This window comes from Atopobacter sp. AH10 (genome assembly GCF_003664595.1).
Lineage (GTDB): Bacteria > Bacillota > Bacilli > Lactobacillales > Aerococcaceae > Atopobacter.
On the sequence record NZ_QXPZ01000008.1, the window covers coordinates 1 to 88,073 of the forward strand.

87 protein-coding genes and 2 pseudogenes are annotated in these 88,073 nt (G+C 39.0%); 19 read left to right on the forward strand and 70 right to left on the reverse strand.

Annotation, left to right across the window (positions count from 1 at the left end):
* From D3H64_RS02165 to D3H64_RS10175, 5 genes are all read right to left on the reverse strand, one after another.
* The coding region (locus D3H64_RS02165) for a YSIRK-type signal peptide-containing protein (protein WP_121564403.1) at positions 1–5,768 on the reverse strand (5,768 nt) is incomplete at its 3' end.
* A gap of 823 nt (positions 5,769–6,591) precedes the next feature.
* Positions 6,592–7,350, reverse strand: a complete 759-nt coding sequence (locus D3H64_RS02170; RefSeq protein ID WP_121564405.1) for an ABC transporter permease subunit — start codon at positions 7,348–7,350, stop codon at positions 6,592–6,594.
* Position 7,351: 1 nt separating this feature from the next.
* Positions 7,352–8,281, reverse strand: coding sequence for an ABC transporter ATP-binding protein (locus tag D3H64_RS02175; protein WP_121564407.1), 930 nt, complete (start codon positions 8,279–8,281; stop codon positions 7,352–7,354).
* A gap of 13 nt (positions 8,282–8,294) precedes the next feature.
* On the reverse strand, positions 8,295–10,601 hold the full coding sequence (locus D3H64_RS02180; RefSeq protein ID WP_158589199.1) for a peptidase domain-containing ABC transporter: 2,307 nt from the start codon (positions 10,599–10,601) through the stop codon (positions 8,295–8,297).
* Positions 10,602–10,717: 116 nt separating this feature from the next.
* Complete coding sequence (locus D3H64_RS10175; protein ID WP_158589200.1) at positions 10,718–10,870, reverse strand: hypothetical protein; 153 nt, start codon at positions 10,868–10,870, stop codon at positions 10,718–10,720.
* Positions 10,871–11,095: 225 nt separating this feature from the next.
* On the opposite strand from D3H64_RS10175, the gene D3H64_RS02185 reads away from it, so the two are divergent.
* Positions 11,096–12,124 (forward strand): acyltransferase family protein, encoded by a 1,029-nt coding sequence (locus D3H64_RS02185; protein ID WP_233554866.1) that lies wholly within the window; start codon positions 11,096–11,098, stop codon positions 12,122–12,124.
* Between the two features lie 300 nt (positions 12,125–12,424).
* Here the strand turns inward: D3H64_RS02185 and abc-f are convergent, their stop codons facing one another.
* The 11 genes and pseudogenes from abc-f to D3H64_RS10485 form a co-directional block, all read right to left on the reverse strand.
* Positions 12,425–13,891, reverse strand: a complete 1,467-nt coding sequence (gene abc-f / locus D3H64_RS02190) for a ribosomal protection-like ABC-F family protein (protein WP_121564411.1) — start codon at positions 13,889–13,891, stop codon at positions 12,425–12,427.
* A gap of 33 nt (positions 13,892–13,924) precedes the next feature.
* The gene (locus D3H64_RS02195) at positions 13,925–14,725 is read right to left on the reverse strand and encodes an ABC transporter permease (protein ID WP_121564413.1); all 801 of its coding nucleotides are present in this window, start codon (positions 14,723–14,725) and stop codon (positions 13,925–13,927) included.
* Entirely contained in the window at positions 14,706–15,641 is a 936-nt protein-coding gene (locus D3H64_RS02200; RefSeq protein ID WP_121564415.1) for a metal ABC transporter ATP-binding protein, read from the reverse strand. Before D3H64_RS02200 ends, D3H64_RS02195 begins: the two co-directional genes overlap by 20 nt.
* Positions 15,638–16,645: a hypothetical protein gene (locus tag D3H64_RS02205; RefSeq protein ID WP_121564417.1), complete on the reverse strand. Its 1,008-nt coding sequence runs from the start codon at positions 16,643–16,645 to the stop codon at positions 15,638–15,640. The genes D3H64_RS02200 and D3H64_RS02205 overlap by 4 nt, the downstream gene beginning before the upstream one ends.
* Positions 16,642–16,995, reverse strand: coding sequence for a hypothetical protein (locus tag D3H64_RS02210; RefSeq protein WP_121564419.1), 354 nt, complete (start codon positions 16,993–16,995; stop codon positions 16,642–16,644). Before D3H64_RS02210 ends, D3H64_RS02205 begins: the two co-directional genes overlap by 4 nt.
* Positions 16,988–17,266: a hypothetical protein gene (locus tag D3H64_RS02215; protein ID WP_121564421.1), complete on the reverse strand. Its 279-nt coding sequence runs from the start codon at positions 17,264–17,266 to the stop codon at positions 16,988–16,990. The genes D3H64_RS02210 and D3H64_RS02215 overlap by 8 nt, the downstream gene beginning before the upstream one ends.
* A gap of 2 nt (positions 17,267–17,268) precedes the next feature.
* The gene (locus D3H64_RS02220) at positions 17,269–18,378 is read right to left on the reverse strand and encodes a S9 family peptidase (RefSeq protein WP_121564423.1); all 1,110 of its coding nucleotides are present in this window, start codon (positions 18,376–18,378) and stop codon (positions 17,269–17,271) included.
* Between the two features lie 895 nt (positions 18,379–19,273).
* A complete protein-coding gene (locus tag D3H64_RS02230; protein ID WP_121564426.1) occupies positions 19,274–19,522 on the reverse strand; it encodes a hypothetical protein in 249 nt (82 codons plus the stop codon).
* Between the two features lie 5 nt (positions 19,523–19,527).
* Positions 19,528–20,019: pseudogene (locus tag D3H64_RS02235) on the reverse strand (nucleotidyl transferase AbiEii/AbiGii toxin family protein); the annotation flags it as partial.
* The gene (locus tag D3H64_RS02240; RefSeq protein ID WP_121564428.1) at positions 20,016–20,609 is read right to left on the reverse strand and encodes a type IV toxin-antitoxin system AbiEi family antitoxin domain-containing protein; all 594 of its coding nucleotides are present in this window, start codon (positions 20,607–20,609) and stop codon (positions 20,016–20,018) included. The pseudogene D3H64_RS02235 and the gene D3H64_RS02240, both read right to left, overlap by 4 nt.
* A 151-nt stretch (positions 20,610–20,760) precedes the next feature.
* Positions 20,761–21,075 carry a group II intron maturase-specific domain-containing protein gene (locus tag D3H64_RS10485; RefSeq protein WP_121564430.1) on the reverse strand — a complete coding sequence of 105 codons (315 nt, stop codon included), beginning with the start codon at positions 21,073–21,075 and terminating at the stop codon, positions 20,761–20,763.
* A 103-nt stretch (positions 21,076–21,178) separates the two neighbouring features.
* Between D3H64_RS10485 and D3H64_RS10490 the strand changes: the two genes are divergently transcribed.
* From D3H64_RS10490 to D3H64_RS02260, 4 genes are all read left to right on the forward strand, one after another.
* Positions 21,179–21,586 carry an ATP-binding protein gene (locus tag D3H64_RS10490; RefSeq protein WP_199700121.1) on the forward strand — a complete coding sequence of 136 codons (408 nt, stop codon included), beginning with the start codon at positions 21,179–21,181 and terminating at the stop codon, positions 21,584–21,586.
* A gap of 31 nt (positions 21,587–21,617) precedes the next feature.
* The gene (locus tag D3H64_RS10495) at positions 21,618–21,914 is read left to right on the forward strand and encodes an ATP-binding protein (RefSeq protein WP_255420993.1); all 297 of its coding nucleotides are present in this window, start codon (positions 21,618–21,620) and stop codon (positions 21,912–21,914) included.
* A 401-nt stretch (positions 21,915–22,315) separates the two neighbouring features.
* Positions 22,316–22,504, forward strand: coding sequence for a hypothetical protein (locus D3H64_RS02255; protein ID WP_074658354.1), 189 nt, complete (start codon positions 22,316–22,318; stop codon positions 22,502–22,504).
* Positions 22,497–23,108, forward strand: coding sequence for a Fic family protein (locus D3H64_RS02260; protein ID WP_121564432.1), 612 nt, complete (start codon positions 22,497–22,499; stop codon positions 23,106–23,108). The genes D3H64_RS02255 and D3H64_RS02260 overlap by 8 nt, the downstream gene beginning before the upstream one ends.
* Positions 23,109–23,416: 308 nt before the next feature.
* Here D3H64_RS02260 and rpsI read toward each other — a convergent pair whose 3' ends face one another.
* The 4 genes from rpsI to D3H64_RS02280 all read right to left on the reverse strand — a co-directional run bounded on the left by rpsI (position 23,417) and on the right by D3H64_RS02280 (position 27,214).
* Complete coding sequence (rpsI, locus tag D3H64_RS02265; RefSeq protein ID WP_121564434.1) at positions 23,417–23,809, reverse strand: 30S ribosomal protein S9; 393 nt, start codon at positions 23,807–23,809, stop codon at positions 23,417–23,419.
* A gap of 14 nt (positions 23,810–23,823) precedes the next feature.
* Positions 23,824–24,267 (reverse strand): 50S ribosomal protein L13, encoded by a 444-nt coding sequence (gene rplM, locus D3H64_RS02270; protein WP_121564436.1) that lies wholly within the window; start codon positions 24,265–24,267, stop codon positions 23,824–23,826.
* Between the two features lie 188 nt (positions 24,268–24,455).
* A complete protein-coding gene (locus D3H64_RS02275; RefSeq protein ID WP_121564438.1) occupies positions 24,456–24,782 on the reverse strand; it encodes a PTS lactose/cellobiose transporter subunit IIA in 327 nt (108 codons plus the stop codon).
* A 398-nt stretch (positions 24,783–25,180) separates the two neighbouring features.
* Entirely contained in the window at positions 25,181–27,214 is a 2,034-nt protein-coding gene (locus D3H64_RS02280) for a BglG family transcription antiterminator (RefSeq protein WP_121564440.1), read from the reverse strand.
* Positions 27,215–27,763: 549 nt separating this feature from the next.
* On the opposite strand from D3H64_RS02280, the gene D3H64_RS02290 reads away from it, so the two are divergent.
* Positions 27,764–28,606 carry an MIP/aquaporin family protein gene (locus D3H64_RS02290; RefSeq protein WP_121564444.1) on the forward strand — a complete coding sequence of 281 codons (843 nt, stop codon included), beginning with the start codon at positions 27,764–27,766 and terminating at the stop codon, positions 28,604–28,606.
* A gap of 838 nt (positions 28,607–29,444) precedes the next feature.
* Here D3H64_RS02290 and truA read toward each other — a convergent pair.
* The 50 genes and pseudogenes from truA to D3H64_RS02540 all read right to left on the reverse strand — a co-directional run bounded on the left by truA (position 29,445) and on the right by D3H64_RS02540 (position 75,309).
* On the reverse strand, positions 29,445–30,215 hold the full coding sequence (gene truA / locus D3H64_RS02295; RefSeq protein WP_121564446.1) for a tRNA pseudouridine(38-40) synthase TruA: 771 nt from the start codon (positions 30,213–30,215) through the stop codon (positions 29,445–29,447).
* Complete coding sequence (locus tag D3H64_RS02300; RefSeq protein ID WP_121564448.1) at positions 30,209–31,006, reverse strand: energy-coupling factor transporter transmembrane protein EcfT; 798 nt, start codon at positions 31,004–31,006, stop codon at positions 30,209–30,211. The genes truA and D3H64_RS02300 overlap by 7 nt, the downstream gene beginning before the upstream one ends.
* Before the next feature lie 399 nt (positions 31,007–31,405).
* A pseudogene (locus D3H64_RS02305) lies at positions 31,406–32,179 on the reverse strand (energy-coupling factor ABC transporter ATP-binding protein); the annotation flags it as partial.
* Positions 32,155–32,991 (reverse strand): energy-coupling factor ABC transporter ATP-binding protein, encoded by an 837-nt coding sequence (locus D3H64_RS02310; protein ID WP_121564453.1) that lies wholly within the window; start codon positions 32,989–32,991, stop codon positions 32,155–32,157. The gene D3H64_RS02310 and the pseudogene D3H64_RS02305, both read right to left, overlap by 25 nt.
* 970 nt (positions 32,992–33,961) lie before the next feature.
* Positions 33,962–34,354, reverse strand: a complete 393-nt coding sequence (rplQ, locus tag D3H64_RS02315) for a 50S ribosomal protein L17 (RefSeq protein ID WP_121564455.1) — start codon at positions 34,352–34,354, stop codon at positions 33,962–33,964.
* A gap of 22 nt (positions 34,355–34,376) precedes the next feature.
* On the reverse strand, positions 34,377–35,321 hold the full coding sequence (locus D3H64_RS02320) for a DNA-directed RNA polymerase subunit alpha (protein WP_121564457.1): 945 nt from the start codon (positions 35,319–35,321) through the stop codon (positions 34,377–34,379).
* 44 nt (positions 35,322–35,365) lie between these two features.
* Positions 35,366–35,752: a 30S ribosomal protein S11 gene (gene rpsK / locus D3H64_RS02325; protein ID WP_121564459.1), complete on the reverse strand. Its 387-nt coding sequence runs from the start codon at positions 35,750–35,752 to the stop codon at positions 35,366–35,368.
* Between the two features lie 29 nt (positions 35,753–35,781).
* Complete coding sequence (gene rpsM / locus D3H64_RS02330) at positions 35,782–36,144, reverse strand: 30S ribosomal protein S13 (RefSeq protein WP_121564461.1); 363 nt, start codon at positions 36,142–36,144, stop codon at positions 35,782–35,784.
* A 25-nt stretch (positions 36,145–36,169) separates the two neighbouring features.
* The gene (gene rpmJ, locus D3H64_RS02335) at positions 36,170–36,283 is read right to left on the reverse strand and encodes a 50S ribosomal protein L36 (protein ID WP_025729653.1); all 114 of its coding nucleotides are present in this window, start codon (positions 36,281–36,283) and stop codon (positions 36,170–36,172) included.
* A gap of 31 nt (positions 36,284–36,314) precedes the next feature.
* Positions 36,315–36,533 (reverse strand): translation initiation factor IF-1, encoded by a 219-nt coding sequence (gene infA, locus D3H64_RS02340; protein WP_121564463.1) that lies wholly within the window; start codon positions 36,531–36,533, stop codon positions 36,315–36,317.
* Between the two features lie 91 nt (positions 36,534–36,624).
* Entirely contained in the window at positions 36,625–37,281 is a 657-nt protein-coding gene (locus D3H64_RS02345; RefSeq protein ID WP_121564465.1) for an adenylate kinase, read from the reverse strand.
* Positions 37,282–37,304: 23 nt separating this feature from the next.
* Positions 37,305–38,603: a preprotein translocase subunit SecY gene (gene secY, locus D3H64_RS02350; RefSeq protein WP_121564467.1), complete on the reverse strand. Its 1,299-nt coding sequence runs from the start codon at positions 38,601–38,603 to the stop codon at positions 37,305–37,307.
* A complete protein-coding gene (gene rplO / locus D3H64_RS02355) occupies positions 38,603–39,043 on the reverse strand; it encodes a 50S ribosomal protein L15 (protein WP_121564469.1) in 441 nt (146 codons plus the stop codon). Before rplO ends, secY begins: the two co-directional genes overlap by 1 nt.
* A gap of 23 nt (positions 39,044–39,066) precedes the next feature.
* On the reverse strand, positions 39,067–39,246 hold the full coding sequence (gene rpmD, locus D3H64_RS02360; protein ID WP_121564471.1) for a 50S ribosomal protein L30: 180 nt from the start codon (positions 39,244–39,246) through the stop codon (positions 39,067–39,069).
* A gap of 13 nt (positions 39,247–39,259) precedes the next feature.
* Complete coding sequence (gene rpsE / locus D3H64_RS02365) at positions 39,260–39,760, reverse strand: 30S ribosomal protein S5 (protein WP_121564473.1); 501 nt, start codon at positions 39,758–39,760, stop codon at positions 39,260–39,262.
* 21 nt (positions 39,761–39,781) lie between these two features.
* Positions 39,782–40,138 (reverse strand): 50S ribosomal protein L18, encoded by a 357-nt coding sequence (gene rplR, locus D3H64_RS02370; RefSeq protein WP_121564475.1) that lies wholly within the window; start codon positions 40,136–40,138, stop codon positions 39,782–39,784.
* A gap of 45 nt (positions 40,139–40,183) precedes the next feature.
* Positions 40,184–40,720: a 50S ribosomal protein L6 gene (rplF, locus tag D3H64_RS02375; protein WP_121564477.1), complete on the reverse strand. Its 537-nt coding sequence runs from the start codon at positions 40,718–40,720 to the stop codon at positions 40,184–40,186.
* A gap of 21 nt (positions 40,721–40,741) precedes the next feature.
* Entirely contained in the window at positions 40,742–41,140 is a 399-nt protein-coding gene (rpsH, locus tag D3H64_RS02380; RefSeq protein WP_121564479.1) for a 30S ribosomal protein S8, read from the reverse strand.
* Between the two features lie 25 nt (positions 41,141–41,165).
* On the reverse strand, positions 41,166–41,351 hold the full coding sequence (locus D3H64_RS02385; RefSeq protein WP_121564481.1) for a type Z 30S ribosomal protein S14: 186 nt from the start codon (positions 41,349–41,351) through the stop codon (positions 41,166–41,168).
* Between the two features lie 16 nt (positions 41,352–41,367).
* Positions 41,368–41,907: a 50S ribosomal protein L5 gene (gene rplE, locus D3H64_RS02390; protein WP_121564483.1), complete on the reverse strand. Its 540-nt coding sequence runs from the start codon at positions 41,905–41,907 to the stop codon at positions 41,368–41,370.
* A 23-nt stretch (positions 41,908–41,930) separates the two neighbouring features.
* Entirely contained in the window at positions 41,931–42,239 is a 309-nt protein-coding gene (rplX, locus tag D3H64_RS02395; protein ID WP_121564485.1) for a 50S ribosomal protein L24, read from the reverse strand.
* Between the two features lie 18 nt (positions 42,240–42,257).
* Complete coding sequence (rplN, locus tag D3H64_RS02400; protein WP_121564487.1) at positions 42,258–42,626, reverse strand: 50S ribosomal protein L14; 369 nt, start codon at positions 42,624–42,626, stop codon at positions 42,258–42,260.
* Between the two features lie 28 nt (positions 42,627–42,654).
* Positions 42,655–42,915, reverse strand: a complete 261-nt coding sequence (rpsQ, locus tag D3H64_RS02405; protein WP_121564489.1) for a 30S ribosomal protein S17 — start codon at positions 42,913–42,915, stop codon at positions 42,655–42,657.
* 29 nt (positions 42,916–42,944) lie between these two features.
* Positions 42,945–43,142: a 50S ribosomal protein L29 gene (gene rpmC, locus D3H64_RS02410; RefSeq protein WP_121564491.1), complete on the reverse strand. Its 198-nt coding sequence runs from the start codon at positions 43,140–43,142 to the stop codon at positions 42,945–42,947.
* Positions 43,132–43,566, reverse strand: coding sequence for a 50S ribosomal protein L16 (rplP, locus tag D3H64_RS02415; protein WP_121564493.1), 435 nt, complete (start codon positions 43,564–43,566; stop codon positions 43,132–43,134). The genes rpmC and rplP overlap by 11 nt, the downstream gene beginning before the upstream one ends.
* A gap of 2 nt (positions 43,567–43,568) precedes the next feature.
* Positions 43,569–44,219 carry a 30S ribosomal protein S3 gene (gene rpsC / locus D3H64_RS02420; protein WP_121564495.1) on the reverse strand — a complete coding sequence of 217 codons (651 nt, stop codon included), beginning with the start codon at positions 44,217–44,219 and terminating at the stop codon, positions 43,569–43,571.
* Positions 44,220–44,222: 3 nt separating this feature from the next.
* Positions 44,223–44,579 (reverse strand): 50S ribosomal protein L22, encoded by a 357-nt coding sequence (gene rplV, locus D3H64_RS02425; RefSeq protein ID WP_121564497.1) that lies wholly within the window; start codon positions 44,577–44,579, stop codon positions 44,223–44,225.
* A gap of 16 nt (positions 44,580–44,595) precedes the next feature.
* On the reverse strand, positions 44,596–44,832 hold the full coding sequence (rpsS, locus tag D3H64_RS02430) for a 30S ribosomal protein S19 (RefSeq protein WP_370448439.1): 237 nt from the start codon (positions 44,830–44,832) through the stop codon (positions 44,596–44,598).
* Between the two features lie 84 nt (positions 44,833–44,916).
* A complete protein-coding gene (rplB, locus tag D3H64_RS02435; protein ID WP_121564501.1) occupies positions 44,917–45,747 on the reverse strand; it encodes a 50S ribosomal protein L2 in 831 nt (276 codons plus the stop codon).
* Positions 45,748–45,773: 26 nt separating this feature from the next.
* A complete protein-coding gene (rplW, locus tag D3H64_RS02440; protein WP_121564502.1) occupies positions 45,774–46,067 on the reverse strand; it encodes a 50S ribosomal protein L23 in 294 nt (97 codons plus the stop codon).
* Entirely contained in the window at positions 46,067–46,690 is a 624-nt protein-coding gene (gene rplD / locus D3H64_RS02445) for a 50S ribosomal protein L4 (protein WP_121564504.1), read from the reverse strand. Before rplD ends, rplW begins: the two co-directional genes overlap by 1 nt.
* Before the next feature lie 24 nt (positions 46,691–46,714).
* Entirely contained in the window at positions 46,715–47,350 is a 636-nt protein-coding gene (rplC, locus tag D3H64_RS02450) for a 50S ribosomal protein L3 (protein WP_121564506.1), read from the reverse strand.
* Positions 47,351–47,367: 17 nt separating this feature from the next.
* Positions 47,368–47,676 (reverse strand): 30S ribosomal protein S10, encoded by a 309-nt coding sequence (rpsJ, locus tag D3H64_RS02455; RefSeq protein WP_121564508.1) that lies wholly within the window; start codon positions 47,674–47,676, stop codon positions 47,368–47,370.
* A gap of 676 nt (positions 47,677–48,352) precedes the next feature.
* Positions 48,353–49,864 (reverse strand): glycerol kinase GlpK, encoded by a 1,512-nt coding sequence (gene glpK, locus D3H64_RS02460; RefSeq protein ID WP_121564510.1) that lies wholly within the window; start codon positions 49,862–49,864, stop codon positions 48,353–48,355.
* Between the two features lie 290 nt (positions 49,865–50,154).
* On the reverse strand, positions 50,155–56,550 hold the full coding sequence (locus D3H64_RS02465) for an LPXTG cell wall anchor domain-containing protein (protein ID WP_121564512.1): 6,396 nt from the start codon (positions 56,548–56,550) through the stop codon (positions 50,155–50,157).
* 681 nt (positions 56,551–57,231) lie between these two features.
* The gene (gene tuf, locus D3H64_RS02470; RefSeq protein WP_121564514.1) at positions 57,232–58,416 is read right to left on the reverse strand and encodes an elongation factor Tu; all 1,185 of its coding nucleotides are present in this window, start codon (positions 58,414–58,416) and stop codon (positions 57,232–57,234) included.
* Between the two features lie 126 nt (positions 58,417–58,542).
* Entirely contained in the window at positions 58,543–60,636 is a 2,094-nt protein-coding gene (gene fusA, locus D3H64_RS02475; RefSeq protein ID WP_121564516.1) for an elongation factor G, read from the reverse strand.
* Positions 60,637–60,688: 52 nt separating this feature from the next.
* Positions 60,689–61,159, reverse strand: a complete 471-nt coding sequence (gene rpsG / locus D3H64_RS02480) for a 30S ribosomal protein S7 (protein ID WP_121564518.1) — start codon at positions 61,157–61,159, stop codon at positions 60,689–60,691.
* A gap of 29 nt (positions 61,160–61,188) precedes the next feature.
* The gene (gene rpsL, locus D3H64_RS02485; RefSeq protein ID WP_121564520.1) at positions 61,189–61,602 is read right to left on the reverse strand and encodes a 30S ribosomal protein S12; all 414 of its coding nucleotides are present in this window, start codon (positions 61,600–61,602) and stop codon (positions 61,189–61,191) included.
* A gap of 681 nt (positions 61,603–62,283) precedes the next feature.
* On the reverse strand, positions 62,284–63,084 hold the full coding sequence (locus tag D3H64_RS02490; RefSeq protein WP_121564522.1) for a TIGR02206 family membrane protein: 801 nt from the start codon (positions 63,082–63,084) through the stop codon (positions 62,284–62,286).
* Between the two features lie 389 nt (positions 63,085–63,473).
* Positions 63,474–67,979 carry a DUF1542 domain-containing protein gene (locus D3H64_RS02495; RefSeq protein ID WP_121564524.1) on the reverse strand — a complete coding sequence of 1,502 codons (4,506 nt, stop codon included), beginning with the start codon at positions 67,977–67,979 and terminating at the stop codon, positions 63,474–63,476.
* Between the two features lie 712 nt (positions 67,980–68,691).
* Positions 68,692–69,927, reverse strand: a complete 1,236-nt coding sequence (locus D3H64_RS02500) for a tyrosine-type recombinase/integrase (protein WP_023059810.1) — start codon at positions 69,925–69,927, stop codon at positions 68,692–68,694.
* A gap of 77 nt (positions 69,928–70,004) precedes the next feature.
* Positions 70,005–70,214 (reverse strand): excisionase, encoded by a 210-nt coding sequence (locus D3H64_RS02505; RefSeq protein ID WP_009345237.1) that lies wholly within the window; start codon positions 70,212–70,214, stop codon positions 70,005–70,007.
* 435 nt (positions 70,215–70,649) lie between these two features.
* Positions 70,650–71,060, reverse strand: a complete 411-nt coding sequence (locus D3H64_RS02510; RefSeq protein ID WP_070606324.1) for a sigma-70 family RNA polymerase sigma factor — start codon at positions 71,058–71,060, stop codon at positions 70,650–70,652.
* Positions 71,061–71,359: 299 nt separating this feature from the next.
* Complete coding sequence (locus D3H64_RS02515; RefSeq protein ID WP_070606326.1) at positions 71,360–71,713, reverse strand: GntR family transcriptional regulator; 354 nt, start codon at positions 71,711–71,713, stop codon at positions 71,360–71,362.
* On the reverse strand, positions 71,710–71,928 hold the full coding sequence (locus D3H64_RS02520) for a DUF1648 domain-containing protein (protein WP_036739994.1): 219 nt from the start codon (positions 71,926–71,928) through the stop codon (positions 71,710–71,712). Before D3H64_RS02520 ends, D3H64_RS02515 begins: the two co-directional genes overlap by 4 nt.
* A 40-nt stretch (positions 71,929–71,968) precedes the next feature.
* Positions 71,969–72,226 carry a metalloregulator ArsR/SmtB family transcription factor gene (locus D3H64_RS02525; RefSeq protein WP_023056444.1) on the reverse strand — a complete coding sequence of 86 codons (258 nt, stop codon included), beginning with the start codon at positions 72,224–72,226 and terminating at the stop codon, positions 71,969–71,971.
* 95 nt (positions 72,227–72,321) lie between these two features.
* Complete coding sequence (locus tag D3H64_RS02530) at positions 72,322–73,878, reverse strand: hypothetical protein (RefSeq protein ID WP_023059822.1); 1,557 nt, start codon at positions 73,876–73,878, stop codon at positions 72,322–72,324.
* Positions 73,853–74,581: an ABC transporter ATP-binding protein gene (locus tag D3H64_RS02535; RefSeq protein WP_000889773.1), complete on the reverse strand. Its 729-nt coding sequence runs from the start codon at positions 74,579–74,581 to the stop codon at positions 73,853–73,855. Before D3H64_RS02535 ends, D3H64_RS02530 begins: the two co-directional genes overlap by 26 nt.
* A 110-nt stretch (positions 74,582–74,691) precedes the next feature.
* Positions 74,692–75,309, reverse strand: coding sequence for a TetR/AcrR family transcriptional regulator (locus D3H64_RS02540; RefSeq protein ID WP_002838505.1), 618 nt, complete (start codon positions 75,307–75,309; stop codon positions 74,692–74,694).
* A 268-nt stretch (positions 75,310–75,577) separates the two neighbouring features.
* On the opposite strand from D3H64_RS02540, the gene mobC reads away from it, so the two are divergent.
* The 13 genes from mobC to D3H64_RS02610 form a co-directional block, all read left to right on the forward strand.
* Entirely contained in the window at positions 75,578–75,934 is a 357-nt protein-coding gene (gene mobC / locus D3H64_RS02545) for a plasmid mobilization relaxosome protein MobC (protein ID WP_000013365.1), read from the forward strand.
* A 1-nt stretch (position 75,935) separates the two neighbouring features.
* Positions 75,936–77,267 (forward strand): relaxase/mobilization nuclease domain-containing protein, encoded by a 1,332-nt coding sequence (locus tag D3H64_RS02550; protein WP_121564530.1) that lies wholly within the window; start codon positions 75,936–75,938, stop codon positions 77,265–77,267.
* A 394-nt stretch (positions 77,268–77,661) separates the two neighbouring features.
* Positions 77,662–77,976 (forward strand): YdcP family protein, encoded by a 315-nt coding sequence (locus D3H64_RS02560; RefSeq protein ID WP_000420682.1) that lies wholly within the window; start codon positions 77,662–77,664, stop codon positions 77,974–77,976.
* Positions 77,977–77,991: 15 nt separating this feature from the next.
* Complete coding sequence (locus D3H64_RS02565; RefSeq protein WP_000985015.1) at positions 77,992–78,378, forward strand: YdcP family protein; 387 nt, start codon at positions 77,992–77,994, stop codon at positions 78,376–78,378.
* A gap of 28 nt (positions 78,379–78,406) precedes the next feature.
* Positions 78,407–79,792 carry an FtsK/SpoIIIE domain-containing protein gene (locus tag D3H64_RS02570; RefSeq protein WP_000813488.1) on the forward strand — a complete coding sequence of 462 codons (1,386 nt, stop codon included), beginning with the start codon at positions 78,407–78,409 and terminating at the stop codon, positions 79,790–79,792.
* 2 nt (positions 79,793–79,794) lie between these two features.
* The gene (locus tag D3H64_RS02575; protein WP_000879507.1) at positions 79,795–79,947 is read left to right on the forward strand and encodes a hypothetical protein; all 153 of its coding nucleotides are present in this window, start codon (positions 79,795–79,797) and stop codon (positions 79,945–79,947) included.
* A gap of 22 nt (positions 79,948–79,969) precedes the next feature.
* Entirely contained in the window at positions 79,970–81,175 is a 1,206-nt protein-coding gene (gene mobT, locus D3H64_RS02580) for a MobT family relaxase (protein WP_000398284.1), read from the forward strand.
* Between the two features lie 42 nt (positions 81,176–81,217).
* On the forward strand, positions 81,218–81,439 hold the full coding sequence (locus D3H64_RS02585; RefSeq protein WP_001009056.1) for a hypothetical protein: 222 nt from the start codon (positions 81,218–81,220) through the stop codon (positions 81,437–81,439).
* Positions 81,440–81,555: 116 nt separating this feature from the next.
* The gene (locus D3H64_RS02590) at positions 81,556–82,053 is read left to right on the forward strand and encodes an antirestriction protein ArdA (RefSeq protein WP_000342539.1); all 498 of its coding nucleotides are present in this window, start codon (positions 81,556–81,558) and stop codon (positions 82,051–82,053) included.
* Positions 82,054–82,141: 88 nt separating this feature from the next.
* On the forward strand, positions 82,142–82,534 hold the full coding sequence (locus tag D3H64_RS02595; protein WP_000723888.1) for a conjugal transfer protein: 393 nt from the start codon (positions 82,142–82,144) through the stop codon (positions 82,532–82,534).
* Complete coding sequence (locus tag D3H64_RS02600; protein WP_000331160.1) at positions 82,518–84,965, forward strand: ATP-binding protein; 2,448 nt, start codon at positions 82,518–82,520, stop codon at positions 84,963–84,965. Before D3H64_RS02595 ends, D3H64_RS02600 begins: the two co-directional genes overlap by 17 nt.
* 2 nt (positions 84,966–84,967) lie before the next feature.
* Complete coding sequence (locus tag D3H64_RS02605) at positions 84,968–87,145, forward strand: CD3337/EF1877 family mobilome membrane protein (RefSeq protein WP_000804748.1); 2,178 nt, start codon at positions 84,968–84,970, stop codon at positions 87,143–87,145.
* A partial coding sequence (locus D3H64_RS02610) for a lysozyme family protein (protein WP_121564526.1) occupies positions 87,142–88,073 on the forward strand: 932 nt, incomplete at its 3' end. The genes D3H64_RS02605 and D3H64_RS02610, both read left to right, overlap by 4 nt.

Sequence of the window (88,073 nt, forward strand, 5' to 3'; positions counted from 1 at the left end):
TCAAAGGATTGAACTTCTTTGCCATCCACTTTCACGATGACTTTCTTACCAATCACTTCATTGGTCTTAGGATCCTTGATGTCTTCGGTTGTGATTTCTGGTGTCTTTCCATCTTTACCGTCTGTTACTTTGATTGGATCGCCATCATTTTCTATGGTCTTACCATCTTCACCATATTTCTTCTTTTGAATGATGATGGTAACTTTTCCAGTCTTAGGATCAGTTTGTGTGGTGACCTCTGGACTTAGACCGTCTTTACCATTATTTCCGTCTTTACCATCTGTTACCTTGATTGGATCACCATCATTTTCAATGGTCTTGCCATCTTCACCATATTTCTTCTTCTGAATGATGATGGTAACTTTTCCAGTCTTAGGATCAGTTTGTGTGGTGATCTCTGGACTTAGGCCGTCTTTGCCGTTTGTACCGTTAGTACCATTTGTACCGTTAGTTCCATCTTGACCCTTTTCACCGTTCTTGATTTCAAAGGATTGAACTTCTTTGCCATCAACTTTCACGATGACTTTCTTACCGATTACTTCATTGGTCTTAGGATCCTTGATGTCTTCGGTTGTGATTTCTGGTGTCTTGCCATCTTTACCATCTGTGACTTTGATTGGATCGCCATCATTTTCTATGGTTTTACCATCTTGACCATATTTCTTCTTTTGAATGATGATGGTAACTTTTCCAGTCTTAGGATCAGTTTGTGTGGTGATATCTGGACTTAGACCGTCTTTGCCGTTTGTACCGTTAGTGCCATTAGTACCATCTTGACCCTTTTCACCGTTCTTGATCTCAAAGGATTGAACTTCTTTGCCATCAACTTTCACGATGACTTTCTTACCAATGACATTGTTGGTCTTTGGATCAACGATATCTTCAGTTGTGATTTCTGGGGTTTTACCGTTTAGTCCATCTTTACCGTCTGTTACTTTGATTGGATCACCGTCATTGACAATGGTCTTACCATCTTCACCATATTTCTTCTTCTGAATGATGATAGTAGTCTTACCATTCTGATCTGTTTTAGTAGTGATCTCTGGGCTTAGACCGTCTTTACCTTTTTCACCTTGTGGCCCTTGGGCACCAGTATCCCCCTTATCCCCCTTCTTACCTCGATTGAGTTCGGCATCCCAATAGAAGTGAACTTCCTTGGTGATTGGTTTGAAGTTAGGTTTTCGTTCATCACCATCATCAAAGTTGTTGACGGTGATGGTCAGAGTATATTTGCCAGGCTTGTAGTCGCCTTTCTTTTCGCCTTCTTTAATTTGGTAGAGCTTTTCGTGAATGATGAAGGTGGTATTTTGCTTGCCTGTTTCAATCACGTTGCCTTTTTCATCCGTGACTTTATAGTCAATTTTTAGGACATTTTGACTGCCAAAGTAGTTCAAGGAATAGCCATTTGGGTTATACCAAGGAGTATTTGAATCCTTATCTTCCTCAGTTCCACCGAAGAGCGTACCGTCAACCAGCGCTTGGATTGGGCCCACTTTAACGGTCACATCCACAATATCCGTGTGACCATCCATATGAGTGAATCTTACTGGAACTAGGTAGGTGCCAGGTTTTTCCCCGCTAAGGCCATTTTCACTCAATAGGCTTCTAATTTTTTCGTACTTAGGGTTAGCTTTTACTGCATCAAAGTCAATGCTCTTGTCTTTAATCCACTTATTTGCGAACCCATCTCTGACGAAATCATTATTCTTGTCATCAATACTTGCTAGATTTTTGAGTTCATCAATTGTGGTGACTTGGCCGTGATCTTTAGATATTTCACCACCTGTATAACCATAATCTAAGACTTTTGTCTTATAATTGAAGTCTTGCTCATCATCGTCCCCATTCCATACGTGTATTTTGAATCCGTAATTTGGGGTCGTATCTTCTGGAGCATTCCCTTCAAGCTTAACAATATATGGTTTTTCGTTTGAACCAAGCGATACACGATTTTTTTTAATATTACCTGAAGCCTTTAGGTATTCATTTTGATAATCTTCGTCATCCCATTTTTTAGGATTTCCTTCGAGATGGTTCATCCATGGTTCTGTTGATTCTCCTTGATCTGGGTCCCAAACTCTACCATCTCTTACATAACCAATTATATCTGTAACTTTTCCATGAACCTTAAATTTCTTTCCTTTTAAGATATAAATGGTTTTATTTGCATTATCGACATGCGTAAATGATTTATACTTGCCTTCTTCGCCGACATTTTCAAGCTCAACACTAGCATTGGCTTTTACGTCTGGGCTATTAACAGTCACTTTGACTTTAACAATGTCAGAGTGTCCGTCGATATGGGTATAGCGAACAGGTACCCAGTATTCACCGGCTGTGCTACCACTTAGACCGGTATCTTTATTTATAAGATTTCTGATATTCTCATATTCAGCATTAGCTGCTATCTCATCAAAAGCGACTTCTTTTTTGCTAATCCAGTGGTCCTTTAGACCCGTTGATGAAGTTTTTCCAATGATTTCATCATTAGAGGTTGATTGATTGAATTTCTTTTGGATTTCGCCACCTTGGTAGGAGTAATCGGTAGTGATAACTTTCCAATCTTCATCATTAGGAGAATCATCTCCATTCCATGTTGTAAAGCGTAATCTATACTCTTTTATTTCTGTAGGGGCAGTACCTTCAAGATTAACTAGATATGGATGCTCTTGGGAACCAAGCGATTTTCGATTTTGTTTTGAGCCTGATATCCTCACATATTCTTCTTGATAGTTTATTGATTTCTTCTTGCCATTGCTCTCAACTGGATCCATCCAGGATGCGGCCTCATCCTTAACTTCAGTATCCTTAATAATATCAATACGGTCAGTAACCTTGCCTTGGATTTTGAACTCCTTACCTTTGACAATTTTTATCGTTTTGCTTTCATTATCAACGATTGTAAACGGTTTGTACCGCTTGCCTTCTGTCGTATTGTCCCCGACATTTTCAAGAGTTAGGCTTGCCTTGGCCGGCATTGAACGAACAACCCAAACCTTTACCTTGCGATCTACTCTTCTTTCTATAGGCTTTCCAACATTTTCCCAAACTTTAAAATTCAGTTCAACAAGACGGGCGCATTCTTCATTTTTCCAATCATTAATCTTAGGAGTTCCGGATAGCTTACCATCCTTATCTATCTTAAAACCATAGCCTACATTATCATTAGCGACAAACTTACCTGTTTTCCATGATAAATGTGTATTGTCAACAGGTATCTCACTTTTATCAAGTCCTGTCTTAACGACATCTAGGTTTTGGCCTTCTTTGAATACGCCGTAGACATTAACTGGGACAGCTACTATCTTGTCTTCTTGTCCTGGTACACTAATCTTAGCTTGAGCGGTTTTGATTAAATCATCTTGGGTTAGGTAAGACGAAGTTTCTTTAAATACATTAGAGTCAACCCATTCCACTTTCGCATTATCAGGCACCTTATAGAAATCTTTTACCCCGTCCCTAGCATCAGGTATGACTCCAAGCGGAACATCGATTCTCTTGGCTTCTCCCTTGAACTCTTCTTTTTTGTTGAGGTCGCTTTGGATCATTTTTACTAGGGTGTAGTTACCCCAAGTACTTAAACTTCCATTAGTAGCTTGGAAAGATCTGACACCAACTATCGTATCAAACTTATCTTCCTTGCCCCTCATTTCTGGATTGATATTGCGAGTAAAGAAATGGTAATTGATGTTGAACTTGCCAGTGATTTCTACCATGTAGACCTTGTCTTTTCTGGCTTGAATTTCATCAATCTTTTTTATAATGAAGTCACTAGCATTTGCTATGGCACGAGTAGAAGAAGCACTGTATCCTGTCCAATCAGGTCCGAAATTAGGAGCATCTTTACTATGACCATTTAATAATTCAGCTTGGGTTATAGGTGGGTTATCTCCCATCTTCTTATCAATAAGTCCATAAAGAATTCCCTTTAGTGTTTTGGCTTGACCAGCCTTTGCCCATCCACCAGGTTGGGATTTGTCCACAAAAGAACCGATATAAAATCCACGTCCATCAGAATTTGGAGATGCCATCTTATCAAAATCACTATCATATGCTCCAGTTGTATCTCCATGGCGGATGATTGGATTATATGTCTGAGAATTAGATGGAATTATATAGTTATTGTATATTCTAGCACCAGGAAGGTCGAAACCTACACTTCCATTATGAGTGATATGAACGAGTGGATCCCAATTCTTATCTTTCCTTATATCAGATTTGCTTAAAATTCTTTCCACCCTTACAGATTCAGGATCAGGCCCTCCCATAGGAGCAGCATCAACGATCACTGGCTTTTCAGATAAGTTGTCAAGGATTATTTCCTGATCATGTGGAAGAGTAAAATAAAATTTGGTCTTATTAGCTTGAACACCATTGCTATTAAAGGCCACATGCCATTCATGAGTTCCATCAGCGTGCTTTTCCACAGTCATCTCAACATTGTCAGGATGGATCATCTTATCGTAAGGACCCTTCGCCTTGTTATAAGGCATATGATCTTGGATAGGACCACCTTTTAACATATGAGAGTAGATATTAACTAGTCGATTACCAGGATTTTCTGTAAACCAACCTGTTACAGCATTATCGGCAGATGCTCGTAGAAATTGTACATCATCTAGAGTTTTAGCCTCAGGAATTCTTTTTAATATATCATCTACAATCGCTTGGACCTTTTCCTTATACTCATTATTTTGTCTTTCATTTAGTTCTGGATAGGAATGAAATTTATTTTGTACAATATTAGTAATATAGTTATTCGCCTTAGTCCTAGCTAAAGTAACTTCAGCCTTATAGAGGATGTCTTTAATTTCTTTGTAAGTCTTGGCCTGATCGATTTGCTTTTTAAAATCCTCTTTTTCTTTAGATAAAAGGCCCTTGTATTTATCATTGGCGCTGTCATCAATTTCAGCCTTACCCCAAGTTTTTCTGGTTGGAAGATCATCAGCCATTTTCTTATCAAGCTCTTCTTTAACTTTTTTAAGAGCCTCAGTTGGATTATTTGATTCTTTTGCTGCTTCTATCTTGGAATTAAAGGCTTTTTTATCATCTTCTTTTAAATCATCAACAATTCCATTGATTTCCTTAAGCAGGACTTCGTTTTGATGGAGCGCTCTTTGCTTATCTAATTTTTTAGTTACTTCGTCATCATAACGCTTTTGCCAACCTTCTTTATCATAGGCACCGTCCTTGATGACTGGACAGGTATCCCCATCTAACAGCGCGCGCGGGGATTTATCATCGCCACCAGCCGACCGCTCATCATCCCCACTATTATAAGCAGCTGATCTTGCACTGTAGACGACAGCTTCCGCCTTATTAGCTACTGCACTCGGCACATCTTGATAAGCAGAGCGCACTTCCTTTTTGTCCGCTTTATCCAGAGTATCCGAGTCTTGCTTGTGCTCTTTTTCACTTTCGTTCGCAATATTAACGCCCTCATTACGAACAAGAGCCCCGGCAACTGCACCATTAGCCTGTGGAACTTCTGATTCCTCTTTTTCCCGATTTGTTTCTTCAAGGGCCACTGGATCTTTTCGGCTAGTATTTTCATGACTTCCATCTGCAAGGGAACTGGTTTCGACAACAACCGCCTTATCACTCACTGATTCATCCGCTAATGCGATCGATTGCGCTCCTGTGAAAAATAAAAAAGTCGCCAACAATACTGAAGCCGTCCCAACATTCAACTTCCGAATACCATAATGTTGGAGCTTTCTAGCTCGTTGCTCCATTTTATTTTTGATGTTATTTTTCCCTACTCCCATGATAAATCCTCCATCATTTTTTGAAATCTGTTCATTAAACAAGTCTATTTTTTCTAAAAGAAATCGCTTTTAACTTGTGTTTTATACGAATTTTAAACAAACGCAACAAGGTCTACTGGGTGTTTTTTCGATATTTTTTCTTTTTCTTAATAAAAACAACAACAAGATTATACAGTTACACCTTTTTAAAATCAAATGACATTTGTCACTGTAAAATATTGAAAACTTATTATACTAACCTTTATTTATATCTATTTATAGGGATTCGTAACATCTCAATTATACTCTATTTTTTTTTTTTTTTTATTTTTTATGTCCATTCAAAAGTACCATTTATTTTTCACATTTTCGTCTAATTCCATTCGTTTAAAAGTATTTTCAAACGTTTGCCTTAAAAATTTCTTATTTAAAGCACCTGGAGCCTTTTCTAGTTTCCTTGTCAAAGCGCCAAAAAACTGGCGATCCCTATGATCACTAACATGTCCCCTTGCCTATGAGGAAATTTCTTGAAAATAGGAGGCTATCGTTATCAGCGATGACTGGCATTTTTTGTCAAAGCAAAAAAGCTAGGGCAGTCTATTGACCCTAGCTTTTTTATCGATTAACAGACTAGTACTCTTCTTTTTAAAAAACTTTCCAAAACTATTTCGGCCAGCAAGCTTTTATCCACTCAGCTTGAAATGATAGCCGCTAGCTTCTCCTAGTCAAAGGCTAGTCACAACTCCTAGTCGGCAGATCCATTCTGAAATTTCTTTCAGCTTGTTGAGCTTAAAACTCCTCGTCGCCAGCTACAATTCCTGAAACTTCTTTCATCTCGAATATCTTAAAACTCCTTACGTTCGAACAATTGAATGGATACATAGGCAGTAGCTACAGCATACACCAAGATCAGGAGCAACTGGATAAAGTAAGCGATGAAAGATATGTGGCTTGAAATAGGATTTAAAACTTTCAAAGCGCCTAGAGGACTGAAATAAAGAAATAGATTTGGTTGCTGGATTAGACTTCTTGCCAGCATTTCCCCTATCCCTCTCAAAACAAGAACAGCTACAAGAGAAATGGATAAAGAATTGCTGATCAAAAATAAGAAAAGGACAATTGAACTATAGAAAACAGCGGTAAAAACAGAGCTGACCATTTGTACTATCCCTTTCCAAAAAGATAGGATGCCCTCACTAGCTGAGGAGTACTCTCCAGCTGTAAAAAAACCGAATAACAAAGTGGTCATGACAAAGGCTACTAGCCCTAGGACAAGTAATACAGAAGTGGAAGCGAAAATCCCAGTTAGCCATTTAGCCCCTAAAATCTCTCCTCTTTTCACTGGCGTAACTAGCAAATTTTTCATCGTTTTTTGCTGGATTTCCTGATTAAAGGAAGTCAGAGTCCACAACACCCCTACGATCACCGCAAATATTGAAAATGTATCGATAGAGGTTTGAAAAATTTCGCCAAAGCCTTCTAAAGACGCCGCCATTCTAAGGTAAAGGATTAACAAGGCAACGGCTCCCGCAAAGCCTGCATAAAAATAGATGACTTTTCCTCCATGAAATAATTTAAACAGTTCTATTTTCACTAATTTCATCCTATTCCTCCTCCATAGCTGTCTGAATTTTCAAGAAGACATCCTCAAAATTCTCTTGCTTTTCAGAAAAATTGATGATAGAGATCCCTTGATTCAATAACTTCGTCAACAGCTTATCCTTCACATCTTTCATGCCAGCAGGATCTAATACTAATTCCAAATGCCCATCTTTCTCAGTAAAAGGAATAGCAAGGCTCTGTAAAATAGCTTGAGTTTCTTCTAACTGATCTGTTTTTAATAGCCAGCTATTCTTCACCATGCCCATAGCTAAAAATTCCGACTTGCTTCCTTGGAAAAGAACTTTTCCTTGCTTAATCAGGGTTACGGAGTCCACTATTTTATTTAATTCCTCCAAAGAATGACTAGAGACAATGATCCCTACTCCTTTAGCCGCCAATTCCATGAGCAGTTGCCTGAGTTCCTTCATTCCAAGTGGGTCTAATCCGTTGAAAGGTTCATCTAAGAGCAAGATTGATGGGCGGTGGAGTAAAGCTTGAGCCAATCCTAGACGTTGCTTCATCCCAAGTGAAAAACTAGAGACTTTAGCATCGACATTATTTTCCAACCCAACCACTCGCAAAATTTCCAAAATATCCTCTTCGCCAACCTTTTTCCCTTCATAAAGACTTGAAATAAGACTTAAATTTTGACTGGCGGTTAGATTTTCGTAAAATGTCGGGTATTCTATCATCGCCCCAATTTTATTCAAATAGTGCTTTGATTTTCCGTCAATCAGATGCCCATTTATTCTCATCTGCCCAGAATTTTTTTGAACTAAACCCAGTATGGTCTTAAAAATCGTTGTTTTCCCCGAACCATTTTGGCCGATAAGCCCCATGATTTCTCCCTTGTTCAGGTCAAATGATAGATCTTTTATCACTTTATTTTTCTTATATGCTTTATTTAAGCGTTCAAGTTCTAAAAGTGCCATGCTTTATTCCTTTCTAAACACACTCTTGTTCAATGCTTTCTCTCTCCACTAGTTCTTGTTCAATGTTTTCCATCTCCACTAGTTCTTTTGCAACGTTTTCTCTCTTCACTAGCTCTTTTTCAACGTTTTCCATCTCTTCTTGCTGGTCTTCAAGGCTTATCCATTTCTTGTGATCGTTTGTCCCATCGTAAATAATTTTTCCTTTATCCATCACAAGCAGTCTATCGGCACCTGTTAAAGCATCTGCCTCATGACAAGCCATAAGGATGATCGTGTCTTTTTTTATCCTATCGAGATAGCTAACAACTTGCCTTAATGATGCTTTATCTAAGTGACTTGTTGCTTCATCCAGGAGTAAGATCTCTGGTTTTTTAAGTAAGGCTCGAACTAATCCGATTTTTTGCTGTTGACCACTAGATAAATTGTCCCCATTTTCTAAGAGGAGGTAATCTAAGCCATTGCCTTTTTTAGTGAGTTGAAATAGTCCGAACTCCCTACATAAGCGATGCATTTCTTCTTCTGTTGCTTGGCCAGAAGTCCCTAAAGTTAAATTATCCCTTAAGCTGCCTTCAAAAACGAAGCTTTCTTGCCCAACATAAGCTATCTTACGCCTAATACTGGCTAAATTTTCCTTGCTCAGTTTTATCCCTTCATAAGTGATTAGCCCATGGTCTACTTGAAGGAGGCTGGCTAGGACTTTTAATAAGGTCGTTTTCCCAGAACCATTTCTCCCTATTAGCCCAACAATCGATCCTCTTTCCAGTTTTAGAGACAGCTTATCCAGGCTTTTATGCCCTAGCTTATAGTGATAAGTCAGATCCTTTACGTCTACTCTTGTAAGTTGCTTTTGGAAAGTTTCATCCGCCTGAATTGTAGAATACTCTTTCTCCGTATTTAAAATATCCGTCACTCTATCAACAGCAATCAAGGTATGTTGCAGGCCTAAAAAAGTATTCATCAGTTCTTTAACTGGCATAGTAAAGAAAGAGGTAAGAGAGCTGAAGGCGACTAGCTGCCCTAGTGAAAGAGCCTTAAAAATAACTAACTTACTTCCTATCCAAATAATGATTAGTGTCCCGATAGATTCCACCAAGACGATCAAAGCATTTAAGACACTTTGTAAATTTAAAATCTTAAAGATTCCTTTCGATACTTCTCTCGTTTTGGATCGAAAAGCCTGGCTAAATCTTTCTTCTCCAGCCTGTAATTTAATAGTTCCTAATCCAGATAAAGTTTCATTCACCAGAGTTAATTGATCCGAGTATTCCCTTTGAATCCCTCTGTTCGCCCTTTTTAATGGTTGAATAAAAGCCACAGTGATACCGATATACAGTAGCATCATGCTCAACACTAAAACAAATAAAACAGGGCTAATGCTCCATAAAATGACAACAGCTACTAGAGATAATATGCCATCTAATAGTATGGACAGGAGGCTATTGACTCCTTGATTTTGGATCTCCATCATATGATGAAATCTTGATAATACACTTCCCGATTCTGTTCTATCCCTATATTCGAGGGGTAATCGTATCATATGATTAAAGAAAAGATTCATCATTTTGTCATTAAGTCTTTCAGACATCTTCGCTAACACCAGTCCATTCAATAAACTGATGACTAGTTGAAAAATATAAAGCCCGATTACAGCAAACAGTAATGCTTCCATATTTGAGATAAGTCGGCCTACAATTCCGCTAAAAGTAGTCATAGCCCCTTGGCGAAGGATTATCCGATCTATCACATCTTTATAAAAAAAAGCCCCTATGATGGAAATCCCTGCTATTATCAAAGAATATATTGTTGTATAGACAAAACTCTTTTCTTCCGATACTAGCTCCTGGATCAACTGGGTATATTTAGGATAAGACTTTTTCTGATCTTGGAAAGTATCCGTTTTAGAAAAAGTCATGATGGCTCCTGTCCACCTCTGCTGAAATTCTTCCAACGATAACACTAGATGACCTTCTCCAGGATCAAAGATACTGATTGTCCTAGCACTGTACTTGTAAACCACTACAAAATGCCCCTTGGAATGACGATTTAAAAAATGCGCTATAAAAGGCAGTTGAATTCTCCTAGCTTGTAATTCATCAAACAGTTCATCCCATCTGCCATTTAAAGCTGTTGGACATAAGCCATAACTCTTGGCTACTAGCCCAATAGCGTATAGGCTAGAGCCCGTTTTATCCACTTTCAACTTTTCTCTTATCTCAAATAATGGTACACTATTTCCAAAGTAATTTATAATAGATGTTAGACAGGCTGCACCACAATCACAAGCATCATGTTGCATAACTCCTCTAAAACTTTTTCTCATCATTCTTCCTCATTAAGCTGTAGCTAACAACACGAGGCTTCCACTTCAGTCCGTCAAAAAAGTCACTTGAACGATTTCCAAGTGACTCAATCTTTAGCTAGCCTCTAACTTTCGTTCTATGCCCCTTGTATTTTTTTCTCATGATCATAGGTCCTAGATTTAGCCGTTTGAATGAAGATGTGGTCATGACTCACATATCCACAAGTTAAACAAACCCATACTGCTCCTCCAGTGACAGACTGTTGCTCTTCTGAAGGCATTCTTCTCATCACACACATCTCCTTTTTTGTCATATTTAATAGATTTTTATTTAAATTCATCTTAGCACATATGAATATTTTTTTCAATATCTCCTTTATTCTTTTTCTGTTAACATTTTCTCTGGATAAATCCCAGTAAATCACTAGTACTTTTTTCTTGCATTTTTTCACAAATCCACAGGTTTTTATTCAAGGTCAGATTAGCCTATATCCCCATTTTTTAGAGGTGTTAAATTGAAAGCTCAACCTTCCAATCCGATCAACTATGCCATGATTAGTTTATGTCAATATATACTGGCTATTTTTGTTATATTATTACACGCCCAACGGATCTTCTCGAACGATATACTCCATTTTATTCAAAAAAGTATTTTCAGTCGGATGGCCGTCCCATTCTTTATGATCTGCACATCTTTTTTCATTCGAGCCAAAGAGGTCAGTAACCAGGGAGCTCTTGACAGTTATTTAAAAAAATCGTTGAAGACCTACCTTAGCTTATCTCTTCTATACCTTCCATATGCCAGCTTTTATTTTGTCAAATGGCATATCCCTTTACCATCCCTGCCACTAGCATTCTGTACAGCCCTCCTCTATTTAGGGATGTGCTATCATTTATGGTACTTCCCAGCTCTTTTTTTCGGGCTGAAGCTAACGGATATTTTTTCTAAACGCTACCGACGTAAAACGGTTCTTCTCATTTGCTTACTACTTTATATTATAGGAGCTATTGAAACGTATTCAGCTTATTTGAAAACTAGCCCCTTGATCAGCTTCTACGTCTTATACAAAAAATATTTCTTCACCACTCGAAACGGCTTATTCTATGCTCCGATCTTCATTTTCTTAGGTCGTGTAGCCTTCGATTATAGAAATAAAGCTCTTTTAACTGCCTCCCCTTTCGCTAAATTACTGATCTCCTTTGCTTTATTTCTGATGGAGGGCAGTCTGATCTATATCAATCAAGGGGACGATAAAAACTTTATGTTAGCTTTAGTTCCTTTTACCTTATTTTTATTTAATTGGGTCAGTCGTACCCATCTCTTCCAACATAAAAATTGGCATCAACTGAAACTATATAGTGTGGCTTATTTCTTCTTCCACCCTATTTTTATCAATTTTGCCTTTTACATGATCAAAGACTTTCCACTACAAAAGTGGGAGAGGGGGCTTTACGTCAGTCTGTTCGCTCTTGGATTCACCCACGCCATTGCCCTACTCTACCAATTCATCCAAAGCCAAAAAATGACAAGAGTCGTTAGCTGACCTATCCGGGAATCAAAGCTAGAATAATCTTTTCATGAAGGGCTCTTTTTTAAATTCTGTTGTTGGGAAATTTATTCAGAAAAATCACTCCTCAAAAGAGAAGTGATTTTTTATTATATATAATATTCTGACTACGATGATATTATTGAAGCCTTTCAGCGAAAACACCCCCTAAAGCAGGATTTTTAGTCTAACTCTAGAGGGCAATTTAATGGCATTTTTTATGAAAATAAATAGCTAACCTGCTCATTTAATCAAGCAATGGCAAGCTGGCACTATTTCTACATATGACCTTTCCATTTATCTTATTCTGACCATTTTAGTTTCTTTGATTTCATATATGATTTTGGCCGTTGCCTCAACAAATGTTCGATCATGAGAAGTCAGTATCACTAAACCTGGATAAGTTTGTATTAATGCCTTCAGAGCTTCCATCGTCGTCACATCTAAAAAATTCGTCGGTTCATCAAGAAGTAGTATATTAGATGGGCTTAGAAAAGCCTTAGCTAATAAGGTTCTTGTACACTCGCCACCACTCAGATGCTTAATGGGCAGTTGTAGCGAATTCCTTTTAATACCCAAATTTTGTAAGGTATCCCTAATAAAAGCTTCCGAATACTCCGATTCTTCTCTCAAATAAGCAATGGGAGTAGTCCCCGTTGGAAGCTTATGTCGATTGTACGATTCATATCTAGAAATTAACGCTTTACTGGAGATAAAGATATCTTGTCTTTTTTCAGTTAAGCTATCTAAAAAGCTAGTTTTCCCAGCGCCATTTCCCCCGATTATAGCTACCTTATCATTATTAGCAAATTGAAAGCTAGCTTGTTCGATCAAAACCTTCCTGCCTTTTTCCAAGTGAAAATCATGCGCAATGATAGGGATCTTCGTATGCAGTTGGTGGAAATTATCTTTAGGGAAAATAATAGAATTCTCCCGATTTATCTCTTCCACCACCTCTAGATTATCTAGACGATTCTCTAATTGTTTTACGCTTCTTTCGATCCCCTTCAGACCAGATTGCTTGTCCTTACTAGTAGCTAATCTGCTCGGACGAATATTACGTTGCTTTTGTTTAGAAGTCACATTGGTCAATCGTTGTGCTTGAGCTTTCTTATTTTCAATAGCAGACACTATCTGATTTCTTTCTTGAATATAGCGTTTATGGTCATGCTGATGTGTCATACTTCTTATTTGATACTGACTAAGATAGGCCTCATAGTTACCGATGTATTCAACTATCTGCCTATTTTCAATGGCCCATATTTTATTAACCACTCGAGAAAGTAAATCTCGATCATGGGTCACAATCAGGAGAGTACTACGATAATGAACAAGTTGCTCAATAAGTAAATTGATACTACAGGCATCTAAGAAATTCGTCGGTTCATCAAGAATGAGTGGACCTTGTTGAAGAGATATGAATTGACCAAGTCTTAACTTCTGATCTTCTCCTCCACTCATCAACTCTCTTTCTAAAACAGGCACCCGCATTTGTGAAAGAAATTGATAATTTAAACTCTCCATCTCATCCGACTTAACTTTTTCCCACTGTTCGAAATAATTAAAACTGACATCGGCCTGTACTAGCCCTTTTTCAGGTTTGAGTTCACCCATGATTAAGCGTAAAAGAGAGCTCTTACCTGTGCCATTATCTCCAATAATTCCAATCTTATCGCCAGACTCGACAGATAGATGGTCAATTTCATATAAAAATCGATCTCCTAAAGACAAGCGAACCCCCTTTAATTCTATATGTTTCGGCATATTCAGATTCACTTCCTTTACTCAATAGTCCTTCTAATATTCGCTTAAGCTTAATGTCGATTTAGCCACTAACCTACTTGAAAACAAAATGGCAACAATAGCTAAACTAGCTAAAACAAGTATAGGGAGCCCATAGTTTCCTAAAAATAATCCCTGTCTAAGAGCTTCTAATTGATAGGTAACAGGATTAATTTTAGCCAAAATTTGCATCCACTCTGGAACATAGTCCAAAACATAAAATACAGGAGCGGTAAAACTCAAGGGCGTAATGACAAAGGAAATAATATTATCTCTGACCTCATAGTTATTGATCCTTAAAGTGAGAGCTACAGCAAGGGATGACCAAAAAATAAGGATAAGACTTATGGTAATCGCCAATAGTCCCATTTGAAGAAGAGAAAATCTGATTCCAAATAGAGTAGCAATAGCAATTAATGCAAACACCTGAATGAACAATCCCAAAACAGCATACGTGCTCATCCCCAACACATAATAAATGGGTTTAATACCACTTAGCAGTTTCAGAGCTAAAAGTCCATATCGTTTATCAATAGTCGTTCTATAAATCGTCTGACTCATCTGAGAAATAATAAAAATCATCGTTATACCAGTCAAGGAATATTCTAAATACGAAATCGATATACCTTCATAACTAATATTTCCAGCCATACGATTGACTCCCAAGCAGATAAACACAAAATACAAAATAGGCGTCACGAACAAGCTAAGTACGGCTCCCTTATTCTCAAGAAACGCTATCAGTTCATACTTTATGAGCAGTCCCAATCCATAAACACCTAAATTTGAACGCTCTCTAAACTCGATCGCTTGCATGTGTGCCACCCCTTTTTGACATAGATAGATAAACTTCTTTTAAAGTCTTTTCGTGCTCAACAAAATTAAGAACTTTGACGTTCTTTTTGAGTTTTCTCATCACATCGCTCACTGTCATCGATCGCTCCACTTCCAACTGCCAGATATTATCTTCTAGATGCTTGCTTGTGATAATCTGTGAATTTTCAACTAAAAAATATTCAGCTGAGGTATAGTTCCGATCAAAAGTAAGGATGTACTGCCGACTTTCATTCTTGGCTTGGAGCAAATTTTTCATTGACCCATGATAGATCAAATTTCCTTCATCCAACAAAATCAATTCTTCTGCATACTCCTCTAAAAGAAAAAGATCGTGCGAAGACACAATGACTATTTTTCCTTTATTCGCTTCTTGCTTAAGATACTTCATTAACCGATCAGTATTTTGAGCATCAAGACCTACAGTAGGCTCATCTAAAATATATATAAGTGGCTGATGAACAAGTGCACGGGCTATTTGAACCCTCTGTAGTTGACCACCCGATAGTTCCGTAAGTTTGCTATGGCTCAAGTCTGTTAAGTCTAGCAAATCCAAGATTAGGTCAATCTGTTGTTCAGCTTTTTCTGGCATCAGATGAGCTAACTGGGTGCCTAGCATGACATTAGTTTTTACATTAGTATACCAGTCTACAACCTGGGACTGCGGAGCAAAGCCAATAGACGAAAAATTCTGCTGATGCTCTGGTAACCCCTGTATGCTTACCATTCCTTCACTGGGCCTTAACAAACCAACCAGCGCATTGCAGAAGCTACTCTTTCCTGATCCATTATGCCCTATGAGAGCAATAAAACGTCCTTGACTTATCTCGCAATTGACATCCTTAATTCCGTAATGGTCACGATATTTAATAGATAAATGTTTAACACTGATCTTCATTGCATTGCCTCCTTCTTTAAGTTTGTTAAAAAATTTTCAATGAAGATCAAATGCTCTTTGTAAGACAATTTATTCATATCAGTTTGTATGTCAACAGAATAATACTCAAACAATTTATCCTTCACTTTGCTTTCCATCTCATTAATAAAGGAGTCGTTATACTCATTCATAGGTATTTCCTTTACCTTTTCAACAAACTCAATATACTCTTGACGGTTGTTTATATAAAATATCATTTTATATAGAGCGTAAAGATCAAACAGTAACGGAGGTAACTGCAACTCAGGGAAAACGAACCCTATAGTCCCTTGATTATAATTTTCAATTAAATAGTAATCACTAGACTCATGATAAAAATACTCTAAATCAATGATATATAAATCTTGTTGATTCCACATGAAATTATTCAGGGATAAATCCACCATTCTATATCCTAATAGATGTAACTCTTTTACTATTTGAAATATTTTACTGCAAATATTACTTTCCTCATCCTTAATCAAATTATCGATGATCGCCTGTCCTAAATTATCCCCTTCAATAAATTTCTCTAATAGAAAAAACTCATTCCCAACTACAAAGCTATCTATATAGTTAGTAGTATAGTTCTTATTGGATATTCTTTTTAGAACGTGAGCTTCCCATGCCACTCTATCAAATGAGTCTATGTTGTTTTTTTCTATATTTCCTAAAAACGCTCCTATCTTTAACAAGCAAAAATCATTTATCCTAGCATTAAAAGCTTTTATAATTTTTGATTTACCATTAGAATGAATATTTTTTATTGGATACAAAAAATCTGGTATAATTGAATACTTTTTTATACCATGCCAAGGTAATAAATAATGGCAAGAGGCATCAATATATCTTGTCCTTTTATCTTGGTAACTTTTGTTACTATATCCATCATTTTTCTTTAATTCACCGAATCGATAATATATAACCTCGCTATTTAAAAAATTATAATCAGACGGCACACTGACTGAGCGAATATACTTGGTCATAAGATACAATTTGAATATGATTTTTTTAACGCTACGATATTTTCCGGATATACCGTTATATCTTTCCCCATTTGTGTATACCCATAATCACCCCTATTTAGAGAAAGTAGGTCTAAGTAACTCGCTATCATTTTGAAACTTATTTTATTTTCTATTAAATAGGGCAAGCAAATACCTAAGACCTCTTTATAGTTATTACTATCTAAAGAAATATGGATTTTATATCCAAATTCTGGCAAAGAATAGAATTCTTGAGAATATACCCAAATTCCCAATAATTTACCGTTAGGAATTTCTTTTATAAAATCCTCAAATGAATTTTCAAAATTGCTACTATTCATATCAAACACAGAAACCATCTCCGTATATTTTTTCACCGTTAAATCTAGCAAGTATAAACAAACCGTGCCCATATGCGAGCAACAACTGTTTTTGATTAACTACCATCTTTTCCTTTAGAATTTTAGATAAACTACTCATCCCATGACGATTTTTAATGTTATATGACATAACAATAAAATCATAGTACTCTTCCCAAAACAACGAAGATGTCGTATCAGTGTGTTTATCTAAAATTAAATTTAATTCAGCGTCTAATCGATGATCGATTTGTAATGTCATAGTTACCGCTCCTTAGTTAGTTCTTTAATCAAAATGTCTGTTATTTTCTTTTTTTCAATTAGTTTTAACTGTTGATGTGAACCTTTGGTCAGGTAAATCTGGCAAAGTCCCTCATCAAGTCTATAAAGCAATTTCTTAAAATAAAAAATTTGATTTACTGGACAAACTGTATCTTCAATACTATGTATAAATGTCAATTTACAACAAGGATACGTTCCTTTTCCAACTAATGATGTTGGATTAACTTTTTTTATATTATTTTCGATTCCTACAGGAAAATATTTACGCATTAAGCCTTTAGCTTTAGAAAAAAATAGTTGAAAATATATGTCAGTAAATCCATTTATAATAAATACATTGCTAACATCTATAGATTTACTGACTTTTAGTGACAAAAGAACAGATAAATAGCCACCGTAACTTTCTCCAATAACTATTTTTTTGCCAGTATAACTCCTAATAACAGTTAGAATAGAGTCAATATCTTTTTTACCACCCTGTTGATAGATCATTTCTTGATATTCTTGAGAATAGCCTGTTGAACCAGCGTAGTTTATTAATACCATTCTATACAAGTTTAGTTTATTTAGTTTATCTATAGTATAATCATAAAATTGCATATAGTTACTTTCAGGTCCGCCATGAAGAAAGAATATGACATTTTGACTGTTTAAGTTATTATCATATACAGGAATACCATTGATAATTTTGTGCCGAAAGGCAAAATTAAAGTCATCACTTTTCTCGATCAATTCAGAAATGGTATATAATTTACCTGGCTGAGTAAAACTACTTATTAAAAACAAACATTCTGTTTGTAAGAGAGCATGACCCTCAACAAATCCGTCAATAACTAGTTTCATATCGTTTATACTGATATATGCACAATGTCGATCATGCTTAATATCCACTTTGTTATTCTTGATAAATTCTTCCCGTGAAGAAATGATCCTTTTCAACACTTTTTTCTCATAATTAAATTGTATTCGTTTATACATCCTTAATTTGCCTCGATATAATTTACCTATTTTCTCAGCAACATTGTTTTTTAAGTCTACAACAATAATATAACCTTCAATAGTTTCACATACAAACGAACATTTAGAAATCACCAGTATTATCTTATATATTATATTTTTAATAGCCTTGTGCTCTTTAAGTTTTTTTTGAATCAGTATTATATAAATAGATATTTTTCCTACACTGAATAAGTAAATTATGATGCAACCACTTAACAGACACTATATCTTCCTTTATCCAATTTATAGATTCCATTATGTTAGAATTTACTTTACTATAGCATATTTCAAACTTCCCACTTAATAAATTTTTGATATAGGAATATCTATTTTTAAATTCATTAGATTCTAACATATAAATTTCACTATAAATAAGTAATCACCTCTCCCACCTATTGCTTTTTCACGTTATTAGTTGGGATCGCAAAGTATATTCAAGTATTACTAGGTTATTATAAGTTTACTTTTCCTTTATATAAAAAAGGGGAGCTCCTCCCCTTTTTTTATATAAAGAGTTACTCTCTTATGGTCGAGCTGTACACCTCTGCGAATGTGCCCAAGGGGCTGACATAGCGTTAACTGCTAGTTCTTGATCTAATCCTAAAGTCACCAGCGCATCAATATCTTTATTAATAAGAGCCTGCTTTTCTATATCATTTAAATCGTATTTAGATAAAAACGATTCAGGATCAGCTAAATACTCACTTATAACGGAAATATCCCCCTGAAGTTCATTAATAACATTATCTAAACCTTTTTTTCATCAAATCCACTCCTTATATTTATTTTATTTTAATGTATAGTAGCATATTCTTAATATGAAAGCTAGCACTAAATTGCATTTATTACTGTGTAAACGTTTTTCTTCTATCAGCGCTAATTGTCCCACTACTTTTTTCCTGACTTTGACACTTAAAAAATAAAAAAGCGAGTATAGATGTTGATTTAACAACGTTTATACTCGCTTTGCTTTTTTTATCTGTATATACTAGAGTCTCACTTGTGTGGTTATTCCACCAAATGCTAAGAGCTTTAAATGAAGAGCTTCTAGTATAGCTTCAAAATCGTCATTCGGCTGATGCTTTATAAAATAATCGTAGCCTGTGTCTTGCGGAATAAGCGACAGTGTCGCTGTATTTAAGGCGGTTGGAATACATTCTGTTGAAAGTTGTAGACCCTGTACTTTTAGTTGATACTCTAACAAACGTTGAATAACAAGTGCGAGGTAACATATCACAAAATGACCTCTAACTTATCCTTTGAGAAAACAGATTGCAGTTGATAAGAAATTTCTCGTGGTGTAATCTGGTCACCTGTCGTTATATCGATAAAGACAACCTCACGTAGGGTATCAAATGTCGCGTTGAGTTTTAGGGAAAAGCCTCCATACTCATCGTCTTGTCGGATTGGCTCAAGCATGTCAATTTCAAATTGAAAGCCATCAGAAGGTAGACTGACTATTTCTGTGAAGATTGCTTGGATGTTTTCCTCGTTGAGAGGTTGACCTTTCAAGGTAACATCTAAGTCCATTGTTGTCCGTTTATCTAAGCCAATCATCTGGCCGATAAGAAAACCACCTTTCACTATAAAAGAATCTTTATACCGACTCTCCGAGATGAGTTTTAGGACTTGCTCAATCAAATAGTTTTGCTGAACTTGTTGAGCAGGTATTCCTTTATTTCTTGCGATATTCTTGATTTTAGCTTTGAAACTATTGGCATTTGAAAATTTCACGACAAGACCTCCACATAAGATTGTAGCTTGTCAGTTACTTTAAAAAGTTGTGCATAATGATACAAGTTGGGGTAATTCACAGCTCCTTTTTTGAAGTAAGCTTGAAAAGCTGGTGCAACGACTTGAATATCAACATGATAGGTCGTTCGTAGGCACTCAACCAACGTTCGTTCCATATCATACACTGAAATAAACTGCCCAACCTGTCGCTCCAGTTTTATAACGCCAATTTCATGATAATTTCTAGCAACAATCGGTTTAATTCCTGCTTTTTTAATTAACGTTGTATTTGTCCCAAAGGGAAAGGTCATCACAGGTTCAAACGGAACGGTAAGTGAAAGACCATGTAACCAGAGAGCAGTTTCTAAGGAATAAATTCCTTTTGGAAAACGATACTGTAAACTAAAAAAGTCATCAATATAGGTATCTGGCAGATGATAGATGCCTCTTTCAATTGATTCCACTTTACCTTTTGAGACTAATTGATTCAGCTGTTGGTAAGAGAAGCCAAGTTTTTCCATATCACGGAAAGTTATAACTCCATGATTTTTCTTAATATAATGATAGACAGGTTTCTCTATCAAATCCATGTTGCCACCTCCAAAACAATATGCTAACACTCCGCAATAATGTTAGCATATTGTTTCGAAATGATCAATTATAGAATCGAGTAGGACTCTACCCATTAGTTGGGCAGAGGACCTCTCACACCACCGTACGTACGGTTCCGTATACGGCGGTTCAATATGTTAAGTAAACACGCTCTGCCAATGCGACTAGATTAACTAGTCCCCATTGGTAGAGCTTTTCTTTGGTAATTGCGCGATGTAGCTCTGGCGTTCTGGCTAAACACCAGTACTTCTTGCGTGAAAATCCAATCCGTTTAGCACTATCGAGGTCAAGACCTAGAGCTATTAACCTTTCTATCTTGGTGCGACATTTCTTCCAGCGTTTTAATATCTGTTGCCTCATACGTCTGTGGAGACAGGACTCGATGTTTTGAATGTATCTTTTAATAAAACCCGTTCCAAAATATTGAATCCATCTGTAATAAATTAATTATAGATGGAAATGAGTACTAGGTGGTCCCTTTTTGAATGGCAATTCTGCCTCTAAGTGGTCCCCTTTTAAAGTACAATAAACATCTTGGAGGCCAGTTATGAGTAAAGAAATCATCTTAGACTTATGTCGACAATTGCGTTTAGGCAGCTCTATTGCCGAATATTATCAAGAGATTGAAGCATCAAGTCATGAAGAATTTCTGATTAAAATTCTTACTGAAGCGCTAGCTAGACGGAAAATCGAAATTAGTAAACGCTATATCCGTCAAGCTGGCTTTGAAATCCTCAAAGGTTTAGACAGTTTTGACTACTCAAATATTGTTCTACCTAGTCAATTAACACCGGCACTACTCGAAACCTGTGAATTTGTCGATAAGAAACAAAATCTTATTCTTTATGGACAGCCCGGGACGGGAAAAACGCATTTAGCGACCGCTTTAGGAGTCCAAACCTGTCTAAATAGGCAACCTGTTCTTTATTACTGTTCTTTATTACAAAAACAGTAAGTTAGTCAACCATCTCGTTGAGTTAAAGGAAATGAGAAAAGAAGAGCGTTTTTGGAAAAGATTAGAAAAAGCTGCGCCCTTAATTTTAGACGAATGGGGCTATCTTCCATTTGAACGACTTGGAACCCAAATGCTTTTTGAAGTAATTTCCAATTGTTACGAGAGAAGGAGTGTGATTTTAACCACCAATTTACCATTCAATGAATGGAATACGATCTTCTATGATCAGAAGCTAACCGCCGCTATTTTGGATCGCATGGTTCATCACGGCTTACTCATTATGCACGAGGGAGAAAGTTATCGCTTAAGGCATTCATCCATGCAATAAATAACGAAGCAATAAATAACGCAGGGGTGGCTGGATTTTAATTGCCATAGTGGTTGATTTTTTAATTGCCAAACACAGTTCTGATTTCATCATCGCTTTGGAACCCACTTGATTTTTTAGCTTTCTCTACTAAACGTTCTCGATCTTTTTTTGTCTTTAACTGCTCTTTTTTTGGAGTAGGTTAGCACAAATTTATCGACGAATGTATAACTCTCATCATTCAATTTAACTTCCTGTTATAATAAAACTATTTTACCATAGATATACATTTAATATGATATATATTTTAGCCTCTAGTATGCGCATAATGTTTGTCGCTAGCAGAATCCCTTCGTGTAAATATAACGAGTTTATGGTATAATATAGTGTAATAGAGGCAATGTTATACAAGGAGGTGCGCCATGACTCTTGATGTAAATAAAGAAAAATTAACAATTTTAGGGATTCCCTTTGATAACTTTTCAGATTTTGATACCGTCTGGTATGCTATTGGGTCATCAATGATTGAAAATTATGAACCTACTGTTCAAGATGTGATTGATTTAAAAACTTATGTTATCAACAGACGAAAGGAATTGAATATTGGTTAAAAATCAATACGAAGGTTACGAGTACATTGATCCTAATCACCAATATACATATCCAAATTCTACAGTCTTAATCAACAAACAAAATATTACAAATATTAAAGAAGCTTACCGGAATGAGCATTTATTCGTTACTAGAAGGCTTGCAGACTTGCGCTTGAAAGTCATTGAAGTCTACTCCATTAGTGATATTTTAGCCATTCATAAATATTTGTTTCAAGATATCTATGCTTGGGCGGGACAATATCGCAAGGTGAATATCTCGAAAAGTGGTAATCCTTTTATGCCAGTACAATCTTTTAACACTGCCAAAACGTATATAAACCATCTTATTCAAACCTATTATCAAACTGCTAACTCAAAGGATGAGATTATTAAACAATTAGCAAAAATTCTTGATAATCTTAATTATTTCCATCCCTTCCGAGAAGGTAATGGACGAACTCAACGAGAAGTCATTCGTTCCTTAGCATTATCGAAAGGGTATTTTGCACAAATACGCGTGGAGCAAGATGATGAGCTTTATAATCTTTATATGGACGGAACAGTCTATGGAGACTTAGGAAAATTAGAAGAACTACTTGGAAAAATACTGGAAAAATTGTAATTTAGTTTACTACCTTACCCACTGTTATCTTTAATTAATTCTACTTGAACGCCCCTAATATTATTCCTACTAACGATACCTTTTATAAAAACTCCTTGTCACTTACTATCAGTCTGTAGTTGACAAGGAGCTTTTTATTTTGATATTGACTAATTTTAATAGAGGATTTTAGAATGAACTTAGCCAAAATTTACCAACAACAAAATTTGAAAAAGTGCCAAAAAAAGATTATTCATAACATGTCCAATCAAAAAAAGCACCCTTTCGCCAAAAGCGAAAAAGTGCTTGAAACATTGATATAGCAATGATTAACGTTTTGAGAATTGAGAAGCTTTACGAGCTTTCTTAAGACCTGGTTTCTTACGTTCCTTCATACGAGGGTCACGAGTTAAGAGACCAGCTGCTTTCAAGGCTTTACGGAAGTCTGGATCAACGTTCAGCAAAGCACGTGCAATACCATGACGGATCGCACCAGCTTGTCCAGAGAAGCCACCGCCGTTAACATTAACAAGTACATCATAAGTCCCTTCAGTTTCAGTTACAGCTAAAGGTTGTTTAATCACTTCATGTAAGTGAGCAAATGGGATGTATTCTGCTAAGTCCTTCTTGTTCACAGTAATCTTACCAGAACCAGGAACTAAACGGACACGAGCAGTAGAGTTTTTACGGCGACCTGTACCGATGTATTGAGCTTGAGCCAAGTTAGTCTACCTCCTTAAATTAGCGCGTTGATATCAAGAACTTCTGGTTGTTGAGCAGCGTGTTTGTGATCAGCACCTGCATAGACATGCAATTTGCGGAACATTTGGCTACCCAATGCGTTCTTAGGTAACATACCTTTGATTGATAATTCAATCAAACGTTCTGGTTTGTCAGCACGCATTTTACCAGCTGTCGTTGACTTCAAACCGCCAGGATAGTTAGAGTGACGGTAATACATCTTGTCAGTTGCCTTGCGACCTGTCAATTTGATTTTTTCTGCATTAACAACGATCACATTGTCACCTGTATCCACGTGAGGTGTGAAAGTTGGTTTGTTTTTACCGCGTAAGATGCTTGCCACAACTGCAGATAAACGTCCCAATGGAACATCAGTTGCGTCAACCACATACCATTTACGTTCAATTTCACTTGCTTTTGCCATATAAGTTGTACGCACGGTTATTTCCTCCAATATTTAGATCTGTTTGAACACAATTGAGTTTCCGGGGCTCCATCGTGGGGCAAACAATACCGATAACCATAATACCCCAATTTATCTTTCCTGTCAACTTCGCTTGGCTTTTTCTTCCAAAAAAATCTGCTGTAGCTTTTCAGTCATTTTCACCATGTAGCACTTGCAGAATATCAAGCGTCTTCCTTTTCCAGACGTTGATAAAGCTCCACCATTTCCTTGGCTAAATCTAAGAATGATATAGCGGTCATTAAATGATCCTGCCCATGCACCATTAACAAGGAAACTTCTACCGCCTCCCCAGAGGCTTCTTGACTTAATAAGCCTGTTTGGGCTTTATGTGCTATATTGAGGGACTTTTGCGCTTCAGCTAATTTACTAGCTGCCAAGTCAAAATCTTTTTCTTTTGCGGCCTGAATAGCTTCAATAGCTTTCCCCCTTGCATCCCCGCCGTGCATAATTAATTGCATGATCACTTCTAAATTAGCTGGTTCACTCATCATAATCCTCCATCTTTTCTATAAGGCTAGCTATCTCTTAGGTCGTTTCTCCCTAGCCTTGCCCTGTGAAAATTTCTCCATATTTACCCCAAATTTGCTTCAATGTTCTTTTTCTACTATATGCCAAATAATAAGTTCAAAATTTCTTCCTCTACTTTACTTTTCAACATATCCTAGAGATTTCCCTTAAACTCTCCTAGATATTTCCTTTACTCCATTTTCCAAAATATTTTGCCGATCTTTCCTAAACTTCCTGCAGATTTTCTCTAAACTTCCTGCAAATCTTTCCTAAACTTCCTAGAGATCTTCCTTAAACTCTCCCTAATTCTTTTAAGGTTACTTTAGCTTTATTATCTCCATCAAACTATTAGGGAGGCGCATTAAACTTCATCAACTCCCTACAAAACCCTTTGCAAACTTTCTACCATGAGTGCTTTAAATCGTTTAAAACACGGTTCCTTCATCAAGGCTTGTCTTAAAGCTTTATCATTCGTCCATTGCCCGATAGCCTGAGAGACTTGAATTAAATGCGGATTGCTATAACTAGAAGGGGAGATGAGGAATACCATTCTAACTCCTTTATGCTGATCATTCCATACTATCGGATGCTTTAAAATAGCCACTGCTACTTGTGCTTCTTCTGTTAAAGCCGTTGTGGGATGAGGCACTGCTACTTCTTCTCCAAAAACCACTCCACCCATACTTTCTCGAAGTTTTAGCTGATCCTTCATTTTCCCTACAAAGTCTTCCATTGGGCTTTTATTTAGCGTCTTAATCAAATCATCGAGCAAGCTTTCTTTTTCCCTATTCGCCTCAATAATAAGAAAGCGACTCGGGTCAAAATGCTGTTGAAAAATTTCTTCTGCTTGTCCTTTATTCTCTTCTCTTGGCAAATTAAGCTTTGACTTGTCTTCTCCCTTTTCTAAATTTGGCCGTATTTCTTTTATCTTCTCTTGAATGTTTCTAATATCCTTATCGCTTAGAAATACATTGACAAAAACATAAGGGACGGGTAACCAAATATGCGACAAGTCTATGGCAGAAATCAACAAGTCTATATGCCCTAACTGCTCGGCATTTAACTGATAATAGCTCATCACATCGACAATTAGAATGGACTGGCCAAGGCTATTTTCCAAGCGACTTTTTAGCATTTGAGCTGAGCCGTAGCCCGTCGCACAAACCACCAATACTCTAATTTTCCGGCGTGCCTTGTAGCGTTCTCTAGCCGCTAGTATATGCAAAGCCATATAGCCCCACTCATCATCCGTTACATTTTGCCCTCTCAATTCTTTTAAAGAGGATAGATAATGCCGACATTCTTCCAAAACTTGTCCATGTTCCTGAGTAATTTCTCCTATTAAGGGGTTGTCCAACTGTATATCATTGCTTAAACGAACTTTGAGCGTTTCTAAATGCGTTAAAAGCCCCTCTACTAAAATAGGATCCACTTCAAACGCCTGCTCAGAAGCCGCACTCATTTCTTCCAACAAGTCCACTAAGCTTTTATATTTTTGCCCATCTGCATTTTTCTGGTTTAGCCTAGGATGACTTTTGCCGGATAGGTGAATGGCGACATACTGAACTTCCTCTTCTGGAAAAGTAATCGCCATCATTTTTTGGATTCGCTTGAGAATAGCTTCCGCTACCGTACGTTCTAGTTTGGCATCTTCTTTTTTTATGTTTGTAGGTGAAAGTAAGGGATAGCCCAGTTGGATTCGTTTAATCGTTAAAGCAAGGTGTAGCACCAAATTTTGGATCACAAAGTCCGACACCAATAGTTGCGCCTCACGACATTCATCCAAGACGACAATCGTCAAGCTTTCAAAACTCACCCCTTCTGGAAGAAAAGAAGGATCAATATAAGGGTTCAAAGCATTTCCATACTTAGGTGTAAAGAAATAATCCATCATAAAATGCCGTTGATCCAGTTCATCCCCTTTAATATAAAGATAGTGATCTGCGCCATAATCAATGGTCAGCTGATAGGGTTTTAAGAGCTCCCGACATTCGTTTAAGACATTTTTGACGCTAGTGATACTCAAATAGAGTTCGTCTTCAATATCCCTTATATGCGGTCTCCATTGGTCAAAGAAAAAGCGGTGAAGGATAAAAAATTGCCGATCTCTAGCTTCTTCCACTTGAACAACATCACGAGGAAAGGCCTGTTGTTGAGAGGCCATCTTCCAAAATTGGTAGAATAATTTTTCGTCATCTATTCTAAATTGATAGCCATAACCTGGAGTTGCTTCGATTACTGCCCCTTCCTCAGCTAGCACACGGGTCAAACTCTTTAAATATTTCCGTATCGTTTTATCCGATAGATGTAAGGCATTCGCTAGTTGTTGACTCGTTAGGTAAGTGTTAGGAAATTTTTTCAAGTAACTTAAGATATTATACTCTCGATTGTTCAAGACCTTCTGTTTTCCCATAAAATCCCTCCCTTCCTTCTTACCTATTTATTATAACAATATTCTTCTTACGCCGATGATCCAAAGCTTCCTTAGCGCTACGGAAGATGGACACAATACACTCTCTATTTTGCGGTACGAAAGCTTCCTTAGCGCTACGGATGATGGGGTATGGTAACTTAAGCTGCATATCCCCCAGATCAGACTGGAATTGCCTGCCCATATTGTAAGTAGGAAAATAAAATGCCTTATTCCCCCAGTAAGACTGGAATTGCCTGAAAACATTGCAAGGAGGAGACAAAAATGCCTTATTTCCACAATCAGACTGGAATTGCTTGAAAACATTGTAAGGGGGGAAATAAAATGACTTATTTCCACCGCTCAAACTGTCGTCGCTCACTTTTTAAGGCTTTTTCTGAAAAAACGCTAATTTTTTCGCCTTAGCTCTTTCTTTTCTAAATAAATATGGTAACATGGAAAGGACTCATTTTCGTGTCAAACCATCAATCACTCTGGTAGGATGAAGTCCTTGACTGACACCGCCAGCAAATATTAAGGAGGATTTTTTTTATGTTTAATAAGCATGAGTTTCTAGGTGAATTCATCGGAACCTTCCTCATGATTTTACTTGGAACCGGTGCTGTTGCTGTTGATGTCTTATTCGGTGCCCTTGCGTCCGTGATCCAAGTTGCACTTGTTTGGGCGTTTACAATCACTATTGCCATTTATTCCACTCGTCATCTTTCATCAGCCCATTTCAACCCAGCTGTAACGATCGCTATGATTGCCAGCAAACGGATGCCACTTAAAAAGCTCCCTACTTACCTTTTAGGGCAATTCTCTGGAGCTTTCTGCGCAAGTTTAATTCTCTTTGCTATCTTCAATCCTCATATCGCAGCGTATGAAGCAGCAAATAACATCGTTCGTGGATCAGTAGAATCTCATGTTTCTGCTAAGATGTTCGGGGAATTCTACCTTCAAGTAGGCTCTCCTTTACAAAGTATGTTAATCGCCTGTTTAGCGGAATTCGTAGGGACTTTCCTCTTGATCTACTTGGTCTTCTCTCTTACTGAAGGTTGCAATGTGGGCAAGCCAAACTCTGCTATCGAACCATTATTTATTGGTTTAGCTGTGGGTGTTATCGTTTGTGTGATCGGACCTTTAACCCAATGCTGCTTAAACCCAATTCGTGACTTTGCACCACGTTTAGTCACAATGCTATTCGGTTGGGGAACTGGTGCTTTACCTGATAATATGGGTGGTTTCTTCTGGGTGTATATCCTATCTCCAATCCTAGGTGGCCTATCTGCTGCTACTTTCTTCACCAAAGTGGTTGAACCTGCTATGGTCAAGAATACAGCTAGTCAAGAAGTCGCTGAAGAAGTTGCTGAAGTTTCTACTGAAGCTTTGTAGTCAACTCACCAAAGTTTTCTATCAACTATTTCTGATATCTATCAATTTTTTCTGATATAGATAAACTTTTTTTGATATCTATCAATTTTTCTGATATAGATAAACTTTTTTGATATCTATCAACTTTTCTGGCAAGGTCTAACTGTTCTTTAGTTGGCCTTGCTTTTTTATTTCCACTATGTCTAGGCTCTGGTCAGTTTAGCTAACCCTACTATGAACGTAAGCGGTCGATTACCAGCTACATTGCTTATTATTTCGTGTTATGGATGGCTTTTAGAGAATTGGTCATCTGTTCAACAGCCATGGCACCGTTTCGAGCCACGGTCTCTCAACTCGCCAGCCTCAAACAAACTGTATAGAAGCTGCGCTTGCAACAGTTTGTAATTCATTGGCGTGCTGAACATGGCTAACAGATGCCCATTCTCTTTTGGCTCTAGTTAAGTTAATATCTATTTAGCTAACCCTACTATGACCAGTGGAAATTCTAAAAAAGACTTACTCTTAAAAGCTGGCTCTTTGTGGGCTAGTCAAGATTCGCTATCCCTATCTCTTATCTGTAGCCTTAGCAAGTGTCTCCATAAGCCGTCATCTTAGCCAAAAGCCTAGTCAAAAGTCTTCATAAGCAATCTTCTAAGCAAAAATACCTTAGCAAGAGTCTTCATCTCGACTTTCCTGCTAAGGTATTTTACTTTTTTATTTTAAGGCTAATCATTCTGACTCACTTCAGGCTGAAAAACTACCTCGCAATAATTTCCCAACTCATTCTTTTTACAGATGATAGCCGCCTCTCTTTTACTCACAAAAAGCGACCAATCCTAGCCTGTTAGACGCCTCTCTTTTACTCAATGCTTGGCTTGTCATAACAAGCTGGATACCAAACTTTTTCTAAAACAAGTCCTTGACTTGGTGCAGTTGGCCCTGCAGCCTTACGATTTTTAGCTTCTAAAGCCTCAGCCATAAAACTAACTGGTTTTAAACCATCTCCTATTTGTATACTCGTTCCTACCAAAATACGCACCATATTATAAAGGAATCCCTTCCCTTCAAAGGTAAAGATTAAACAATCCCCCTGTCGTTTGACATCGGCTCGATAAACAGTCCTGACCTTGTCTTCTTTATCGGTTTTAGTGGAGCAAAAACTGCTAAAGTCATGCGTGCCAGGTATACAGGACAAGGCTTCTTGCATTGCCTCTAAATTGACCCGATAAGGATGGTGCCATTGGTAGAGACGTCTGAAAGGATCCATCACTTTATTCGTGCACACTGTATAACAATACCTCTTCTTTTCTGCATGGTATTGCGCATTAAAGTCGGGTAAAGTTTCTTTGACCTCTACTACTACAATATCTCCAGGCAAGAGGCTATTAAGGGCTCGTTGCATTTGTTCGGGAGCCAAACGAGCAGGATAATCAAAATGGATGACTTGTCCCTTGGCATGGACGCCAGAATCCGTTCTGCCAGATGCATAAACTGGAATAGCTATTCCTTTTGTCATTCTAAATAAGGCTTTTTGTAATTCAGCTTGGATACTATTGCCGTTTTTTTGAATTTGAAAGCCCACATATCTTGTTCCATCATAGGCGATGGTAGCCTTTATTCGCATTACCATGTGCGTAACCCAAATAAAGCAAGCGTAAAAGCAATAATCGCCACTAAGACCATCACATCTCTACGTTGATAAGAAAGCTTTCTGTACTTTGTTCTTTCTTGATCCCCATTATAACCTCTTGCTTCCATAGCTATCGCTAAATCATCCGCGCGATTAAAGGCTGATACAAAGAGTGGCACTAAAATAGGAATGATGGCCTTGATCCGTTTAAACATCGTTCCTTCATCAAAATCTACCCCTCTTGATTTTTGAGCATTCATAATTTTTTGAGTTTCATCCATCAAGGTCGGCACAAATCTTAAGGCAATAGATAACATGAGAGCTATGTCATGGACGGGCACCTTGATCTTCTTTAAGGGTTTCATCAAGCTTTCTAAAGCATCCGCAAGAAGAAGTGGCGGAGTCGTCAAGGTCATCAAGGTGGACATCAAGATAATCAAAAGGAAACGGAAAAAAATAAACACGGCTTGCCTAATGCCATCTCCAGTCAATTTTAAGAAAGCCCACTGCCAATAAACTGGCTCTCCTCCTGTAAAGAACAATTGGAGAAGGACGGTAAAGGCAATCAACCAAATCATGGGTTTCAATCCTTTGAGGAAAAAGCCTACTGGGATCTTTGAGAGAATCAAAGACAAGGCTAAAAATGCCAAGCTAAGCCCATAAGAGGCCAAAGAATTCGCAAAAAAGACTAAATAGATAAAGAAAAAGGAAGTCAGCAATTTTGTCCGTGGATCTAGCTGATGAACAAAAGAATTTCCCTTAATGTAACGACCGAAAATAAATTGATTCATCTAACTATCAGCTCCTTCCTTTAGAAATAGCACAATACGATCAGCTAATTCATCAATCGTTAGCGCATAAGAATGACTGAGAGGCTCATTTTGCCCGTCTAAAGCTTGATCTAGGCTTTTATCTAGCCTTTGACTTAACTGGCATCCTGAAGGGCTTACTGGGCTCTTACTTAAACTACCCATAGACGAATCCGACTGACTTAATGGCCTTTTAGATGAACTTTCCACAGAAGCATCCGACTGACTCAATGGGCTTTTAGATGAACTTTCCATAGAAGCATCCGACTGACTCAATGGGCTCTGAGACGTCTCCTCCCTAGTTGATTTAGCATCTTGGCTTACTGGGCTATTATCCGAATCTTCCAGTGTCGTCTCCTTATCTAGCTCATCTTTAGCCTTAAGCAATTCTCGATGAAATGCACTAGCCCATGGAAGCGACAATTGTTTCTCATGGAGCCAGTTAGCATCAGAAAAGATTTCTTCTGGACTGCCTTCTTTGACCACCTGCCCCTTCTCTAAGACAATCACATGGTCAGCAAAAGAAGCCACATATTCCATCTGATGGGTCACTAAAACAATGGTTAAGCCCTCTTCTGTATGCAAGCGATAAAAGAGTTGCATCATTTCCTTAGCCCCTCTTGGATCTAAACCAGCTGTTGGTTCATCTAAGACTAAGACTTCTGGCTCTAAGGCTAAAACTCCAGCTATGGCCACTCGCCTTTTTTGCCCTCCAGATAAATCAAAGGGAGAGCGGTCAAAATACTCATCAGGCAGATGGACTTCTTTTAACTTATCATGAGCTAGAACTAAAGCTTCCTCTTGGCTCATCCCAAAATTTTTCGGGCCAAAAGCTATATCCTGCCCGATAGTTTCATCAAACAATTGCGATTCTGGAAATTGAAAAACAATCCCCACTTTTTTACGAAGGCCTTTTAAGCCTTTCATATCAGAATCTTTAGTAATCAGGGTATCCCCCAAATGCACTTCTCCAGATGTCGGCTTGAGTAAGCCATTCAAATGTTGCAGAATCGTTGACTTCCCAGAGCCAGTATGGCCAATAATCGCTGTAAAGGAACCGGATGGAATAGTAAAGGTCACATCTTTTAAAGCTGTATTCGAAAATGGTGTCCCTGCTTGGTAATCAAAACTTACTTTCTTGAATGCAATTTCCACAAATACTCTACCAATCCTTCCTGATCAAGATAGCTTTCAGGTAAGTCAATACCTCTTTTGACTAAAGCTACTTTCAATTGATCGATATAAGGCAAGTCTAACCCATATTCTTCCAACTTGCTTCCTAGAGAAAAGAGCCCTTCTGGTTGCCCATCAAAAATAATTTCCCCATCTTTTAAAAGAATCGTTCGATCTGCCAAAGCTGCTTCATCTATGTCATGCGTAATGGATAAAACCGTCAAATCTTTTTCTGCTTTTAATTGGCGTAGGGTTTCTAATACTTCTCTACGTCCAAGTGGATCTAACATAGAGGTCGCCTCGTCTAAGATGATCACTTTAGGTGCCAAAGCCATGACCCCAGCCAGAGCCACACGTTGTTTTTGACCTCCAGATAAGCGAGCGGGCTCATGATGCCTAAAATCCCACATATTCACCCATTTTAGAGCTTTCTCCACCCGTTCTTGCATTAAGGATCGTTCAAAGGCTTGGTTTTCTAAACCAAATGCCACATCATCTTCTACAGTAGTTCCTACGAATTGATTATCAGGATTTTGGAAAACAATCCCGACTTTAGAACGAATTTCCCAAATGTTTTCTTCAGTTAAGCTGTTCCCATCAATCGTCACACTTCCCGATAAAGGAGTCAAAAGTCCATCGATCACCTTCGCTAAAGTCGATTTGCCAGACCCATTTGGTCCAACGATTGCCACCCACTCTCCTTCATTAATCGAAAGAGAAAGATCCTTTAGAATCAAGGGTTTAGCCGAATCATAAGTAAATTTCACATGATCGAGCTGGATCATCAGAGACATAGGTCACCTCATTTCTTTCATTTTTATGAATTTAATTTCGCCTGTTATATTAAATTTTCACTTGCTCCATTTTTAAAGGAGTAAGGCAGGCTGATAGATAAAGTTAAGCTACACTTTTTAATGACTCACCTAGATGAAGCTTCAACCAGCTAGATTTTTTAATGACTCGCCAGGATGAAACTTCAACCAGCTAGATTTTTTTAATGACTTCGCATGGATTAAGCTTCAACCAGATACTTTTTTGATTTCGCATGGATTGAGCTTCAACCAGCTAGATTTTTTAACTTCGCATGGATTTAAGCTTCAACCAGCTAGATTTTTTAACTTCACCTGGATTTAAGCTTCAACCAGCTAGATTATAGCATATAAAGATAGCCTCATTTTTTAAACATACGCTCTTAGCTTACCAAAAATTCCTTTACAAAAGAATACTTTAGGCTTTTTTTATGATGAATGCCAGTGAAAGTCTAAGAGAGAGGCAAAGGGTCTACTTTATATCATCGAAAGACAGATACTTGTAAGTTACACAAAAAGGCTTACACTGTGCTTCTATTTATTTGGATCAGCTAGATACCGTTAAAATTTAGGTCATTCGCAAAGTGGCAAATATCTTTCGGAAAAATTCAGCTAATAAGAGCTAGTTAGCCAAGTTTTCAATGCTTGATCGCTTGGACAATTGGCGGATAAATCCTAATGATAAGAGCAAGCCAGCCAAGTTTTCAATGCTTGGTCGTTTCGACAATTAGCGGTTGAATTCTGCTAATAAAGGCACACCATATTATCCCCATCAGAAAAAGCCCAAGCTAAGATTTTTATCCAAGCTTGAGCCAAAAAAAATAGCCCTCAACCATATGAATGGTCGCTAAGCTAGATAGCTTAGCGACACTCGAGCTAGACTAAAAGGTTCCCCTTCATCATCATAACACTCGTTCATACTTTGAGAGGTTTAGAAATCGTAAGTCGTATAAGACTAAACGAGTTCAATAATAACCATAGGAGCACCGTCACCTTGACGTTGACCCAATTTCAAAATACGGGTATATCCCCCTTGACGTTCAGCATAACGAGATGCCAATTCGCCAAATAATTTTTGTAAAGCTGTTTCTACAACAACTTCACCTTCTTCGCCTTCACCATCTACACGAACGTCGCTTAATTCATGACGAACGAATGCAGCAGCTTGACGGCGGTGGTGTAAATCACCTTTTTTACCTAAAGTGATCATTTTTTCAACTGCAGAGCGCAATTCTTTTGCACGTGCTTCAGTTGTGGTAATACGTTCGTTGATGATCAAATCAGTCGTTAAATCACGTAACAAAGCTTTCCGTTGAGAGCTTGTCCGATTTAATTTACGGTATGCCATTCCTGGGTTTCCCTCCTTCAGATTAATCGTCCTGACGTAATGTCAGATCTAAATCAGATAATTTTGTCTTCACTTCATCCAGAGACTTACGACCCAGGTTACGAACCTTGATCATCTCTGCTTCAGATTTACTGGTTAATTCCTCAACCGTGTTAATCCCTGCCCGTTTCAAGCAGTTGTAAGAGCGAACGGATAGATCCAATTCCTCAATCGTCATTTCGAGCATTTTACCTTTTTGCGTTTCTTCTTTTTCTACCATGATTTCCGCTTTACGAGCTTCATCAGTTAAATTCACGAAGACGTTTAAATGTTCCGTCAAAATCTTGGCAGAAAGGGAAATCGCTTCTTCTGGTGAAATAGAGCCATCTGTCCACACATCTAAAGTCAATTTATCGCTAAGGCGTTTATGACCAATACGTGTATTTTCAACTTGATAATTCACCTTATGTACAGGTGTGTAAATCGAGTCGATCGGAATAACTCCGATAGGTGTAGATTCACTCTTGTTGTGTTCAGAGCGCACATAGCCACGACCACTCTTGGCATTCATTGTGATATGCAAGTGATGATCCTTAGCTAACGTACATAGGTACAAGTCAGGGTTTAGAATAGTGACATCACCAGAATGGGAAATATCTCCAGCTGTAATCGTAGCGGGGCCTGTAACGTCGATTTCGAGAACTGTATCCTCTTCATCCAGCTTCTTTAGAGCAACTTGTTTCAAATTGAGAATAATCGTGCTGACATCTTCCATAACCCCTTTAACGGTGGAAAACTCGTGCAAGACACCGTCAATTTGAATGTCAGTAATAGCAAATCCTGGCAGCGAGGACAGTAAGATTCGGCGTAAAGAATTACCTAATGTTGTGCCATAACCACGTTCTAATGGTTCAACAACAAATTTACCAAACTTCTGATCTTCACTGATCTCAATCGTTTCAATGACTGGTTTTTCAATTTCGATCATTAAATTTCATACCCCTTTCGAAACGCTAAGATGGACCAAACAGATTAAACCCGACGACGTTTTGGCGGACGGCAACCATTGTGAGGAATTGGTGTTACGTCACGAATAGCTGTAACTTCCAAACCAGTCGCTTGCAATGCGCGGATAGCAGCTTCACGACCAGAACCTGGTCCTTTAACGGTTACTTCAACCGTCTTCATGTTGTGTTCCATTGCGCCTTTAGCAGCTGTTTCAGCAGCCATTTGAGCAGCAAATGGGGTAGATTTACGAGAGCCACGGAAGCCTAGTGCACCAGCGGAAGACCAAGAAATTGCGTTCCCATGCACGTCGGTAATCATAACGATCGTGTTGTTAAATGTAGAGCGAATGTGAGCCACACCGCTTTCGATATTTTTTCTGACACGTTTCCGTGTATTTTTTCTTTGAGCCATTTAACGCAGTACCTCCTTTTCAGTCATTCCTATTTCTTGCCGGCGATAGCTTTAGCCGGGCCTTTACGCGTACGAGCGTTGTTTTTAGTGTTTTGCCCACGAACTGGCAAACCAAAACGGTGACGATTGCCACGGTAAGAACCGATTTCTTGAAGACGCTTGATGTTCAAGCTAACTTCACGACGTAAGTCCCCTTCAATCTTGAGCTTGTCTACTTCAGCACGGATGCGATCCAATTCATCGTTCGTTAAATCGCGAACCCGAGTATCTTCGGAAATTCCAGTAGTCGCGAGGATTTCTTTCGCTGTTGTGCTACCGATACCATAGATATATGTTAACGAAATGACAACGCGTTTGTCACGCGGAATGTCGATACCTGCAATACGAGCCATTCAGTTGGCACCTCCTTGTTATTTTCTAACCTTGACGTTGTTTATGTTTTGGATTGCTGCAAATGACCATAACTTTACCATTACGTTTGATCAATTTGCATTTTTCACAAATCGGTTTAACACTTGCTCTAACTTTCATTCGTTTCCCTCCTTATTGACATGGGAGCCGATTACTTGAAGCGGTAAGTGATCCGTCCACGGGTTAAATCGTAGGGCGAAAGTTCAACCGTTACTCTATCGCCAGGCAAGATTTTGATGTAGTGCATCCGAATCTTTCCTGAGACATGGGCTAAAATTTCATGCCCATTTTCCAGTTCAACTTTGAACATGGCATTAGGTAGAGTTTCAGTAATGGTTCCTTCTACTTCGATGACATCTTCTTTAACCAATCAATTTCCCTCCTCATTGGGATAGTGGAAAAGGTATTGAATATTAACTGCCTAATTTTATCACATTAAACCATGTGCATCAAGCTATTAACTATTGTGGCAGGTTTTTCAAGAGTTTTTCTATATCTGTAAAGACATCCTTAATATCTCTTGACCCATCCACATTTCTCAATAAGCCTTTTTCAGCATAAAAATCGAGAATCGGCGCCGATTGTTTCGTATTAATGGCGATCCGATTTTTGACGGTTTCAGGTTTATCATCGTCCCGTTGATAAAAATCACTCTCACCACAACGATCACAGACGTTCGCTTCTTTTGGCGGATTGTTTAAGGTGTGGTAGGTAGCGCCACATTTGCGGCAAATGATCCGACCCGTTAGACGATCCATCAGTAATTGTTCGTCCACCTCAATGTTTAGGACCACATCTAAGTGGCGGCCCAAGTCTGATAGAGTTTTCTCTAAGGCATGGGCTTGATCCAAGGTACGAGGATAACCGTCCAATAAGAAACCTTTTTTGGTATCGTCTTGACTCAGACGTTCTTTAACGATCCCATTGGTTACTTCATCCGGAACCAATTCACCTTTGTTGATATAAGCTTGAGCTTCTAAGCCAAGCGGTGTCTTGTTCGCAATAGCTGCCCGGAACATATCCCCTGTTGAGATATGTGGAATTTGGAAAGTTGCGACAATTTTTTCTGCCTGAGTCCCTTTGCCGGCCCCTGGCAATCCCATTAAAATAGTATTCACTGGAAAAAACCTCCTCAAGGACCCTATTCCTCGATAAAACCGATGTAACGACGCGTCACCATTCGCCCTTCAATTTGCCGTGCGGCTTCAAGAGCTACCCCTACGACAATCAATAAGCTAGTACCGCCCATACGGATTTCTGGCGGTAAATCCCAAATACTAGAGGCAATCATAGGTAACAAGGAAATAAGTGCTAAGTAAAACGCCCCTACAGTACTTAAACGTACCAATAAGCCGGACAGATATTCTTCTGTTTCACGACCAGGACGTACGTTCACAATATAGCTTCCTTGTTTTTGTAGGTTTTCTGCCACCTTTTCAGGGTTTACTTGAACAAAAGCGTAGAAATAAGTGAACACGATAATCATAATAATGTAAATACTTGCCCCAAGTTTTGTCTGCATATTGAAGACTTCCATTAAGATTTGGAACCATTTTTTACCTGCCATTTGCGCTTGGAATAAGTTCAAAATGGTAGCTGGAGCCATCAAAATGGATGAGGCAAAGATGACTGGGATAACCCCTGCCGAGTTGATCTTTAATGGTAACCATGAAGTTTCATGAGAACCAGTTGCACGTCTTGAATATTGAATCGGTAAACGACGTTGAGCCGTTTCCATCACAACGACGAAAACAATGATCAAAATCATCGCTAGGATTAAGCCAAAAGTAAAACCAAGATTGTTCCAATTATTGGTCAGCGGGCGCCCATTGAAATAATTCATATAGAACTTATAGAAACCTTGTGGCAGACGAGCCACGATCCCACCAAAGATCAAAATTGAAACACCATTGCCTATACCATTAACTGTAATCATATCACCGATCCAGGTTAAGAACATGGTACCGGCTGTTAAAATCAAAGCGATGGTCAGATAGGTTTGCGGCCCTGGGTTATTGACCAAGCCGTAATTGGATAAGGCGTTAAAGCCAATGGACAAACCAATGGATTGAACAAAGGCGATAACAATCGTGAAATAGCGGGTGAACTGGTTCAGCTTACGCCGACCCACTTCCCCCTGTTTAGACCATTCCACGAAGCGTGGTACGATATCCATTTGTAAGAGTTGGACAACGATCGATGCCGTAATATACGGTGACACCCCGAGAGCGAAAACCGAATACTGACTCAACGCCCCACCGCCAAAAGTGTTCAACATTCCAAAGAGGCCTTGACTAGCAATAGCCTCGATAGCAGAAGAGTTCACTCCTGGAACGGTGATCTGACTCCCAATTCGGAAGACCAGCAACATCAAGAAAGTAAAGACTAAACGTTGACGAATATCTTTAACTGATAGGGCGTTCCTTAGCATACGAAACATTAGATCACCTCTACTGTTCCACCAGCCGCTTCAATAGATTCTTTTGCTGTTGCGCTAAATTTGTGCGCTTGAACAGTTAATTTACGTTCTAATTTACCCTTGCCTAACACTTTAACACCAGCGTTAACACCTTTCACCAAACCTGCTTCGACTAGGTCAACAACTTTAACAGTTGCGCCATCTTCAAAGCGGTTCAATGCTTCAACGTTAACCACTGCATATTCTTTACGGTTAATGTTCTTGAAGCCACGTTTAGGCATACGGCGGAAAATAGGCATTTGCCCACCTTCAAAACCTAAACGAACTTTACCACCAGAACGTGCTTTTTGACCTTTTTGACCACGTCCAGATGTTTTACCATTCCCAGAACCTTGACCACGACCCACACGGTTACGTGTTTGACGTGAGCCTTCTGCAGGATGTAATTCGTGTAATTTCATCTCTTGGCACCTCCTCGTGTAATCTAAACTTCCTCAACGCTTACTAAATGAGAAATAGTGCGGATCATCCCTTTGATCGCGTCATTTTCAGTTCTCACAGCAGTTTTGCCGATTTTAGTCAAACCAAGCGCTTTGGCTGTTCTGATTTGATTTTGAGGACGAGCGATCAAGCTTTTTTTCAAGGTAATTTTGAGTTGAGCCACTTGTTTGTCCTCCTTAGTTCAAAATTTCTTCAACAGATTTGCCACGCAATTCTGCTACTTGTTCAACAGTCTTCAAGGATTTTAATCCTTCCATAGTTGCACGAATAACGTTGATTGGTGTGTTGGAACCCAAGGATTTACTTGTAATATCAGCAATCCCTGCCAATTCGATAAGGGCACGAACAGAACCACCAGCAGCTACCCCAGAACCGGAAATAGCTGGTTTCAACATAACGCGACCACCACAGAATTCACCAAATACTTCATGAGGAATTGTAGAGCCAACGCGAGGAACTTCGATTAAGTTCTTACGTCCGTCTTCAATTGCTTTACGGATAGCTTCTGGAACTTCTTGAGCTTTCCCTGTACCAAAGCCGACATGACCGTTCTTGTCACCGACAACGACTAAGGCTGCAAAACGTAGACGACGGCCCCCTTTAACAACTTTAGAGACACGGTTGATAGCGACCACGCGATCTTCAAGTTCTAATTTATTGGGATCGATAAAAGTCATAAAGATATATTCCTCCTTCTCTTAAAATTTCAAGCCGTTTTCACGTGCGGCATCAGCCAATGCTTGAACACGGCCATGGTAAAGATAACCGCCACGGTCAAAGACAACATTCGTAATAGAAGCTGCTTTAGCACGTTCTGCGATTAATTGACCAACTTGTGCAGCTTGTTCCGTCTTAGTCCCCTTAGAAACTGCGGAATCAAGAGTAGAGGCACTTGCTAGCGTCACACCCGCTACGTCATCAATTAATTGAGCGTAGATGTTTGTGTTGGAACGGAACACGTTTAAGCGTGGGCACTCAGCAGTACCAGAGATATGACGGCGTACACGGGCATGCCGTTTTTGACGTAATTTGTTTTTATCTGGTTTTGAAATCACAATTTTCACCTCTTTGTTTCTTTATGTTAAGCCGCTAATGGCCTATTATTTACCAGTTTTACCTTCTTTACGACGAACGAATTCATCAGTGTAACGAATCCCTTTGCCTTTATAAGGTTCTGGTGGACGAACTTCACGTACTTTAGCAGAGAAGTCGCCAACTGCTTCTTTATCATAACCGGACACGATCAATTTCGTGTTAGAAGGAACTTCAACAGTAATACCTTCTGGCAATTCGAATTCAACAGGATGGCTGTAACCAACGTTCAATACGAGTTTCTTGCCTTGTAATTGGGCACGGTACCCAACCCCGATTAAATCTAATTCTTTCTTAAATCCTTCGCTCACACCAATGATCATGTTGTTGATCAAAGCGCGAGTTGTGCCGTGCAATGCACGAACGTCTTTTTTATCAGAAGAGCGAGAAATTGAGATTTCATTGCCTTCTACAGTCAAAGTTAAGGCATCGCTGTAGCTAAAGCTCATTTCGCCTTTAGGACCTTTAACCGTGATAGTACGGTCTTGATCTTTCACTTCGACACCGTTTGGGACTACAATGACTTTATTTCCGATACGGCTCACTGATTGACACCTCCTATAGAATTACCAAACGTAAGCGAGCACTTCGCCGCCAACGTTTTTGGCACGGGCTTCTTTGTCAGTGATTACGCCTTCCGAGGTGGAAATCAAGGCAATCCCTAAACCGTTCAATACTTTAGGTACTTCATCGGTCTTAGCGTAAACACGTAGCCCTGGTTTTGAGATACGTTTTAGTCCAGAAATAACACGTTCGTTGTCCTTGGTGTACTTCAAGAACACACGCATTGTGTTTTGTTTGTTGTCTTCTTTAACTTCATAGTTTTTAATGAAGCCTTCGCGTTTAAGAATTTCAGCGATCGCAACTTTCATGTTTGAGCTTGGCACTTCAAATGAAGCGTGGCGAACCATGTTTGCGTTACGAATACGGGTTAAGAAATCCGCGATTGGATCAGTCATCACCATTAACGTTTACCCCCTTATTACTTGATTACCAGCTAGCTTTCTTCAAGCCAGGAATTTGTCCCTTATAGGCAAGTTCGCGTAAGCAAATGCGGCATAGTCTAAATTTACGATATACAGAGTGTGGGCGTCCGCAGCGTTCGCAACGGGTGTACTCTTGTGTCGAAAATTTCTTTGGTTTAAGGTTTTTTTGAACCATTGATGTTTTTGCCAAACTACTCGCCTCCTTATTACTTCTTGAATGGCATACCAAGTTGAGTTAACAACTCAGCTGCTTCTTCATCGGTATTTGCGGTTGTTACAATAACAATGTCCATCCCGCGTACCTTATCAACGTTATCGTAAGAAATTTCTGGGAAGATTAATTGTTCCCGAACCCCTAATGTATAGTTCCCACGGCCGTCGAAGCTCTTCTTAGAAACCCCACGGAAGTCACGCACCCGAGGAAGGGAAATAGAGATTAACTTGTCTAAGAAGTCATACATACGTTCACCACGAAGGGTAACTTTTGTACCGATTGGCATACCTTCACGTAAGCGGAAGCCAGCGATAGATTTCTTAGCAGTTGTAACAACTGGTTTTTGACCAGAAATCAATGTCAATTCGTTAACAGCTTTTTCTAAGTTTTTAGAATTACTTACAGCGTCACCAACCCCCATGTTGATCACGATTTTTTCAACTTTAGGGACTTGCATGATCGAGCTGTATGAGAATTTCTCAACTAAAGCCGGAACAACTGTTTCTTTATACTTTTGGTTTAAACGGTTCATTACTATTTATCCTCCTTCCTCGATTATTTGATAGTTTCACCAGTTTTTTTGTTGTAGCGAACTTTCTTGCCATCTTCGATACGAGAACCCGTACGAGTTGCTTCACCTGTAGCTGGGTCGATCAATTGCACGTTAGACACGTGGATAGCTTGTTCGATTTCTTTAATGCCGCCCATTTGATCAGCTTGAGAAGGGCGCGCATGTTTCTTAGCGATGTTTACGCCTTCGACAATGACACGGTTAGTTTTAGGGAAAGCTTGCGTTACAACGCCTTCTTTGCCTTTATCTTTACCGGCGATTACTTTAACTTTGTCACCTGTTTTGACATGCATGTTAGGCACCTCCTTTAATTAGATCACTTCAGGTGCTAATGAAATAATCTTCATGTAGTTGTTATCACGAAGTTCACGAGCAACTGGGCCAAAGATACGAGTTCCACGTGGGCTCTTGTCATCACGAATGATAACACAAGCATTTTCATCAAATTTGATGTAGGAACCGTCTTTTCTGTGTGCGCCAGAACGAGTCCGAACGATTACAGCCTTAACGACGTCACCTTTTTTAACAACGCCACCTGGTGTTGCTTGTTTAACCGTTGCAACGATTACATCACCAATGTTAGCTGTTTTGCGGCCAGAACCGCCAAGTACTTTAACAGTCAATACTTCGCGAGCGCCTGAATTATCGGCTACTTTTAAGCGAGTTTCACTTTGAATCACTTTGAGTTCCTCCTTCCGTCGTTAATGCTTAGATAATCACTGATTCTTCAACGATTTCAACTAAACGGAAATGTTTGTCTTTAGATAATTTACGTGTTTCCATAATCCGAACGACATCGCCCATTTTAGCTGAATTGTTTTCATCATGAGCTTTGAAGCGTTTGGAGTATTTTACCCGTTTGCCATAAGTTGGATGTTGTTTGTAAGTATCCACAGAGACAATAATAGTTTTGTCCATTTTGTCGGACACAACGCGACCTTGATATACCTTGCGTTGGTTACGATCCATGAGGCTTGTCCTCCTTTTTCTATCTTATTCTATTGTTGATTAAGTTCTTGTTGACGTAATTCGGTTTTAATCCGTGCAATCGATTTGCGGACTTCTTTAATCCGAGCAGTGTTTTCTAATTGACCAGTAGCCAATTGGAAACGCAAGTTGAACAACTCTTCTTTGAACTCTTGTTCTTTCTTAACTAATTCTTGAGTAGAAAGTGCTCTAACGTCTTTAGCCTTCATTCGATTCACCACCCAATTCTTCACGTCTTACGAATTTCGTACGAATTGGCAATTTGTGAGAAGCAAGACGTAATGCTTCACGAGCCACTTCTTCAGAAATCCCACCAACTTCAAATAAGACTTTACCGCGTTTAACTGGAGCAACCCAACCTTCTGGAGCCCCTTTACCGGAACCCATCCGAACCCCGATAGCTTTTGCAGTGTAAGATTTGTGAGGGAAAATTTTGATCCAGACTTTCCCACCACGTTTCATGTAATGAGTCATCGCAATACGAGCTGCTTCGATTTGACGGTTAGTGATCCATTTTGAATCAACAGCTTGAAGACCGAATTGACCGAAAACAACTTCTTTGCCGCCTTTAGCTTCCCCGCGCATTTTACCACGGAATTCGCGACGGTGTTTTACACGTTTAGGTACTAACATGCTTATTTCCCTCCTTCTAGATTTTTCGTAGGCAAGATTTCACCACGATAAATCCAAGTTTTTACTCCTAACTTACCATAAGTGGTATCTGCTTCTTCATGAGCGTAGTCAATATCTGCACGTAAAGTATGCAATGGAACAGTTCCTTCAGAGTAGCTTTCGGAACGAGCGATATCAGCACCGTTCAAACGACCAGATACTTGAGTTTTGATCCCTTTTGCACCTGCACGCATAGAGCGTTGGATAGCTTGTTTTTGAGCGCGACGGAAAGCTACACGGTTTTCTAATTGTTGTGCAATGCTTTCTGCCACTAATTTAGCGTCTAAATCAGGTTTCTTGATTTCGACGATGTTGATATGAACTTTTTTGCCAGTCACTTGGTTAAGAGATTGACGTAGTTTTTCAACTTCAGAACCGCCTTTACCAATTACCATACCTGGTTTTGCGGTGTGAATTGCAATGTTGATGCGTTTAGCTGCACGTTCGATTTCGATACGAGAAACAGAAGCTTCGTTCAATGTCTTGTAGATGTAATCGCGAATCTTCAAATCTTCGTGAAGGTAGTCTGCATATTGTTTTTCAGCATACCATTTTGCATCCCAGTCACGGATGATGCCTACACGCATACCTGTTGGATTTACTTTTTGACCCACTGATTATCCCTCCTCTGATTCTGATACCACAATCGTGATGTGGCTCGTGCGCTTAAGAATTGGTGAAGCTGAACCTTTTGCACGTGGACGGAAACGTTTCATCGTTGGTCCTTCGTTAGCATAAGCTTCAGTGACAACCAAATTCGTCACGTCTAAATCGAAGTTATGTTCCGCATTAGCGATTGCGGAGTTAAGTACTTTTTCAATAATTGGGGAAGCGCCACGACGTTGGTGCTTCAAAATAGCAATTGCTTCGCCGACCTTTTTGCCTCTAATGAGATCGATCACTAAACGAACCTTACGAGGTGCAATCCGGACAGTTTTTGCAGTTGCTTTTGCGCTTGTAATGCGTTCTGCCATTGGTTATTCCTCCTCGTTATCTTACTTTCGTTTTCTTGTCATCGCCAGCGTGCCCACGGAATGTGCGGGTTGGGGCGAATTCACCTAATTTATGTCCTACCATATCTTCTTGGATGTAAACTGGGACGTGTTTTCTCCCATCATAAACGGCAATCGTTTGTCCAACAAAATTTGGGAAGATTGTTGAGCGACGAGACCAAGTCTTAATTACAACTTTTTTGTCGGATTGAGCAGCAGCTTCAACCTTCTTCATCAAATGTTCGTCGACGAAAGGTCCTTTTTTCAAACTACGAGTCACGTTCGTATCCTCCTTCCAGAGTTATCCAGTATCTAATGATTATTTTTTGCGTCCGCGGATGATTAACTTGCTTGAATGTTTCTTCTTGCGACGTGTCTTCAAGCCAAGAGCTTTCTTACCCCATGGAGTCATTGGAGATGGACGACCGATTGGAGCACGGCCTTCACCACCACCGTGTGGGTGATCGTTAGGGTTCATTACAGAACCACGTACTTCAGGACGTTTGCGCATCCAGCGAGCACGACCAGCTTTACCAAAGTTAATCAATTCGTGTTGTTCGTTACCAACAGAACCGATAGTTGCACGGCATGTTGATAAGATTAAACGTACTTCACCAGAGTTCAAGCGAACCATAGTGTATTTACCTTCGTTCCCTAATACTTGAGCACGAGCCCCAGCAGAACGAACTAATTGGCCACCCTTACCTGGTTTTAATTCGATGTTGTGGATAACAGTACCGTCAGGAATATTGCCTAATGGAAGAGCATTCCCTAACTTGATGTCCACATTTTCACCTGATTCAATCTTTTGACCGACTTTCAAGCCTTTAGGTGCGATGATGTAGGTTTTAACCCCATCTTCATAATGAATCAAAGCAATGTTAGATGTACGGTTTGGATCGTATTCAATTGCAGCAACTGTTCCGATCACACCGTCTTTGTTCCGTTTGAAATCGATGATACGGTAAGCACGTTTGTGGCCACCACCTTGATGACGAACAGTGATCTTACCTTGCGAATTACGACCAGCACGGTTTTTAGATGATTCGAGTAACGATTTTTCAGGTGTTGTTTTAGTGATTTCGCTAAAATCATAACCTGTCATGTTACGACGACCGTTAGACGTTGGTCTATATTTTTTAATCGCCACGTGTATCCCTCCTGTTAACTGGTGATTTATTCGCCTTCAGATGCGAATAGTTCGATGTCTTTAGATGCTTCTGTTAAGGTAACAATCGCTTTGCGACGTTTGTTGGTGTAACCAACGTAGCGACCCATGCGTTTTTTCTTCCCACGAACATTCAAAATGTTCACTTTAGAAACTTTTACATCGAAGATTTGTTCTACAGCATTTTTAACTTGAGTCTTAGTTGCACGGGTATCAACATCAAATGTATATTTCTTTTCATCCATTTGGCTCATTGATTGTTCCGTGATGACTGGACGTTTAACAACATCATACACATTCATTATTGAAGCCCTCCTTCTACAGATTCAAGAGCTTGTTTAGTGAAGAGGACTACATCGCTGTGAACAACATCCAATACGTTAACGTCAGATGCTTCGATCACGCGCACGTTGCTTAAGTTACGTGCTGCTAAAGCGGCTGTTTCGTTGCCTTCTTCCAAGACAAGCAAGACTTTTTGAGTTAAGTCTAATTTCTTAAGTAAGTCATTGAAGACTTTTGTTTTTGGTGTTTCATAGCTAAGTTGTTCTAAAACAACAACAGATTGTTCTTGAGCTTTTTGAGATAACACGGATTTCAACGCTAAACGACGAACTTTACGTGGCAACTTGTAGCTATAAGAACGAGGTGTTGGACCAAATACCACACCACCGCCTACCCATTGTGGAGAACGGATAGAACCTTGACGGGCACGTCCTGTCCCTTTTTGACGCCATGGTTTACGTCCACCACCGCTAACTGCGGAACGGTTCTTAACTGCGTGAGTCCCTTGGCGTAAGGAAGCTCTTTGCATGATGATAGCATCAAAGATGACATGTTCGTTAGGAGTAATACCGAAGACTGCATCGTTCAATTCGATTTCGCCTTTAGCTGCTCCATCTTGAGTGAATACATTAACCTTAACCATTACGTGTTATCCTCCTTTCGCGAATTATTTAGCGCCTTTAATGGCAGATTTAATTTGTACTAATGATTTGTTAGGGCCTGGAACATTACCTTTGATTAGGATAACGTTCTTTTCAGCATTAACTGCTACGATTTCCAAGTTTTGGATAGTTACTTGGTGGCCACCCATTTGACCTGGAAGGTTTTTGCCTTTGAATACTTTAGAAGCATCAGAAGCCATACCCATTGAACCAGGGCGACGGTGGTAACGAGAACCGTGAGCCATAGGACCACGAGATTGGTTGTGGCGTTTGATAGCCCCTTGGAAACCTTTACCCTTAGATGTCCCCGTGACGTCAACAATATCTCCAGCAGAGAATGTGTCTACTTTCACTTCTTGTCCAACTTCATACTCGCTAAGCTCGACATTGCTGAATTCGCGAATGAAGCGCTTAGGAGTAGCATTTGCTTTTGCTACATGACCTTTTTCCGGTTGGTTTGCTAAAACCTCGCGTTTATCTTGGTAGCCCAATTGCACTGCTTCATAGCCATCAGTTTCAACAGTTTTAACTTGAAGAACTACGTTTGGAGTAGCTTCGATTACTGTTACAGGAACTAATTCGCCATTTTCAGTAAAGTATTGAGTCATACCAACTTTACGACCTAAGATTCCTTTAGTCATGGTTACACCTCCATTTATTATAATTTGATTTCGATGTCAACGCCGCTTGGCAAGTCAAGCTTCATTAATGCGTCAACAGTTTTTGGTGTTGGGTTCAAAATGTCGATCAGACGTTTGTGTGTCCGCATTTCGAACTGTTCACGAGAGTCTTTATACTTGTGCGTTGCACGAATAACTGTGTATAAAGATCTTTCGGTTGGCAATGGAATAGGACCAGCTACGCCAGCACCTGTTCTTTTTGCCGTCTCAACGATTTTTTCTGCAGATTGGTCTAAAGCACGGTGTTCGTAAGCTTTCAACCGAATCCGGATTTTTTGTTTTGCCATAATGACCCTCCTTCGTCAATTGTTTAGCAATGACTAGCTCCACGTGAATATCCGACTGTGCCCTTCAGTGGCAATGCATCCGGGCGTGTCGCAACCTCCCGCTTCAACGCTCCCCCTCGGTACTTCCTAGGGGGTGTGTGTTCTTCTTCCTTCAGCTCGTCTCTTTTGGTGAGTAACTTCCAGAAAAGACGCACTTCTAGAAATATTTATAGAACAACACTTTTCATATTATACAGATACCCTAGGGACTTTTCAAGGATTAGATCTAAATTATTTCAAGTTTTTTTGTGTTTTTTGCGATGGACTTGCTGTAAGCTCTTTCGGTCAACTAGGCTTTTTTTCATAACCAACTTTCTGCTATCTCCCTCCACTGGATCGGCCTATTGTCGCCAGTTCTCCCACCAGCTATTTTTGCTTTTTTTCTAGTTTCTTCCTTATAAATGGCATTTTTAATTTGCCACTTCAAAGAGGATTTCCGATTTGCCACTTAAAGAGATCTTGATCCCAACATCTGCCCATACTAAAAAGGGCTTGATCCAACATCAAAGCCCTCTTCATTCATCTATGCTATGTGTCCCATTCTACTGATTCTTGACCAAGTTCATCTAGAAGAACTTTTTTAAGAAGCATGCTATGTGTCCCATTCTACTGATTCATCACGCCAAGATCCAACAGGCTATATCTCTTCTTCCTGACTAAAACTTTCCGTTGCCTTTACTGCTCGTTTCCAGCCTTTATATAAACGTTCTCTCTTTTCTTTTGTCATGGCTGGCGTATAAGCTGTAACGCCTTCTTTTAGATTTTCCAAACTTGCCCAGTCCTTAAAGAAGCCAATCGCAAGCCCTGCTAAATAGGCTGCCCCAAGTGCTGTTGTTTCCACATCGTCTGGTCGTTCTATAGGACAGTCCAAAATATCTGCTTGGAATTGCATGAGATACTTGTTGACTGACGCCCCTCCATCTACTTTCAAGACAGGAATAGGCATCCCCGTTTCTTTCTGCATCAGTTCCATGACATCTTTCACTTGATAGGCAATAGCTTGCAAAGTGGCTTTGGCTAAATCGGCATTATTTGTGGCACGAGTCATCCCAAAAATAGCCCCTCTTGCCTTTGAATTCCAATAAGGTGCTCCAAGACCCGTAAAAGCCGGTACCATGTAAATATCATCGTTCGTTTTCGATTCTTGCGCCAGTCTCTCCGTTTCTTTTGCCGTTTCAACCATATGGACACTATCCCTTAACCATTGGACGGCTGATCCAGCGACAAAAATAGACCCTTCTAGCGCATAAGCTATTCTATCACCAAGCTTGTAAGCAATAGTCGTTAAGAGACGATTCTCTGAATACTTTGGACTTGCTCCCGTATTCATCACAATAAAGGAACCCGTGCCATAAGTATTCTTTACCATACCTTTTTCTAAAGCAAGATGTCCAATCAAAGCCGCCTGTTGGTCTCCAGCCATTCCAGCAATAGGGACAGAACCTCCATAAAAATGATAGGGTGCCGTATAGCCATAAACCTCGGAATTCGAGCGTACTTCCGGAAGCATAATCTTTGGAATATTCAATAATTCAAGAATCTCTTCGTCCCACTTCAAGTCATTGATATTAAAAAGAATGGTTCTAGAAGCATTAGTATAATCTGTTACATGCGATTTCCCATCTGTCAATTTCCAAACCAACCATGTATCAATCGTACCAAACAGCAATTCCCCTGCCTCAGCTCGCTCTTGAGCCCCGTCGACATGGTCTAAGATAAAACGAATTTTACTGGCTGAGAAGTAAGGATCTAAAATGAGCCCCGTTTTTTCATGGAAGAATTTTTCGTAACCCTTTGCCACTAACTCATCGATAATAGGAGCTGACTGCCGTGATTGCCAAACGATCGCAGGATAAATAGGTAAACCGGTTTGCTTATCCCACACAACTGTCGTTTCCCGTTGATTCGTTATCCCAATTGCTTCAATTTGTTCTGGCTTAATCCCACTTTGAATAAAGGCCGTCGCAATAACTGATTGAACTGACTGCCAAATATCATTAGGATCATGTTCCACCCAACCCGAATGAGGAAAATGCTGTGGAAATTCCTTTTGTGCAATCGTTATAATTTGCGCTTGTTTATCAAAAATAATCGCCCGAGAACTCGTCGTCCCTTGATCAATCGCCATAATATAAGTTGATGTCGTCATAGGCCTCTCCCTTGCTTTCAATAAGTTATACGCTAGCTTCATTATAACAATTCACTTAGCTAAAGAGCAAGCGCTTACTTTATTGTTCGTAAAGCCTTTTGGATAATAAGCCGAAAAACCCTCTTAGAAGTAGGCATCTTTTTCAAGCGCCTGACTAAGAGGGTCTGATGGATTCAGCTATTTTTCTTTACTATAGTTTGTACTAATCTTGCTATTATTTGGCTATTATTCAGTTCCTTTTAGCTACTATCCATTTCTTTTCAGCTACTAGACGTGCCTTGTGTTATCTTTTAGTCTTTTTTCCCTTTTAAACGTTTCACACAAGCAGCAGCCGCTAGAGAAAGCATTCCCCATAATGTTGATAGAGCTGTTTCTTCACTACCAGTTTGAGGCAAAGTGCCCGAAGCCTTATTGCCTGCAGGAGTTGCCGTAGTGGATTCACTTCCAACTTGACCTTTTTTATGACCAGTTGAGCCATGACTGTTTTGATCTTTTCCAGAAGGCTTGTCCCCATTAGGATTTACTGGCTTTTCAGGATGTTTTTGATCCCCTTTATCTGGCTTTGGCTTTTGCTCATCTCCACCAGGCTCTGGAGTCGGCTTATCCGTTCCTCCTCCTGGCTTCGGTGGCGTTGGTTTCTCGCCATCGTCCGGCTTCGGTGGCGTCGGCTTGTCACCACCCTCATCGTCTGGTTTTGGTGGAGTTGGCTTGTCACCATCGTCCGGTTTCGGTGGTGTTGGCTTGTCGCCCTCATCGTCTGGCTTAGGTGGCGTTGGTTTGCCTCCATCGTCTGGTTTAGGCGGAGTTGGCTTCTCACCGTCGTCTGGTTTCGGTGGAGTTGGCTTTTCACCATCGTCCGGTTTTGGTGGAGTCGGTTTCTCTCCATCGTCTGGCTTAGGTGGCGTTGGTTTGCCTCCATCGTCTGGTTTAGGCGGAGTTGGCTTCTCACCGTCGTCTGGTTTCGGTGGAGTTGGCTTTTCACCATCGTCCGGTTTTGGTGGCGTTGGTTTGCCTCCATCGTCCGGTTTTGGTGGCGTTGGTTTTTCGCCCTCTTCGTCTGGCTTAGGTGGCGTTGGCTTATCGCCCTCATCATCCGGTTTTGGCGGTGTTGGTTTTCCGCCGTCGTCTGGTTTTGGCGGCGTTGGTTTTCCGCCGTCGTCTGGTTTTGGCGGCGTTGGTTTTTCGCCCTCATCGTCCGGTTTTGGCGGTGTTGGCTTATCTCCGTCGTCTGGCTTAGGCGGCGTTGGCTTATCACCATCGTCTGGCTTAGGCGGAGTTGGTTTCTCACCATCGTCTGGTTTCGGTGGCGTTGGCTTGTCACCATCGCCCGGTTTCGGTGGAGTTGGCTTATCGCCCTCATCATCCGGTTTTGGCGGTGTTGGTTTTCCGCCGTCGTCTGGTTTTGGCGGCGTTGGTTTTCCGCCGTCGTCTGGTTTTGGCGGCGTTGGTTTTTCGCCCTCATCGTCCGGTTTTGGCGGTGTTGGCTTATCTCCGTCGTCTGGCTTAGGCGGAGTTGGCTTATCACCATCGTCTGGCTTAGGCGGAGTTGGTTTCTCACCATCGTCTGGTTTCGGTGGCGTTGGCTTGTCACCATCGCCCGGTTTCGGTGGAGTTGGTTTCTCACCATCATCTGGTTTTGGTGGCAACGGAGCTTTCTTCGTCGCTTTCGCTGTAAAGATGTTATTTGTCTTCGACACCGTTAAGCCTTCATTATCTCCATTCCCGGTCCATTGCACTGGCCCTTCGTATCCTTCCGACAGTCTAGTAGCTGGAAAATCGGTTTTTTCTAAGCTTGTGCCTATTTTAACGAGGATTTGCTTATTGTCTGGTTCAAGAGCTTGTATACCTTCTCCTTTTTTATACTCAACAAGGACGGAATTCGACGGTTTCGGCTTATCCTTGTTCTCGGTCGTTATTTCTTGTTTATTTTCATAAACCAGGAGAGTTTGATCCTTAATTTCCAAAACTGATTTATCCGCAAAGGTCACTTTCAACGTACCCTTGAATTCGCCTTTCGCATTACTCGTCCGAGTTGGGCTTGTCGCATCTGTCACCGTGGCATCTTTCAAAGCTTTCTCGACAGCTACTTTTTCTTCTTCCGTCAAGCCCTCTTTCAGACCTAAACCATCCTTCCAAGTGATCGCATCATTCTTGAAGACAGCTATCGTCTTAGCGACTAGGGCAGATTTTTCTTGTAGACGTTCGGCGGTCGTTTTGGCAGTCGCTGAAGCTTTGAATTCTTTATCTTGATCCACTTTTTGATCCTTGTCTGGCGTCCAAGTCAGGTTCTTATAGCCCGCCTTAGCCTTAGCTTGTGGGAATTTGTCCGATGGAACAGCCGTCCCCTTCTTCACTAAGAGTGGCGTGATATTAGTGAAGCCTTCTTCTGCCACAGATGCATCGTCTCGGCTAAAGGTCACCTTGACTCCATCCTTTGGAATAACTTTCCCTGCTTCTGGGTAAGGCGTGCCATTTTCATAAACCAAGAGAGTTTGTTCCTTAATTTCCAAAACTGATTTATCCGCAAAGGTCACTTTCAAGGTACCCTTGAATTCACCTTTCCCATTACTCGTCCGAGCTGGATCTGTCACATCAGTCACTGTGGCATCTTTCAAAGCTTGCTCGACAGCTTTCTGATCTTCATCCGTCAAGCCCTCTTTCAGACCTAAACCGTCCTTCCAAGTGATATCATCGCCCTTGAAGACAGCTATCGTCTTAGCGACTAAGGCAGATTTCTCTTGTAGACGTTCGGCGGTCGTTTGAGCAGTTGCTGAAGCTTTAAAGACAGTATCTTGATCCACTTCTTTGGCCTTCTCTGGTGCCCAAGTCAGATTCTTATAACCTGACTTAGCCTTAGCTTGTGGGAATTTGTCCGATGGAATAGCCGTCCCTTTCTTCACTAAGAGTGGAGAAATGTTTTCGAAACCTTCTGCTTCCACAGACTTATCGTCTCGGCTAAAGGTCACCTTGACTCCATCTTTTGGAATAACCTTCCCATCTTCAGGGTAAGTCGTGCCATTTTCATAAACCAAGAGCGTTTGCTTGTCGATAGAGAGGCTTGAACCATCTTTAAAGGTCACTTTCAACGTACCCTTGAATTCGCCCTCTTTGCCACTCGTCCGAGCTGGGTTTGTCGCATCGGTCACCGTGGCATCTTTCAAAGCTTCCTCAACAGCTGCTTTTTCTTCTTTCGTCAAGCCATCTTTCAGACCTAAACCATCCTTCCAAGTGATAGTATCCCCCTTGAAGACCACTATCGTCTTAGCGACTAAGGCGGATTTCTCTTGTAGGCGTTCGGCGGTCGTTTTGGCAGTCGCTGAGGCTTTGAATTCTTGATCTTGATCCACTTCTTTGGCCTTCTCTGGTGCCCAAGTCATGTTCTTATAGCCTGCCTTCACCTTAGCTTGTGGGAATTTGTTCTCTGGAACAGTCGTCCCCTTCTTCACTAAAATTGGCTTGAGATTCGTGAAGCCTTCTTCTTCCACAGAGTCTTCGTCTCGGCTAAAGGTTACCTTGACTCCATCCTTTGGGATAACCTTCCCAGCTTCTGGGTAAGTCGTGCCATTTTCATAAACCAAGAGGAATTGATTGTCAATCGATAGGCTTGAGCCATCTTTAAAGGTCACTTTCAACGTACCCTTGAATTCACCTTTCCCATTACTCGTCCGAGCTGGGTTTGTCACATCCGTCACTGTGGCATCTTTCAAAGCTTGCTCTACAGCTGCTTTTTCATCTTGCGTCAAGCCCTCGTTCAGGCTTAAACCATCCTTCCAAGTGATCGCATCATTCTTGAAGACAGCTATCGTCTTAGCGACTAGGGCAGATTTTTCTTGTAGACGTTCGGCGGTCGTTTGAGCGGTTGCTGAGGCTTTGAAGACAGTATCTTGATTAATAGTTTCTGAGCTAATATCTTCCTTGCCTGTTTCCTCCTGACCCTTATACCATTTCGGATCTTTGAAGCCTTCTTTTGCTTTTGGTGCCGTAAGAGTAATTCCAGCTTGACTCAAGCTAGATCCCTTAAAGATCGCATAGGTCTTATTGTATTGGGATTGATTTGAATCAGAATTATCATCCGCAATGGACTTGTCGTCTTTTTGAAGGGTCAGCTTGTAGACTTGATCTTGAGGAAGAGGGTGTTTCGAAAGATCTTCCTTGCTTATATCTTGACCATTCTTGATCAGATAGGCTGTTAATACTTCACCATTAGCAATTTCTCCATCTTCCTCAGCCGTCCAAACCTTCCCTTGACTATCTTGCCAATACCAGAGTTTATAATCCTTTTCTACTTCCACATTAGGATAAATATCCTTTTTCCATTTTGTCCCTTTTCGCACAAGGACGGAAATAACCGTGGCTTTCTTTTTTTTGTCAATCACGTCACCCTTATTCAGAGTGGCTTTAGTCCCATCCTCTACCTTGAAGGCAATGATATGGTAATCCTCTTTGTCGATTTCATTCCCCGAGGCGTCTTCTGTAGGAACGTTCTGATCTGTCGAAGAAGTTGCTTGATCAGCATTTTTCGGGGTATAGTAAACAAAGTCATCTGCTTTAAAACGTGCTGTGAAGGTCCTATCCCCATTGACTTGACCCGTTAAGGTAGTCGCTAAAGCATGTTGCCCATTTTGATAGAGGTATTGTTGGCCGTTTTCCTTCCAAGCTAAGAAGTTCCGATCAACGCCATCATGACTAGCATCCCACTTTGGCGTTGGAATGACAAATACTGGTTTTTCATCGCTCGGATCTTTTTTGTAGCCTTTAATTTGATCCCATGTTCTATCTTTTAAGACCCAATACGTGAGGGCTGAACTGTCATTAGATGACCCAATTGAGCCTTTACCAGTCGGATCAAAGGTCACTTTGACATAATCGCTATCTGTTACATTTTGACCAGACCCATTGGCTATTTTCGGCTCTTCTGTGAGCACATAGGCTTTTTCTTCATAAATGGCATGAAATTCTTTCGTGTCTACTGCTTCATCCTTTTTTGAAATATCTTCATTCCATTTATTGAATTTATAGGTCGTGTCAACTTTCTTTTCTTGATCCTTATTTTTATAAATAGCAGGGAGATCCTCATCAAATAAGTCTTTGATCGCCTCTTGTAGGTCTGAGTCCGTCCATTTCAGATCTGCTCTTATATCTAAAACTCTAAGACTTTCTCCTTCTTTAAATTCACCGTCGACCTTCTTTTTACCCAACGTTTCCCCTTTAGCGTTAAAACTTACCCGTTTATAGCCTTGTGGGGGGGCTGGCAATTTATCTTGATCATCCTTTTCAGGGATAAGACACTTTGGACGGTAGGTCAAAAGAATACGAATATGCCCATCATTTGGATCATAGGAGATTAGATAATGATAGAGCTTATCCCCAATGGTCAAATCTCCTTCCTTTTTACCATCAATGGTAACTTCAGTCACATTCGATGGATTGCGCAAGTCAACTTCATTTATAGTATCGGTAATAGAAACTATTTCATCCACGCTAAAAAGCCCTTGTTCTTCCAAATCATCATCGTTTTGTAAATCAAAATCGACATTCTTATTCGGCAAAGTAAGCTCGCATTTCTCTTTAATCTTCACTTTAAACTTGGGCATCGTATCTGTTTCAGAAGGCAAATCGCTACTTTCTAAGTCCTTCCCATAAGCATCTTGATAGCGAACTTCAAATGTCGTTGTGATATCTGGTAATTCTCTCAAGGTCACCTTAAAGGTCAACTTTCCATCCTGACCAGTCGAAGAAGATGAGATAAATTGGACACGCCTTGTCCCTATTTCCGCATAAACTGAGGCTGCTTCTATCCCTACAGTAGGCCAGCCTACATAGGTGGATTTTGTCCCTTCTTTTGTAAATTCAAGAGTCTGCTGAAAATCAACGATTGCAGGATCTGTCTTCGTATATCGGAATTTAACGGTCACTTTCTTATCCGGTAACAAATTCCAATCGAATGGCTTATCGCCAAATCCTTCTGTTTTGAGCTCAACCACGGTATCCACTTGTTGCGAGGGATCACTTCTCAAAGCAGTCAAAACACTTGAGGGAAGTGGACTCCTATCAAGAGAGCTACCCTCATGGCGTTCAAGAAGATTTTCCCTATCATTTACAGGCTGACTGAGAGTTGGACGAGACACTTTATCGACCTTATCACGTCTTTCATTAGACTCCTCGCCCTTGTCCTTTTCATCGTCCTGAGAAGAAGGGTATACTTTATCAGTTATTGGCAAGTCTCCATTAGGATCTTTTTTCTCCTTATCAGATAAAGCTACCCCCCCGCTATTTTCTCGCTTTTCGGATGAAGCGTGAGCGTCACTTTCTTTAGCCGGTTTATTCTCGTCGGATAAACCGTCATTTCTTCTATCTTTCAAAACTTCCGCATTCTCATTTCCAATACCTGCTTGAGAGCCATTTCCTTCCACAGGCTCGTTAGAAACAGGATCTTCCCTACCAGAAGGAGCAAGCTCCTCACTTGCCGAATGGTTTCCTACACGTTCCTCACGAGCTATTTTAGGTTTATTGCTTTCTTCATTTGCTTCTGCTGCCAAGACCAACTGACAAGCACCTAGGCAAAGAATGGTGGTGGTTAAAGTCACCTGCCCCACTCTTTTTACCCATGGATTCAACACTAGCTTTTCTTCAGATCCCTGCTTTAATCTACGTTTTACAAGATCCGACTTATCTTTCTTAATCATCGCAATCCTCCTTACCCCTTTAGACCAGTCATCTATCTTTAGAAGGATGAGATGACTTTCCCCTATTAGACACTGTTTCACCCATTGACGAGATCGACCATAAAGCCTTCCCGTCCTACAAACTCTCCTCGCTTTTTTCCACACAAAGTCCACAGAAATAAGTAACCGCTATCAATTTTATTTTTGCAAATTCTTCTATTTTTATCAATAGATTTAATCTCTTTTTAAAGAATAGTTCTAATTTTTGTAAAGCATTTATCTTCAATCTTCAAAGCTTTGTATACAAAACAAGGAGTCAACAAAGGAAATCTAGAGAATTCACTTTCACTTTTTAGACAGCCCTTGCCTTAGTCAAAAAGTAAAGTTGACTAGGATAATCCCCAAGTTGCTAGTAAGAGATGAGGTATTATAGTTAGCTGATGGGATCCGTCACTTAAACATAATGACCCAAGCAACTTCTCTAGATCAACAAGTCCAAAAAAGAGATACCCTCTTCTTCAGGCTTTATGCTTTTCCTTGTCGGTGAAAAGCCAACATCTTTTTCATGGATGAAGTTCTGTCAAAAAAGGCAAATAAAAAAGCACCCTCAAAAGAGAGTGCTATCTGTCTGAACATAGGGTGGAAAGTTAGCTTTCCAAAAATTGACGCATCGACAAACGCTTAATTAACTTAAATCGTTAATTAGCCTTCGATTTGAGAAACAACGCCGGCACCTACAGTACGGCCACCTTCACGGATAGAGAATTTAGTACCTTCTTCGATAGCGATTGGGTGGATCAATTCTACTTCCATAGTAACGTTGTCACCAGGCATAACCATTTCAGTACCTTCTGGCAATTCTACAACACCTGTGATATCAGTTGTACGGAAGTAGAATTGTGGACGGTAGTTAGAGAAGAATGGAGTGTGACGTCCACCTTCTTCTTTAGTCAATACGTAAACTTCAGCTTTGAATTTAGTATGTGGAGTGATTGTCCCTGGTTGAGCCAATACTTGACCACGTTGGATGTGTTCACGAGTAATCCCACGAAGAAGAGTACCAATGTTGTCCCCAGCTTGAGCGAAGTCAAGTAATTTACGGAACATTTCAACACCTGTAACAGTAGTCTTTTGAGTGTCTTCGATACCAACGATTTCAACTTCGTCGCCGACTTTAATAGTCCCACGTTCAACACGACCAGTTGCAACAGTACCACGACCAGTGATAGAGAATACGTCTTCGACTGGCATCATGAATGGCAAGTCAGTTTCACGTTCTGGAGTTGGGATGTATTCGTCAACAGCATCCATCAAGTCCAAAATCTTTTGTTCGTATTCTGGATCGCCTTCGATAGCTTTCAAAGCAGAACCAGCGATAATTGGAATATCGTCACCTGGGAAGTCATATTCAGACAATAGGTCACGGATTTCCATTTCAACCAATTCAACCAATTCAGGGTCGTCAACTAAGTCCATCTTGTTCAAGAATACAACGATGTAAGGAACACCTACTTGGCGAGACAAGAGGATGTGTTCACGTGTTTGAGGCATTGGACCGTCAGCAGCAGATACAACCAAGATCGCACCGTCCATTTGGGCAGCACCAGTGATCATGTTTTTAACGTAGTCCGCGTGGCCTGGGCAGTCAACGTGAGCGTAGTGACGTGCGTCAGTTTGGTATTCAACGTGAGAAGTGTTGATAGTGATACCGCGTTCGCGTTCTTCAGGAGCTTTATCGATAGAAGCGTAGTCAGAAACTTCTGCGTAACCTTTCTTAGCTAATACAGAAGTAATAGCTGCTGTTAAAGTTGTTTTACCATGGTCAACGTGTCCGATGGTCCCAATATTCAAATGGGGTTTAGAACGATCGTATTTTTCTTTTGCCATATGTCTTAATTCCTCCTAAATTTAGGTGTTAGTTTAAACGTTTGAAAAAACGCCTAGCTAATTAGATTATACCGAGTAACAGTGGGAATAGTCAACTATTCCCACCTATTTTCTTACTGATAAGACTTACTCAGATTTCTTATGACCATATTTTTCAATGATCTCTTCTTGGATGCTCTTAGGTAGATCAGAATAGTGATCAAATTGCATAGTGAATGTCCCACGACCTTGAGTTGCAGAACGTAGAGTTGTTGCATAACCAAACATTTCTGATAATGGGATCATCGCTTTGATGATTTGAGCATTAGCCCGCATTTCGGTCCCTTCAATTTGCCCACGACGAGCATTGACATGACCCATAACGTCCCCGAAGTATTCTTCTGGAACAGTGATTTCAACTGCCATGATAGGTTCCAAAATAACTGGTTTAGCTGTCTTAGCGGCAGCACGTAAAGCCATAGAAGCAGCAACTTTGAAGGCTGTTTCACTGGAGTCGACATCATGGTAAGAACCATCATAAAGTTTAGCCTTAATGTCAACCATTGGGAAGCCAGCCAAGACACCATTTTCCATAGAGTCTTTCAAACCTGCTTCAACAGCTGGAATGTATTCACGAGGCACAACCCCACCAACGATGGCGTTTTCGAATTCGAAACCTGCGCCTTCTTCGTTTGGTGTGAATTCAATCCAAACGTGACCATATTGCCCTTTACCACCAGATTGACGAACGAATTTACCTTCAGCTTGAGTAGCTTGACGGAAGGTTTCACGGTAGGATACTTGAGGAGCACCTACAGTAGCTTCCACCTTGAATTCACGTTTCAAACGGTCAACGATGATATCCAAGTGCAATTCACCCATCCCGGCAATGATAGTTTGACCAGTTTCTTGGTCAGTAGATGCACGGAAGGTTGGGTCTTCTTCAGATAGTTTTTGAAGAGCGATAGACATCTTGTCTTGGTCAGCTTTAGATTTAGGTTCAATAGCTACTTCGATAACTGGTTCTGGGAATTCCATAGATTCCAAGATTACTTGGTCATCTACGTCAGTTAAGGAGTCACCTGTACCTGTATCCTTCAAACCAACAGCAGCTGCGATGTCCCCTGCAAAGACTTGGTCAACTTCTGAACGAGAGTTAGCGTGCATCAATAGGATACGACCAACACGTTCACGTTTGCCCTTAGTTGCATTTTGGACGTAAGAACCAGACTTCAATGTACCAGAGTAAACACGGAAGAAAGTTAAACGACCAACATAAGGGTCTGTCATTACCTTGAAGGCTAGGGCTGCAAATGGTTCATCATCACTAGCATGACGAACAACTTCTTCGCCACCTTCACCGGGACGTACGCCCTTGATAGCTTCAACGTCAGTTGGAGCTGGTAGGTAGTCAATAACCCCATCAAGAAGAGGTTGAACCCCTTTATTCTTGAAGGCAGAACCAGCAAATACTGGGTAGAATTCTACTTTCAAAGTAGCCCGACGGATAGCAGCTTTTAAGTCTTCTTCAGAGATTTCTTCTCCTTCAAGATAAGCCATCATCAAATCTTCATCAGTTTCAGCTACAGCTTCAACTAATTTGTCGCGCCATTCTAAAGCAAGTTCTTTGTAGTCTTCTGGAATATCTTCTTCATCAATAACTGTACCCAAGTCATCTTCGTAGATGTAGGCTTTTTGATGGATTAAGTCGATAACCCCTTTGAAGTTATCTTCTGAACCGATTGGTAATTGAACTGGATGAGCGTTAGCTTGAAGACGGTCATGCAAAGTTTTTACAGAGTATAAGAAGTCTGCACCAATCTTGTCCATCTTGTTCACAAACACGATACGAGGTACACCGTAAGTTGTTGCTTGGCGCCATACAGTTTCTGTTTGAGGTTCTACACCAGATTGAGCGTCCAAAATTGTTACCGCCCCGTCAAGAACCCGTAGAGAACGTTCTACTTCGACAGTGAAGTCCACGTGCCCTGGAGTATCGATGATGTTGATCCGGTTGCCCTTCCATTGAGCAGTTGTAGCAGCAGAGGTAATGGTAATCCCACGTTCTTGTTCCTGTTCCATCCAGTCCATTTGAGAAGCCCCTTCATGGGTTTCACCAATTTTATGGATTTTACCAGTGTAGTACAAGATACGCTCGGTACAAGTTGTTTTACCGGCGTCGATGTGGGCCATGATACCAATGTTACGAGTGTTTTCTAGTGAAAAGTCTCTAGTAGCCATAGTTTAATAGGACCCTCTCTTTCTTAAATAATAAAGGATGTACTGGTAAAAATTACCATCTGTAATGAGCAAAAGCTTTGTTAGCTTCAGCCATACGATGTACTTCTTCACGTTTACGTACAGAAGCCCCTGTGTTGTTTGCAGCGTCCATGATTTCACGAGCTAAACGAACTTCCATAGTGCCTTCCCCACGCAAACGAGCGTAGTTAACTAACCAACGAAGAGCTAAAGCTGTACGACGGTCAGGACGTACTTCAACTGGAACTTGGTAGTTAGAACCACCGATACGACGAGCTTTAACTTCAAGAACAGGCATAACGTTCTTCATTGCTTCGTCGAAAACTTCGATTGGGTTGTTCCCTGTATCTTCTTTAATGATTTCGAAAGCTTGGTATAAAATAGTTGCAGCTTTCCCGCGTTTCCCATCAACCATCAAACGGTTAATACAACGCGTAACGAGCTTAGAATTGTAAATTGGATCTGGTAAAACATCGCGCTTTGCGACTGGACCTTTACGAGGCATTCAAAGCACTCCTTTCAATGATTAATGGTTTATTTTTTAGGTTTCTTCGTTCCATATTTAGAACGTGATTGACGACGGTTGTCCACACCAGCAGTATCTAAAGCACCGCGGACGATATGGTAACGAACCCCTGGCAAGTCTTTTACACGGCCCCCACGGATCAATACCACACTGTGTTCTTGCAAGTTGTGGCCAATCCCTGGAATGTAAGCTGTCACTTCGATTAAGTTGGACAAGCGCACACGAGCGTATTTACGCAAAGCAGAGTTAGGTTTCTTAGGTGTCATTGTCCCAACACGAGTGCAAACTCCACGTTTTTGAGGAGAGTTCGTGTTTGTTTGTGATTTCTTAAAGCTGTTATACCCTTTGTTAAGCGCTGGTGATTTGGATTTTTCGACGTGACTGTGACGTCCTTTCCGAACCAACTGATTAATTGTAGGCATCAGTTCTTCCTCCTTCAGTAGATCATTTGTCTATTTTTTGTGTTATCTGGCCTTTAGCCTTGTACACATTGCCAGGCGTGTTTTTTCTTTTTGTAAAAAAACGACACCTGTAAAGCTGTCTCTGGGCCTTCATCCTATTCAGCACGTCTGATTCTATCAACCAGTGAATAAAGACACCTAAGATAGAATATCATGTTGACTATAAGCTGTCAAACCTTTTTTGCTCTTTCATTTTAAATTTTCTTCAGCCAGACTTCTGGATCATTCAACTAGACTTCTGGATCATTCAGGCAAACTTCTAGATCATTCAGCCAGTCTTCTAGATCTGCCGTCAGCTGACGGTAATCCCTGTCTAAACCTATTTACTCTAGGTCATTTTGACCTAATAAAGCAAAAAAGGAGGTTATTTCCTCCTTTTTGTCTCTTTATCGTTCGATAATTTTTACCATCATTCATTGGTTTTTACGACATCGCTCAATAGTTATTTTCACCATCGTTCAATGTCTTTTTCACCATCGTTAAGTGTTTTTACGACATCTTGTCGCTTGTCTTCAAGAATTTTCTGATCAGCAACCCTCGTTTTCTAACCAACATTCAGCATTTTTCTGACCAGCAATCCTCGTTTACTGACCAACCATCAGCATTTTCTGAACAGCAATCCCGATCGACTGATCCACTTTCTTAATCCTGCTGTTCACTCGCTAGACAGGCATCTTCTTCTCCTGCTAAAGACCTTAAAGCAGAGGCTTTGGCTAAATCTGGCAAGGATAGTTTCAAACAAGTCGCATGAACCAAGAACACTAAGCTATTGTATACCCCATAGATGAAAGCTACGTAAAGCACTTTCGGCAAACGGTCAAACAAGCCTTTAAGAACTGGACTATGGAACATATAGGCATAATTTGCCCCAACCAACATATTGACGATCAAGGTAAAGGTCAGGAAGGCATTCACTACTAAAAAGGCATAGCGGTAGCTCTTTGCATCAAAATCATACCCATCTACAAATAGGAAGTAGTTGGCTAGCCAGAAAATCATGAAATGGAAAATAAAGAAATGCACATTGGTAAAATGTGGCCATGAATAATGTAGCATATCGGGTTGAATCATCGGTAACACGCCCCCGAATAAGCCCCAATAAACAGTCACACCTTTCAATGGTTTAAAGTCTGTGATTAAAGCAATAACGCCCATATAGAGAGCTGCTCGGCAGGAATAAAGGGGTAAACCTTCTACCCAACCGTCCTTCCTTAAGAAGAAGCAGAAATACATATAGAGGAATTGATCTAATACAGCCATCACGATAAAGCTGACTTTAAGCCAGTGATTCAAGCGCTTATTTTGACGAATGTGTTCACGATGCTTAAAAATGATCCAAGCGCCTGAAAGCAAGGTGACAATCAACACATAGTGCCAAAAAGAAAATGGCTGGAAAATAAACCCATCTTCTTCTGGACGGAAAAATTCTTTAAAAAAACTCATTACTTACTCCTTTAAATTGATCAATTGAGGGTCATCCCTCAAGCACATTTCTTTTCTTATTGTATCAAAAAGCGCAAGAAAAAAGCTTAAAAAATTGATAAGAGTGTCTGCCTTGTTTCTTGGGGGCTATCCAAAGTTTGAAAAGTGTTCCCCTAGCGCTAGGTTAGGGCTTTTCTTATGGTCTATAAGCTATCCCTAAATCTGATCTCTAGCATAAGAAGAGACGGTTATAGCTGTGCCTGTAGCTATTTTACCGCCTCTTCTCTTTATATCCCCCAGAACGTTTTTACTTTCTAAGGGCTAATTCAACAAGTATCTTTTGGACAATACCCGTACCAATAAAAATGATCCCAGGATTTTATAGTAACATCAGTCTACTAGAAACTTCCTTACATCTTTTTGAAACGAGTGACGACAAGTCCACCTACTGCAGCTGTAGCCATTGCGACTGCTATTGTCTTGGAAGAACTGTTGCTTGTTTTCTTGCTTGCTTGTTCTCCATTCATTTGCTCATCCGTCAACTGATTATTTTCTTTTGGATCAGTTTTGCTAGTTTCTTTGGCTTTAGTTTCTTTTACAGACTTATCATCTTTTGCAGACTTCTCATCTTTTATTGGCTTGTCATCTTTTACAGACTTCTTATCTTTCGCAGACAATTTGCCAGTCACTTCTTTTTTGCCTTCTTTAGCAGGCAATTTGCCAGTCACTTCTTTTTTGTCTTCTTTAGCAGGCAATTTGCCAGCCACTTCTTTTTTCTCGTCTTTCGATTCTTTTCGACTAGCCTTCGCTACTTTCTTGTCGGCTTTCTTTACTGTCCCAGTGGCCTTAGTAGTTACCTTCTTGCCTGCTGCTTTTGGCGCAGACGGAGCTGGCTTAGCTACACCCTTCTCTGCTGCTTTTGGCGCAGATGGAGCTGGTTGAGCTTGATTCTTCTCTGGAGCTTTTGGTGCGGATGGAGCTGGCTTAGCTACACCCTTCTCTGCTGCTTTTGGAGCGGACGGTGCTGGCTTAGCTTGGTTCTTCTCTGGCACTTTTGGAGCTGACGGAGCTGGTTTAGCTTCATTCTTCTCTGGAGTTTTCGGAGCAGACGGAGCTGGCTTAGCTTGATTCTTCTCTGGAGCTTTCGGAGCGGATGGAGCTGGTTGAGCTTGATCCTTCTCTGGTGCTTTTGGTGCGGATGGAGCTGGCTTAGCTTGGTTCTTCTCTGGCACTTTTGGAGCTGTCGGAGCTGGTTTAGCTTCATTCTTCTCTGGAGTTTTCGGAGCAGACGGAGCTGGCTTAGCTTGATTCTTCTCTGGAGCTTTCGGAGCGGATGGAGCTGGTTGAGCTTGATCCTTCTCTGGTGCTTTTGGTGCGGATGGAGCTGGCTTAGCTTGGTTCTTCTCTGGAGCTTTTGGTGCAGATGGTGCTGGCTTAGCTTGGTTCTTCTCTGGAGCTTTCGGAGCGGATGGAGCTGGTTGAGCTTGATCCTTCTTAGGCGCTTGAGTTTGAGCTGGAACTAATTTTTCAGCCTTTATGCTTGTTTCAACCGAGATGGCTTTAAGTGCTTGTAGTTCTTCCACTTCTAATTGATCTACAGCAGTTTGGCTAGTTAATTTTTCCAACTTAAGCACAACTGCTTTCAGTGTTGTTTCTACTTTCCAAACAGCAACTTTTTTAGCTTCATCACTAGCTTTAGCATTTTGTTGAATTTCTTCGGTTTTTTCTTTCGCAGCTTGTTGAAGGCGACGTGTCACTAAGTCTTTACCAATAAATTTCAAGCCTTCAAATGCTTGCTTCGCTTTTTCACCTGCTTTATCAACGTCTTCTTGTGTTTCGGCATCTTCTAGGTCTTCACTTGCCGCAGCTGCCACATTAGCAACAGAATTTCGAGCCGCTTCCTTCTCACCTACTGAGAGTTTATTATTGGCTTCAATCGCCTTCATTTGCTTCTCACGAATAGCCTCTAACGCTTTATAGGTAAGTTCTTTCCCTAGCAATTTGACGCCTTGAATTGCGGTCAAAGCTTCGTCTTTCGCTTTATCCACATCAGCTTGTTGACTTGCACGGGCAATGACATCCTCTGCAGTCTTTTGAAGTTGCGAAATTTTCTTTTGAGCTAGTGTCTTTTCTTTTTCAGACAATTTAGCATTCTTTACAATTTCATCTTGTTTAGCTTTTAAAGCTTCTTTGATTGATGACTCTGCTAACATCTTACCCACTGGTTGAAGGGATTTAAATTTAGCTAAAGCTTCGTCTTTCGCTTTATCCACGACTTCTTGCCGTTGAGCTGTTTTAATCGTGTAATCCGCTTTAGCTTGAGTATTTTTTACTTCTTCCTTAGCCCGTTTCTTTTCTTCTGCTGACAGTTTTTTATTTCCCTCGATCGCATCCATTTTGGCTTTTGCCACTTTATTCACTTCAGAAATGGCTAAATCACGTGTCACAGGTGTAATCGATTGGATAAATTGAATAGCTTTATTTTTCTTTTCTTCTAAGTCAGCTCGACTGGCTTTCCTAATTTCTTCTTTCCCAGTTTTGGCGGAATAAGCGATCCAAGCTTTTTCGATATCTTTTTCTTTACGCGTTAGATTGTTATTTTGCTCTATTTCTCTAGCCTTTTCGGTTGCTACACGATCGATTTCACTTGACGCAGCTTCTTTCATAGCCAGTAAATCTTTTTCATCTTTATCAGAAGGTGTGACTTTACCTGTTGCTAATTGCTTAGCATGCGATTCAATTTGACCAATCTCTTCCACTACTGTCTGATGGAATTGATCCACTTCTCTTTGGGATATTGCTTGTTCAATTTTCCCCTTTGCCTTAATAGCTTGTTCTTTGATCTTCTTAATAGCTGAATCTTTTTCCGTTTGAGAGATCTTCAAGGCATTAATGGCAGCAATCTTTTGTCTACCTTCATAATCAATACGGTCGATGAGTTTCGCTTTTCCAACAAGAGGGAACTTTCTTATTTCAGATTCTAATTCTGTGCTTAACCGGTTGATCTCTTCAGGCTTATTGGCACTATCGATCAATTTTACGGTTTTATTGACCTTTTCAGTCAAAATTCCCTTTGCTTCCTCTCTTTCCTTCTTCAACAAGTTATCGTTCTTATTGATTTCATCTAACTTTTCTTTCAAGACTTGTTGAATAGTTTCTTTCGCACGCTTTTTCCCAACAAAACGCAGCTGGTCAATAAATTTGAGAGTTTCTTCCTTAAAGCTATTCAAACTTTCTGTATGCGTGATAGTCGAAACTTTTTCATCGTAATTTTTTTGAAGATTTTGTAACTGGTCTTTCGCTGCCTCTACCTCGTCTTCAGTTAAATCCTTGTTTCCAATTACTTTAGCAATTTTATCGCCTATTGCCTTAGCAATTTCTTCTTTAACTAGGATTTTTTCTTCTTCAGTCGCTTTCTTTCCTTTAGGCTTTTGATTGTCTTTAGCGATTTTTTGGATTTCTACCAAGGCCTCTGCCTTAACTTTTTCAACCATTTCAGTCTTATCCGCTACATCAATATCTTGGATAGCCTTTTTTAACAACTCGTCTATCTGAGCTGCTATATTGTTTCTCTCTTGAGTTGAAAGAGTCGTATTTTTTTGAATAACTTCTTTTAGCTCTCTGGCCTTGTTATCTAATTCCCCAATTACTTTATTTTTTTCTTCTGGCTTGTGATCAGCCATTTTATCCTTAATCTCTTCAACTTTTTTTCTTAGGGCATCGTCCCCTTGACCTGCCATTTTTTGAAGTTCTGCAATGCCTTCTTCTTTAATCTTAACTAATTGTTGAAGGAATTTCTCCCTTTCTTCTGCCGTAGAATTTTGCGCATTAATAATTGCTTTTTCTTGCTTTTCTTGCTCATCCAGTTCTTTCAGATAACTAGCCAGTTCCCCTGATCTTGCCCGACTTTCGCCGACCATGAGATTTTCAGGATTAATTTTTCTGATAGCTTTTTCAGCTTCTATTTGGACTTTATTGACTTCTTCTTCACTTTCAGCCGATCGAATATTATCTATGGCCTCTTCAGTTGTTTTGGTCAGCTCTGCTTTCAGTCTTTCACGCTCTTCACTGCTTAACTTCATATTTTTAGTGATAGCTGCTAGTTCTTTTTCATAAGTTTCCCGAACAAGCCGACTCGCATTGCCTCGACTAAAATATTTTGATGGTGCTAATTGCTTTAAAGCTTCTTCTTTCAGTTGCATCACTCGATTTATTTCTGATGCTTTTTCAATATCTTCTTTAACTGCATCCCTTAAATGCTCAATGCTCCCCCTATAGTACTCTCTTTCTTTTTCAGATAAATTGTTATCCAGACTGATTTTAGCAATAGCTTCCCCAGACGCTTTATCAACTGCTTCACTAGCTACTCTCTTGGCTTCTTCTAATTTTTCAGGAGCAACAGCATCCCCTGCAGTCTCTTTTTCCAAGACTCTCGCCACTCTTGGCTCTGCTAGTTCTTCATGTGGCTGATCAGCTGGATGATTTTCTTCCCTATTGTCCGAACTATCTGTTAGACGATTGCTAGGCGCTGAACTTCTCATGGTTAATTTTTCTGTTCGTTCACTAGTTCCCAAATCCGAAACTCTCGCCAATTCTTTGTTGCTTTCTTCATCGGAGTTGTCATTAGAGCTCTTATCACTAACTTCTACAGGTTTAGAAACTACTGGTGTAAGGTTTTCCACTTCTGGTTGAGAGACGACATCTTCCCCGTTCGATTCCCTTTCATTAGGAGATGGTTGAACAAGTGCTGTAGGACTTCCTTCCGACTCACTAGCTGCTACCGTGCTGACTTGTCCAAATAAAGCGAAGCCAACTGCTACTGAGAAAACACCTACCCCGATTTTTTTGATGGCATACCGATAATTCTTTTGGCCATTCCGCCGTTGATATTCTTTTTGATTATTTTTACCCAACATATTGTCGCCTCTTTTCTTTCAGTGTATTTGTGACAATAGCTTATCATGAGAATAGTTGAGCAACTAGTTAAATATCCGGCCTGTTTTTTAATTTTTTCTTGCCTTTTTGAAAGTCGTTTTCATAATTTTCACTCTTCCGCTTTTTGTTGATATATGGGCATTTTTAGCACAGCCTTCTTAATAAGCAAACGCTATTTTCACTATTTTTTTACACTATTTAGCAAGACTAACCTAAGATGATATAGTGACTTTTTTAACAGATAATAAACTTTTTTAAAGGCCTTATATTTTTCTTAATTTCTAACGCCTTTAGAAGCTTTAAATGGTCAGTCTGCACCACACAAAAAAGCCCGCTCTTGCTTCTTCTACAAGAGGGGCTTCTCACTTATCTAAAAATCCCTAACTAGTTCCCTTAGCCTACTTTTCCTAAGAAGTAACTATTTTCTTAAGCTCAGTATGCTAATAAATGTCTGGCATTAACTGATTAGGTCATTTAGCTTGCATTTTTTACTAGACAGCTAGTTCTATCTAGCTACTTTTTTTCGATATTTTTCAAAGTTGGGAAAATCCCCTCTACCTTAGATAATTGTCTAAATCTCTATAAAAGTCTATTTTATGGTACTTCTCCATTTACGACAATTTGCTAACTCTCTATAAGTGCCTATAGATTTCTAGCAAATTGTCGTAAATTTGTCGTAAGCTGTCGTAAATTCTAAAATATAAATTTCATCGCTTTTTCAAATTCTCCCATCTGTTCTATCTTAAAATCTTCTGTTGCATCTACATATATATCCATTGTTGTACTAATATCAGAATGACCTAGAATAGACTGCATTGCTTTTGTATTTATATTTTGTTCATTAAGTCTTGTAGTAAAGGTGTGTCTGAAAATGTGATTGCTTAAATGTGGAACTAATAGAATATCATTAGAGTTCGATTTATTTTTATCCATTATACTTAAATTGCAATCTCTAACAATTCTTCTCAAAGCTTTATTAAGTGTTCCATTATTGTGAACCTTTCCGAATCTATTTAAAAATACAAAGTCTTTAAATCCATCGATTGAATCACAACATTCGATTCCAAAAGTCTTTTGTAACTCTCTTTCCATAAGAAAAGCATCTTTTACTTTTTGAACCATAGGAATACTTCGCTTACCTGATTCTGTCTTCGGTGTATTAATAGCATACCTATTGTTTAATCCTTTACCTTTACTATAATATACCAAAGTCCTGTTTACATTTATAAGACCATTATCAAAATCTAGATCGTCCCATTGCAATCCTGTGACTTCTCCAACTCTCATTCCCGTCCAAAGCATAACAATGAATATTGGATACCATTTTTTATATTCATCACTATTAGATAAATATTCTTCAAATATCACCTGTTCTTCTATTGTCATGGCTTTTTTCTTCGGAGATTCATTTCGATAAGCTACTTTCAATTCCTTCAAAGCATTGTCAGACGGATTAAATCTTATATATTCGTCATCCACTGCTAATTCTAATACCTGATGTAAGACAGTATGAACACAATCTATAGTAGAAACCATTAATCCTTGATCTTCCTTTAATCTGTTATAAAAACTTCTAACATCAGATCTTTTAATATCAGATAGTTTAATACGACCAAAAGTCGGTTCTACAAATTGTTGATACATATAGATGTAATTTTTAAAGGTATTATCCTTTAAACCTCTTTTAACCTTTGTCCATAGCTTAAAAGTATCATTTACAGATAAGCTACTTCCTTCGTTGTTGATTCCATCTATAGTATTGCGTAAAATATCTAATTCCTTTTCTCTTAATTCTTTTAGAGTTTTCGCATAGATAGATTTTCTACGACCTATTTTGTCTTGCCACTTAAATTCATAAGTGCCATTTGACCTTTGATATTCACCGTCTTTTAAAACAACCCCTTTACTATCTTTGCGTCTTTTTACCATAAAAATTCTCCTTTTTTGATAAAAGACACGCTATAATTATTATACCGCATTAAGCGTGTTTTATATATAGTTTTAGATTAAATAGAGAACTGTCTATTTAAATATTCTTCCATTAACTTTTTCTTAATAAGACGCTTACTACCATTAAATAATACAAAATCGCAATCATTTTCATCCGTTAATTGTCTAACTTTATCTTGACCAATATTAAAATATTCAGATGCTTCTTTTAATGTTAGAAATGCTTTCTCAGAAACACGAACACCTTTTATATTTTCGTTAATCATAAATCCTCCAAATAATATATTTAAAATATTTATTTTAATATTTTTAAAGTTTTTTGACATTGACAAGTGCCTTGGATTAGCAACATAGGAATCTCACCTCCGCCTCTGTTCAGGATGAGCCGGCTTCAACCTTAGAAGTATCATTATCCTCATTTTCTTCATAGCGAATAGGGTATCCCTCCCTATATTCAAACTCTTACTTATCGCTCCCTTTCTTCTTCCCTTGCTTTTGGCTTAGCAGTACTTGTTTTGCCGAATTATTCAGCAGAAAGATCTTGGCGGATAGGTTATTACGCTCCAAAAATGATTAATGTCTTGTCTTGGTCTATTCAATTGTTAAGGTTCAAATATTGTTTAAATTTCTTTTAAAATAGAAAGAGGACAAAACTCCCCTCACTTTATAAAGGAAAATTTGCCCTCTTTGGTAACCAGAAACTATATTTCTTCTATAAATTTCTTTAGTTTTTCTAAAATCTTATCTCGCCTTTTTATTAAAGCAGGATGTGATATATTTTGAGTCTTTGCTACTGCACGAAGTGTTTCATCATTGAAATATAATCTTTCAATTATTTCTCGTTCATCATTATTTAACTTTGACATTGCATTTCTTAGTGCTTCAATCATCATTTGTGTAGCTACAACTTTTTCAACATCAACATTTTTATCTTCTAGATTATCTACAAAATTCCCATCGTGATTTAGAGACGAAAAAAAGAGCAAGTGGTTTTTTCTGTCCACCTGCTCTAAATACTTTTCATGTTCTCTTTCCCGCCAGTAGACTTTGTAAATATCCTCACTGACTTTGACCTTTTGTCCGCCTACATATAGATAATATTCTTTTTTCATTTTGAAGTCCTCCGTTTCTTTTGACTGACTGTTTTTCAGGCAAAAAAAAGGAAGACTTCTACACTTAGGCATACGAAGTCCTCTAAAACAGAAAATTAAAAGTATTTTACTAACTGCACTTGATTGTTTCAGTTTGCATATGAAACAATAATCTGCTATAAAGATTATAAAAAAGAGGAATGTTTTGTTTCTTTGGTATTTCTAACATTAGATGTTTAGATTCTTTCATATTTGTTTCCTCCATTTTATCAATAATCTAAATAGTCAGTATTTTTATCTTCTTTATACATAATTGATTTTTATTCATTTTTTTTAGTTTCTATTCTATCAAATAGTTTGATAATCTCAGAATCAGAAAATCCTAAGACATATAGTTTTTCAAACAATATTTTTGTTAGCCTGTTCAAATGCTGATTTCTTAACTCAATTATTTTCTTCTCACTTTCAATAACAAAATATCCTTTACTTCCACGACTAACAATTAGTCCCTGTTTCTCAAGAACTTTTAAAGCTTTTTGAACTGTTGCAGGATTACATCCCTCCCTCTGTACTAAAGCCCTTATAGGTGGCATCTGTTGTCCCGGAACATAATCGCCTCTTAAAATAGACACTCTTAACGCTGAAGCAATTTGCAAATATAGATATACATTCATTTATTTTTATTTTTTCTTCCTCGTACGAATTTCCAATAAGCAGAATACGGAATAACCGTAGTAAACAGAAGATAATATTTATTAGCAAACATATCGGGGATTCCTTTTGCATTGAAATGAATAGGAATTTTCTCTGGGAGAAATATGCAAATAATAAATATTACAAACATCATTCCTATCAGCACTAATACATCTTTCAAAAATCTTTTTTTCATGGCAAATCTCCTTTCTATTTGTCAATAGCTTTCTATTTTCCTAAAATTTATCTAACCACCTTATAACTTCTACAAATGTATCCCTATTAATTGAATAATAGATATAATTTTTATATCTACTGTCGGTAATTAATTTACTCTTTTTTAATAAAGATAGATGATAAGATATAGTTGCTTTTTCTAATTTAAAATGACTTGCTATTTCTCCAGCAGTTAAATTTTTATTAGAAATAATTAATAAAATATCCATTCTAATGGGATTTGATAGGGAATCAAATATTCTAACTAAATCTATCATCTTTTATTCCTGAAATATTGCAAATAAACTTAATATTGAAATAAACACCATTATATCTTTTAAAAATTTTTTTCATAGAACATCTCCTCCTTAAACTAAAAATTTAATCTACAAGTTTTTATATAAACGCCACCCGCAATAACGAGCAAAATAAGTGCTACTACCAATAATGTAGGTACTATAGAAAAATGCAAAAACCAATGAAAAAGAATTGGTATAACTAATGCAGCCATTCCAATAATTGCAGATACAATAACAGGCATACTCTGTTTTACTATCATCATCTCACTTTCCCATTCAAAGTTGGGAAATTTTTTATTCAAAGAAATTCCAATCACTGTTATAAAAACGGAATAACAAATAGGAACAATTATTAAGCTGATGGTTTGAATAATGTCCATATCAAGCTTTAGCAAAAATATAAACACAGAAACAATATATCCAATTAAATGAAGCGTAAGATTTACTGCAATCTTAGAATTTAAAATCGTTTTTACCCTAATAGGAGAACTTTGCAAAATCCAAACATTTTTACCTTCTAAAGATATGGAAAATGCTGCCGGACAACTAAGTAAAAACATTGAAGCAATACACATCGGAGCAAAATTTGAAAGATATTCATTAACATTTTCGATTCCCGAATATTCCCCTATTTGTTGTAAAGAATTAAAAAGAAGAAATATGCTGAAAACACATAAAAGTATTACACCAAGACCTGCATTCAATACTGCCATATATGAATTTAGAAACAGTCCCATTTCTTTTTTATATAGGGCAAAAAATACTGATTTTCTATTATTCGAATTTTTGTTGTCAGAATATCTTGTTGTTGTTTTAGCAAGAGTATTAAGCAACCCATACTTCAATGAAACCACTTTGGCAAATATATAAAAAAATACTATTGAAAGAACAATAAATAATCCTACTCCAATGTAAATTGGAAAATTATAGTATTCCATAAATAGCTTAGATAACGGGTACAATCCGGTAATTTGCTTAGAAAGCATAATCGCAATACTATTTTCATTACCTGATTTCATAGCTGACACTGCAATATATCCAATTATCCCTATCATTGCAAATGAAAAAATTAAAGCAATAACATTTTTTCTCTTAAAGAAAGATGAAGCAACAACAATAATGATTCCCATACATGCTGCTATACACATAGGTATCAACGGAACAAAAATTATGGAAGTAAAATACAATATAATCTGTAATGCATTTAAACTTCCGTTTAACACCCAAACAATTCCCCCCGGAAGCATAAACATCAATCCTATTAAAAAATTCAATAAATACATAAACATAAACTTGCTGCTTATAATATCCGAACTTTTTACAGGCAATGACAAAAGATTTTCCATATCACGACTGCCAAATAAAATCCCATTCGAATAAAATATTGTCAAAAATAATATTGCAAAGCTTGATACCGATACCATATATGCCGGTATCAACTTCTGCTGTCCCAGTTGTACCAATGTTTTGGCTGTTATGATATTATAAACAAAGAAAAATATAGCAAGAGTTATTATTCCAAAACTTGCAATAACAATCGAACTTTGTTTTTTATTTCCCGGCTCTTTCATTTCGTTGATCGGAAAGAAATTTATCAATTGTGCTCTAATTAGTATCCAAATTTTGCTCATTATCCTGCACCTCCATGAAAAAAGTTTCCAAAGATTTATTGCCTTTGACTTCTTCTGTATTTCCGCTCGCAATTAACTTTCCATTTTTTATAATTGCAATTTTATTACATAATTTTTCTGCAACATCCAATACATGTGTTGAAAAGAAAATAGCTCCTCCATCTGATACGCATTCGTGCATTATTTTCTTTAGTAGAAAAGTTGCTTTCGGATCAAGTCCAACAAAAGGTTCATCTAAAATTAGTAACTTTGGAGAATGCACCAGTGCAGAAATAATCGCCGTTCTTTGCTTCATGCCATGTGAATACGAAGATATCATTCCCGAAAGATGTTTCGTCATTTCAAACAAATCGCCGTATCTCTGAATTCTTTCTCTGCGTATTTCAGTAGAAACTTCAAATAAATCAGCAATAAAATTGATGTACTGAAATCCTGTCAGATGTTCATATAAATCCGGATTATCCGGAATGTATGCCATTATTTTCTTACAAATAACAGGCTCTTCTTTAATAGAATGCCCGTCAATCGTTATACTTCCATTCTCAAAATCATGAATTCCAACTACCGCTTTTATCGTTGTAGTTTTTCCGGCTCCATTTGCACCAATGAATCCATAAATATCTCCAGACTGTACTGAAATGGATAAGTTTTCAACAGCCTTTTTGTTCCCATAGAATTTACTAAAATTCTTTATCTCTAACATAATTTCCACCTCCATTGACAATTTGTCAGTTATTCCTTGAAATAAAACCGATAACTTGTGTATCAGTAGCTATCGGCAAATTATTCTCCTTGCAAACATTCTATTCTTTTTTAATTACTAAAGAGCTTTTTCGTATTTAAGCTTTGTTCAAGCATTATCTTAAATGCATTTAAGTAGTTATCAACAGGTTCTTCCTTTAAATATCTTATACTTATGTTATTTGAAACAAAAACATAAGCTGTCATAAGCAACTCTGCTGTTTCTAATGGATATTTTACAGAAAAAACTCTTTCCATTATTCCTTGATTTATAATCTTTTCAAAATATATTGTCAGTTTTTCAACAAGCTTGTGGGATAACTTATCTATCATATATTGATTTTCTTTAAGGTCAATTGTTTTTTGTAGCACTGTACCCTCTGCTGAAATATTTTCTGAAGATATAATTGTAACATCTATAAATGATCTGATTTTTTCTATGGCAGTTTTATCTTCATCATAAGCAATAATATAAATATCTTTCAGTAGTCTATCTGAATATTGTTCTACAAGACAATATAAGATATCCTCTTTATTCTTAAAGTGATAATATAACAACCCTCTTGATATATTTACTTTATCAACTATATCCTGAGTTGTTGTATTAGTATATCCTTTCTCCATAAAGAGTATCATTGCAGCATCCATAATCTCTGCACGTCGTATTTCAGGTTCTTTTACATCTCTCATTTTATACCTCCTATTTAAAGGATATCACGCAACTGACATTTTGTCAATTGCGTTTTCTCATTTCTCTTGAATTTTATGGTATAATATATTTACAATTTTAGAAAAATGCTTAATGCTTGCTTGACTTTTGTAGCAAGCACAGTAAGTGTACGGACACTTACGAAAAAATTAATGGAGCAAACCTTTACGGAATGCTCCATTTTTTTTAATTTTTACCTTGTTAGGGAGAACCCTAAGACCCCGAAAAACAAATATAAAGGAGAATAAAATGGCAAATAGATTTAGAAATGAAAGAATAGAAATAAAACTAACTAAGGAAGAAAAAGAAGTTTTTGAAAAGAAAATGAAACTTGCAAATTGTAAAACTATGTCCCACTTTCTTAGAAAGTGCGTATTAGAAAAAGAAATTTATGTAGTAGATTTAGAACCATTTAGAAACCTGCAATGGCTACTTTCAAATGCAACAAATAATATAAACCAGATCGCAAAAGCGACTAATACAACTGGTGTTATTTACAAAAATGAAATTGAATCAATGAATAAGCAGATAGAAAAATTATCAAGAGAAATATGGCAGATCCATTCCCTACTTCTTAATAAATCAAAAGAAAGTTCTGGTGATTAGTATGGCAATTACAAAAATACATCCTATAAAATCAACCCTAAATTTGGCAATAGACTATATAACTAAGAGTGAAAAAACTGATGAAAAAATCTTAGTGTCTTCATTTAAATGTCATCCATATACTGCCCATATTCAATTTTTGAAAACTCGAGAAGATAATGATACTAAGGGTACAGTTTTGGCTAGACATTTAATCCAATCTTTTCTACCAGGAGAGGTTGATCCTATAAAAGCTCACGAAATTGGAATGGAATTATGTAAGAAAATTTTAAAAGAAGATTATGAATTTGTTCTTGCAACTCATATAGATAGAGGACATATCCATAACCATATTATTTTTAATAATGTTAATTACAAGACTGGCAAATGCTACCAATCTAATAAAAAATCTTACCACAAAATCAGGTATCAAAGTGATGAATTATGTAAAGTAAATAAGCTTTCAGTCATTGATGAATATTATGAAGCTTACAAAAGAAAATATAAAACTACTGGTAAATCTTGGTATGAGTATGACCAAAATAAGAAAGGAAATTCTTGGAAGTCTAAACTGCAATTTGATATAGATAGAATGATTAATAGGTCTAAATCGTGGGAAGAATTTTTAGATAATATGAAATCTATTGATTATGAAATTAAGTTTGGTAAACACATTGCTTTTCGTCATAAAGATAAGCAAAGATTTACAAGAGCTAAGACTATCGGAGAAGATTATACTGAGGAAAAAATCAAAGAAAGAATAGATTTATCTATTAAAAACAAAGCTAATCCTACTAAAAAGCGTGTAGGAAATGTTATTGATATATCTACTAATGAAAAAGCACAATCCTCTAAAGGTTATGAAGTTTGGGCAAGAAAGCACAATATCAAAACAATGGCTGATTCAATAATTAAACTTCGAGAACAAGGAATTAATTCAATTACTCAACTCGATGATCTGATCAAAAAATCTGCTGATGATAGACAAGACTTATTAGATAAAATAAAGAAAATTGAAGCTGAGATGAAGAGTTTATCCCAAGATATGGAAAATATAAATTCTATAAATAAGTATCATGAAATCTATAAATACCACAAGAAAAATCCTGAAGATAATCAGTTTGCAGAAGAATATTATAGTGAACTTTCTGTTTATAAAATAGCCGCTAAAGAAATTTTAGAAAACTATAAAAAGCTTCCAAGCACAAAAGAAATACTATCAAATCTCGATAAATTGCAAGAAAAAAAGAACACCCTTATGCAAGAGTATTCTTTGAATAAAGAACAATTTTCTGACCTTGTTCAGTATAGGAAAAACTATGAAAATTATTATGGAAAGGAAGTGGAGAGATAAAAAGCTATAAGCGGATAAACTTATAGCTTTTTTAAAATTATTTACAAATTTTTATTCTAAAAATAGCATAAAAATCTAGTTATCCGCATAAAAACTGGACTTATCACACTTTATCAAGGTCAAAACCACTCAATTTACTACTAATTTACTACTTATGAATGAGCTTTGATACGACGATTTATCCTTGAAAAGTGAAGATATAAAGATACTTCCAATAAAATTTGAATATTTAATAGGTAGACACTTCAAAAAATGAGGTGTCTATTTTTTTACCCGATTTTGAAAGGAAGTGAACTTATGAAAACAAAAAATCAAGAATCAAAAGGTCGTTCCCCACTCTTTAAGACCATCAAACATTCATTCAGCCAATAAAAAAGAAAGGATAGGTAAAAATATGGAACTTAAATTTGTGATTCCCAACATGGAAAAAACATTCGGCAATTTAGAATTTGCTGGCGAGGATAAAGTCGTTCAGCGAAGAATCAACGGACGGCTAACTGTCTTATCAAGAAGCTATAATCTCTATTCTGATGTTCAAAGAGCAGATGATATTGTGGTGGTGCTTCCTGCTGAAGCTGGCGAAAAACATTTCGGCTTTGAGGAACGTGTGAAGTTAGTCAATCCACGTATTACCGCAGAGGGCTACAAAATCGGCACTCGTGGTTTTACAAATTACCTTTTACATGCTGACGACATGATAAAAGAATAAAGAAAGAGAGGAAAAATGATGAGATTAGCAAATGGCATTGTATTAGATAAAGACACGACTTTTGGAGAATTGAAATTCTCTGCTCTACGTCGTGAAGTGAGAATCCAAAATGAAGACGGGTCGGTTTCAGATGAAATCAAGGAACGTACCTATGACTTAAAATCCAAAGGACAAGGACGCATGATTCAAGTAAGTATTCCTGCCAGCGTGCCTTTGAAAGAGTTTGATTATAACGCACGGGTGGAACTTATCAATCCCATTGCGGACACCGTTGCTACTGCCACCTATCAAGGAGCAGATGTTGACTGGTATATCAAGGCAGACGATATTGTGCTGACAAAGGATTCTAGTTCATTCAAAGCTCAACCACAAGCAAAGAAAGAACCGACACAAGACAAATAGTCGCTAGGTAGAAAGGAGACTTTTTCGCATGAAACAGCGTGGTAAAAGGATTCGCCCATCTGGTAAAGATTTAGTCTTTCATTTTACGATAGCGTCACTCCTGCCTGTTTTCCTGCTGGTTGTCGGACTGTTTCATGTGAAGACAATCCAGCAGATCAACTGGCAGGATTTTAACCTATCACAAGCAGATAAGATTGACATTCCCTATTTAATTATCAGTTTCAGTGTCGCAATTCTTATCTGCTTGCTGGTAGCGTTTGTATTCAAACGGGTTCGCTATGATACGGTTAAACAACTTTACCACCGTCAAAAACTGGCAAAGATGATACTTGAAAACAAGTGGTATGAATCTGAACAGGTCAAAACAGAGGGTTTCTTTAAAGATAGTGCTGGTCGTACAAAGGAAAAGATAACCTACTTCCCTAAAATGTATTATCGACTTAAAAATGGCTTGATACAGATACGGGTGGAAATCACGCTGGGAAAATATCAAGACCAACTCTTACACTTGGAAAAGAAATTAGAGAGTGGCTTGTACTGTGAGCTGACGGATAAAGAGTTAAAGGATTCCTATGTGGAATATACTTTGCTCTATGACACCATAGCCAGTCGTATTTCTATTGATGAAGTAGAAGCTAAAGATGGTAAACTTCGCTTAATGAAAAACGTATGGTGGGAATATGATAAGCTCCCTCATATGTTGATTGCTGGTGGTACAGGTGGCGGTAAAACTTACTTTATACTGACACTGATTGAAGCCTTGCTTCATACAGATTCAAAACTGTATATTCTTGACCCGAAAAATGCTGATCTTGCGGACTTAGGTTCTGTGATGGCAAATGTCTACTATAGAAAAGAAGACTTGCTTTCTTGCATTGAAACATTCTATGAAGAAATGATGAAACGTAGTGAGGAAATGAAGCAGATGAAGAACTATAAGACTGGCAAAAATTATGCTTACTTAGGTCTCCCGGCACACTTCTTAATCTTTGATGAATACGTCGCTTTCATGGAAATGCTGGGAACAAAAGAAAACACCGCAGTTATGAATAAGCTGAAACAGATTGTCATGTTAGGTCGTCAAGCTGGCTTCTTTCTAATACTGGCTTGTCAACGTCCAGACGCAAAATATTTAGGCGACGGAATCCGTGATCAGTTTAATTTCAGAGTGGCTTTAGGTCGTATGTCTGAAATGGGCTATGGCATGATGTTTGGCAGTGACGTACAAAAGGATTTCTTCTTAAAGCGAATCAAAGGTCGTGGCTATGTTGATGTAGGAACAAGTGTCATATCAGAGTTTTATACTCCCCTTGTACCAAAAGGATATGATTTCTTGGAGGAAATTAAAAAGTTATCCAACAGCAGACAGTCCACGCAGGCGACGTGCGAAGCGGAAGTCGCAGGTGTGGACTGATCTTGCTGGCTGGTGTGGCAATAGCCACGCCAGCACTTAACCCCCCGTATCTAACAGGGGGGTACAAATCGACAGGAAACAGTCAAAAAAACATTAGAAAATCCTTTGGTTACAAGGGATTTACAAAATTTCAGCGTATGTCAAATGGGCTTTAAAAGTTGACATACGCCTTTTTGATTGGAGGGATTTTTACTGAATGAACAAACTTGGTTACAGCATTTAAAAGAAAAACGCTTGGCTTATGGACTATCTCAAAACCGTTTAGCTGTTGCGACTGGTATTACAAGGCAGTATCTAAGCGATATTGAAACAGGAAAAGTCAAGCCATCAGAGGATTTACAGCAGTCCCTTTGGGAAGCTCTGGAACGCTTCAATCCCGACGCTCCCCTTGAAATGCTGTTTGATTATGTAAGAATTCGCTTTCCGACAACAGACGTACAGCAGGTGGTCGAAAACATCTTACAACTGAAACTGTCCTATTTTCTTCATGAGGACTATGGTTTCTATTCTTATTCAGAGCATTATGCTTTAGGCGACATATTCGTCCTTTGCTCCCATGAACTGGACAAAGGAGTTCTGGTGGAATTGAAAGGTCGTGGGTGCAGACAATTTGAAAGCTATCTTCTGGCACAACAAAGAAGCTGGTATGAGTTCTTTATGGACGTTTTGGTGGCTGGCGGTGTGATGAAACGCCTTGACCTTGCCATTAACGATAAGACAGGGATTTTAAATATCCCTGTACTCACTGAAAAGTGCCAACAGGAAGAATGTATCTCCGTCTTCCGCAGTTTTAAAAGCTATCGCAGTGGCGAACTGGTACGCAAAGAGGAAAAGGAATGTATGGGAAACACCCTCTATATCGGTTCATTACAAAGTGAAGTTTATTTCTGTATCTATGAAAAGGACTACGAGCAGTACAAGAAAAATGATATTCCCATTGAAGACGCAGAAGTAAAAAACCGTTTTGAGATTCGATTGAAAAATGAGCGTGCCTATTATGCAGTCCGTGATTTACTCGTCTATGACAATCCAGAGCATACCGCCTTTAAAATTATCAATCGGTATATCCGTTTTGTAGATAAAGACGATTCCAAACCTCGTTCTGATTGGAAACTGAATGAAGAATGGGCTTGGTTTATTGGGAACAATCGTGAACGATTAAAACTAACCACAAAACCAGAGCCTTACTCCTTCCAAAGGACGCTGAACTGGCTATCTCATCAAGTTGCCCCGACCTTAAAGGTTGCGATTAAACTTGATGAAATCAACCAGACGCAGGTTGTAAAAGACATTCTCGACCATGCGAAACTGACAGACCGACACAAGCAGATTTTGAAGCAACAGTCAGTAAAAGAACAGGACGTGATAACAACAAAAAAATAACTCAAATACAAATTCATTGAATATAGAGAGGAGAACATTTTTATGAATTTTGGACAAAACCTTTATAACTGGTTTCTATCAAACGCTCAATCACTGGTGCTTTTAGCAATCGTTGTGATTGGCTTGTATCTTGGCTTCAAGCGTGAGTTTAGCAAACTGATTGGCTTTTTAATTATTGCGATTATTGCGGTTGGCTTAGTCTTCAACGCTGCTGGAGTAAAAGACATTTTACTAGAGCTATTCAATCGCATTATTGGTGCTTAAATAAAACCGTTCTTTTGTGGAATATAAGTGGTTTTCTTATGTTCCGCAAAGGAATGGTACACCAAACGAAGTGCGGTAGGGATTTTTGAATCTCTACAAAGAAAGGACGTGAATATATGGACGATATGCAAGTCTATATTGCGAATTTAGGCAAATACAATGAGGGCGAATTGGTCGGTGCGTGGTTTACCTTTCCCATTGACTTTGAGGAAGTCAAAGAGAAAATCGGCTTGAATGATGAATATGAGGAATACGCCATTCATGACTACGAGTTACCCTTTACGGTTGACGAATACACTTCCATTGGCGAACTCAATCGACTATGGGAAATGGTATCGGAATTACCCGAAGAATTACAATCGGAGCTATCTGCTCTGCTCACTCATTTTTCAAGCATTGAAGAACTAAGCGAACATCAAGAGGATATTATCATTCATTCCGATTGTGATGATATGTATGACGTGGCACGCTACTACATTGAAGAAACGGGTGCTTTAGGCGAAGTACCAGCTAGTCTTCAAAACTATATTGATTATCAAGCCTATGGTCGGGATTTAGACCTTTCAGGAACGTTTATCTCAACCAATCATGGGATTTTTGAAATCGTCTATTAAATCTGTCGGTACATTACTACTGGCAGATTTTCTATTTTACGGGGTGGCTCAATCAGCTACCCCTATTTTTTATGAAAGGATTGATTACATGAAGAAAATACGAAGCTATACCAGTATCTGGTCTGTGGAAAAGGTACTGTATTCTATCAATGATTTTAGACTTCCGTTTCCCATAACCTTTACGCAAATGACATGGTTTGTCGTGTCACTCTTTGCAGTGATGATACTTGGCAACTTGCCCCCTCTTTCCATGATAGAGGGAGCATTTCTCAAATACTTTGGGATTCCTGTGGCTTTCACATGGTTTATGTCTACAAAAACTTTTGATGGTAAAAAGCCTTATGGATTTTTGAAGTCTGTCATTGCTTATGCACTGCGACCAAAGCTGACCTATGCAGGAAAAAAAGTAACGCTTGGCAGAAACCAGCCACAAGAAGCCATTACAGCAGTTAGGAGTGAATTTTATGGCATATCCAATTAAATACATTGAAAACAATCTCGTCTGGAATAAAGACGGGGAATGTTATGCTTACTATGAGCTTGTTCCTTACAATTACTCATTTCTAAGTCCAGAACAGAAAATACAAGTGCATGATTCTTTCAGACAGCTTATCGCACAAAATCGTGATGGCAAAATTCATGCTTTACAAATCAGTACAGAATCCAGCATACGTTCTGCACAAGAGCGTTCCAAAAATGAAGTCACTGGCAAGCTCAAAGCGGTTGCCTATGACAAAATCGACCAACAGACAGACGCTTTAATATCCATGATTGGCGAAAATCAAGTGAACTACCGTTTCTTTATCGGCTTTAAGTTGCTTCTCAACGATCAGGAGTTTTCTATGAAAAGTCTTACCGTTGAAGCAAAAAATGCTTTGTCTGATTTTGTCTATGATGTGAACCATAAGCTGATGGGCGATTTTGTTAGTATGAGTAATGATGAAATCCTGCGTTTTCAGAAGATGGAAAAGCTCTTAGAAAATAAAATCTCTCGTCGTTTCAAAATCCGCAGGTTAGATAAGGACGACTTCGGCTATCTGATTGAACACCTTTACGGACAGACAGGCACTGCCTATGAAGAGTATGAGTACCATCTATCAAAGAAAAAGCTGGATAATGAAACGCTGATTAAATACTATGACTTGATTAAGCCTACTCGCTGTTTGGTGGAAGAAAAACAGCGATATTTGAAAATCCAGCAGGAAGATGAAACCGTCTATGTAGCTTACTTTACCATTAACAGCATTGTCGGAGAACTGGACTTCCCGTCCTCTGAAATCTTCTACTACCAGCAACAGCAATTTACATTCCCGATTGATACGTCAATGAATGTGGAAATTGTAGCGAATCGTAAAGCCCTATCTACTGTCCGCAATAAAAAGAAAGAACTGAAAGACTTGGATAACCACGCTTGGCAAAGTGATAATGAAACCAGCTCCAATGTGGCGGAAGCTCTGGAAAGTGTGAATGAGCTGGAAACCAATTTAGACCAAAGCAAGGAATCTATGTACAAGCTGTCTTATGTGGTAAGGGTATCAGCAAATGATCTTGACGAACTCAAACGTCGTTGTAATGAAGTGAAAGATTTTTATGACGATTTAAGCGTAAAACTGGTACGACCATTTGGGGATATGCTCGGCTTACATGAAGAATTTTTACCTGCCAGCAAGCGTTATATGAATGATTATATTCAATACGTGACCTCTGATTTCCTCGCTGGTTTAGGTTTTGGTGCTACTCAAATGCTGGGGGAAAATGAGGGGATTTATGTTGGCTACAGCTTAGATACTGGACGCAATGTCTATCTGAAACCTGCTCTTGCCAGTCAAGGGGTTAAGGGTTCAGTAACCAATGCGTTAGCGTCGGCTTTTGTTGGTTCGCTGGGTGGTGGTAAATCCTTTGCGAATAACCTTATCGTCTATTATGCGGTGCTTTATGGGGCACAAGCAGTGATTGTAGACCCAAAAGCAGAACGTGGCAGATGGAAAGAAACCTTGCCAGAGATTTCCCATGAAATCAATATCGTCACTCTGACTTCTGATGAGAAAAACAAAGGCTTACTTGACCCTTATGTGATTATGAAAAATCCCAAAGATTCTGAATCACTGGCTATTGATATTCTGACATTCCTTACGGGGATTTCCTCTCGTGATGGGGAACGCTTCCCAATCCTTAGAAAAGCCATTCGTGCAGTAACCAATAGTGAAGTACGAGGGTTGATGAAAGTGATTGAGGAATTACGGGTTGAGAATACGCCACTAAGTACCAGTATAGCCGACCATATCGAAAGTTTTACAGACTATGACTTTGCACATTTATTATTCAGTAATGGTTATGTGGAGCAGTCTATCAGCTTAGAAAAACAACTGAACATTATACAGGTTGCGGACTTGGTACTTCCCGACAAGGAAACTTCCTTTGAGGAATATACCACTATGGAGCTTTTATCCGTTGCTATGCTGATTGTCATTAGTACCTTTGCTTTAGACTTTATCCATACAGACCGAAGCATTTTCAAGATTGTAGATTTAGACGAAGCATGGAGCTTTTTACAGGTAGCACAAGGAAAAACACTATCTATGAAGCTGGTTCGGGCTGGTCGTGCTATGAACGCTGGGGTATATTTCGTGACCCAAAATACAGACGACCTCTTAGATGAAAAACTGAAAAATAACCTCGGCTTAAAATTTGCATTTCGTTCCACTGACCTTAACGAGATTAAAAAGACCTTAGCCTTTTTTGGTGTAGACCCAGAGGACGAAAACAATCAGAAGCGATTGCGTGATTTGGAAAACGGGCAATGCCTTATCAGTGATTTATATGGTCGTGTCGGTGTGATACAGTTCCACCCTGTATTTGAAGAACTGCTCCATGCCTTTGATACCAGACCACCTGTGCGAAAAGAGGTGTAAATGTGAAACCATCAATAGTAAACAGAATAAAATCAAACTGGACGCTGAAACGTCTAGGTAAAGTGGCAATGACAGTGGCTTTCACACTTGTGATTGCCATTTTTCTTTTAGCCATGCTGGGAACGGTGGTTCAAGCTGCGGGCTTGGTAGATGATACGGTCAATGTGGCAAATGAATACAGCCGATACCCACTTGAAAACTATCAACTGGATTTTTATGTGGATAATAGCTGGGGCTGGCTTCCGTGGAACTGGTCGGACGGGATTGGAAAACAGGTCATGTATGGACTATATGCCATTACCAATTTTATTTGGACAATCAGTTTGTATGTTTCCAATGCGACAGGTTACTTAGTACAGGAAGCCTATTCCTTAGACTTCATTTCCGCTACAGCAGATTCCATTGGTAAGAATATGCAGACCTTAGCTGGTGTGAGTGCAAACGGATTTTCAACAGAGGGTTTCTATGTTGGATTCCTCTTACTCTTGATTTTGGTTCTTGGGGTTTATGTTGCCTATACGGGACTGATAAAGAGAGAAACCACAAAGGCAATTCATGCCATTATGAATTTTGTGCTGGTGTTTATCCTATCGGCTTCCTTTATTGCCTACGCTCCCGACTACATTAAAAAAATCAATGACTTTTCATCAGACATCAGTAATGCCAGTTTATCACTTGGCACGAAGATTGTCATGCCCCATTCCGATAGTCAAGGCAAGGACAGCGTGGACTTAATCAGAGATAGCCTGTTTTCCATACAGGTTCAGCAACCGTGGCTACTGCTTCAATACAACAGTTCAGACATTGAAAGTATCGGTATTGACCGTGTGGAAAGCCTGCTCTCCACCAGCCCAGATTCCAACAATGGCGAAGACAGAGAAAAAATTGTTGCGGAAGAAATTGAAGACAGAAGCAATACCAATCTAACCATTACAAAGACCATTAACCGTTTAGGTACAGTCTTCTTCCTATTTGTCTTCAATATTGGGATTTCCATATTTGTATTCCTATTAACAGGAATCATGATTTTCTCGCAGGTACTTTTTATCATCTATGCTATGTTTCTGCCTGTGAGCTTTATTTTAAGCATGATTCCATCATTTGATGGTATGTCAAAACGAGCCATAACAAAGCTCTTTAATACCATTTTGACACGAGCTGGAATCACATTGATTATTACGACAGCATTTAGTATTTCAACCATGCTCTATACCTTATCGGCTGGTTATCCGTTCTTTTTGATTGCTTTTCTACAGATTGTGACCTTTGCAGGAATCTACTTCAAGCTGGGCGATTTAATGAGTATGTTTTCTCTACAGAGTAACGATTCTCAAAGTGTGGGAAGTCGTGTGATGAGAAAACCTCGTATGCTTATGCACGCTCACATGCACCGTCTACAGCGGAAACTTGGACGTTCCATGACTACTCTAGGGGCTGGGTCTGCCATTGTTACAGGTAAAAAAGGACAGTCGGGTTCGGGGAGTTCTGCAAGGACACAAGCAGATCACTCCCGACCAGACGGAAAGGAAAAATCAACACTTGGAAAACGTATCGGTCAAACCATCGGTACAGTAGCTGATACCAAAGACAGAATGGTAGACACTGCTAGTGGTTTGAAAGAACAGGTTAAAGATTTGCCGACCAATGCAAGATATGCAGTATATCAAGGAAAATCCAAAGTAAAAGAGAATGTCCGTGATTTAACCAGTAGTATTTCTCAAACCAAAGCGGACAGAGCCAGTGGACGCAAGGAACAGCAGGAACAAAGGCGAAAAACCATTGCGAAGCGTCGCTCTGAAATGGAACAGGTCAAACAGAAAAAACAGCCTGCTTCTTCTGTTCATGAAAGACCGACTACAAGACAAGAACAATATCATGATGAACAGACCTCAAAACAGTCTAATATTCAGACTTCATATAAGGAATCTCAACAAGCCAAACAAGAGCGTCCAGCAGTTAAGTCCGATTTTTCAAGTCCAAAAGTGGAACGCCAAGGCAATACCGTTCAAGAAAAAACCGTTCAAAAGCCAGCAACTTCAACCACTACAGCAGATAGAACTTCACAACGTCCAATCACAAAAGAACGTCCGTCTACTGTTCAAAGAGTACCACTACAAAATACAAGAAGTAGACCACCAATCAAAACCGCCACCATTAAGAAAGTCGGTAAGAAACCATGAAGTTGAAAACTTTAGTGATTGGTGGTTCTGGATTATTCTTGATGGTCTTCTCACTGCTTCTGTTTGTTGCCATTTTATTTTCAGATGAACAGGACAGCGGAATTTCCAATATTCATTATGGAGGTGTGAATGTTTCCGCAGAAGTGCTGGCTCATAAGCCTATGGTAGAAAAATATGCCAAAGAATATGGCGTTGAAGAATATGTCAACATACTTCTTGCGATTATACAGGTGGAATCGGGCGGTACTGCGGAAGATGTTATGCAGTCCTCGGAATCCCTCGGTCTTCCACCTAATTCATTGAGTACAGAAGAATCCATTAAGCAAGGTGTGAAGTATTTCAGTGAATTATTAGCCAGTAGCGAAAGGCTCAGTGTAGATTTAGAATCGGTTATCCAGTCCTACAATTATGGTGGTGGTTTCTTAGGGTATGTGGCTAATCGTGGAAATAAATATACCTTTGAACTGGCTCAAAGTTTCTCAAAAGAGTATTCAGGTGGCGAAAAAGTGTCTTACCCCAATCCCATAGCCATACCTATCAATGGGGGCTGGCGATACAACTATGGCAATATGTTTTATGTGCAACTGGTAACGCAGTATCTTGTCACAACAGAGTTTGATGATGATACGGTACAAGCCATCATGGACGAAGCACTGAAATATGAGGGCTGGCGATACGTTTACGGTGGAGCTTCCCCGACTACTTCTTTTGATTGTAGCGGACTGACACAATGGACGTATGGAAAAGCTGGAATTAACTTACCACGAACCGCACAACAGCAATATGATGTGACCCAGCATATCCCACTATCGGAAGCACAAGCTGGCGATTTGGTTTTCTTTCATTCTACCTATAACGCTGGCTCTTATATTACTCATGTTGGGATATACCTTGGCAATAACCGTATGTTTCATGCAGGCGACCCAAT

Bases quoted from the DNA above. Each gene is read 5' to 3' on its own strand.
- rpsE (WP_121564473.1), bottom strand. From the start codon at position 39,760: ATGACTTTTATCGATCCCAATAAATTAGAACTTGAAGATCGCGTGGTC.
- D3H64_RS02205 (WP_121564417.1), bottom strand. From the start codon at position 16,645: ATGACCAAGTATATTCGCTCAGTCAGTGTGCCGTCTGATTATAATTTT.
- rpsH (WP_121564479.1), bottom strand. From the start codon at position 41,140: ATGGTGATGACTGATCCAATCGCGGATTTCTTAACCCGTATTCGTAAC.
- D3H64_RS02215 (WP_121564421.1), bottom strand. From the start codon at position 17,266: ATGACATTACAAATCGATCATCGATTAGACGCTGAATTAAATTTAATT.
- D3H64_RS02180 (WP_158589199.1), bottom strand. From the start codon at position 10,601: ATGAGAAAAAGTTTTAGAGGAGTTATGCAACATGATGCTTGTGATTGT.
- D3H64_RS02255 (WP_074658354.1), top strand. From the start codon at position 22,316: ATGACTCTTGATGTAAATAAAGAAAAATTAACAATTTTAGGGATTCCC.
- D3H64_RS10495 (WP_255420993.1), top strand. From the start codon at position 21,618: ATGAGAAAAGAAGAGCGTTTTTGGAAAAGATTAGAAAAAGCTGCGCCC.
- D3H64_RS02320 (WP_121564457.1), bottom strand. From the start codon at position 35,321: ATGATCGAAATTGAAAAACCAGTCATTGAAACGATTGAGATCAGTGAA.
- rplC (WP_121564506.1), bottom strand. From the start codon at position 47,350: ATGACTAAAGGAATCTTAGGTCGTAAAGTTGGTATGACTCAATACTTT.
- rpsM (WP_121564461.1), bottom strand. From the start codon at position 36,144: ATGGCTCGTATTGCAGGTATCGACATTCCGCGTGACAAACGCGTTGTC.
- D3H64_RS02170 (WP_121564405.1), bottom strand. From the start codon at position 7,350: ATGAAATTAGTGAAAATAGAACTGTTTAAATTATTTCATGGAGGAAAA.
- rplO (WP_121564469.1), bottom strand. From the start codon at position 39,043: ATGAAATTACACGAATTACATCCTGCAGAAGGCTCACGTCAAACACGT.
- D3H64_RS02300 (WP_121564448.1), bottom strand. From the start codon at position 31,006: ATGAATCAATTTATTTTCGGTCGTTACATTAAGGGAAATTCTTTTGTT.
- D3H64_RS02570 (WP_000813488.1), top strand. From the start codon at position 78,407: ATGAAACAGCGTGGTAAAAGGATTCGCCCATCTGGTAAAGATTTAGTC.
- D3H64_RS02530 (WP_023059822.1), bottom strand. From the start codon at position 73,878: ATGAGCAAAATTTGGATACTAATTAGAGCACAATTGATAAATTTCTTT.
- D3H64_RS02465 (WP_121564512.1), bottom strand. From the start codon at position 56,550: ATGATTAAGAAAGATAAGTCGGATCTTGTAAAACGTAGATTAAAGCAG.
- tuf (WP_121564514.1), bottom strand. From the start codon at position 58,416: ATGGCAAAAGAAAAATACGATCGTTCTAAACCCCATTTGAATATTGGG.
- rplE (WP_121564483.1), bottom strand. From the start codon at position 41,907: ATGAACCGTTTAAACCAAAAGTATAAAGAAACAGTTGTTCCGGCTTTA.
- rpsQ (WP_121564489.1), bottom strand. From the start codon at position 42,915: ATGGATCGTAACCAACGCAAGGTATATCAAGGTCGCGTTGTGTCCGAC.
- rplD (WP_121564504.1), bottom strand. From the start codon at position 46,690: ATGGTTAAGGTTAATGTATTCACTCAAGATGGAGCAGCTAAAGGCGAA.
- D3H64_RS02280 (WP_121564440.1), bottom strand. From the start codon at position 27,214: ATGGGAAAACAGAAGGTCTTGAACAATCGAGAGTATAATATCTTAAGT.
- D3H64_RS02550 (WP_121564530.1), top strand. From the start codon at position 75,936: ATGGCAATTACAAAAATACATCCTATAAAATCAACCCTAAATTTGGCA.
- rpsG (WP_121564518.1), bottom strand. From the start codon at position 61,159: ATGCCTCGTAAAGGTCCAGTCGCAAAGCGCGATGTTTTACCAGATCCA.
- D3H64_RS02525 (WP_023056444.1), bottom strand. From the start codon at position 72,226: ATGATAGATTTAGTTAGAATATTTGATTCCCTATCAAATCCCATTAGA.
- rpsS (WP_370448439.1), bottom strand. From the start codon at position 44,832: ATGAAGAAGGTTGAAGCTGCTGCTCAATCCGACAAAAAAGTTGTAATT.
- rpmC (WP_121564491.1), bottom strand. From the start codon at position 43,142: ATGAAGGCTAAAGACGTTAGAGCACTTTCTACTCAAGAATTAGTTAAG.
- D3H64_RS02195 (WP_121564413.1), bottom strand. From the start codon at position 14,725: ATGCAAGCGATCGAGTTTAGAGAGCGTTCAAATTTAGGTGTTTATGGA.
- D3H64_RS02590 (WP_000342539.1), top strand. From the start codon at position 81,556: ATGGACGATATGCAAGTCTATATTGCGAATTTAGGCAAATACAATGAG.
- D3H64_RS02510 (WP_070606324.1), bottom strand. From the start codon at position 71,060: ATGAAAAAAGAATATTATCTATATGTAGGCGGACAAAAGGTCAAAGTC.
- D3H64_RS02515 (WP_070606326.1), bottom strand. From the start codon at position 71,713: ATGAATGTATATCTATATTTGCAAATTGCTTCAGCGTTAAGAGTGTCT.
- rpsJ (WP_121564508.1), bottom strand. From the start codon at position 47,676: ATGGCAAAACAAAAAATCCGGATTCGGTTGAAAGCTTACGAACACCGT.
- D3H64_RS02310 (WP_121564453.1), bottom strand. From the start codon at position 32,991: ATGTCTCTGATGATCCAGCTCGATCATGTGAAATTTACTTATGATTCG.
- D3H64_RS02290 (WP_121564444.1), top strand. From the start codon at position 27,764: ATGTTTAATAAGCATGAGTTTCTAGGTGAATTCATCGGAACCTTCCTC.
- D3H64_RS02495 (WP_121564524.1), bottom strand. From the start codon at position 67,979: ATGTTGGGTAAAAATAATCAAAAAGAATATCAACGGCGGAATGGCCAA.
- D3H64_RS02585 (WP_001009056.1), top strand. From the start codon at position 81,218: ATGAATTTTGGACAAAACCTTTATAACTGGTTTCTATCAAACGCTCAA.
- rplV (WP_121564497.1), bottom strand. From the start codon at position 44,579: ATGGCAGAACGCATTACAAGCGCAAAAGCAACTGCAAAAACTGTCCGG.
- D3H64_RS02240 (WP_121564428.1), bottom strand. From the start codon at position 20,609: ATGGATTTGATAGAGAAACCTGTCTATCATTATATTAAGAAAAATCAT.
- D3H64_RS02275 (WP_121564438.1), bottom strand. From the start codon at position 24,782: ATGAGTGAACCAGCTAATTTAGAAGTGATCATGCAATTAATTATGCAC.
- D3H64_RS02490 (WP_121564522.1), bottom strand. From the start codon at position 63,084: ATGAGTTTTTTTAAAGAATTTTTCCGTCCAGAAGAAGATGGGTTTATT.
- D3H64_RS02540 (WP_002838505.1), bottom strand. From the start codon at position 75,309: ATGAGAGATGTAAAAGAACCTGAAATACGACGTGCAGAGATTATGGAT.
- D3H64_RS02520 (WP_036739994.1), bottom strand. From the start codon at position 71,928: ATGAAAAAAAGATTTTTGAAAGATGTATTAGTGCTGATAGGAATGATG.
- rpmJ (WP_025729653.1), bottom strand. From the start codon at position 36,283: ATGAAAGTTAGAGCAAGTGTTAAACCGATTTGTGAAAAATGCAAATTG.
- glpK (WP_121564510.1), bottom strand. From the start codon at position 49,864: ATGACGACATCAACTTATATTATGGCGATTGATCAAGGGACGACGAGT.
- rpsK (WP_121564459.1), bottom strand. From the start codon at position 35,752: ATGGCTCAAAGAAAAAATACACGGAAACGTGTCAGAAAAAATATCGAA.
- D3H64_RS02175 (WP_121564407.1), bottom strand. From the start codon at position 8,281: ATGGCACTTTTAGAACTTGAACGCTTAAATAAAGCATATAAGAAAAAT.
- D3H64_RS10490 (WP_199700121.1), top strand. From the start codon at position 21,179: ATGAGTAAAGAAATCATCTTAGACTTATGTCGACAATTGCGTTTAGGC.
- D3H64_RS10175 (WP_158589200.1), bottom strand. From the start codon at position 10,870: ATGAGAAGAATGCCTTCAGAAGAGCAACAGTCTGTCACTGGAGGAGCA.
- D3H64_RS02505 (WP_009345237.1), bottom strand. From the start codon at position 70,214: ATGATTAACGAAAATATAAAAGGTGTTCGTGTTTCTGAGAAAGCATTT.
- rplX (WP_121564485.1), bottom strand. From the start codon at position 42,239: ATGCATGTCAAAACAGGTGACAAAGTTAAAGTAATCGCCGGTAAAGAT.
- rplP (WP_121564493.1), bottom strand. From the start codon at position 43,566: ATGTTAGTACCTAAACGTGTAAAACACCGTCGCGAATTCCGTGGTAAA.
- mobC (WP_000013365.1), top strand. From the start codon at position 75,578: ATGGCAAATAGATTTAGAAATGAAAGAATAGAAATAAAACTAACTAAG.
- rplQ (WP_121564455.1), bottom strand. From the start codon at position 34,354: ATGGCATACCGTAAATTAAATCGGACAAGCTCTCAACGGAAAGCTTTG.
- rpsL (WP_121564520.1), bottom strand. From the start codon at position 61,602: ATGCCTACAATTAATCAGTTGGTTCGGAAAGGACGTCACAGTCACGTC.
- D3H64_RS02500 (WP_023059810.1), bottom strand. From the start codon at position 69,927: ATGGTAAAAAGACGCAAAGATAGTAAAGGGGTTGTTTTAAAAGACGGT.
- fusA (WP_121564516.1), bottom strand. From the start codon at position 60,636: ATGGCTACTAGAGACTTTTCACTAGAAAACACTCGTAACATTGGTATC.
- D3H64_RS02560 (WP_000420682.1), top strand. From the start codon at position 77,662: ATGGAACTTAAATTTGTGATTCCCAACATGGAAAAAACATTCGGCAAT.
- abc-f (WP_121564411.1), bottom strand. From the start codon at position 13,891: ATGCCGAAACATATAGAATTAAAGGGGGTTCGCTTGTCTTTAGGAGAT.
- D3H64_RS02535 (WP_000889773.1), bottom strand. From the start codon at position 74,581: ATGTTAGAGATAAAGAATTTTAGTAAATTCTATGGGAACAAAAAGGCT.
- rplW (WP_121564502.1), bottom strand. From the start codon at position 46,067: ATGAATGTGTATGATGTTGTTAAACGTCCAGTCATCACGGAACAATCA.
- D3H64_RS02595 (WP_000723888.1), top strand. From the start codon at position 82,142: ATGAAGAAAATACGAAGCTATACCAGTATCTGGTCTGTGGAAAAGGTA.
- D3H64_RS02600 (WP_000331160.1), top strand. From the start codon at position 82,518: ATGGCATATCCAATTAAATACATTGAAAACAATCTCGTCTGGAATAAA.
- truA (WP_121564446.1), bottom strand. From the start codon at position 30,215: ATGGTAATGCGAATAAAGGCTACCATCGCCTATGATGGAACAAGATAT.
- D3H64_RS02565 (WP_000985015.1), top strand. From the start codon at position 77,992: ATGATGAGATTAGCAAATGGCATTGTATTAGATAAAGACACGACTTTT.
- secY (WP_121564467.1), bottom strand. From the start codon at position 38,603: ATGTTTCGTATGCTAAGGAACGCCCTATCAGTTAAAGATATTCGTCAA.
- D3H64_RS02200 (WP_121564415.1), bottom strand. From the start codon at position 15,641: ATGAAGATCAGTGTTAAACATTTATCTATTAAATATCGTGACCATTAC.